The sequence below is a fragment of the Kitasatospora sp. NPDC049258 genome, from assembly GCF_040678895.1.
GTDB lineage: Bacteria > Actinomycetota > Actinomycetes > Streptomycetales > Streptomycetaceae > Kitasatospora.
This window is the reverse complement of sequence record NZ_JBFAQT010000005.1, coordinates 171,094-286,436: the sequence shown is the minus strand read 5'-3', so window position 1 is coordinate 286,436 and position 115,343 is coordinate 171,094. Positions and strand designations below refer to the sequence as shown.

93 protein-coding genes, 2 tRNA genes and 2 pseudogenes (2 of these 97 only partly in view) are annotated in these 115,343 nt (G+C 73.2%); 45 read left to right on the top strand and 52 right to left on the bottom strand.

Going from position 1 to position 115,343, the window contains the following annotated elements; translation table 11 throughout:
• Window positions 1-1,367 carry the 3' portion of an alkyl sulfatase dimerization domain-containing protein gene (locus AB0K43_RS07345; protein ID WP_363636726.1) on the top strand. Its footprint begins 457 nt before the window's first position, so the window shows 1,367 of its 1,824 coding nt (coding positions 458-1,824); its start codon lies off the left edge, out of view; it ends in the stop codon at window positions 1,365-1,367.
• A gap of 118 nt (window positions 1,368-1,485) precedes the next feature.
• On the opposite strand, the gene AB0K43_RS07340 is transcribed toward AB0K43_RS07345, so the two are convergent.
• A complete protein-coding gene (locus AB0K43_RS07340; RefSeq protein ID WP_363636724.1) occupies window positions 1,486-2,205 on the bottom strand; it encodes a DedA family protein in 720 nt (239 codons plus the stop codon).
• 302 nt (window positions 2,206-2,507) lie between these two features.
• Here AB0K43_RS07340 and fbaA point away from each other — a divergent pair, with 302 nt between their 5' ends.
• Both fbaA and AB0K43_RS07330 read left to right on the top strand, forming a co-directional pair.
• Window positions 2,508-3,530: a class II fructose-bisphosphate aldolase gene (gene fbaA, locus AB0K43_RS07335; RefSeq protein ID WP_363636722.1), complete on the top strand. Its 1,023-nt coding sequence runs from the start codon at window positions 2,508-2,510 to the stop codon at window positions 3,528-3,530.
• An 89-nt stretch (window positions 3,531-3,619) separates the two neighbouring features.
• Window positions 3,620-4,033: a DUF3151 domain-containing protein gene (locus tag AB0K43_RS07330; RefSeq protein WP_363636720.1), complete on the top strand. Its 414-nt coding sequence runs from the start codon at window positions 3,620-3,622 to the stop codon at window positions 4,031-4,033.
• Between the two features lie 119 nt (window positions 4,034-4,152).
• On the opposite strand, the gene wrbA is transcribed toward AB0K43_RS07330, so the two are convergent.
• A complete protein-coding gene (wrbA, locus tag AB0K43_RS07325; protein WP_363636718.1) occupies window positions 4,153-4,761 on the bottom strand; it encodes an NAD(P)H:quinone oxidoreductase in 609 nt (202 codons plus the stop codon).
• A 170-nt stretch (window positions 4,762-4,931) separates the two neighbouring features.
• On the bottom strand, window positions 4,932-5,573 hold the full coding sequence (locus tag AB0K43_RS07320) for a TetR/AcrR family transcriptional regulator (protein WP_363636716.1): 642 nt from the start codon (window positions 5,571-5,573) through the stop codon (window positions 4,932-4,934).
• 304 nt (window positions 5,574-5,877) lie between these two features.
• On the opposite strand from AB0K43_RS07320, the gene AB0K43_RS07315 reads away from it, so the two are divergent.
• Entirely contained in the window at window positions 5,878-6,648 is a 771-nt protein-coding gene (locus AB0K43_RS07315; protein WP_363636714.1) for a DUF3152 domain-containing protein, read from the top strand.
• Between the two features lie 7 nt (window positions 6,649-6,655).
• Here the strand turns inward: AB0K43_RS07315 and AB0K43_RS07310 are convergent, their stop codons facing one another.
• The 5 genes from AB0K43_RS07310 to purS form a co-directional block, all read right to left on the bottom strand.
• On the bottom strand, window positions 6,656-8,374 hold the full coding sequence (locus AB0K43_RS07310; RefSeq protein WP_363636712.1) for a WD40 repeat domain-containing protein: 1,719 nt from the start codon (window positions 8,372-8,374) through the stop codon (window positions 6,656-6,658).
• 138 nt (window positions 8,375-8,512) lie between these two features.
• Complete coding sequence (locus tag AB0K43_RS07305) at window positions 8,513-9,340, bottom strand: sterol carrier family protein (RefSeq protein ID WP_363636710.1); 828 nt, start codon at window positions 9,338-9,340, stop codon at window positions 8,513-8,515.
• 69 nt (window positions 9,341-9,409) lie between these two features.
• Entirely contained in the window at window positions 9,410-11,665 is a 2,256-nt protein-coding gene (purL, locus tag AB0K43_RS07300; RefSeq protein WP_363636708.1) for a phosphoribosylformylglycinamidine synthase subunit PurL, read from the bottom strand.
• The gene (purQ, locus tag AB0K43_RS07295; protein ID WP_363636706.1) at window positions 11,665-12,342 is read right to left on the bottom strand and encodes a phosphoribosylformylglycinamidine synthase subunit PurQ; all 678 of its coding nucleotides are present in this window, start codon (window positions 12,340-12,342) and stop codon (window positions 11,665-11,667) included. Before purQ ends, purL begins: the two co-directional genes overlap by 1 nt.
• A complete protein-coding gene (purS, locus tag AB0K43_RS07290) occupies window positions 12,339-12,599 on the bottom strand; it encodes a phosphoribosylformylglycinamidine synthase subunit PurS (protein ID WP_350637505.1) in 261 nt (86 codons plus the stop codon). The genes purQ and purS overlap by 4 nt, the downstream gene beginning before the upstream one ends.
• A 460-nt stretch (window positions 12,600-13,059) precedes the next feature.
• Between purS and AB0K43_RS07285 the strand changes: the two genes are divergently transcribed.
• The 7 genes from AB0K43_RS07285 (at window position 13,060) to AB0K43_RS07255 (ending at window position 17,672) form a co-directional block, all read left to right on the top strand.
• Complete coding sequence (locus tag AB0K43_RS07285; protein ID WP_033817889.1) at window positions 13,060-13,377, top strand: Lsr2 family protein; 318 nt, start codon at window positions 13,060-13,062, stop codon at window positions 13,375-13,377.
• Window positions 13,378-13,517: 140 nt separating this feature from the next.
• Window positions 13,518-13,590 (top strand) — tRNA-Gly (locus tag AB0K43_RS07280).
• Window positions 13,591-13,639: 49 nt separating this feature from the next.
• Window positions 13,640-13,712, top strand: a tRNA-Gly gene (locus tag AB0K43_RS07275).
• A 148-nt stretch (window positions 13,713-13,860) separates the two neighbouring features.
• The gene (locus AB0K43_RS07270; protein ID WP_363636703.1) at window positions 13,861-14,847 is read left to right on the top strand and encodes an ABC transporter ATP-binding protein; all 987 of its coding nucleotides are present in this window, start codon (window positions 13,861-13,863) and stop codon (window positions 14,845-14,847) included.
• On the top strand, window positions 14,844-15,674 hold the full coding sequence (locus AB0K43_RS07265; RefSeq protein WP_363636701.1) for an ABC transporter permease: 831 nt from the start codon (window positions 14,844-14,846) through the stop codon (window positions 15,672-15,674). The genes AB0K43_RS07270 and AB0K43_RS07265 overlap by 4 nt, the downstream gene beginning before the upstream one ends.
• A gap of 133 nt (window positions 15,675-15,807) precedes the next feature.
• Window positions 15,808-17,061: a sensor histidine kinase gene (locus tag AB0K43_RS07260; protein WP_363636699.1), complete on the top strand. Its 1,254-nt coding sequence runs from the start codon at window positions 15,808-15,810 to the stop codon at window positions 17,059-17,061.
• On the top strand, window positions 17,058-17,672 hold the full coding sequence (locus AB0K43_RS07255; protein WP_363636697.1) for a response regulator transcription factor: 615 nt from the start codon (window positions 17,058-17,060) through the stop codon (window positions 17,670-17,672). The genes AB0K43_RS07260 and AB0K43_RS07255 overlap by 4 nt, the downstream gene beginning before the upstream one ends.
• 62 nt (window positions 17,673-17,734) lie before the next feature.
• Here the strand turns inward: AB0K43_RS07255 and AB0K43_RS07250 are convergent, their stop codons facing one another.
• From AB0K43_RS07250 to purD, 4 genes are all read right to left on the bottom strand, one after another.
• Window positions 17,735-18,634, bottom strand: a complete 900-nt coding sequence (locus AB0K43_RS07250) for a phosphoribosylaminoimidazolesuccinocarboxamide synthase (RefSeq protein ID WP_363636695.1) — start codon at window positions 18,632-18,634, stop codon at window positions 17,735-17,737.
• 142 nt (window positions 18,635-18,776) lie between these two features.
• A complete protein-coding gene (locus AB0K43_RS07245) occupies window positions 18,777-20,420 on the bottom strand; it encodes a N,N-dimethylformamidase beta subunit family domain-containing protein (protein WP_363636693.1) in 1,644 nt (547 codons plus the stop codon).
• 133 nt (window positions 20,421-20,553) lie between these two features.
• The gene (locus AB0K43_RS07240; protein WP_363636691.1) at window positions 20,554-22,059 is read right to left on the bottom strand and encodes a hypothetical protein; all 1,506 of its coding nucleotides are present in this window, start codon (window positions 22,057-22,059) and stop codon (window positions 20,554-20,556) included.
• 487 nt (window positions 22,060-22,546) lie between these two features.
• On the bottom strand, window positions 22,547-23,797 hold the full coding sequence (purD, locus tag AB0K43_RS07235) for a phosphoribosylamine--glycine ligase (protein WP_363636689.1): 1,251 nt from the start codon (window positions 23,795-23,797) through the stop codon (window positions 22,547-22,549).
• 465 nt (window positions 23,798-24,262) lie between these two features.
• On the opposite strand from purD, the gene AB0K43_RS07230 reads away from it, so the two are divergent.
• Window positions 24,263-25,054 carry an SLATT domain-containing protein gene (locus AB0K43_RS07230; RefSeq protein ID WP_363636688.1) on the top strand — a complete coding sequence of 264 codons (792 nt, stop codon included), beginning with the start codon at window positions 24,263-24,265 and terminating at the stop codon, window positions 25,052-25,054.
• A gap of 68 nt (window positions 25,055-25,122) precedes the next feature.
• On the opposite strand, the gene AB0K43_RS07225 is transcribed toward AB0K43_RS07230, so the two are convergent.
• The 3 genes from AB0K43_RS07225 to AB0K43_RS07215 all read right to left on the bottom strand — a co-directional run bounded on the left by AB0K43_RS07225 (window position 25,123) and on the right by AB0K43_RS07215 (window position 27,825).
• Window positions 25,123-25,770 (bottom strand): hypothetical protein, encoded by a 648-nt coding sequence (locus AB0K43_RS07225; protein ID WP_363636686.1) that lies wholly within the window; start codon window positions 25,768-25,770, stop codon window positions 25,123-25,125.
• Window positions 25,771-25,844: 74 nt separating this feature from the next.
• Window positions 25,845-26,843, bottom strand: a complete 999-nt coding sequence (locus AB0K43_RS07220; RefSeq protein WP_363636684.1) for a GntR family transcriptional regulator — start codon at window positions 26,841-26,843, stop codon at window positions 25,845-25,847.
• 184 nt (window positions 26,844-27,027) lie between these two features.
• Window positions 27,028-27,825, bottom strand: a complete 798-nt coding sequence (locus AB0K43_RS07215) for a carbon-nitrogen family hydrolase (protein WP_363636682.1) — start codon at window positions 27,823-27,825, stop codon at window positions 27,028-27,030.
• Between the two features lie 166 nt (window positions 27,826-27,991).
• Here AB0K43_RS07215 and AB0K43_RS07210 point away from each other — a divergent pair, with 166 nt between their 5' ends.
• Window positions 27,992-28,825: a maleylpyruvate isomerase family mycothiol-dependent enzyme gene (locus AB0K43_RS07210; RefSeq protein ID WP_363636680.1), complete on the top strand. Its 834-nt coding sequence runs from the start codon at window positions 27,992-27,994 to the stop codon at window positions 28,823-28,825.
• 162 nt (window positions 28,826-28,987) lie between these two features.
• The gene (locus AB0K43_RS07205) at window positions 28,988-29,851 is read left to right on the top strand and encodes a BRO family protein (protein ID WP_363636678.1); all 864 of its coding nucleotides are present in this window, start codon (window positions 28,988-28,990) and stop codon (window positions 29,849-29,851) included.
• 19 nt (window positions 29,852-29,870) lie between these two features.
• On the opposite strand, the gene AB0K43_RS07200 is transcribed toward AB0K43_RS07205, so the two are convergent.
• The 6 genes from AB0K43_RS07200 to AB0K43_RS07175 all read right to left on the bottom strand — a co-directional run bounded on the left by AB0K43_RS07200 (window position 29,871) and on the right by AB0K43_RS07175 (window position 37,705).
• Window positions 29,871-31,130 carry an MFS transporter gene (locus AB0K43_RS07200; RefSeq protein WP_363636676.1) on the bottom strand — a complete coding sequence of 420 codons (1,260 nt, stop codon included), beginning with the start codon at window positions 31,128-31,130 and terminating at the stop codon, window positions 29,871-29,873.
• A 230-nt stretch (window positions 31,131-31,360) separates the two neighbouring features.
• Window positions 31,361-32,596, bottom strand: a complete 1,236-nt coding sequence (locus AB0K43_RS07195; protein ID WP_363636674.1) for a M64 family metallopeptidase — start codon at window positions 32,594-32,596, stop codon at window positions 31,361-31,363.
• 227 nt (window positions 32,597-32,823) lie between these two features.
• A complete protein-coding gene (locus tag AB0K43_RS07190) occupies window positions 32,824-34,080 on the bottom strand; it encodes an ABC transporter permease (RefSeq protein ID WP_363636672.1) in 1,257 nt (418 codons plus the stop codon).
• A gap of 1 nt (window position 34,081) precedes the next feature.
• Window positions 34,082-34,792, bottom strand: a complete 711-nt coding sequence (locus AB0K43_RS07185; protein ID WP_363636670.1) for an ABC transporter ATP-binding protein — start codon at window positions 34,790-34,792, stop codon at window positions 34,082-34,084.
• Window positions 34,789-36,270, bottom strand: coding sequence for a peptidoglycan-binding domain-containing protein (locus AB0K43_RS07180; protein WP_363636668.1), 1,482 nt, complete (start codon window positions 36,268-36,270; stop codon window positions 34,789-34,791). Before AB0K43_RS07180 ends, AB0K43_RS07185 begins: the two co-directional genes overlap by 4 nt.
• A 175-nt stretch (window positions 36,271-36,445) precedes the next feature.
• Window positions 36,446-37,705, bottom strand: coding sequence for a benzoate/H(+) symporter BenE family transporter (locus AB0K43_RS07175; RefSeq protein ID WP_363636666.1), 1,260 nt, complete (start codon window positions 37,703-37,705; stop codon window positions 36,446-36,448).
• 193 nt (window positions 37,706-37,898) lie between these two features.
• Here AB0K43_RS07175 and AB0K43_RS07170 point away from each other — a divergent pair, with 193 nt between their 5' ends.
• A complete protein-coding gene (locus AB0K43_RS07170; protein ID WP_363636664.1) occupies window positions 37,899-38,783 on the top strand; it encodes a hypothetical protein in 885 nt (294 codons plus the stop codon).
• A gap of 71 nt (window positions 38,784-38,854) precedes the next feature.
• Here the strand turns inward: AB0K43_RS07170 and AB0K43_RS07165 are convergent, their stop codons facing one another.
• The 3 genes from AB0K43_RS07165 to pdhA are packed head-to-tail and all read right to left on the bottom strand — an operon-like array spanning window position 38,855 to window position 42,416.
• Window positions 38,855-40,270, bottom strand: coding sequence for a dihydrolipoamide acetyltransferase family protein (locus AB0K43_RS07165; RefSeq protein WP_363636662.1), 1,416 nt, complete (start codon window positions 40,268-40,270; stop codon window positions 38,855-38,857).
• 14 nt (window positions 40,271-40,284) lie between these two features.
• Window positions 40,285-41,262, bottom strand: a complete 978-nt coding sequence (locus tag AB0K43_RS07160) for an alpha-ketoacid dehydrogenase subunit beta (protein WP_363636755.1) — start codon at window positions 41,260-41,262, stop codon at window positions 40,285-40,287.
• Window positions 41,259-42,416, bottom strand: a complete 1,158-nt coding sequence (pdhA, locus tag AB0K43_RS07155) for a pyruvate dehydrogenase (acetyl-transferring) E1 component subunit alpha (protein WP_363636660.1) — start codon at window positions 42,414-42,416, stop codon at window positions 41,259-41,261. Before pdhA ends, AB0K43_RS07160 begins: the two co-directional genes overlap by 4 nt.
• A 377-nt stretch (window positions 42,417-42,793) precedes the next feature.
• Here pdhA and AB0K43_RS07150 point away from each other — a divergent pair, with 377 nt between their 5' ends.
• Together AB0K43_RS07150 and AB0K43_RS07145 are read left to right on the top strand one after the other, a co-directional pair.
• Window positions 42,794-43,456, top strand: a complete 663-nt coding sequence (locus AB0K43_RS07150; protein WP_363636658.1) for a response regulator transcription factor — start codon at window positions 42,794-42,796, stop codon at window positions 43,454-43,456.
• A gap of 65 nt (window positions 43,457-43,521) precedes the next feature.
• Window positions 43,522-44,703, top strand: a complete 1,182-nt coding sequence (locus AB0K43_RS07145; protein ID WP_363636656.1) for a phosphotransferase — start codon at window positions 43,522-43,524, stop codon at window positions 44,701-44,703.
• A gap of 57 nt (window positions 44,704-44,760) precedes the next feature.
• Here AB0K43_RS07145 and AB0K43_RS07140 read toward each other — a convergent pair whose 3' ends face one another.
• The 5 genes from AB0K43_RS07140 to AB0K43_RS07120 form a co-directional block, all read right to left on the bottom strand.
• Entirely contained in the window at window positions 44,761-46,383 is a 1,623-nt protein-coding gene (locus tag AB0K43_RS07140; RefSeq protein WP_363636753.1) for a protein kinase, read from the bottom strand.
• 206 nt (window positions 46,384-46,589) lie between these two features.
• The gene (locus AB0K43_RS07135) at window positions 46,590-48,032 is read right to left on the bottom strand and encodes a protein kinase (protein WP_363636654.1); all 1,443 of its coding nucleotides are present in this window, start codon (window positions 48,030-48,032) and stop codon (window positions 46,590-46,592) included.
• Window positions 48,033-48,263: 231 nt separating this feature from the next.
• A complete protein-coding gene (locus tag AB0K43_RS07130) occupies window positions 48,264-48,896 on the bottom strand; it encodes a bacterial proteasome activator family protein (protein ID WP_363636652.1) in 633 nt (210 codons plus the stop codon).
• 231 nt (window positions 48,897-49,127) lie between these two features.
• Window positions 49,128-50,105, bottom strand: a complete 978-nt coding sequence (locus AB0K43_RS07125; protein ID WP_363636650.1) for a hypothetical protein — start codon at window positions 50,103-50,105, stop codon at window positions 49,128-49,130.
• Between the two features lie 102 nt (window positions 50,106-50,207).
• Window positions 50,208-51,188 (bottom strand): NAD(P)H-quinone oxidoreductase, encoded by a 981-nt coding sequence (locus AB0K43_RS07120; protein ID WP_363636648.1) that lies wholly within the window; start codon window positions 51,186-51,188, stop codon window positions 50,208-50,210.
• 124 nt (window positions 51,189-51,312) lie between these two features.
• Here AB0K43_RS07120 and AB0K43_RS07115 point away from each other — a divergent pair, with 124 nt between their 5' ends.
• Complete coding sequence (locus AB0K43_RS07115; protein WP_363636646.1) at window positions 51,313-52,407, top strand: potassium channel family protein; 1,095 nt, start codon at window positions 51,313-51,315, stop codon at window positions 52,405-52,407.
• Between the two features lie 36 nt (window positions 52,408-52,443).
• On the opposite strand, the gene AB0K43_RS07110 is transcribed toward AB0K43_RS07115, so the two are convergent.
• The 4 genes and pseudogenes from AB0K43_RS07110 to AB0K43_RS07095 form a co-directional block, all read right to left on the bottom strand.
• Window positions 52,444-53,556: a molybdopterin molybdotransferase MoeA gene (locus tag AB0K43_RS07110; protein WP_363636751.1), complete on the bottom strand. Its 1,113-nt coding sequence runs from the start codon at window positions 53,554-53,556 to the stop codon at window positions 52,444-52,446.
• Window positions 53,557-53,642: 86 nt separating this feature from the next.
• A pseudogene (locus tag AB0K43_RS07105) lies at window positions 53,643-53,885 on the bottom strand (DUF6457 domain-containing protein); the annotation flags it as partial.
• 113 nt (window positions 53,886-53,998) lie between these two features.
• Window positions 53,999-54,556: pseudogene (locus AB0K43_RS07100) on the bottom strand (NTP transferase domain-containing protein); the annotation flags it as partial.
• A 38-nt stretch (window positions 54,557-54,594) separates the two neighbouring features.
• The gene (locus AB0K43_RS07095) at window positions 54,595-55,467 is read right to left on the bottom strand and encodes an MBL fold metallo-hydrolase (protein WP_363636644.1); all 873 of its coding nucleotides are present in this window, start codon (window positions 55,465-55,467) and stop codon (window positions 54,595-54,597) included.
• 312 nt (window positions 55,468-55,779) lie between these two features.
• Between AB0K43_RS07095 and manA the strand changes: the two genes are divergently transcribed.
• Window positions 55,780-56,973: a mannose-6-phosphate isomerase, class I gene (gene manA, locus AB0K43_RS07090; protein WP_363636642.1), complete on the top strand. Its 1,194-nt coding sequence runs from the start codon at window positions 55,780-55,782 to the stop codon at window positions 56,971-56,973.
• Window positions 56,974-57,103: 130 nt separating this feature from the next.
• Entirely contained in the window at window positions 57,104-58,030 is a 927-nt protein-coding gene (locus AB0K43_RS07085) for an NADP-dependent oxidoreductase (RefSeq protein ID WP_363636640.1), read from the top strand.
• Window positions 58,031-58,135: 105 nt separating this feature from the next.
• Here AB0K43_RS07085 and AB0K43_RS07080 read toward each other — a convergent pair whose 3' ends face one another.
• Together AB0K43_RS07080 and dnaB are read right to left on the bottom strand one after the other, a co-directional pair.
• The gene (locus tag AB0K43_RS07080; RefSeq protein ID WP_363636638.1) at window positions 58,136-60,763 is read right to left on the bottom strand and encodes a PKD domain-containing protein; all 2,628 of its coding nucleotides are present in this window, start codon (window positions 60,761-60,763) and stop codon (window positions 58,136-58,138) included.
• Window positions 60,764-61,119: 356 nt separating this feature from the next.
• Window positions 61,120-63,930, bottom strand: a complete 2,811-nt coding sequence (gene dnaB / locus AB0K43_RS07075) for a replicative DNA helicase (protein ID WP_363636749.1) — start codon at window positions 63,928-63,930, stop codon at window positions 61,120-61,122.
• A 564-nt stretch (window positions 63,931-64,494) separates the two neighbouring features.
• Between dnaB and AB0K43_RS07070 the strand changes: the two genes are divergently transcribed.
• A complete protein-coding gene (locus AB0K43_RS07070) occupies window positions 64,495-65,823 on the top strand; it encodes an MATE family efflux transporter (protein WP_363636636.1) in 1,329 nt (442 codons plus the stop codon).
• 121 nt (window positions 65,824-65,944) lie between these two features.
• Here the strand turns inward: AB0K43_RS07070 and rplI are convergent, their stop codons facing one another.
• The 4 genes from rplI to rpsF form a co-directional block, all read right to left on the bottom strand.
• On the bottom strand, window positions 65,945-66,391 hold the full coding sequence (rplI, locus tag AB0K43_RS07065) for a 50S ribosomal protein L9 (RefSeq protein WP_363636634.1): 447 nt from the start codon (window positions 66,389-66,391) through the stop codon (window positions 65,945-65,947).
• Window positions 66,392-66,408: 17 nt separating this feature from the next.
• On the bottom strand, window positions 66,409-66,645 hold the full coding sequence (gene rpsR, locus AB0K43_RS07060; protein WP_033821237.1) for a 30S ribosomal protein S18: 237 nt from the start codon (window positions 66,643-66,645) through the stop codon (window positions 66,409-66,411).
• A 115-nt stretch (window positions 66,646-66,760) separates the two neighbouring features.
• Window positions 66,761-67,369, bottom strand: a complete 609-nt coding sequence (locus AB0K43_RS07055; protein ID WP_363636632.1) for a single-stranded DNA-binding protein — start codon at window positions 67,367-67,369, stop codon at window positions 66,761-66,763.
• Between the two features lie 104 nt (window positions 67,370-67,473).
• Window positions 67,474-67,764 (bottom strand): 30S ribosomal protein S6, encoded by a 291-nt coding sequence (gene rpsF, locus AB0K43_RS07050; protein WP_030270167.1) that lies wholly within the window; start codon window positions 67,762-67,764, stop codon window positions 67,474-67,476.
• Window positions 67,765-68,121: 357 nt separating this feature from the next.
• On the opposite strand from rpsF, the gene AB0K43_RS07045 reads away from it, so the two are divergent.
• From AB0K43_RS07045 to AB0K43_RS07035, 3 genes are all read left to right on the top strand, one after another.
• Entirely contained in the window at window positions 68,122-68,418 is a 297-nt protein-coding gene (locus AB0K43_RS07045; RefSeq protein ID WP_363636630.1) for a hypothetical protein, read from the top strand.
• A gap of 198 nt (window positions 68,419-68,616) precedes the next feature.
• Window positions 68,617-69,735 carry a peptidoglycan bridge formation glycyltransferase FemA/FemB family protein gene (locus tag AB0K43_RS07040; protein WP_363636628.1) on the top strand — a complete coding sequence of 373 codons (1,119 nt, stop codon included), beginning with the start codon at window positions 68,617-68,619 and terminating at the stop codon, window positions 69,733-69,735.
• Between the two features lie 45 nt (window positions 69,736-69,780).
• Window positions 69,781-70,809, top strand: coding sequence for an alanine racemase (locus AB0K43_RS07035; protein WP_363636626.1), 1,029 nt, complete (start codon window positions 69,781-69,783; stop codon window positions 70,807-70,809).
• Here AB0K43_RS07035 and AB0K43_RS07030 read toward each other — a convergent pair.
• Entirely contained in the window at window positions 70,806-72,404 is a 1,599-nt protein-coding gene (locus AB0K43_RS07030) for a glycosyltransferase 87 family protein (protein ID WP_363636624.1), read from the bottom strand. The genes AB0K43_RS07035 and AB0K43_RS07030 overlap by 4 nt on opposite strands.
• Before the next feature lie 141 nt (window positions 72,405-72,545).
• Window positions 72,546-75,155, bottom strand: a complete 2,610-nt coding sequence (locus AB0K43_RS07025) for a transglycosylase domain-containing protein (RefSeq protein WP_363636622.1) — start codon at window positions 75,153-75,155, stop codon at window positions 72,546-72,548.
• A 398-nt stretch (window positions 75,156-75,553) separates the two neighbouring features.
• Here AB0K43_RS07025 and AB0K43_RS07020 point away from each other — a divergent pair, with 398 nt between their 5' ends.
• The 4 genes from AB0K43_RS07020 to AB0K43_RS07005 all read left to right on the top strand — a co-directional run bounded on the left by AB0K43_RS07020 (window position 75,554) and on the right by AB0K43_RS07005 (window position 79,340).
• Window positions 75,554-76,225, top strand: a complete 672-nt coding sequence (locus tag AB0K43_RS07020) for a PadR family transcriptional regulator (RefSeq protein ID WP_363636620.1) — start codon at window positions 75,554-75,556, stop codon at window positions 76,223-76,225.
• Between the two features lie 146 nt (window positions 76,226-76,371).
• Window positions 76,372-77,454, top strand: coding sequence for an inositol-3-phosphate synthase (locus AB0K43_RS07015; RefSeq protein ID WP_363636618.1), 1,083 nt, complete (start codon window positions 76,372-76,374; stop codon window positions 77,452-77,454).
• 168 nt (window positions 77,455-77,622) lie between these two features.
• Entirely contained in the window at window positions 77,623-78,972 is a 1,350-nt protein-coding gene (locus AB0K43_RS07010) for an MFS transporter (RefSeq protein ID WP_363636616.1), read from the top strand.
• A 50-nt stretch (window positions 78,973-79,022) separates the two neighbouring features.
• Entirely contained in the window at window positions 79,023-79,340 is a 318-nt protein-coding gene (locus tag AB0K43_RS07005; RefSeq protein ID WP_363636614.1) for a hypothetical protein, read from the top strand.
• A gap of 67 nt (window positions 79,341-79,407) precedes the next feature.
• Here the strand turns inward: AB0K43_RS07005 and AB0K43_RS07000 are convergent, their stop codons facing one another.
• Window positions 79,408-80,124, bottom strand: coding sequence for a restriction endonuclease (locus tag AB0K43_RS07000; protein ID WP_363636612.1), 717 nt, complete (start codon window positions 80,122-80,124; stop codon window positions 79,408-79,410).
• 367 nt (window positions 80,125-80,491) lie between these two features.
• Here AB0K43_RS07000 and AB0K43_RS06995 point away from each other — a divergent pair, with 367 nt between their 5' ends.
• Window positions 80,492-81,151, top strand: a complete 660-nt coding sequence (locus AB0K43_RS06995; protein ID WP_363636610.1) for a hypothetical protein — start codon at window positions 80,492-80,494, stop codon at window positions 81,149-81,151.
• 33 nt (window positions 81,152-81,184) lie between these two features.
• Here AB0K43_RS06995 and AB0K43_RS06990 read toward each other — a convergent pair whose 3' ends face one another.
• On the bottom strand, window positions 81,185-82,612 hold the full coding sequence (locus tag AB0K43_RS06990) for a CCA tRNA nucleotidyltransferase (RefSeq protein ID WP_363636746.1): 1,428 nt from the start codon (window positions 82,610-82,612) through the stop codon (window positions 81,185-81,187).
• A gap of 349 nt (window positions 82,613-82,961) precedes the next feature.
• On the opposite strand from AB0K43_RS06990, the gene AB0K43_RS06985 reads away from it, so the two are divergent.
• The 7 genes from AB0K43_RS06985 to trxA all read left to right on the top strand — a co-directional run bounded on the left by AB0K43_RS06985 (window position 82,962) and on the right by trxA (window position 93,759).
• On the top strand, window positions 82,962-85,331 hold the full coding sequence (locus AB0K43_RS06985) for a DUF6049 family protein (RefSeq protein WP_363636608.1): 2,370 nt from the start codon (window positions 82,962-82,964) through the stop codon (window positions 85,329-85,331).
• 47 nt (window positions 85,332-85,378) lie between these two features.
• Window positions 85,379-87,787, top strand: coding sequence for a murein biosynthesis integral membrane protein MurJ (gene murJ / locus AB0K43_RS06980; protein WP_363636607.1), 2,409 nt, complete (start codon window positions 85,379-85,381; stop codon window positions 87,785-87,787).
• A gap of 267 nt (window positions 87,788-88,054) precedes the next feature.
• Window positions 88,055-90,358 carry a serine/threonine protein kinase gene (locus tag AB0K43_RS06975; RefSeq protein WP_363636605.1) on the top strand — a complete coding sequence of 768 codons (2,304 nt, stop codon included), beginning with the start codon at window positions 88,055-88,057 and terminating at the stop codon, window positions 90,356-90,358.
• A 23-nt stretch (window positions 90,359-90,381) separates the two neighbouring features.
• A complete protein-coding gene (sigM, locus tag AB0K43_RS06970; protein WP_363636603.1) occupies window positions 90,382-91,128 on the top strand; it encodes an RNA polymerase sigma factor SigM in 747 nt (248 codons plus the stop codon).
• The gene (locus AB0K43_RS06965; RefSeq protein ID WP_363636601.1) at window positions 91,125-92,063 is read left to right on the top strand and encodes a zf-HC2 domain-containing protein; all 939 of its coding nucleotides are present in this window, start codon (window positions 91,125-91,127) and stop codon (window positions 92,061-92,063) included. Before sigM ends, AB0K43_RS06965 begins: the two co-directional genes overlap by 4 nt.
• A gap of 188 nt (window positions 92,064-92,251) precedes the next feature.
• On the top strand, window positions 92,252-93,217 hold the full coding sequence (trxB, locus tag AB0K43_RS06960; RefSeq protein ID WP_363636599.1) for a thioredoxin-disulfide reductase: 966 nt from the start codon (window positions 92,252-92,254) through the stop codon (window positions 93,215-93,217).
• Window positions 93,218-93,426: 209 nt separating this feature from the next.
• Window positions 93,427-93,759, top strand: a complete 333-nt coding sequence (gene trxA, locus AB0K43_RS06955) for a thioredoxin (RefSeq protein ID WP_363636597.1) — start codon at window positions 93,427-93,429, stop codon at window positions 93,757-93,759.
• A 141-nt stretch (window positions 93,760-93,900) separates the two neighbouring features.
• Here the strand turns inward: trxA and AB0K43_RS06950 are convergent, their stop codons facing one another.
• From AB0K43_RS06950 to rpmH, 9 genes are all read right to left on the bottom strand, one after another.
• A complete protein-coding gene (locus AB0K43_RS06950) occupies window positions 93,901-94,518 on the bottom strand; it encodes a GNAT family N-acetyltransferase (RefSeq protein ID WP_363636595.1) in 618 nt (205 codons plus the stop codon).
• A 186-nt stretch (window positions 94,519-94,704) separates the two neighbouring features.
• A complete protein-coding gene (locus AB0K43_RS06945; RefSeq protein ID WP_363636593.1) occupies window positions 94,705-95,811 on the bottom strand; it encodes a ParB/RepB/Spo0J family partition protein in 1,107 nt (368 codons plus the stop codon).
• Window positions 95,808-96,779 (bottom strand): ParA family protein, encoded by a 972-nt coding sequence (locus AB0K43_RS06940; protein WP_363636744.1) that lies wholly within the window; start codon window positions 96,777-96,779, stop codon window positions 95,808-95,810. Before AB0K43_RS06940 ends, AB0K43_RS06945 begins: the two co-directional genes overlap by 4 nt.
• Window positions 96,780-96,998: 219 nt before the next feature.
• A complete protein-coding gene (gene rsmG / locus AB0K43_RS06935) occupies window positions 96,999-97,787 on the bottom strand; it encodes a 16S rRNA (guanine(527)-N(7))-methyltransferase RsmG (RefSeq protein ID WP_363636591.1) in 789 nt (262 codons plus the stop codon).
• A 163-nt stretch (window positions 97,788-97,950) separates the two neighbouring features.
• A complete protein-coding gene (locus tag AB0K43_RS06930) occupies window positions 97,951-98,490 on the bottom strand; it encodes a R3H domain-containing nucleic acid-binding protein (protein ID WP_363636589.1) in 540 nt (179 codons plus the stop codon).
• 80 nt (window positions 98,491-98,570) lie between these two features.
• Entirely contained in the window at window positions 98,571-99,722 is a 1,152-nt protein-coding gene (yidC, locus tag AB0K43_RS06925) for a membrane protein insertase YidC (RefSeq protein WP_363636587.1), read from the bottom strand.
• Between the two features lie 3 nt (window positions 99,723-99,725).
• Window positions 99,726-100,040: a membrane protein insertion efficiency factor YidD gene (gene yidD, locus AB0K43_RS06920; protein ID WP_033823200.1), complete on the bottom strand. Its 315-nt coding sequence runs from the start codon at window positions 100,038-100,040 to the stop codon at window positions 99,726-99,728.
• Window positions 100,037-100,465 (bottom strand): ribonuclease P protein component, encoded by a 429-nt coding sequence (gene rnpA / locus AB0K43_RS06915; RefSeq protein ID WP_363636585.1) that lies wholly within the window; start codon window positions 100,463-100,465, stop codon window positions 100,037-100,039. Before rnpA ends, yidD begins: the two co-directional genes overlap by 4 nt.
• A 19-nt stretch (window positions 100,466-100,484) precedes the next feature.
• Window positions 100,485-100,622: a 50S ribosomal protein L34 gene (rpmH, locus tag AB0K43_RS06910; protein ID WP_033823201.1), complete on the bottom strand. Its 138-nt coding sequence runs from the start codon at window positions 100,620-100,622 to the stop codon at window positions 100,485-100,487.
• Window positions 100,623-101,052: 430 nt separating this feature from the next.
• On the opposite strand from rpmH, the gene dnaA reads away from it, so the two are divergent.
• The 9 genes from dnaA to AB0K43_RS06865 form a co-directional block, all read left to right on the top strand.
• The gene (dnaA, locus tag AB0K43_RS06905) at window positions 101,053-103,050 is read left to right on the top strand and encodes a chromosomal replication initiator protein DnaA (RefSeq protein ID WP_363636583.1); all 1,998 of its coding nucleotides are present in this window, start codon (window positions 101,053-101,055) and stop codon (window positions 103,048-103,050) included.
• Window positions 103,051-103,987: 937 nt separating this feature from the next.
• Window positions 103,988-105,118, top strand: a complete 1,131-nt coding sequence (gene dnaN, locus AB0K43_RS06900) for a DNA polymerase III subunit beta (RefSeq protein ID WP_363636581.1) — start codon at window positions 103,988-103,990, stop codon at window positions 105,116-105,118.
• 234 nt (window positions 105,119-105,352) lie between these two features.
• A complete protein-coding gene (gene gnd / locus AB0K43_RS06895) occupies window positions 105,353-106,228 on the top strand; it encodes a phosphogluconate dehydrogenase (NAD(+)-dependent, decarboxylating) (protein ID WP_363636579.1) in 876 nt (291 codons plus the stop codon).
• A 41-nt stretch (window positions 106,229-106,269) separates the two neighbouring features.
• Entirely contained in the window at window positions 106,270-107,403 is a 1,134-nt protein-coding gene (recF, locus tag AB0K43_RS06890; RefSeq protein ID WP_363636577.1) for a DNA replication/repair protein RecF, read from the top strand.
• 79 nt (window positions 107,404-107,482) lie between these two features.
• Window positions 107,483-107,995 (top strand): DciA family protein, encoded by a 513-nt coding sequence (locus AB0K43_RS06885; protein WP_363636575.1) that lies wholly within the window; start codon window positions 107,483-107,485, stop codon window positions 107,993-107,995.
• A 236-nt stretch (window positions 107,996-108,231) separates the two neighbouring features.
• Window positions 108,232-110,265 (top strand): DNA topoisomerase (ATP-hydrolyzing) subunit B, encoded by a 2,034-nt coding sequence (gene gyrB, locus AB0K43_RS06880; protein ID WP_363636573.1) that lies wholly within the window; start codon window positions 108,232-108,234, stop codon window positions 110,263-110,265.
• Window positions 110,266-110,318: 53 nt separating this feature from the next.
• Window positions 110,319-112,922, top strand: a complete 2,604-nt coding sequence (gene gyrA / locus AB0K43_RS06875; protein ID WP_363636571.1) for a DNA gyrase subunit A — start codon at window positions 110,319-110,321, stop codon at window positions 112,920-112,922.
• 142 nt (window positions 112,923-113,064) lie between these two features.
• Complete coding sequence (locus AB0K43_RS06870; RefSeq protein WP_363636569.1) at window positions 113,065-113,757, top strand: DUF3566 domain-containing protein; 693 nt, start codon at window positions 113,065-113,067, stop codon at window positions 113,755-113,757.
• A gap of 280 nt (window positions 113,758-114,037) precedes the next feature.
• A protein-coding gene (locus AB0K43_RS06865) for a cyclopropane-fatty-acyl-phospholipid synthase family protein (protein ID WP_363636567.1) crosses the window boundary here: on the top strand, window positions 114,038-115,343 show its 5' portion. The gene runs 86 nt beyond the window's last position; the window shows 1,306 of its 1,392 coding nt (coding positions 1-1,306); its start codon is at window positions 114,038-114,040; its stop codon lies beyond the right edge, outside the window.

The following is a 115,343-nucleotide window of genomic DNA, read 5'->3' as shown; positions in this document are numbered from 1 at the left end:
TGATCGCTCCGGCCGGCTTCCTGGAGCACGCCGCCAGCGAGAACGTGTACGCCGGCACCGCGATGAGCCGGCGCGCGGTCTACATGTACGGCGCCCGGCTGCCCAAGGCGCCGGACGGCCAGATCGGCTGCGGGCTCGGCATGACCACCTCCACCGGCACCATCACCCTGATCCCGCCCACGGTGGACATCACCCGCACCGGGCAGCAGGAGGTGGTCGACGGGGTCCGGATCGTCTTCCAGCTCACCCCGGGCACCGAGGCGCCGGCCGAGATGAACTTCCACTTCCCCGAGCGCCGCGCGCTGTGCCTGGCCGAGAACGCCACCCACACCATGCACAACGTGCTCACCCTGCGCGGCGCGGTGGTCCGCGACGCCCGGATCTGGGCCCGCTACCTGGACGAGGCGCTGCGGCTGTTCGGCGCCGACAGCGACGTCTCCTTCGCCTCGCACCACTGGCCGACCTGGGGCGGCGAGCGGATCGCCCGGTACCTGGCCGAGCAGCGCGACCTGTACGCGTACCTGCACGACCAGACCCTGCGGCTGCTCAACCGGGGCCTCACCGGCCCGGAGATCGCCGAGACGGTCCAGCTGCCCCCCGCGCTGGAGCGCACCTGGGCGGTGCGCGGCTACTACGGCTCGCTCAGCCACAACGTGAAGGCGGTCTACCAGCGCTACATGGGCTGGTACGACGGCAACCCGGCCAACCTCTGGCCGCACCCGCCCACCGAGCAGGCCAAGCGCTACGTGGACGTGCTCGGCGGCATCGGGGCGACCGTCGCCAAGGCCCAGGGGTACGCCGACATCGGCGACCTGCGGTTCGCCGCCACCCTGCTGAACCACGCGGTCTTCGCCGAGCCGGAGCACCAGGCGGCCCGGGACGCGCTCGCCGCGGTCTACGAGCGGCTGGGACACGGCGCGGAGAACGGCACCTGGCGCAACTTCTACCTGACCGCCGCGATGGAGCTGCGCGGCACCTTTGCCGCGGTCGACCTGGACGTCAGCAATCCGGAGCTGGCGATGGCCCTCGACGTCGACCAGCTGATCGACTCGATGGCGGTGCGGATCGACGGGCCGCGCGCCTGGGACACCGCGCTCACCGTCGACCTGCTGGTCACCGACCAGCGGCGCGGCTGGCGGCTGACCCTCTCCAACGGGGCGCTGACCCACCACAGCGCACCGGCCGGGCAGCCGCTCGGGCCGGGCCCGGCCGCCCTCACCCTGACCCTGACCAAGCCGCAGCTGCTGGGCCTGCTGGCCGGCGGCGGCCTGGACGGGATCGGCCGCAGCGGCGACCCGCAGGCGTTCGCCACGCTGGTGTCCCTCCTGGAGACCCCGGACCCGAACTTCCCGATCGTCACCCCCTGACCGGAGCGGGACCGACCGCAGCGGAACCGACCGGAGCAGGACAGGATCCGACCGGAGCAGGACATGACGGAGCCCCGGGCCCCCGTCACACGGGGCCGCGGGGCTCGGTCGGACAGGCTCAGCCCTTGCGGTGGCGGCCGCCCGCCACCTGGTGCTGCTCCTCCTCCACGGCGACCGCGGCCGCCTTCTTCTTCTTCCGCTCGCGGAGCACCTCGAAGATGATCGGGGAGATCGAGATCAGGATGATCAGCGCCATCGCCGGGATCAGGTACTTGTCGATCACGGGGGCCAGCGAGTCACCGGTGAAGTAGCCGATCAGCAGCATGGACTCGGTCCACAGCACACCACCGACCACGTTCCACACGAAGAAGGTCTTGGCGGGCATCTCCAGGGTGCCGGCGACCGGGTTCAGGAAGGTGCGCACGACCGGGATGAAGCGGGCGATCACCACCGCCTTGGCCGGGCCGAACTTGTCGAAGTACTCCTCCGCCTTGACCACGAAGTCGCGCCGGAAGATCTTCGACTCCGGCTTGTCGAAGAGCCGTGGGCCGACCTTGGCCCCGAAGAAGTGGCCGAGCTGCGCGCCCGCGACGGCGCAGATCGGAGCGCCGATCAGCAGCACCGCGATCGGCAGCCGGGCACCCTCCCCCAGCACCGAGGAGGCCGCGCCCGAGGCGGCGACGCCGGCCAGGATCAGCAGCGAGTCACCCGGGAAGAAGAAACCGATCAGCAGGCCGGTCTCGGCGAAGATGATCGCGAGCAGTCCGATCGCGCCCAGTGACGAGATCAGCGACTTCGCGTCGAGCACATTGACGGCGAGCTGGTTGAAGGTGTCCACGCGCGCAGGATAGCGCCCCCTGATGACGGGACGCTGCGGAGAGCCGGTGGCCGCACCCACGACCTCCGTCCCAAGTGGCGGGCCGCCGGGTGTCCCGGGCCCCGAGTCTGGGAAGATGACACCGGTGTCCGGCCCGCGGTCGTGGACCACCCTCTTCCCGCGCCGCGTCGGACCCGTCGATCCTGGTACCACCAAGCCGTACCGCTGAGTCGCGTCGGCCCGGTGCCACACGTCGTACCACTGGCGTATCGAGCATCGGACAGCGTCGTCCGATCGCCCCACACCGACAGGAGCGGATTCGCATGCCCATCGCAACTCCCGAGGTCTACAACGAGATGCTCGACCGGGCCAAGGCGGGCAAGTTCGCCTACCCGGCCATCAACGTCACCTCGTCCCAGACGCTGCACGCCGCCCTGCGTGGCTTCGCCGAGGCCGAGAGCGACGGCATCATCCAGATCTCCACGGGTGGTGCGGAGTTCCTGGGTGGCCAGCACAACAAGGACATGGTGACCGGCGCCGTCGCGCTCGCCGAGTTCGCGCACATCGTGGCCGCCAAGTACGACGTCACCGTGGCGCTGCACACCGACCACTGCCCCAAGGACAAGCTGGACGGCTACGTCCGCCCGCTGCTGGCGGTCTCCGCCGAGCGCGTCGCCAAGGGCCTGAACCCGCTGTTCCAGTCGCACATGTGGGACGGCTCCGCCGAGACCCTGGCCGACAACCTGGCCATCGGCCGGGAGCTGCTGGCCCAGGCCGTCGCCGCCAAGATCATCCTTGAGGTCGAGATCACCCCGACCGGCGGCGAGGAGGACGGTGTCTCGCACGAGATCAACGACGAGCTGTACACCACCGTCAACGACGCCGTCCGCACCGCCGAGGCCCTCGGCCTGGGCGAGCAGGGCCGCTACCTGCTGGCCGCCTCGTTCGGCAACGTGCACGGCGTCTACAAGCCCGGCAACGTCGTGCTGAAGCCGGAGCTGCTGCGCGAGCTGCAGGACGCGATCGGCAAGCAGTACGGCAAGACCGACCCGTTCGACTTCGTCTTCCACGGCGGCTCGGGCTCCACCGCCGAGGAGATCGCCACCGCGCTGGAGAACGGCGTGGTGAAGATGAACCTCGACACCGACACCCAGTACGCCTTCACCCGCCCGGTCGTGGACCACGTGTTCCGCAACTACGACGGCGTGCTGAAGGTCGACGGCGAGGTCGGCAAGAAGAACACCTACGACCCCCGCACCTGGGGCAAGCTGGCCGAGGCCGGCATGGCCGCCCGCGTGCTGGAGGCCGCCCAGCAGCTGCGCTCGGCGGGCAACCGCATCAAGTAGGGCCCACCACCGGTGCCCCCGGACGGCTCGCGCCGTCCGGGGGCACCGGCGTCTTCGCCCGACCCCCGGTCAGTGGTTGACTGGGGCCCATGAGCATTCACGAGAACCTGCTCGGCGGACCGCCGCCGACCCACCTGCCGGCCGAGACCGGCCCGCTGGAGCTGCTGGCCTCGGGTGCCACACCCGCCGAGGTCGCGGCCAAGTTCCCGACCTCCTCGCTCGCCTGGGCGCAGCTGGCCGACGACGCCTTCGTCGCGGGCCGGACCATCGAGTCCTACGCCTACGCCCGCACCGGCTACCACCGCGGTCTGGACGCGCTGCGCCGGGCCGGCTGGAAGGGCCACGGCCCGGTGCCGTGGGAGCACGAGCCGAACCGCGGCTTCCTGCGCGCGCTGCACGCGCTGGCCCGGGCGGCCGGCGCGATCGAGGAGAAGGACGAGTTTGAGCGCTGCACGCAGTTCCTGCGCGACAGCTCGCCGACCGCCGCCGACACCCTCGGCTGACCTGCCGGTACTTCGCGGCCGACCGGCCGAAAGCCTCCGCCGCCCGGGCCTGCCCGGGCGGCGGAGGGCTGTCCGGGGCCGGGGCCCGAGCCCGCGGGGCCGGGGCCCGGCGGCGGGGCTCAGTCCTGCCGGCCCGCCTGCAGGCGGTCGGTGAAGGTGGCCAGCCGGGTGCCCTGGTAGCGGGCGGCGGCGAGGAGCTCCTCGGTCGGGGCGCCGGCGCCGGAGGGGTGGGCGGCGCCGTACGGGTTGCCGTAGGCGGCGAACACGGACGGGTCGGTGTAGCCGGGCGGGATGATGATGGTGCCCCAGTGGTACAGGGTGTTGTAGAGCGCCAGCAGGGTGGACTCGTTGCCGCCGTGCACGTTCTGGGCGCTGGCGAAGGCGGTGGCCGGCTTGTCCTGCAGCTTGCCCTGGTACCAGAGGCCGCCGGTGGTGTCGAGGAACTGCTTGAGCTGGGCGGCCACGTTGCCGAACCGGGTCGGGGTGCCGAAGGCGTAGGCGTCGGCCCACAGCAGGTCCTCGTGCGAGGCGACCGGCACGTCCGCGGTGGCGTCCAGGTGCGCGCGCCAGGCGGGGTTGGCGTCGATGGCGTCCTCGGGCGCCAGCTCGGCGACCCGGCGCAGCCGGACCTCGGCGCCGGCCTTCACGGCCCCCTCGGCCACCGCCTCGGCGAGCTGGTGGACGCTGCCGGTGGCGGAGTAGTAGATGACTGCGACCTTGCTGGCCATGAGAGTTGATCCCCCTGTGCGATGGGCTGCTGCCGGACGTGCGCTGGTCAACCTTGCGGCACGCGCGGCGCGGTGGGGCAGGGATTCCCGCCGGAGCGCCGCGACTGCGTCAGGTCGACAGTAAAACGGAGCGCACTCCGGTTTCAAGAGGCAAACGGAACGAGTTCCGGTTAGCCCTTTCCGGCGAGCCCGCAGAACCCGTCCACCAGGTCCGCCACCGCGGCCTTGATCTCGCCCGCGCCCATCCCCCGCCCCTCCCGGAACCACTGCAACTGCTCGGCCGAGAGTGCGGCCAGCAGGGCGTCCGCGAGGAAGTGCGGGTCGGCGCCCGGCCGCACCCGCGCCAGCAGGATCGACAGGTGGGCGTGGTAGACCGAGTACGGACCGCCCCGGAACCGGCCGGCCGGCGAGCTGCGCTCGGCGAGCAGCTGGAGCTCGTGCTGCGCCTGGATCCGGTCCACCAGCGCCGACAGGAAGGCCCGCAGCCGGACCTCGTCCGGCGCATCGGGGCCGAGTGGCGGCGGGCCGGTCATGAAGGCCGCCTGGAACTCGCGCTCACGTTCGTCGAGCAGCGCCAGGAGCAGCCCGGTGCGGTCGCCGAAGCGCCGGTAGACCGTGCCGATCCCGATGTCCGCCACCCGCGCCACCTCGGCGACCGACAGACCCTCGGCCCCTGCGGCGTCCAGGATCTCCGCGGCCGCCCGGAGGATCTTCACCCGGTTCCGGGCCGCGTCGGCCCGCTCGGGGGGCGCCTGCCCGGCGACCGGGAGCGGGTTCGCCGGCCCCGGCAGCGGGCCCGAACTGCGGCTCATCACGGTCCTCCCAGCGCTCCACGGGTCGCCGAAACCCTATCCGACCAGGCGGAACCGGGCGGCCCCGGCAGGCGTCCAGCACCTTCGGGAGCGGCTGGAGCCAAGGCCGGACATACCGGGTATGTAGACATTCGGCACGGGCCCGTGCGATGGTGAGTTCGATGCGCCGCGACATGCCAGTTGACGGTTCGTCGGGCCGTGTCCCCGAACAGAGAGGCCCGTAGTGCCTACACCCCGCAGCTCCCGGCGCGCTCCCGCGAGGGGTCGCAGGCGCGCCAGGCCGCGACGCCGCGGCCGACTCGGGATGGGAATAGCCCTGGTCGGCTCGCTGGCGGTGCTGGGCGGCACGGTGATCGCCCTCGGCCTCCCGCACGGCGGGTCCGACGGCGCCGCTCCGAGCAGGCAGGCCAGGGCCGTGCCGGCCGAGGCCGTGGAGCAGGCGCCGGACAGCCCCGAGCCGGTGCCGCCGGCCGCCTCCCCGAACCCGAGCAGTTCCCCCTCCGTCGCCCAGGACCCCAAGGGCACCGGGAAGTTCAGCACCGCGGCGGCCAACGGCCCGGCGGTCGGCCGGGGCACCGTCCGGCGCTACAAGGTCGAGGTCGAGGACGGCATCGGCATCGACCCGCAGGGCGCGGCGGCCGAGGTGCAGGCCATCCTGGCCGACAAGCGCGGCTGGACGGCCGACCGGCGCAACGGCTTCCAGCTGGTGGCCGACGGCACCTACGACTTCACCGTCCGGATCGCCTCGCCGGAGACCGTCGACCGGATCTGCGCGAGCGCGGGGCTCGACACCAAGGGCGAGGTCAACTGCGACGTGGGCCGCCAGGTGATGGTCAACTCCAAGCGCTGGCAGAGTGGTTCGCCGCAGTTCTCGGGCCCCGTGGAGGAGTACCGGGCACTGATCGTCAACCACGAGGTCGGCCACCGGATAAACCACGGGCACGAAGGCTGCCCCGGCCCGGGCAAGCCCGCGCCGGCGATGATGCAGCAGATCTACGGGCTGAACGGCTGCGTGCCCAACGCCTGGCCGTACACCGCCGACGGGACCTACCTCGGCGGGCCCAGCGTCCCCTAGCGACCTCTCAGCCGGCCCGGACGGCGGCGATGCCGTCCGAGGTGCCGAGCACCAGCAGCCCGCCGGCGAGGGCCAGCGCCCAGACCGGTGAGCCCAGGCGCAGCTCGATCGGCTCGGCCCCGGGCCGCCGCAGCCGCACCAGCCCGTCCGCCCAGGCCGCGGCCACGGTCAGCCCGTCGGCGGCGCAGGCCACCGCGACCGCGCTGACCACCCGCTCGCGCCGCTCCAGCAGCTCGGCCGGCGCCCCGGTGCCGGGCCGCCAGAGCTGTACCGACCCGTCGAAGCCCCCGCTCACCAGCACCGGCCCCCCGTCCTGCAGGGCGGCGGCCAGCGCGGTCACCGGGCCCCGGTGCGGCCGGTCGGTGCACAACTCGCCACCGGCGGCCCGCCAGTGCAGCGCACCGGCCTCGTCGCCGAGCGCGGGCAGCGCACCCGCGAGGCCCGGGACGGCCGCCACCGCACTCGGCGGGGTGCCGGCCGCGGCCACGAGGTCGGCCAGCGCCGCCCCCGGGCGGCTGTCCGCCTCCGCCGAGGACGGCAGCACCGCGCTCTCGCCCCAGGAGTCCAGCAGCACCACGCTGCCGCCGGGCGTCACGGTCAGCCCGCGCAGCGGCCTCGGCCCGGGGGTGGGCACCCGGGCCAGCGGGCGGCCCGAGGCGGCGTCCACCGTGCGCACCGTGCCGCCGGGGTCGGCGAGCAGCAGCTGTCCGGCGTACGAGCCGGCGCCCGGCGCCAGCGAGGCGACCGGACCGGGCCAGCCGAACGCCGAGTCGGGCCACATCGCCCAGGCGCACCGCCACGGCGCGGGCACCCCCGCCAGCCGGTCGGCGGCCGGGCCGTCCAGGCCGATCAGCCTGGTCCGCAGCACCGCCGCCCGGACGCCGGGGTCGGGCTCCTCGATCAGGGCGGGAGCGGCGGCCCGCCACTGCTCCGGGAGGGTGCCGGGCCGCCCGCCCAGCGCGGCCGAGACCGCCACCGGGTCGGCCAGGGTGAGCAGCCGGGCGTCGCCGAGGAGTCGGTCCACCCCGTCCTCGCGGGCGGCGGCCCGCCACAGCTCGGTCAGCAGCGCCGGCCCGGCCGCGGCCGGGTCGAGTGCGCCGTCCGGCCCGGCGGGCAGCTGCCCGGCCAGCTCGGCGAGGCTCCGGGGCGCCGGCTCGGCCGGGTGTCCCAGGGCGGCGCCCGGGCTCGGGTAGCGGGTGGGGTCGGCGCCGGTCGCGGCGCACCAGGCGGCGAACCGCGCCGGGTCGGTCCACTGCGGCAGGTCCAGGTCGAGCACGGCCGGTTCGGTGACCGCGGTGAAGGCTCCGGCGCCGCCCTCGACGACCAGCCTGATCCGCGCCAGCCGGAGCAGCGGGTCGAGCAGCTCGGCCACCAGCTCGGCCGGATCCACGGCGCGGCCCAGCTCGGGGACGCAGATCACGGTCGGGCGGTCGTCCTCGGCCAGGGCGGCGAACAGCTCCTCGGGCGTGCGGACCAGCAGGTCCAGGCGCCGCCCGAGCAGCCAGGCCGCGCTCTCCACGGTGGCCCCGGCGGCGGGCAGCACGGCCCGTACCCCGGCGCCGCCCTCGGCCAGCCAGGACAGCAGATGGCTCTTGCCCGCCCCGGGCGATCCGGTGACCTGGCACAGCCGCGGCGCCCGGCCGTCGCCGAGCCAGCCGAGCAGAGCCAGTCCGGCCGGACGGCGGCCCGCCCGCAGCGGCGGTATTCGGCTCCCCTGTGCACCCACGGCTCGGTCCCCCTTCAGCGCTGAGCCGGCGTCATCCGGCCGACCGTCAGGGGGATGAGCTTACTGACGGCCGCCGCGGGGTCACCGGCGGCCACCGCGGAGTCGGCCCGGCGCCGGCAGGTGGGGGCCGGCGCGGGGTCAGCGCAGCACCGGCAGATGGGGGCCGAGGTCGCTGCGCTCACCGCTGGCCGAGACGGCGGCCTCCTCGAGCGCGGTCGACCAGTCGAGCCGGCCGGTGGCCAGCCTGATCCAGGTCAGCGGGCCGGCCTCGACCACGTTCGGCGGGGTGCCCCGGGTGTGCCGCGGGCCCTCGACCGCCTGCACCACCGCGTACGGCGGCACCCGCAACTCGACCGCCCCGCCGGGCACCTGTGCGGCGAACGCGTCGGCCAGCAGCCGGGAGACGGCGGCCACCGCCTGCCGGTCGTGCGGGAAGTCGGTGCGGCCGAGCGCGGCCGCCAGGTCGTCGGCGTGCACCACGGTCTCCACCAGGCGGGTCACCAGCATGTCGGTGAGGGTCATCGAGCCCAGGCGGATCTCGAACCGGCGGGCCGGGTCCGCCGCGGCCGGATCGGCCAGCAGGTCGAGCAGCAGGGCCGCCTCCCGGTCGAACCCGGCGGCGACCCGCGCGGGCGGGCCGGCGAACGCCTCGGCGGCGTGCGCACGGGCCGCCCCGTCCAGCAGCGGCGCCAGCGCGGCGACCCCCGCGGCCCACTGCGGCAGGCCGATCGCCGCCCGCCCCTGCTGCGGATCGTCCAGGTGCCGGGGCACCCAGCCCACCTGCAGCGCGAGATGGGCCAGCAGGTCGCGCACCGTCCAGTCGCCGAGCCGGGTGGGCCCGTCCAGCAGCCGGTCGGCCGCCGGGTCCGCGCACAGCGCGCCGACGGCGGCGCGCAGCGCCTCGGTCTGCGCGGCCAGGGCGGCGCGCACCTTCACGGGGTCGTACGTACGGGTCCGGTTCGCCATGACGGGAAGGCTAGCGCGGACGCGCGAAGGGCGGCCCGGTCGTCCACCGGGCCGCCCTTCGGAGCGGGATCAGGCGAGCAGGGCCTCGATCACGCCGGTGTGCGCGTCCTTCAGCTCGGCCAGCGAGACGGTGAACTGGCCCTGGACGTCCAGGACATCACCGTCGACCACGCCGATCCGGGCGAGGGGCAGGCCGCGGGCACCGCACATGTCGTTGAACCGGAGCTCCTCGCTGCGCGGCACGGACACCACGGCCCGGCCGGCCGACTCGGAGAACAGGAAGACGAACGGGTCGAGCTCCTCGGGCACCACGATCCGGGCACCCTTGCCGCCCTTGAGGCAGCTCTCGACCAGCGCCTGGCCCAGACCGCCGTCGGAGAGGTCGTGCGCCGCGTCGATCATGCCGTCGCGGGAGCCCGCGATCAGGATCTCGGCGAGCAGCCGCTCGCGCTCCAGGTCGACCTTGGGCGGCAGGCCGCCCAGGTGGCCGTGGACGACCTCGGTCCAGGCGGAGCCGCCCAGCTCGTCGGCGGTGTCGCCGAGCAGGTAGAGCAGCTGGCCCTCCTCGGCGAAGCCGATCGGGGTGCGCCGGGTGACGTCGTCGATCACGCCGAGCACCGCGACCACGGGGGTCGGGTGGATGGCGGTCTCGCCGGTCTGGTTGTAGAGCGAGACGTTGCCGCCGGTGACCGGGGTGCCGAGGATCTGGCAGGCGTCGGCCAGGCCGCGGGTGGCCTCGGCGAACTGCCACATCACGTCCGGGTCCTCGGGGGAGCCGAAGTTGAGGCAGTCCGAGACGGCGAGCGGCTTGGCGCCGCCGGCCGCGACGTTGCGGTAGGCCTCGGCCAGCGCCAGCTGGGCGCCGGTGTACGGGTCCAGCTTGGTGAAGCGGCCGTTGCCGTCGGTGGCGACCGAGACGCCGAGGTCGGTCTCCTCGTCGATCCGGATCATGCCCGAGTCCTCGGGGGTGGAGAGCACCGTGTTGCCCAGCACGTAGCGGTCGTACTGGTCGGTGATCCACGCCTTGGAGGCCTGGTTGGGCGAGCTCGCGACGGCCAGCAGGGCCTGCTTGAGCCCGGCGCCGTCGGCCGGGCGGGCGAGCCGCTCGGCGGTCGGGGCGTCGGCCTGCAGCGCGTCCTGCCAGCTCGGGCGGGCGTACGGGCGCTGGTAGACCGGGCCGTCGTGGGCGACGGTGCGCGGCGGCACGTCGACGACCTGCTCGCCGTGCCAGAAGATCTCCAGGCGCTCGCCGTCGGTCACCTCACCGATCACGGTGGCGATGACGTCCCACTTCTCGCAGATCTCCAGGAAGCGGTCGACCTTGCCGGGCTCCACGATGGCGCACATGCGCTCCTGCGACTCGCTCATGAGGATCTCCTCGGGCGAGAGCGTCTGGTCGCGCAGCGGCACGGTGTCCAGCTCGATCCGCATGCCGCCGGAGCCGGCCGAGGCCAACTCGCTGGTGGCGCAGGAGAGTCCGGCGCCGCCGAGGTCCTGGATGCCGAGCACCAGCTTCTCGGCGAAGATCTCCAGGGTGCACTCGATCAGGAGCTTCTCCTGGAACGGGTCGCCGACCTGGACGGCCGGGCGCTTGGCCGGGCCGGTCGCGTCGAAGGTCTCCGAGGCCAGCACGGAGACGCCGCCGATGCCGTCGCCGCCGGTCCGGGCCCCGTACAGGATGACCTTGTTGCCGGCGCCGGAGGCCTGCGCGAGGTGGATGTCCTCGTGCTTCATGACGCCCACGCACAGCGCGTTGACCAGCGGGTTTCCCTGGTAGCAGGAGTCGAAGACGACCTCGCCGCCGATGTTCGGCAGGCCCAGGCAGTTGCCGTAGCCGCCGATGCCCGCGACGATCCCGGGCAGCACCCGGCGGGTGTCCGGGTGGTCGGCCGCGCCGAAGCGCAGCGGGTCCATCACGGCGACCGGGCGGGCGCCCATCGCCAGGATGTCGCGGACGATGCCGCCGATGCCGGTGGCCGCGCCCTGGTAGGGCTCGATGTACGACGGGTGGTTGTGCGACTCGACCTTGAAGGTGACCGCGTAGCCCTGGCCGACGTCGACCACACCGGCGTTCTCCCCGATGCCGACCAGCATCGCGTCGTTCGCCGGGGCCTTCTCGCCGAACTGCTTGAGGTGCACCTTGGAGCTCTTGTACGAGCAGTGCTCCGACCACATCACCGAGTACATCGCGAGCTCGGCGCCGGTGGGCCGGCGGCCGAGGATCTCGCGGATCCGCGCGTACTCGTCCTGCTTCAGGCCGAGTTCGGCCCAGGGCTGGGCGGATTCCGGGGTCTGCTCGGCGTTCTTGACGGTGTCGAGTGACATCAGGCGTTCACCAGCTGCTTCAGGACGGACGTGAAGAAGCCCAGGCCCTCGGTGGTCGGGCCGGTGAGCGGCTCCACCGCGTGCTCGGGGTGCGGCATCAGACCGACGACATTGCCGGCGGCGTTGGTGATACCGGCGATGTCGCGGTACGAACCGTTGGGGTTCAGATCCACGTAGCGGGCCACCACGCGGCCCTCGGCCTCCAGCTCGTCGAGGACATGCCCGTCCGCGACGAAGCGGCCCTCGCCGTTCTTGAGCGGGACGACGATTTCCTGGCCGGCCGAGTAATCGGCGGTCCAGGCGGTGGCGGCGTTCTCGATCCGCAGCTTCTGGTCGCGGCAGACGAAGTGCAGCGAGTCGTTGCGGGTGAGCGCACCGGGCAGCAGGTGCGATTCGCAGAGCACCTGGAAGCCGTTGCAGATACCGAGGACCGGCATTCCCAGGCGGGCCTGCTCGATGACGGTCTCCATCACCGGCGAGAAGCGGGAGATGGCACCGCACCGCAGATAGTCGCCGTAGCTGAATCCGCCCGGCAGGACGACCGCGTCGACCTGATGGAGATCCTTGTCACGGTGCCAGAGTGCGACCGGCTCGGCGCCGGCCAGACGGACCGCGCGCTGGGCGTCGCGGTCGTCGAGAGAGCCGGGGAAAGTGACGACGCCGACGCGGGTGGTCACTTCGCCTCTCCCTCGACTCGGACGGTGAAGTCCTCGATCACGGTGTTGGCGAGAAAGGTCTCGGCGGCTTCGCGGATGCGGGCAAGGGCGGCGTCGTCCACCGGCCCTTCCAGCTCCAGCTCGAATCGCTTGCCCTGGCGGACGTCGGCGATCCCGTCGAAGCCGAGACGCGGCAGCGCACGCTGCACCGCCTGTCCCTGCGGGTCGAGGATCTCCGGCTTGAGCATGACGTCGACTACGACGCGTGCCACTGGCACTCCCGGGTGTCGTGCGTGAAGGCGGGGGGACCTTCAGACTACCTGGGCTTTCGGGCCCGATTGCGGGCCGGAGGAGGCGACGCGCGTAGACCTTCACCCCTTACGCGCCAAGGGTTCCAGGGCTCTCCACCACCCGCGCAGCGGGCAGTTTTCGGCCCGGTTAATCCTCCGGGACCGGGTCCGGCGAGAACACCCGAATACCGGCACTCCGGACAGATCGACCACCCCTATCCGTCCGGTATCCGAGCTCGCGAGCATCGCGTGAATTTCCGGAAAAAGGAATCCCCAACCCTTCGTATTCGGCCCCCTTTGGGTGCAGAATAGGGCGACCGGCAGCCGCAGGCGCGGCGTATCGGCATGGCCGCGAGCCTGCCCGTTTACGCCTGAGCCCACCGGCCACCGGGGCACCCGGGGCACTTCCGACACCCGGCGGCCGAATTGCCCGAGAGGATTGACACCCATGGCTCAGCGTGTAGTCGTCACGCTCTCCGACGACCTGGACGGCGGCGCCGCCGCGGAAACCGTCCACTTCGGCGTCGACGGGAAGTCGTACGAGATCGACCTGTCTGCGGACAACGCGGAAAAGCTGCGGGAGGCCCTCGCCCCGTTCGTCGCGGCCGGGCGCCGCCAGAGCCGCACCGGAAAGTCCTTCCGGCGCACCGCGCTCACCCCGGACCCGGCCGCCGTGCGCGCCTGGGCCCAGTCCAACGGCATGGAGCTGCCGGCCCGCGGCCGCATCCCCAAGCACGTCTACGAGGCCTTCGCGGACGCCAACTGAGCCGTCGCCCGAGCTGTTCGGCCGTCCCACCCCTCCTCCCCCGGAGGAAGGGTGGGGCGAGCACTCCGATCGATGTTGTAGAGTATTTCTCGTCGCCCCAACGGGGAACACCGAAGAGGCGGCCGGTGCCCAGGCACCGTGCGGACGTGGCTCAGTTGGTAGAGCATCACCTTGCCAAGGTGAGGGTCGCGAGTTCGAATCTCGTCGTCCGCTCGCAGTGTCGAAAGACACAGCAGCACAACGCAGGACAACTTCACAGCATGCGGACGTGGCTCAGTTGGTAGAGCATCACCTTGCCAAGGTGAGGGTCGCGAGTTCGAATCTCGTCGTCCGCTCCGGAAACGAAGGGCCCCCTCTCCCGAGGGGGCCCTTCGTCGTTCCCCCGCACCGATGACATGTGTCACCGCCGATCCGTGGATCCGCACCGGCGAGCGGTGACGGCCCGCACTGCCCGCGGCCGGCGCCCGGCGGAAGGCTGGACGCATGACGAACACCAGCCGCCCGGCGCCCGCCGTCGAGGCACTCGGACTCCGGCGCCGCTACGGGCCCGCCGGCGACCGGGGCTTCGACGCGGTGCGCGGCCTGGACCTCACCGTCCGCCGCGGTGAGCTCCTCGCCCTGCTCGGCACCAACGGCGCCGGCAAGACCTCCACCATGGAACTGCTCGAAGGCCTCGCCGCGCCGACCGCCGGCCGGATCCGGGTCCTCGGCCTGGACCCGTACCGGGAGCGGGCCGCGCTGCGGCCGCGGATCGGCATCATGCTCCAGGAGGGCGGCTTCCCCGGCGAGCTCACCGTCACCGAGACCGGCCGCGCCTGGGCCGGTCTGACCACCGGCGCCCGGCCGGTGCCGGAGGCGCTGGAGCTGGTCGGGCTGCACCACCGCCGGCACGTCCGGGTCAAGCAGCTGTCCGGCGGCGAACGGCGCCGGCTGGACCTGGCGATGGCACTGCTCGGCCGCCCCGAAGTGGTCTTCCTGGACGAGCCGAGCACCGGCCTCGACCCCGAGGCCCGGGCCGCCACCTGGCGGCTGGTCCGGGAGCTGCGCGAGCAGGGCACCACGGTGCTGCTCACCACGCACTACCTGGAGGAGGCCGAGGAGCTGGCCGACCGGCTGGCGATCATGCACCACGGCCGGATCGTCACCAGCGGCACCGTCGCCGAGGTGATCGCCGGGCACCCCGGCCGGATCGGCTTCGAGCTGCCGGAGCGCTCCGGCCGGTACGAGTCGCTCGCGCTGCCCGCCCTGCCCGGCGCCGAGGTCACCGCCGTCGGCCGCCGGATCACCGTCCGCACCCCCGCGCTGCAGGCCGACCTGACCACCCTGCTCGGCTGGGCCGCCCGGCACCGGATCGCCCTGGGCGGCCTGGACGCCCGCAGCGCCTCGCTGGAGGAGGCCTTCCTGGCCGTCGCCGCCGAGCCGATCGACACCTCCCGGCCCGCCCCCTCGCCGATCGGACCCGCCCGATGACCACCGCGCGCACCACCGCCTCCGCCGCCCCCACCACCACGACCGCCGGCCGGCTGCGCGCCCTGGCCCGGGCCGAGACCACCCTGCTGCTGCGCAACCGCACCGCCCTGCTCACCGCGCTGGCGCTGCCGCTGCTCCTGACCGGGGCCGTCCGCGGGCTGCTCGAGCAGCAGGCCGCGGACCACCCCGGCCTGGACGTGGACGCCGCCCTGGTGCCCGGCGTGAGCGGGATCGTGCTGATGTTCGTCGTCTACTACAACCTGACCGCCAGCTACGTCGCCCGGCGCGGTGAGCTGGTGCTCAAGCGGCTGCGCACCGGCGAGGCCCGGGATCCCGAGATCCTGGTCGGCACCGCGGTGCCCTCGGTCCTGCTGGCCCTGCTGCTGTGCGCGGTGCTCGGGGTCGGCGCGGCCCTGCTGCTGGACCTGCCGGCGCCGGTCAACCCGCCGCTGATGGTCCTGGCGCTGGCGCTGGCGCTGGCCCTGCTGATCGCCCTGGCCGCCCTCTCCAGCGCGTTCACCAGGACCGTGGAGAGCGCCGGCGTCACCACCCTGCCGGTCCTGCTGCTCGCCCAGTTCGGCTCCGGCCTGCTGGTCCCGCTGGACGCCATGCCGGAGCGGCTCGCCGACCTCTGCCGGGCGCTGCCCACCACCGCGGCCTTCCAGCTGCTGCGGCTCGGCTGGTTCGGCACCACCGGCTCGGCGCCGGCCACCGGCTTCCTCGGCAGCTGGGGCGCGGCCGCACCCCAGCTGGGCCTGGCCGTGCTGTGGGCCGTCCTCGCCTGGTGGGCCGCCCGCCGCTGGTTCCGCTGGGAGCCCCGCCGCTGAGGCCGGCCACCGGGGGCCGGCCGACAGGCCCCGTCAGGGCCGGGGTCAGGGCCCGCGATCCGGGGCCGGTGGTACCGGACCGGCCGTCGGCCCGTCAGGATGGGGGCACGAGCACGTCGTGGGAGGGGACCGGATGGAGCTGCGGCCGCTGCAACGGTGGCGGGCCTGCGGCAAGCCGCAGCGCACCGAGATCTACGTCCGCTGGTCGCTGTACGCGATGGTGCTGATCCAGCCGCTGCTGGCGCTGCTGACCCTCGGCAGCACGGCCGGCCCGGCGCCGGCCGCGGCGCCCGCGGCCCTCCTGCTCGCCACCTCGCTGGCCTCGGCCGCGCTCTCGCTGCTGCTGTTCCGCCGCGCGCTGCCGCACTACCTGGGCCGCCGCCCCCGGCCGACCGGCTGGGTGCTGGCCGCCGCGCTGCTGATGGTCGCCGGGGTCTCGGCCCTGCTGCTGGCCGATCCGGCCGCGCCGGGCGGCGAGCAGGTACCGAACGCCGCCGCGGTCGGCTCGCTGCTCGTCTTCTGGTTCGCCCCGGTGTCGGTCGCCCTCACCGACCGGGCCACCGCCGCCCTGGTCGCGCTGGGAGCGGTCCTGCTCACCCTGCCCGCCATGCTGCTCTCCGGGCTCTCCCCGGCGACCGCGCTCGGCCTGCTGACCGGCACCGCGCTCTCGCTCGCCGTGGTCGGCGCCACCTGCCGGTGCTCGGCCTGGCTGGCGGGCGTGGTCTGGGAGCTCGACGAGGCCCGCGAGCGGCAGGCCCAGCTGGCGGTCGCCGAGGAGCGGCTGCGCTTCTCCCGCGACCTGCACGACGTGCTCGGCCGCAACCTCACCACCATCGCGCTCAAGAGCGAACTGGCCGTCCAGCTGGCCCGCCGGGGCCGCCCCGAGGCCGCCGACCAGATGACCGAGGTGCAGCGGATCGCCCAGGAGTCCCAGCGCGAGGTGCGCGAGGTGGTCCGCGGCTACCGCACCGCCGACCTGCGGGCCGAGGTGGCCGGCGCCCGCTCGGTGCTGCGCGCCGCCGGGGTCGCCTGCGAGATCGACCTCGGGCCGGACACCGTCACGCTCCCGCCGGTGGCCCAGTCGGTGCTCGGCTGGGTGGTCCGCGAGGCCACCACCAACGTGCTGCGCCACAGCGAGGCGGCGAACTGCTCGGTCCGGCTGCGCGCCGAGCCGGGCCGCGCCGTGCTGGAGGTGGAGAACGACGGGGTGCCCGCCGACCGCAAGGACCTCGGCCGGCCCGGCACCGGCCTGACCGGGCTCGGCGAGCGGCTGGCCGCCCACGGGGGCGTGCTGACCCTCCCGCCGGTCGGCGCGGGCCGCTTCCGGCTCACCGCCGCGCTCCCGCTCAGCACCCCCGCACCGGCCCTGGAGGTGGCCGCCCGATGACCGAACCCGTCCGTGTCCTGCTCGCCGACGACGAGCACCTGATCCGCGGGGCGCTGGCCACCCTGCTCGGGCTGGAGGAGGACCTCGGCGTGGTGGCCGAGGCGGCGTCCGGCCCCGAGGCGCTCGCCATGGCCAGGGCGCACCGGCCGGACGTGGCGGTGCTGGACCTGCAGATGCCCGGGCTGGACGGGATCGAGGTGGCCGCCGAGCTCCGCCGGGTGCTGCCGGACTGCCGGGTCATGATCGTCACCGGTCACGGCCGGCCCGGCTACCTGAAGCGGGCCCTGGAGGTCGGCGTCCGCGGCTTCCTGTCGAAGACCGTCTCCGCGGCCGACCTCGCCGGGATCATCCGCACCGTCCACGCGGGCGGGCGCTACGTCGACCCCGAGCTGGCCGCCGACGCGATCAGCGCCGGCGACAGCCCGCTCACCCCGCGCGAGACGGACGTGCTGGAACTGGCCGCGGACGGCGCCTCGATCACGGGGATCGCCGAGCGCGCGGCGCTGTCCCCGGGCACCGTCCGCAACTACCTCTCCGCCGCGGCCACCAAGCTCGGGGCGGAGAACCGCCATGCGGCCGTCCGGATCGCCCGCGAGCACGGCTGGATCTGACCGGGGCGGCGAGCGCGAAGGGCGCCGGGTCACCCCGACGCCCTTCGTCCGGCTCCGGGCGGTCAGGCCCAGGTGGTGCCGGTGAGCCGCTCGTAGGCCTCGATGTACTTGGCCCGGGTGAGCTCGACGATCTCCGCGGGCAGGGCCGGCGGCGGCAGCTCGCCGTGGCGGTCCCAGCCGGAGGCGGGCGAGGCCAGCCAGTCCCGGATGATCTGCTTGTCGAAGGACGGCTGCGCGCGCCCCGGCTGCCACTGGTCGGCCGGCCAGAACCGGGAGGAGTCCGGGGTGAGCACCTCGTCGCCGATCACCAGCTCGCCGTCCAGCAGACCGAACTCGAACTTGGTGTCGGCCAGGATGATCCCGCGCTCGCGCGCGATGTCCCGGGCCCGGCCGTACACCGCCAGCGTGGTCTGCCGCAGGGTGGTGGCCAGCTCGGCCCCGATCCGGCGGGCGGTCTCCTCGTAGGAGACGTTCTCGTCGTGCTCGCCGACCTCCGCCTTGAGGGCGGGCGTGTAGATCGGGGCGGGCAGCTCGGAGCCCTGCTCCAGGCCCTCCGGGAGGGCGATGCCGCACACGGTGCGGTCCGCCTCGTACTCCAGCAGGCCCGAGCCCGCCAGGTAGCCGCGGGCGACGCACTCCACCGGCACCATGTCCAGGCTGCGGCAGATCATCGTGCGGCCCTTCCAGTCGGCGGGGGCGCCGGCCGGGACCTCGGTGGAGACGACGTGGTTGGGCACCAGGTCGGCGATCCGGTCGAACCACCAGAGCGAGAGCTGGGTGAGCACCCGGCCCTTGTCCGGGATGTCGTTGGGCAGCACCCAGTCGAAGGCCGAGGTCCGGTCGCTGGCCACCATCACCAGGTCGCCGGACTCCGACCGGTAGAGGTCGCGCACCTTGCCGGTGTGCAGGTGGACCAGGCCGGGCACCTGGACCGGCTCGGGCTTGGTGACAAATCCGCTCAAGGTCGTCTCAGTCCTCAGGGGTGGTTCGCGTGTCTGCGGGCCGCGAAGGGGAGGTCACTGCCCCCGAGTCTGTCATGGCCGGTGCCGCGCCCGACCGGCCTCCCCCGGCCTCCCCCGGCCTCCCCCGGCCCGCCGCCTCGGCTCAGCCCTCCTTGCACAGGTGGTCGAGCAGGTTGGCGGTGGCCCGTTGGATCCGCTCGTCGGTGTGGCCCGGCCGGTCCAGCGCCGGCGACCAGGCGAAGGTGCCGGCCGCGAAGACGTACGCGCCGCTGGGCGCCCGGTAGAGCGAGGTCTCCTGGTGCGCCGGACGGCCCTCGGAGTCCCGGTACGGCGAGTGGGCCAGCAGGATCCGCTCGGTGTGCTCGGGCAGTGCCACCTTGGGGAAGTAGCGGTCCGCCTCGCCGGCGACCAGGTCGGGCACCTCGCCGCCCTCGGCGAGGCCGGTGCCCGCCCACAGCCAGTGCGTGGTGTTTCGGGCCACCAGCGGCACCGGCGCCGGCACGCTGCCCGCGTACTGGACGCCCAGCAGGTGCTGCTCGGGCTCGCCCGCGTCCCGCCAGAGCGCGCTGGCGGCCCCGGCCGGCCCGGCCGCCGGGTTCCCGGCCCGGACGCGCTGGCGCTTGCGGCAGTTGAGCAGCCGGTTGGGCTCCCCGGAGGGCGCGGCGGAGAGATCGACCCGCCAGTACATCGTGTTGGCGGACAGGAACACCAGTGAGGTGCCGGTGTCCCGGGCGCCCTCCACCGCCCGCCGCATCGGCTCCGACCAGTACTCGTCGTGCCCGGGGAAGATCAGCGCCTTGTGCCGGGACGGGTCGACCAGCCCGGCGTGCAGATCGGAGGCGGTGGCGTAGGAGAGGTCGTAGCCGTACCGCTCGGCCCACCGGATGAAGTCGTAGGCGTGGCCGACGTGCAGCGGCAGGCCCGCGCCGGCGTGCGGACGGTCGAAGGAGACCGTCACGGCCGCCTCCGACTCGCCGACCAGCCGGCCCCCGCCGTCCCAGGCGTGGTAGAGGCTGGCGCCGGTGCGCCCGTCCTCCGGGAAGAGGTTGTACGCCTGCCAGGTCACGTCCGGCAGCACCAGCAGCAACTCGGCCGCCGGGCAACGCCGTTCGGCCGTCACGGCGGACGCCGTCGACCCCGTCGGCCGGGCCGGGCCCACCGGCACCGCGGCGGGCGCCGGCTGTTCGACGAAGTCCCGTACGGTGAAGGGGATGTGGCTGCGGTGCAGGTTGTCCGCGGTGGTCAGCACCGCGACGTACGCGCCCGGCCGCCAGTGCTGCGGGACCTGCAACCGCCAGGACTGCCACCAGTGGTGGCAGGAGACCGTCCGGCCGACCACCAGCGGTGCGGCCTGCGCCAGCCCGGCGATCAGCGGGCTGGAGGTGACCACATGGGCCCCGTCGCCGCCGTAGTGGCCGATCCGGTAGACGTCCACGGTGAACTCGCGCGGCGGGTTCACCGTGACCCGGAAGTCCACCGAGCCACCGGGGCGGATCACCCCGGCCGAGGCGAAGCCCTTGATCTGCTGGTCGACGTCGTCCGAGTTCTTCGGGGTGCCGACCGGCGGCCGCGGCCGCGGCCCGGCCACCGGCTCCTGCCCCGGCGCGTCCACGCTGACGTACCAGGGGACGGCGGCCTCGACCCCCGCCAGGTACTCGTCAGGGCTGCGCAGCCAGGGCAGCGGCCCCTGTCCGAAGGGATCCGACACGCTGTGGGCCAGCGTGGCGGACTCCCAGCGGCGGTTGAGTTCTCTCCCCACACGCCCTCCCCACAGCGAGTCGCACATGCTCCGCCGGCACGTGCCAGCCGAATGTGCGTGCCGTCCAGCAGACCACACAATGCTGGCGCTGCGTCACCCAACGGTAGCAACTGGTGGTGGGGAAACTCCGGCGTCGCGGAGCGCCCCCGGCCGCGCCCGGTCAGCCCGGCAGCCGGACCGGCCGCTCCAGCCGCACCCCGGCCGCCTCCAACCAGGCCCGCAGCGGCTTGTCCTCGCCCTGCTCGACCGCTCGGGCGACCGCCGCCGCCGGCTCGCCCCGGCGGCCGTCGGCCATCAGCAGCACCGGGCCGTCCAGCCAGTCCAGCCCCGGCGTGGCCACCCCGGTGTCGACCGCCGCGCAGCAGACCATCGCCGTCACATGCTCGACCAGCAGCTCGCGCCCGCTGCGCACGGGGGGCAGCGGGGGCGCGACCCGGGCCGCGTGCGCCACCTCGCCGGCCAGGGCGGCGGCCAGGGCCTCCCCCTCGCCGCCGGCCAGCCGGCCGAGCAGCCGGGTGAGGGTCGGCGCGGCGGAGGGCCCGACCGGGCCCGACCCGTCCATCGCCGCCTGCAGGGCGACCGCCTGGACCCGCCAGCCGCGGTCGACCACCTCGGCCGGGTAGTCGGCCCAGTCCAGCGGCTGCCAGCCGACCGCGGGCGGCTCGTGCAGCAGGCCGGCGGCCAGCAGCGAGACGGCCTCGTCCACCCGGCCGGGCTCCTCCAGCAGGTCGCAGGCCGGCCGGTCGCCGAGCCGGCTCCCGTAGCCGTCGGCCAGCCGGTCCCGGCGGGACAGCTCGGTGAGCGCGGCGACCACGCCGGCGTTCAGGTGCTCGGGGTGGCGGCCGAGCCGCCAGGCGGGCAGCGCGACCCTGGTGAGCAGCCGGTCCCAGCCGGCGTAGGCCAGGCCGACCTGCTCCTGGGCGGCGATCCGCAGGCCGTAGTCGACCGCCTTCGCCTGCTCGGAGGCCCAGGCCGCGACGGCCCGCTCCAATTCGGCGGAGTGCTCCCGGCAGGCCGCCAGCAGCGCCCGGTTGATCCGGTCGACGAGCGCGGCGGGGCCGCGGTGGCGGGTGCCGAGCGCGGCGTCCAGCGCCCGGACGAAGCGGCGGGCGGCCGCGATGTCGGGGTCGACCGAGGCCGCGGCGCCGGCCACCACGGGGGCCAGCAGCGCGCGCAGCTCGCCGGCCCGCATCCACCAGAGGAAGGGCGAGCCGATCACCAGCACCGGTGCGGGCGGCTCGGCCCGGCGCCCGCGGCGGTGCGGGCGGCCGTCCTCCAGCCAGCTGTCGCAGTCCGGGGTGAGGGCGATGCCGGCCGGCGCACGGACCTCCAGCCGGTCGGCCAGCTCGCGGATCAGCCGGTGGAGCTCCGGTGCGGCCGACTCCGCCAGCGGGACGGCGGGGGTGACCGGCGGCTCGGCCCGGGACTGCGAGCGCGCCACCAGGCCGGCCAGCAGGAGGGTGACGGCGGCGACGCCGCAGACCGCCCAGCGGACCGCGTCCCAACCGGGCGCGTCCGGGGAGCCGGGCGCACCGATCCGGCCGGTGAACCGACCGGCGAGCAGCACCACCCCGAGGGCGGCCGGCAGCACGGCGGCGGCCAGGGCGAGCCCGCGGACCCGCAGCACGGCCTGGGCACGTGCACGGGCAGCGTAAGCAGCGGCCATACGGCGCGACACCCCCTTCGCGGCACTCGACTGCCGCTGTGACCGGTGATCCGCCGGGACCAACGATCAGGACACCCGAGACCTCTCGGAAACGATCAATATCCGAACGGGAAACGGCGGAGCCGACCCCCGGTTGTGCATCCTGCGTGGCACTTCTGACAGTTTTGACGCCCGCATGCAGCTGGGTGTTCCGGATCGCCCGTGATTCCACCCGTCCTGATGACGGCGCGCACACACCGGCGGCCCCAGCATCCCCCCGGCGCGGCCCCGCCACCGGCGGCGACCACGGCGGCACCCAGCAGGCCACGGCGATTCAGCGCACCCTACGGCGGTCCGCGGCGTCCCGTCAGCCGGATACCCAAGGAGTCACCCGATGGGCTGGAAAACCTCGGCCGGCCGCGCTCACCGGGCCGGACCCGGAAAACCGGCGGGCGCCGCTGCCGGACGGGTGGTCCGGCGGCGGCGCCCGGTACGGCGCGGGGCCGCGCTACTGCGCGGCGGCCTTGAGCGCGATGTCGCCGCGGTGCTGCGCACCCTTGAAGCCGATCCGGGCCACGCCCCGGTACGCCCGCTCGCGGGCCTCGGCGAGGTCGGCGCCGACCGCCGTCACGGACAGCACCCGGCCACCCGCGGTGAGCACCTGCCCGGCCTCGTCGGCCCGGGTGCCGGCGTGCAGCACGAACACCGTGCCGTCGGCGGCGTCCGCCTCGGCCAGGCCCTCGATCACGTCGCCGGTGCGCGGGTCGGCGGGGTAGCCCTCGGAGGCCAGCACCACCGTGACGGCGGCGCCGTCGTGCCAGCGCAGCGGTTCCAGGGTGTCCAGGGTGCCCTTGGCGGCCGCCAGCAGGACACCCGCGAGCGGGGTGTCCAGCCGGGCCAGCACCACCTGGGTCTCCGGGTCGCCGAAGCGGGCGTTGAACTCGATCACCCGGGTGCCGCGCGAGGTCAGCGCCAGCCCCGCGTAGAGCAGCCCGGAGAACGGCGTGCCGCGGCGGCGCAGCTCGTCCACGGTCGGCTGCAGCACGGTCTCCAGCACTTCCCGCACCAGGTCCTGGGGGGCCCAGGGCAGCGGGGAGTAGGCGCCCATGCCGCCGGTGTTGGGGCCCTGGTCGCCGTCCAGCGCGCGCTTGAAGTCCTGCGCCGGGACCAGCGGGAGCACGGTGTCGCCGTCGGTGATCGCGAACAGCGAGACCTCGGGGCCGTCCAGGTACTCCTCGATCACCACCCGCTCGCAGGCGGCGGCGTGCGCCAGCGCCTCGGCGCGGTCGGAGGTGACCACCACGCCCTTGCCGGCCGCCAGGCCGTCGTCCTTGACCACGTACGGGGCGCCGAAGGCGTCCAGCGCCTCGGCGGCCTCGGCCGGGGTGGTGCAGACGTAGGCCCGGGCGGTGGGCACGCCGGCGGCGGCCATCACGTCCTTGGCGAACGCCTTGGAGCCCTCCAGCTGGGCGGCTTCGCCGGACGGGCCGAAGACCGGGATGCCGGCCGCGCGCACGGCGTCGGAGACGCCCGCGACCAGCGGGGCCTCCGGGCCGACCACGACCAGGTCGGCGGCCAGCCGCTGGGCGAGCGCGGCGACCGCCGCTCCGTCCAGCTGGTCGACCGGGTGGACCGTCGCCACCTGCGCGATCCCGGCGTTGCCCGGGGCGCAGTGCAGCTCGCTGACGGCGGGATCTTGGGACAGGGAGCGGCACAGGGCGTGTTCGCGGGCGCCGCCGCCGATGACGAGGACCTTCACGTCTGGAAGGGTAGTCGGTGGCCTGTTCACGGCCGCCCCCGGCTCCGTCGGATCCTCCCAGTCCGGTCGGAAATTCCGGCCTTCCGGATGGAGGAAGCTACAAACCCTGGGGCGCCCGCGCCCCCGGGTCAGTGACCGGCGTCACTCGCGCCTCGCTCGGAAGGGTGAAATCTCGCCACCCGCCGCAACCCTCCGACCTCGCGTTCCGGAGGTGAATTCGGATAACGATCACCTCCGAAGCGCCCCCACGGTCAGCCATTTGGCGGTAAGAAGTGCTGTTGGACCAATGACCGGCCGTCGGCCGGGACGCGACACCATGGGCGGCCCACACCCGCGCACGGAGTCACCGAACCGGACGCCAGGCGGCCGGATCGGCCCCGGCCCGATGCAGCATCAGATCCACACACTGTCGGTCCCGGTACCCGCCGGGCCTCCGCAGTCACCCCGCCACAGGGAGCGCCACAGGTGAGCCAGCCGGAAATGCAGCCCGAGGAGAGTGCCTGGGGCAAGGACGTCGGCGAGGAGGACCAGCCCGTCCTGCCCGTCGCCGCCGGGCGCACCCCCACCCGCCGCCGCCATACCGACCTGAGTGCCCGCCAGTTCCCGCTGGGCGACTGGGGCGAGCCGGCCGAGCGGCTGGAGGAGCTCTACCGCTGGTCCGAGGAGCGCGCGGTCGAGGCGATCGACTGGTACCGCCGGGACCGGGTCTGGAAGCGCCGCTGGGCCCGGCTGCTGCGGTTCGGGGCGGCCACCTTCGCGGTCGGCGGGGTGAGCGCCCCGCTGGTGGCGCTCACCGGCGTGCTGGACCGGGCGGCCCCGTGGGGGTACGTCGGGCTGGCGCTGTCGGCGGCCTGCCTGCTGGCCGACCGGGCCTTCGGGCTGACCTCCGGCTGGATGCGCGACGTCTCCACCTCCCAGGCGCTCCAGCGGCGGCTGGAGGCCTTCCAGTTCGACTGGGCCTCGGAGTGCGTGCGGGAGGTGCTCGGCCCCACCGAGGGCACCGCCGGCGAGGCCGCCGAGCGCTGCCTGGGCGTGCTGCGGCGGTTCTGCGAGGACGTCTCGGACATGGTCCGCAGCGAGACCTCGGAGTGGATGCTGGAATTCCGGGCCGCGATGACGCAGCTGCCCACCCAGTCCCCGGGCCTGTGGGGCGGCCGCAGCGAGGGCGGCGTGGGCGCCCAGGTACGGGTGCTGCCGCCGCCGGGCACCCGGCCGACCATGCCGCGCCAGCGTCCGCCGGAGGGACCGCTGCGCTGAGCGGCGCACCCGACCCCGCGCCCCGACCCCGCGCTCGCCCCCGCGGCGGGACCGGCGGATCGGGCGGATCAGGCGAAGACCACCATCGAGCCCTGGGTGACGCTCCGGGTGGCCGCCGCGTAGAGCCCGGCCCAGGCGTGCCGCTCCCGGGCGTACGGGTGCAGGTCGTCCAGCGGCGGGCCGAACGGCTGCTGCAGCTCGGTCGGGCCGAGCGGCCGGGTCGGGGCCGGCGGGTCGAGCACGTCGATGCCCAGCACCGGTGCGACCGCGTGGAGTTCGCGCAGCAGGCCGAAGGAGGAGCCGAGCGGGCCACCGGCCGCCAGCAGGCCGTCGTCCACCAGCGGGAACTGGAAGTCCACCGGCACGTACGCCCCGGCGTGGTCGAAGTGCCAGACCAGGTGGGACTGTTCGGCGGTGGACTCGAACATCTCCAGCAGCTGCTCGTAGTCGCCGCCCAGCGCGTCCACCGGGGTGATCTCGAACCCGGTGAGACCCAGCATGTAGGCGCGGCGCAGGAAGTGCAGCGAATCGTAGTCGAACGCGGCTATCGGCTCGACCTCCCCGCTGATCCCGGGCACGTACTGGTAGACCGGCACCTCGGGCAGACCGTGGGCGGCGAGCACCGCGTTGTAGCGGACCAGGTCGTCCCGGAACGGATTCTCGGGGCTGTGGGTCAGGACGTCCACGAGCGGGACGAGCCAGAGGTCGCAGGCCATGGGCCGGCTCACCCTCTCCGGTGGGCGGGCGCCGGGTGCGGGGCACCGCGGCGGGCGGGCAATGACGGCCCACCCTACCGGCCCGGGGCGGGCTCCCCGCTCTCCGGTTGCGACAGCCGCAGCGGGCGGCCGAACCGCCCCGGCGGCACGAACCTGGGCAGCGGCACCCGGCCCAGGCCCAGGCCCGGCCGACCGGCCGCCGGCCGCAGGGCCGGTTCGTCCTCGACGGGTTCGGACACCACCGTCACGACCGGCGGGTGCGCCAACGGGCCGCGCAGCAGCGGCAGTACCGAGACCGAGTCCAGCGGCTGCCCGGTGAGCCGGGCCAGCAGCTCGACCGTGAACACGTTGTACTCGTTGACCACCCGCTGGGCACCGGTGACGTCGCGCTCCTCGATCCGGTCGACCAGCGCGCCGTGCCCGTCCCAGCAGACCCCGGCCAGGTCGCCCGCCGCGCGCAGGTAGGGCGCCGTGAACATCCAGGACTGCACCCGCAGCCACCCCAGGTAGTCGGCGATCCGGGCGTTGCCCAGCAGGACCGCCGCCTCCTGCCAGAACCTCAGGTCGCAGCCCACCAGCACGTCCAGCTGCCCGGCCCGGGAGGCCTGGGTGGCGGCGGTGGCCCGGCGGCGCAGCGAGGGCAGCCGGCTCCAGTCGTAGCCGGGCGCCCGGACCAGCAGCTGGCGGATCGCGCTGTCGGTGAGCAGCGCCCGGGCCTCGAAGATCTCCAGGAAGTCGGCCCAGCCGAACTCCGGGACGGTGAAGCCGCGGTGGTGCTCGGCCCGGAGCAGGCCCTGGGCGGCCAGGTCGACCAGGGCCTCCCGGGCCGGGGTGGCCGAGACCCCGTACAGCTCGGCGATCTCCTTGACGGTGAAGTTGCGGCCCGCCGGCAGGCGGCCGGCCATCATCTCCTCGCGCAGCGCGTCGGCGATCTGCTCCCGCAGGCTGTTGCGCCTGATCGGGGGGCGGCCGTCGGCGCCGGCGGCGAAGGAGCCGGGCAGGCCGAACCCGGGCAGGCCGAAGCCGGACGGCGGACGGCCGGGGCCGGCACCGGACATGCGGGAATCGGGCACCCCCTGACCTCCCCTCCTCCACCGGCCTGAACGCGACGCAGGCTCACCTTCTCAAAAGTTGCGCACACGGGTGCCAAGCATGTCAAGGACTGGCAAAAGCGGACCTAATCACAGCAGCCGGTCACCACCCCCGCGACCGCCCCTCCGAGCGCCCCTCAGGCTGGCCCTGCGACCGCTCCCGTGGTCAGCGCTGGACGGGCGCCGGAATGCCGAGCAGCCGGTCCCGGTGCACGGGGAACTCCGCCCGGGCCTTGGCCACCTCCGCCTGGTCGAAGTCGACCGTCAGCACCTCCTCGTCCCCGCCGGCCTCGGCCAGCACCCGGCCCCACGGGTCGACCACCAGGCTGTGCCCGGCCTGCTCGACCCCGCCGTGGGTGCCCGCGGTGTTGCAGGCCAGCACGTACGCCTGCTCCTCCACCGCCCGGGCCCGGGCGAGCAGCGTCCAGTGCTCCAGCCGCTTGGCCGGCCAGGCGGCCGGCACCACCAGCAGCTCCGCCCCGGCGTCCAGCAGGGCCCGGAACAGCTCCGGGAAGCGCAGGTCGTAGCAGGTCGCCAGGCCGATCCGGCCGAGATCGGTGGCGGCCGTAACGATCTCCTGCCCGGCGCCCATCACCACCGCCTCGCCGCTGTCGAAGCCGAACCGGTGGATCTTGCGGTAGGTGTGCACCAGCTCGCCGTCCGGGGCGAACAGCAGCGAGGTGTTGTAGATCGGGCCGTCCGGGTCCCGCTCGACGATCGAACCCGCGTGCAGCCACACCCCCGCGGCCTCGGCGGCCGCCGACATCGTCTCCGCGGTGGGCCCCTCCAGCGTCTCCGCTCCGGCGCCCCAGGTCTCGTAGGCGAACCCGCCGAGCGGCCAGAGTTCCGGGAGGACCACCAGGTCGGCGCCCTCCTGCGCACGCACCAGGGCGGCCGCCCTGGCCCGCCGTTCGGCCGGCGGCTCGGAGTCGGAGACCGCGAGTTGGATCAAAGAAGCGCGCACAGTACCACCGTCCACGACAAGAGTCCTACGATCATCACCCGAAAGCGCTGCCCTGCTGTCACCCGGCAGCGTAACGTGCGGGTAGCGCGTGCGCCCGGAAGCTCAGGAGTCTCCCCTCTCTCCCGGGCCACGTGGCCCGGAAGCTGACGGAGGACCGGAGATTCCCGTGACGGAGAACCAGACCGTGCAGGCGTACACCGACGCATGGCTCCACTCCATCGAGGCGATAGCGGAGCTGCTCGCCCCGCTGCCCACCGACGCCTGGAACCGGGCCACCGAGTGCCCCGGCTGGTCGGTCCGGGACGTGGTCTCGCACATCATCGGCATCGAGTCCGAGCTGCTCGGCGACCCACGGCCGATCCACTCCCTGCCGCGCGACCTGCGCCACGTCACCAGCGAGTTCGCCCGCTACATGGAGCTCCCGGTCGACAAGCGGCGCTGCCACACCCCGGTCGAGCTGACCGGTGAGCTGGACTACACCGTCATCCGCCGCAGCCGCGCCCTGCGCAACGCCAAGCAGGGCCCGCAGGACCTGGTCCGCTGGCCGGCCGGTCCGCTCTCCCGCGACCTGCCCTACGAGCAGTTGCTGCGCACCCGCGCCTTCGACGTCTGGGTGCACGAGCAGGACCTGCGGCGGGCCCTGCACACCCCCGGCAACCTCGACTCGCCCGCCGCCGTCGTCAGCCGCGACTACCTGGTGGAGGGCCTGCCCCGGGTGGTCGCCAAGCTGGCCGCCGCCCCGGCCGGGGCAGCGGTGATGTTCGACGTGACCGGCCCGCTGGAGTTCCGGCGCACCGTCCGGGTCGACGAGAGCGGCCGCGGCTCGGTGGACGACTCGGTCACCCTGGCCCCGGACGTCCGGCTCACCCTCGACTGGGAGACCTACCTCCGCCTCGCCTGCGGCCGGGTCCGCCCGGACACCGTCACCCACGCGGTCCGGGTGGTCGGTGACACCGACCTGGCGGCCCGGGTCCTGGCCAACTTCGCACTGACCCCCTGATCGTCGGTACCACTGCGCGTTACATCCGACCGGGTGTACGCGTACCACCGCGCGCCGGCAGGCCCCTCCCGCACTCCCGTACGTCGGCTCGGTACCGGTACGTCACCCGTTCGGTGTCGTTGTTCCGGGCAGCCCGTCACCGAACGTGAAGGAGGGGCGGCCATGGACGACCAGGCCGACATGGAGCTGGTGCGGACGAGCTTCCCGGGCACCGGGCAGCCGATCCGGGTCGTGATGATCGACGGAGAGCCGTGGTTCGCCACGGTGGACGTGTGCAAGGTGCTGGGGCTGACCAATCCGACCCAGGCCAGCAAGCTCGCCGGACCGGGCCGGAGCCGGACGGTGAATAGCCACTCGATTACCATCAATCGGATTGAGGGTAATGACGAAGTCGCAGGTCAGAAACCCTATGGGCGAGGGAACCCGACCCTCAACCTGGTCAGCGAGGCAGGGCTCTACGCCCTCGTCATGCGCTCCGACAAGCCCGCCGCCCGCACCTTCCAGGACTGGGTCGTCGGCGAGCTGCTGCCCTCGATCCGGCGCGGCGACACCGACCTCCCGCGGCAGCGGAAGCGGATGGCCGAGTCCCTCGCCGGGGCCGTCGGGCAGCGGGTCGAGGTGGTCGCGGAGATCGACCACCACGGCACCACCGGCATTCACGTCCGCTCCGACGGCACGGTGCACTGCCGGCACGGCGAGATGGACTTCCGGATGCCGAGCCGGGAGGAGGACAGCGGCCCGCCGTTCGGCCCGTACTACGAGTGCCGCAGCATCGAGCGGGTCGGCATCCGCGGCGGCCGGGCCCTGGCGCGCTGCGCCCGGCTCAAGCTGGTCGACCTGGCCCGCCACCTGCGGCACGCACCCGGGCCGCACGACGCACCGCACCGCGACCCGCACGGCGCACCGCAGACCCCCGCACCGACCGCGGCAGCCGCCGGGCCGCTGGTGTGCGAGCTCGGGGCGGCCCGGGTGCACGGCGGGCCGGCGGCCATCGCCGACCTGCTCCGGGCGGCCGGCCAGCTGTAGGGCGCGTGGTCGGCGGCCGTCAGGCCTGCGGGTGGGTGCGCCGGACGGCCCGGCGCAGCCGGAGGATCATCGCCGCCCCCACCGCCAGCGGCAGGAACTGCCAGCAGAACGCCCACCGGTACGTCTCGGCGGTGTAGCCGGCCCCGTCCGACAGGGCGTCCAGCAGAACGCCGATGCCGAGCAGGGTGAGCATCGCCCCGATGAAGCCGCCCATGTTGGCGATCCCGGAGGCGGTGCCCATCCGCTCCGCCGGGTTGTACGCACGGGCGTAGTCGAGGCCGACCAGCGAACCGGGCCCGTTGCTGCCCATCACCAGCAGCAGCACCACCAGCAGCCACAGCGGCGGGTGCCCGCCCGGCCAGGCCAGCACGACCGCCCAGCACAGCCCGGTGGCGGCCACCACGGCGCAGGTGATCGGCATGCGGGAGGCCGGGGTGCGCGAGACCAGCCGGCCGAACAGCACCCCGAAGAGCATGTTGCTGAACACCAGCAGGGTGAGCAGCCCGCCCGCCGCGCCCCTGGTCATGCCCTGGCCCTCGACCAGGTACGGCAGGCCCCAGAGCAGGCCGAAGGCGGCGGCGGGGAAGGCCGTGGTGAAGTGCACCCACATGCCGAGCCGGGTGCCCGGCTCCTGCCAGGAGTCCCGGATCTGCCGCCGGACCGAGAGCCGCCGCACCGTCTCGCCGGCCCGCCCGGGGGGCGCCGCCGGCGCCTCCCGCAGCAGCAGCGCGACCAGCGCGAAGACCGCGATCCCGGCCAGCGCGATCACCCCGAACGAGAAGGTCCAGCCCTCCCGGTGCAGGGCCCCGGCCAGCACCACCGTGGTGACCAGGTTGCCGCCCATCCCGGCCAGCCCGGTCAGCTGCGCGATCAGCGGGTTCTGCGCGGCCGGGAACCAGCGGGCGGCCACCCGCAGCACGCTGATGAAGGTCATCGCGTCCCCGCAGCCCAGCACCGCCCGCGAGCCGAGCGCGGGCCCGAAGGAGGTGCTGAGCGCGAACGCCAGCTGGCCGAGGCTCATCAGCAGCACCCCGAGCAGCAGCACCCGGCGCGGCCCGAAGCGGTCGACCAGCAGCCCGACCGGGATCTGCATCGCCGCGTAGACCAGCACCTGGAGGATCGAGAAGGTGGAGAGCGCGGAGGCGCCGATCCCGAACCGCTCGGTGGCATCCAGCCCGGCGACCCCGAGGCTGGTCCGGTGCACCACGGCCAGCACGTAGACGGTGCAGCCGATCGACCAGGCCAGCCAGGCCCCCCGCCCGCCCGGCGGCCCGGTCACCGGCGGGGGCACCGCCGGCCGAGGACCGGGTAGGGCGGCGGAGACGGGAACAGGTACGGGTACGGGTACGGAGCGAGCGGCGCCCACGGGGTCCACGGTCATGGTGGCCCCAGGCTAGTCATCCCATCAAATGATCAATCTGGCAGGGTCCGCCCGCCCACGGCCACCCGGCACCTGTCGCCGGGGCACTGGCCACCCGGCACCTGTCACGCGGTCACCCGGTCACCCGGTCACCCGGTCACCGTCCAGCTCACCGAGCGGGTCATGAACTCCTGCCGGAAGCCCTCGTCCCGGACCCAGTCCGTGCTGTCCGTGACGGTGGCCTGCACGGTCGCCCGGTGCCCGGGGGCCAGCCCCAGCGAAGCGGTGTCCAGCCAGGTCCGGTCCGGGGCCTGCGGCTCCACCGCCACCCCGTCCACCGTCCAGTCCACCCGCAGCTGCCTGGCCCCGGTCAGCTGCAGCGGGCGCACCGTCAGCCGGGTCGGGGTGCCGACCTCGCCCGGAGCCGGGCTGGCACCGTCCAGCGGGCGGACCCGGCGGTAGACCTGCTCGATGATCGCCTCCCGGGAGGGGAGGTTGTAGGAGCCTCCGAGGGTGCGCATCACCGAGTCCTCGGTCGGCCGGTAGAGGCCGTTGGCACTGCGGTACGCACCGACCGTGCCGCCGCCGTCCGGGGACGGCGCGTCCAGCCAGCGCCACCACTTCACCTTGGTCCGGCGCATCTGGTCGGCGTCGACGGTGGAGAGGTTGGGGTAGTCGGCGTCGTCCGGGGCGCTGTCGTACTCGTCGCCCAGCTCGCCGACGGTGTGGCCTATCTCGTGCTGGATGATCCGCCCGGCGTCCGGGCTGCCGCCGGCCAGCGTGGTCACCCCGGTGCCGCCGGCGCCGCCGTACTCGCTGGAGTTGGCGAGCGCGATCAGGTACTGCGGCCCGGCGCCCTCCCCCGCGTACCGGGCGGTGGCGGACTCGTCCGCGCACAGCAGCCGGGCCGTGCCCTCGCACCAGAAGTGCATACCGAGCGGGGTCCGGGTGGAGCGTCCGGTGGACTCGCTCTCGGCGATGCCGGCGGACGGGGAGACCACGTCGACCCGCCTTATGTTGAAGTAGCCCTGGTAGGTGCGGAACGGCTCGATCTCCATCAGCGCGCGCCAGGCCCGGTCGGCCTGCTCCCGGAAGACGCCCTGCTGCTCCTCGGTGTAGCCGTCGCCGAGCAGGACCAGGGTGATCCGGTTGGCCGGGTCCCCGGAGCGCCTTATGTCGACGGTCGGTGCCGCCGGGGCCCGCAGGTCGGCCTGCTGGGGGGTGCGCGGCGGGGCCGCGTGGTCGGTCAGCGGCCCGGCCGGCGGACCTATCACGGTGGACGGGGAGGGCGCGGCCAGTTCGAGCACGGCGGGCAGCGCGGCGGCCGAGAGCAGCACCAGCGCTGCGGTACTCCGGACGAAACGGCCATGAGTGCCAGACGGCATACGGGTCGTCCTCGGTGCTCCGGTCACCCGGCGGGGCGCTCGGGTGGGGGGTCGGAGAGACGTACCCCTCGAAGAGGGCCGCGCTGCGCGGCGGGGCGGAAGTTCCCCCCGGCGGAGCAAGCGCTCACCGGATCGGCCGGTCCGGGGCGCCGGCCGGGCCCCGACCAGGGCATCGACCGGGCCGCCACCGGCCGTCGGACCAGGCCTGACGCCGTCCGGCCGACGGCTCAGCGGCCCCCGCGCAGCGCCCGCAGCGGGTCGGTCCTGGCCGCCCGGACGGCCGGGTAGAGGCCCGCCAGCAGGCCCACCAGGCTGCCGATCAGCGGTGCCGGCAAGGTGGCCAGCGGCTGCAGGACGGCGCTCCACTCCCGTACCGCGGCCACCGTGAGCACCACCAGCACCCCGAGACCGGTGCCGACCAGGCCGCCGAGCGAGCCCAGGGCGGTGGACTCGGTGAGGAACTGCGCCGCCACGTGGTGGGTGCGGGCGCCCAGCGAGCGCCGCAGGCCGATCTCCTCGGTCCGCTCCAGGACCGCCACCAGGGTGGTGTTGGCGATGCCGACCGCGCCGACCACCAGGCAGATCGCGGCCAGCGCGAGGAACAGGCCGGTCAGGTCGGAGGTGACGTGGTCCTGGAGGGTGTGCGGGTCCGGCGGCGGGGTGACGGTGAGCCGCTCGACCGCGTCCGGCCGCAGGGCCGCCGCCAGCTGCCGGGCGACCACCGGGGCGGCGCCGACCCGGGTGGCGGCCAGCAGGTGGGCGGCCTGGTCCTCGCCGAGGCCGGGGTTGCCGAACCGGTCCAGCGCGGTGGTGCTCGGCACGATCATCCCCAGCAGGGTGTCGGGCAGCCGCCGGACGTCCTGGTAGACGCCGATCACCGTGTACGGCAGGCCGTCGATGAAGACCGCCGGCTGGGCGTCCAACCGGGTCACCCCGAGCCGGCTCGCGGCCGCCCGGCTGAGCAGCACCACCGGCAGCCGGGCCTGGTGGGCGTACCGGTCCAGGGTGACCCCGGCGGCCAGGGTGGGCGCCATCGCGGCGATCGCGCCCGGCGTCGCCGCGTACAGCGCCAGGTTCTGCCCGGCCGCGCCGTCGGCGGTCGGGGAGGCGGAGATCCGCAGGCCGTCGGTGGGCACCCGCCACCAGACGCCGGCCGCGCTCACCCCGTCGATCCGGCCGGCCCGGGCGTCGGCGTCCGGCGGAAAGCTGGTCGGGGGCCGCGCGCCCGGCGCCAGGCCCTCCTGGGACGGGTTGTCGGTGACCGTCACGGTGGTCGCCTTGGTGAGGTCGAACTGCCGCCCGATCTGCCCGGACGCAGTGGCGGTCAGCCCGAGCACGGCGACGAAGGCGCCGACGCCCAGCACCGTGCCGAGCATGGTGAGCACCGAACGGCCCGGCCGCTGGAGCACCCCGGCGAGCGCCTCGGCGAGCAGATCGCGCAGGCCGAGCCGGGCGGCCGGCCCGGGGAGGGCGGAGCGGGCCATCTCAGCGCACCGCCGGCCCGGCCGCCGCGGGCCCCGTCAGCCGGCCGTCGCCGATCCGCACCGTCCGGCCGGCCCGGGCGGCCACCGCCGGATCGTGGGTGATCACCACCAGGGTGTACCCCTCGTCGTGCAACCGGTCGAACCGGTCCAGCACGGCCGCGGCGTTGGCCGAGTCCAGGTTCCCGGTGGGCTCGTCGCAGAGCACCAGGCTGGGGTCGTTGACCAGGGCCCGGGCGATCGCGACCCGCTGGCGCTCGCCGCCGGACAGCGTGGTCGGCAGCGCGTCCAGCCGGTGGCCGAGCCCGACCTGGCGCAGCGCCGCGCGGGCGGCCCGGCGGCGGTGCGGGCGGGGAGTGCGGTTGTAGACCTGGGCGAGCAGCACGTTCTCCTCCGCGGTCCGGTGCGGCAGCAGGTGGAAGGACTGGAAGACGAAGCCGATCCGGCGCCCGCGCAGGGTCGAGCGGTCCCGGTCGCCGAGCCCGCCGGTGTCGATGCCGTCGAGGACGTACCGGCCGCTGGTGGGGGTGTCGAGCAGGCCCAGCAGGTGCAGCAGGGTGGACTTGCCGGAGCCGGACGGGCCGGTGATCGCCAGGTACTCGCCCGCCCGGACGGTCAGGTCGCACGGGTGCAGCGCGGTGACCGGCGGCGGGCCGGGGAAGCTGCGGCCGACCCCGTCGAGCCGGATGACCGCGTCGGCGGCGGCCCGGCTCACCGGCCGACCACCACCTGGTCGCCCTCGGCCAGCGTGCCGTCGTCCGCGCTGACACCCACATAGCCGTCGGCGCTGGTCCCGCAGGTCACCGGCACGGTCGTGCGCCGTCCGGCCGGATCCGCCCGGGTCACGGCGGTCCGGCCGGCCGCGTCGGTGAACACCGCGGCCACCGGGACGCTCAGCACCGGCTGGGCCGAGGTGTCACGCAGCACGGTGATCCGGACGTTCTGGCCGCTGAAGGCGGCCGGCAGCGGTTGGGCCGGGGTGATCTGCAACGGCACGTACGCGGCGGCCTGCTGGCCGCCCTGGCCCGGCCCGCCGCCCTGGCCGCCGGTGCCACCCGCGGCTGCCCCCGCGCCGGCCGGGGCCGGCCCGCCGCCGATCGCGATCACCTTGCCCGCCAGGGGCGTTGTGGTGGGGGTGTCGAGTTCGGCGACCGATCCCCGGACGCTCTGCCCGGTGGTCTCGGAGAGGATCTCCACCGCCATGCCCGGGACGATTCCGGCCGCCTGCCCCGGGTCGAGCCGGCCGGTGACGGCCAACTGCCCGCTGGTGAGCGAGATCAACGGGCCCTGGACGGGCGAGCCGACGGTGGCGTTCACGGCGGTGACCGAGGCCGGCAGCGCCGGCAGGAAGACCACCTCACCGGCTGGCACCATCGGGCCGTTCACCGCCCTGGCCCGGGCCAGCGCCTCGTTGTCCTCGGTCACCTTCTTCCGTGCGGCGGTGAGTTGCCGGCCGAGGTCGGCGCCGCCGGGCGCGGCCGGGGTGGCGGCCGGGGTGGTGGCAGCCGCCTGCTGGGCCTTGAGCGCGTCGATCGCCTGCTGGTCGGCCTCCACCGCCCGGCGCGCGGCGTCCACCGCCTGCTGGGTGGCCGCGCCGGTGGTGGGCGCCGGGTAGCCGAGCCGCCGGTAGTAGCCGGTGACGGCCTCGGCCGTGCCGGGGCCGAAGCTGCCGTCCGGGTCGTCGCCGTGGCCGTGGCCCAACTGCTGGAGCGCCGCCTGCAGTTCGGCCACGTCCGGACCGCTGCTGCCGGGCTTGAGGTCCCGGTAGGCCGGCACCGGGCCCTGCAGCACGAACAGCGGCTGGCCTGACACCTCGGCCAGCAACTGCCCGTTGGCCACCTGGTCGCCGGTGCGCACCGCCGTCCGGGACACGTAGAGCTGGCTGATCTCGGTCGAGGCGGCCACCGGCGTGACGTTGTACTGGGTCGGCGGGTAGACCTGGCCCCGGGTCACCGCGGAGCGGTTCAGCACCTGGCGGGTGACCGGGGCGGTGAGCAGCGTGTCCGGCGGCGGGGCGGTGTCCGCGGCCCGCTCGGCGGGGGACTTCACCAGTGAGGCCGCGGCCAGTCCGCCGCCGGCGACCACCGTGGCCGCGAGCACGGCCGCCAGCAGGACCCGTCGCCGGCGCCGCATCCGCGACCCACCGGTGCCGGACGCAGCCGACCCCACCCGCTCCTCGACCAGCTCGCTCAATGCCAGGCCCCAGCCCACTCGGACGCGCGCGAACGCCGCCGCTCCCCCGCCTACCGCTCACCGAACGGCCAGAGCCTACCGGCCGGTTGGGCGAAATCGACCGTGTTCGGTCAAGCTCCCGGTGAGCCCGGGGCCGGCACCGGTGGGGATCAGCGCCCCACCCCTGGCGGCGAGTTCACGAGGTACGGCGGTACGCGCCGAGCACCAGGTGCGTGGCCAGACCCAGCAGCAGGCCCCAGAAGGCGGCGCCGATGCCGAACAGGCTCATCCCGGAGGCGGTGGCCAGGAAGGTCACCACGGCGCCGTCCCGGCCGTGTTCGTCGGCGACGGCGGCCGCCAGGCTGCCCTGGAAGGAGGCCAGCAGGGCCACCCCGGCGATCACCGCGATCAGCGCGTGCGGCAGGCCGGTGAAGAGGCTGACCAGCACCCCGCCGAAGCTGCCCACCAGCAGGTAGAGGACGCCCGCCGACATCCCGGCGATGTACCGCCGACGCGGATCGGGGTGGCTCTCCGGGCTGGTGCAGATCGCCGCGGTGATCGCGGCCAGGTTGACGCCCGGGGAGCCGAACGGGGCCAGCAGGACCGACAGCCCGCCGGTCGCGCCGATCAGCAGCCGGTCGTCCGGCCGGTAGCCGGAGGCCCGCATGATGCCGAGGCCCGGCGCGTTCTGCGAGGCCAGCGCGACGATGGTGAGCGGCAGCGCCAGCCCGACCGTGGCCGCCCAGGAGAAGTCCGGCGGCGTCAGCACCGGCCGGGTGGGCCCGCCGGACCCCAGGTTGAGCGGCAGGCCGACGGTGACCGCCGCCAGCACCGCGCCGACCAGCAGCGCCACCGGCACCGCGTAGCGCGGCAGCAGCCGCTTGGCCAGCAGGAAGGCGGCGAAGCAGCCCAGCACCAGGACGGGGGCGCCGCGCAGCTCGGTGAAGATGCCGGCGCCGAAGGTGAACAGGATGCCGGCCAGCATCGCGTTGACGATGCCGGACGGGATGGCCCGGATCAGCCGCCCGAACAGCCCGGTGATCCCGAACAGCGCGACCGCCGCGCTGCTCACCAGGAAGGCACCGACGGCCTCCCGGTACGGGTACGCGCCCAGGCTGGCCACCAGCAGCGCCGCGCCGGGTGTGGACCAGGCGGTGATCACCGGGGTTCTGGTCCACCATGAGAGGACCAGGCAGGTCAGCCCGCTGCCGATGGAGACCGCCCAGATCCAGGACGCCGTGTGCGCCTGGTCCAGGTGGCCCGCGGCGGCAGCGGCGAGCACCACGACCAGCGGGCCGGAGAAGGAGACCGCGATGCACACCAGGCCGGCGAGCAGCGCGGGGAGGGAGAGGTCCCGGCGCAGCGAGGGCCGGTGTGCGGCCCGTGCGAGGAGTTCCTCCGCGGGGAGTTCGGGAGGGCGGACGGAGGGGCGCTGGACTATCGGATGGTCGGCCACCCGAGCAGTATCCCGGGACGCCGCTCGGAACTCCTTCGAAAAACTTCGGAACCACCTGCAACCCCCGGCGGGGATGCACGTCCATCACAGTGAAGGGCACGGAGAGCGGGACCAGCGACAAGGGCCGGGCGCCGACGACCGACCCGCCCCGTCCGACTCACCGTCAGTTCACCGCCCATGGGGGACCTCTGTCATGCGTACGCCCGTTATCTCCCGAATTGTCCGCACCTCCGCCACCGCCGTCGCCGCCCTCACCATCGGCGTCGGCCTGCCGCTGACCGTCGGGGCCAACGCCGCGTACGCCTGCGGCGACGAGCCCGCCGACGCCGCGTCCGCCACCGCCCCCCAGAGCCCCGGCCCGGTCTCGGGCGAGACGGTCAGCGGCTTCATCGCCCCGACCCCCACCGCCATCACCGCCGGCGGGCCGAAGGTCGAGATCGGCGTCGAGGAGGCGAACTTCAGCGGCGCGGCGATCGACCGGGCCGCCCCCTCCTTCGCGCTCTACGACGAGCAGGCCGGCGGCCACGGGATCGGCACCATGCTCACGATCGACGAGCTCTCGGTGGAGGTGATGGCGAAGGGCCGGTGGACGCCGCTGAAGCTGCACACCGGCTGCGACCCGGTCATCTGGTCCGACACCACGGCCCTCGCCGAGCCGCTGGCCGACGGCCACGCGCACCGGTTCCTGTTCCGGGTCGGCCTGTCCGCCGGCGCACCCCTCGACCAGACCGGGATCCAGATCTACTCCGGCCGTACCGCGGAGGGCAAGCTCAACCGGCTCGACCTGGACGTGAAGCACCCCACCCCGCCGGCGCCGAAGCCGACCGCCACCCCGACCACCGCCGCCCCGACCACCCCCGCCCAGAGCCCGACGGCGGCGCCGACCAAGGCCGCCCCGATCGCCCTGACCTCCGGCCCGTCCACGCCGGCCGGTACGCCGTCGGCGGCCACCTCCGCCACCGAGCTGGCCGCCACCGGCCCGTCCGCGCCGACCGGCTTCCTGTTCGCCTCCGCCGCCGGCTGCCTGGCGGTCGGGCTCGGGGTGCTGTACCTGGCGCGCCGCCAGGCCAAGCGCTGACCCGGCGCCCGACGCGGACGGGCCCCGCTCCTCCGGGGGGAGGAGCGGGGCCCGTCGGTGCGACCGTGCGGTCAGCCCCAGGTGATCAGGCGCTTCGGCTGCTCCAGGATCGCGGCGACGTCCGCGAGCACCCGTGAGCCGAGCTCGCCGTCGACCAGCCGGTGGTCGAAGGAGAGCGCCAGCGTGGTGACCTTGCGCGGCACCACCTTGCCCTTGTGCACCCACGGCAGATCCCGGACCGCGCCGAAGGCGAGGATGGCCGCCTCGCCGGGGTTGAGGATCGGGGTGCCGGTGTCGACGCCGAAGACGCCGACGTTGGTGATGGTGATCGAGCCGCCCTGCATGTCCGCCGGGGAGGTCTTCCCCTGCCGCGCGGTGTCGATCAACTCGCCGAGCGAGACCGCCAGTTGCGGGAGCGTCTGGGAGCCGGCGTCCTTGATGTTCGGCACGATCAGCCCGCGCGGGGTGGCGGCGGCGATCCCCAGGTTGACCTGGCCCTTGAGCACGATCTCCTGGGCCGCCTCGTCCCAGCTGGCGTTGACCTCCGGGTAGCGGCGCACCGCCGTCAGCAGCGCCTTGGCGACCAGCAGCAGCGGGCTCACCCGCACGCCCTGGCCCAGGTCGCCGCTCTCCTTGAGCTTGCGCACCAGCTTCATCGTCCGGGTCACGTCGACCTGGACGAACTCGGTCACGTGCGGAGCGGTGAAGGCCGAGGAGACCATCGCGGCCGCGGTGGCCTTGCGGACCCCCTTGACCGGGATCCGGACATCACCGGTGCCGGTCGGGACGGCCACCGGCTGCGGCTGGGGCTGCGGCTGCGCCGCGGCGGCCGGGGCCTCGGCCGGCTCGGCCACCGGCAGGACGGCGGCGTGCACGTCCTCACGGGTGATCACCCCGCCCGGGCCGGTCGCCACGATGCTGCGCAGGTCGATGCCGAGGTCCTTGGCCAGCTTGCGGACCGGCGGCTTGGCCAGCGGGCGGTCACCCTCGACCGGCTGGGCCTGGGCCGGCAGCACCGGCACCGCGACCGGCGCCGGGGCGAGGGGAGCGGCGGGGGCGACCGGTACGACCGGGGCCGCCGGGGCGGCGGCGGTGGTCCGCTTGGCCCGGCGCTGGGTCCCGCCGGTGCGCGGACCGTACCCGACCAGCACCTCGCGGCGCTCCGGCACGGCCTCGGCCTCGACCGCGGCGGCCGCCACCGGGGCGGCGGCCGGCTCGGCGCCGGCCGCACCCGCGACCGCCACCGAGATGATCGCGGTGCCGACGTCGACCGTCGACCCCTCCGGGAAGAACAGCTGCTCGACCGTCCCGGTGAACGGGATCGGCAGCTCGACCGCCGCCTTCGCGGTCTCCACCTCGCAGACGACCTGGCCGTCCGTCACGGTGTCACCGGGCTTGACGAACCAGGTGAGGATCTCGGCCTCGGTCAGGCCCTCGCCGACGTCCGGCATCTTGAACTCGCGGAGCGAGCGAACTTCGGTGGTCACGGCTCTCGCTCCTCTCAGAACGCCAGGGCGCGGTCGACGGCGTCCAGCACCCGGTCCAGGTCCGGCAGGTAGGTCTCCTCGACCCGCGACGGCGGGTACGGGGCGTGGTAGCCGCCGACCCGCAGGATCGGGGCCTCCAGGTGGTAGAAGCAGCTCTCGGTGAGCCGGGCGGCCAGCTCGGCGCCCAGGCCCAGGAAGACCGGCGCCTCGTGCACCACGATGCCGCGGCCGGTCCGCTTGACCGAGGCCTCGACGGTGGCGAAGTCGATCGGCGAGAGCGAGCGCAGGTCGACCACCTCCAGCTTGCGGCCGTCCTCCTCGGCCGCCGCGGCGGCCTCCTGGCAGACCTTGACCATCGGCCCGTACGCGATCAGCGTCGCGTCGGTGCCCGGCCGGACGATCCGCGCCGAGTGCAGCGGCAGTTCGGCCTCGTCCTGGACCTCGCCCTTGTCCCAGTAGCGCCGCTTCGGCTCCAGGAAGATCACCGGGTCGTCCGACTCGATGGCCTGCCGGAGCATCCAGTGCGCGTCGTTCGGGTTCGACGGGCTGACCACCCGCAGGCCGGCGGTGTGCGCGAAGTAGGCCTCGTGCGACTCGCTGTGGTGCTCGACCGCGCCGATGCCGCCGCCGTAGGGGATCCGGATGGTGACCGGCATCTTGACGTGGCCGAGCGCGCGGGCGTGCATCTTCGCCAGCTGGGTGACGATCTGGTCGAAGGCCGGGTAGACGAAGCCGTCGAACTGGATCTCCACCACCGGGCGGTAGCCGCGCAGCGCGAGGCCGATCGCGGTGCCCACGATGCCGGACTCGGCGAGCGGGGTGTCGATCACCCGGTCCTCGCCGAAGTCCTTCTGCAGGCCGTCGGTGATCCGGAAGACGCCGCCGAGCTTGCCGATGTCCTCGCCCATGAGCAGGGTCTTCGGGTCGTTCTCCAGCGACTTGCGCAGCGCCTCGTTGAGCGCCTTGGCGATGTTGAGCTGACCTGCCATCAGAGGTTCTCCCCGCCCTCGAAGGAGGCCGCGTACGCCTCGTACTCGGCCCGTTCCTCGTCCACCAGTGTGTGCGGCTCGGCATACACGTGGTCGAAGATCAGGGTCGGGTCCGGGTCCGGCATGCTGCGCACGCCCTCGCGCACCCGCAGGCCCAGCTGCTCGCTCTGGGCCTCGACCTCGGCGAAGAACGCCTCGTCGGCCAGGCCCTCCTTGTCCAGGTGGGCCCGCAGGCGCAGGATCGGGTCCTTGGCCTTCCAGGACTCGGTCTCCTCGGTGAGCCGGTAGCGGGTCGGATCGTCGGAGGTGGTGTGCGCGCCCATCCGGTAGGTGAACGCCTCGACCAGCACCGGACCGTTGCCGCTGCGCGCGTGGTCCAGCGCCCAGCGGGTCACCGCGAGGCAGGCCAGCACGTCGTTGCCGTCCACCCGGACACCCGGGAAGCCGAAGCCGGAGGCCCGGCGGTACAGCGGGATCTTGGTCTGGTTGGTGGTGGGCTCGGAGATCGCCCACTGGTTGTTCTGGCAGAAGAAGACCACCGGCGCGTTGTAGACCGAGGCGAAGGTGAAGGCCTCGTTGACGTCGCCCTGGCTGGAGGCGCCGTCGCCGAAGTACGCGATCACCGCGTCGTCCGCGCCGTCCTTGGTGATGCCCATCGCGTACCCGGTGGCGTGCAGGGTCTGCGAGCCGATCACGATGGTGTAGAGGTGGAAGTTCTTCTCGTTCGGGTCCCACCCGCCGTGGTTCACGCCGCGGAACATGCCCAGCAGGTTCAGCGGGTCCACGTCCCGGCACCAGGCCACGCCGTGCTCCCGGTAGGTCGGGAAGGCGTAGTCGCCCGGGCGCATCGCCCGGCCCGAGCCGACCTGGGCGGCCTCCTGGCCGAGCAGCGAGGCCCACAGACCCAGCTCGCCCTGGCGCTGGAGCGAGGTGGCCTCGGCGTCGAAGCGCCGGACCAGCACCAGGTCACGGTAGAGCGCCCGGATCTCCTCCGGGGTCGTCACCAGCGGAAACTCCGGGTGCTCGACCCGGTCGCCCTCCGGCGTCAGCAGCTGTACGAGCTCCGCCGGGGCGTCCGTACCCGTGCGGAGGTTGTCAGGGACGCCGGGGGCGGCCTTCTTGCGCGCCCTCGCCGTGCTTTTGACGGTCACGTTCACTCCTCGGTCTGTCCGGCCGCCCGGGGTCGCCGGTGACCGGTCCGGTCACCGCCTCGCGGGGCGCGCTTGGGTGTGCGCGCCGGGTGCTCGGCAGGTGGTGATCCTTTTCCGACGGCGTCCCTTCTGCGAGAACGTTACCCAGCGCCGCCCCTTGGCGCGCTTGCGCTAGGACGTCCTAGTTCTTCACTCCCCGAGAGCAACGGGTGTGGCGCAGCTCTCTTCGGCGGTGCCGTCAGGACACCAGCGCACGCTATCCGGGCAGGGCGCTCGGCGTAAGGGGGTAACGGGAATCGATTCGGTCTCCGCCCCCGGGCACCCCGTCCGGCCGGCCGACCCGCTCAGAGGACTTTGCCAGGGTGATATGGGAGGCTTTGGGCGTGAGCGAAAACGGACGAATCAGAGTATTCCTCCTTGATGATCATGAGATCGTCCGCCGGGGCGTCCATGACCTGCTGTCCATGGAGGACGACATCGAGGTGGTCGGGGAGGCCGGCACCGCGGCCGAGGCGCTGGCCCGGATCCCGGCCGTCCGGCCCGACGTCGCGGTGCTCGACGTCCGCCTGCCGGACGGCAACGGCGTGGAGGTCTGCCGGGAGGTGCGCTCGCACGATCCCGCGATCAGGTGTCTGATGCTCACCTCCTTCTCCGACGACGAGGCGCTGTTCGACTCGATCATGGCGGGCGCCTCGGGCTACGTCCTGAAGGCGATCCGCGGCACCGATCTGCTGTCCGCCGTCCGCGACGTGGCGGCCGGCAAGTCGCTGCTCGACCCGGTGGCCACCAGCCGGGTGCTGGAGCGGCTGCGCTCCGGCGGCGGCCGGGAGGAGGACGAGCGACTCGCCCAACTGACCAAGCAGGAAAGGCGAATTCTCGACCTGATCGGCGAGGGGATGACCAACCGGCAGATCGGCGGTGAACTTCACCTGGCGGAGAAGACGGTGAAGAACTACGTCTCCAGCCTGCTCGCCAAGATGGGGATGGAGCGCCGCACGCAGGCGGCGGCCTTTGTGGCCCGCCACCAGGCCGATCAGCAGAACTGACCGCCTCTAATCACATCCCTGACTGTCTGTCAAGTACCGATTGCGCCAGGCATTACGCTCGGCCCGTGACCGCACAACCGCACCCCTCGGCCCCGTCGGACCCGGCATCGGCGCTGCTCGCGCCGCTCTTCCTGCCCCGCCCCTCGCTCCCCGGCGACACCCGGGCGTCCGGCCGGCCGATAGCGGGTGCACCGGCCCGCCCCGATCCCACCGCCCCGCCCGTCGGCACCCTCAGCCCCCCGGTCGCGCACACCGCGGTGAGCGGAGTGCTGCGGGAGTACCGCACGGCGCCCGCGCTGCGGGTGAAGCCGGTCGCCGAGGGGCTGCTCAACCGCGGCTACCGGGTGACCACCGAGGCCGGCACCTACTTCCTCAAGTGCTACGTGGACCAGGCCACCGCGAGCCGGCCCGCGATCACCGCCCAGCACCACGCGACCCTCGCCCTGCACCGCCTCGGCCTGCCGGTGGCCCCGCCGCTGGCGGCCCAGGACGGCCGCACGGTGACCGCGCACGGCGGCCGGTTCTTCGCCCTCTTCCCGTGGGTCTCCGGGGTGCACCGGCACGGCACCGAGCTGGACCAGCAGCAGTGCGCCGACCTGGGCGCGCTGCTCGGCCGGCTGCACGGCGCGCTCGCGAAGGTGTGCGCCCCCGTCCGGCAGCCTCCCGGCCGGCTCACGGCCGACCCGATCGAGACCGGCCTCCTGATCGCCGAACTGCTCCGCCGCGCCCGCCGCCAGGAGCCGCGTGCGCCCTTCGACGACCTGGCCGAGCAACGGCTGCTGGAACGGGCCGAGTTGCTCGCCGCCCACCAGCACCTGCGGCCCGCACCGACCGCCGCCCCGCCGACCGGCTGGACCCACGGCGACTTCCACGGCCTCAACCTGCTCCACCGCCGCGGCCGGGTGGTCGCGGTGCTCGACTGGGACAAGCTCGGCCTGCACCCGACCGCCGAGGAGGCCGTCCGCGCGGCCACCCTGATCTTCAACGACCGGACCACCGGCGTGCTGGACCTCTCCCGGGTCCGGTACTACGCCCGCGGCTACCGGGACTCCGGCGCCGCCGGGGCCCGCCAGCTGGCCGCCGCCGTGCACCGGGTCTGGTGGGAGCGGCTCAACGACCTCTGGATGCTGCAGTGGCACTACCAGCGCGGCGACCACCGCGCCGACCCGCTGTTCGCCGCCTCGGCCGGCCAACTCGCCTGGTGGTGCGAGGAGTACGAACAGGTGCTGGACGCCTTCACCAACTGAGCCGGGTACGCCGACGGCCCCCGCCCGGGCAGGGCGGGGGCCGTCGGCGCGGATCGGTTACTCGCCGCTCGCGGTGGGTGTCCCTGAGCTGGCCGAAGTGGACGGCTTGGACGACCCCGAGGGCGACGTCGAGGCCGAGGCCGAGGCGCTCCCCGACTTCGACGCGCTCGCCGACGGCGAGGGCGAGTGCGAGGTGGAGCGGCTCGGGCTCGGCGAGGTCGACGGCGTGCTGATCGGCGACTCCGGCTGGCGGGTGTTGGTGTTGGTGTTGGTCTGGCTCCTGACCGCCGACGGCGACGGCAGCCCGCTGCTCGGTTCCGGCGTGATCTGCCCGGTGTTGACCGAAGGCTGCGGCGTCACCACCGGGTTGTCGTCGTGCTTCTGGCCACCGCTGAGCGCCAGCGCGGTACCGATGGCCGCCGCGAGCAGCACCGCCACCACGCCCAGCACCCAGCCCCACGGGTTGCGCCGGCGCTGCGACCCCTCGTCGTCCCCGCCGCCGTCGTAGCCGGGACCGCCGCCACCGGGGCCGCCCGCCGCCGGGTAGGGCTGCGAGGGCGTCTGGTACGGCGAGGTCACCTGGTAGGGCAGCGCCTCGGTCGGGCCGGTACCCGAACCGGGGCCGACCTGGCCCAGCGGCGCGGTCATCGCGGTGCCGCCGCTGGGCGGTCCGTCGAAGCCCTGGTAGTGGCCGGAGTTCCCGGACGCGGCCGCGGCCAGCCCGGCGGCCGCGGCGGCACCCGCGGCCGCGCCCGGGTAGCCGGCGCCCGCCGCACCGTGCAACTGCCGCAGCGCGTGCTGCACATGGGCGCGGAACTCGTCCGCGCTCTGGAAGCGGTCGTCCGGGTTCTTGGCCAGTGAGCGCAGCACCAGGTCGTCCAGCTCGGGCGGCACCCGCCGGTTGACCTGCGAGGGCGGCACCGGGATGTCCTGGACGTGCTGGTAGACCACCGCGAGCGGGGTCTCCCCGACGAACGGGGGCCGCAGCGCGAGCAGTTCGTAGAGCATGCAGCCGGCCGCGTACAGGTCGGAGCGGTGGTCCACCGCCTTGCCCAGCGCCTGCTCCGGCGAGAGGTACTGCGGGGTGCCCATCACCATGCCGGTCTGGGTCATGGTGCTCGCCGCACCGGTCAGCGCGCGGGCGATGCCGAAGTCCATCACCTTGACCGCGCCACCGGTCGTGATGATCACGTTGGCGGGCTTGATGTCCCGGTGCACGATGCCGTGGCGGTGGCTGTAGGCGAGTGCCTCCAGCACCCCGGCGATGATGATCAGCGCCTGGTCGACCGGCGGCGCCTCCTCGTCGACCAGCAGCTCGCGGACGGTCCGGCCCTCGACCAGCTCCATCACGATGTAGGGCGTGGTCTCCTCGCCCGCCTCCGGGCCGAGCCCGTGCTGCTCCTCGCCGGTGTCGTAGACCGCGACGATCGAGTGGTGGTTGAGCGCGGCGACGGCGTGAGCCTCGCGGGTGAACCGCAGCCGGGCCACCTCGTCCTGGGCCAGCTCGCCGCGCAGCAGCTTGACCGCGACCGTGCGGCCGAGCCGCACGTCCTGCGCCGCGAAGACCTCGGCCATCCCGCCCCGGCCGAGTTTGCCGGTCAGCCGGTACCGGCCGTCGCCGACCGTGCCCAGCGGAGCCGCGGTGCCCCGCGACGGCGTTCCCCCGGGCACCGACATCATGGCGGTCTCGGCGGTCGACTCCGGGCTCTGCGGGGTCTTCCGGGCTCCGGCGTGCTGCTCCGGCCCGCCCTCGCCCGGCTGCTCTGTCTCTGCCATCGCTCCTCGCCCCGGGCCGTCGCTCGGTGCGCAGTCGCCCTGTCGGTTCCGTCCCTGTGCACGCTACCGCTTCACGCGGGCGCCCGGTGTCCGGCGGCCTCGGCCCCCGGTCAGATTCGGTCGCCGCGCACGGCGCCGAGATCCAGCACCACCGCCGGGCGCGGGGCCCCGTAGGAGTTGCCGTTGTTCTTGTCCTTCTCGGCCTGGGCCGCGGCGATCGCCACGATCACCACCGCGAGCACGATCACGCCGACGATCACCCCCACCACGATCAGCGCGGTCGAGCAGCCGTTGTTCGGCTTGACCTGCCCCGGCCCGTACGGACCGGGGCCGATCGGCCCCGGCACCGGCGTGTGCGCCTGCTGCGGGAAGGGGTGCGGGGTCTGGTACGGCTGCTGGTACTGCGGCTGCGGGAACGGCGGCGGGGTCTGCGCCTGCTGCTGGAAGGGCTGCGGCGTCTGCGGGGCCTGCGGGAACGGCGGCGGGGTCTGCGGGGCCTGGTACGGCGACGGGGTCGGCGGGGCCGGCTGGTAGTGCTGCTGGACCTGCGGCGTCGGGGTCCGGATGTCGCCGCCGACCTGCGGGAAGTTGGTCATCGACGGCGCCGCGTGCACCGAGCGCGGGCCCTCGCTGATCACCAGCGGGGTGCTCGCCTGCAGCGGCACGCCACCGGCCTTGTCCGCGCCGGCGACCCGCTCGACCTCCTCGCGCATCGCCTCCGCGGTCGGGAACCGGTGCGCCGGGTCCTTGCGCAGCGCCCGCGCCACCAGCGCGTCCACCGCCGCGGTCACCGAGCTGTTGACGCTGGACGGCGCCGGCGGCGGCTCCTGCACGTGCTTGTACGCGATGGTGAAGGCGGTGTCGCCGTCGAACGGGAGCTGCCCGGTGAGCAGCTCGAAGAGCATGCAGCCCACCGAGTAGAGGTCCGCCCGGGCGTCCACGCTCTTGCCGAGCGCCTGCTCGGGCGAGAGGTACTGCGGGGTGCCGACCACCATGCCGGTCTGGGTCATCGAGGTCACGCCGGACTGCAACGCCCGGGCGATGCCGAAGTCCATCACCTTGACGACGCCCTTGGAACTGACCATCACGTTGCCGGGCTTGATGTCGCGGTGCACCAGGCCCTGGTCGTGCGAGGCCTCCAGCGCCGACAGCACCGAGGCGGTGATCTTCAGCGCCTGCGCGGTCGGCATCGCGCCGTGCTGGGCGATCGACTCGTTGAGCACGTCGCGCAGGGCCAGCCCCTCGACGTACTCCATCACGATGTACGGCGTGGCCAACCCCTCCGGGGAGACGTCCTCACCGCTGTCGAAGACCGAGACGATGTTGGTGTGCTGGAGCCGCGCCACGGCCTGCGCCTCACGGCGGAAGCGCTCCTTGAACGCGGCCTGGCCGCCGAGTTCGATGTTCAGGGTCTTCACGGCGACCAGCCGGTCCAGCACCGTGTCGTGCGCGAGATGGACGGAGGCCATGCCGCCCTGGCCGAGCAGGCGCTGGATCACATAGCGGCCGTTGCCCAGGGAGTGGCCCCCGACCGGGTTGGCGTCCTCGCTCATGGTCCCTGCTTCCCCCTCGGCGCGGCGGGGCCGCAGCCTTATGGTCTGGTCCGGATGCACCGGCCGGCCGACCGTGGCCGCCCGACCCCCGCCATCGGTCAGGTCCGACGGCAGGGGCCAGGGTATCGGCTCACGCCGACGTGATCGGGTGCAGGGGCGGGAACGTGTCCGAGCTGCTACAGAGCCGGGACAGCCCTGCAGAGAAAGGGCCCCGGCCGCGCCGGCCGCCGCCTAGAGGTACGGCCCCGAACGGATCCCGCGGCCGGGGGCCGGCTCCTCCGGCTCGGACTCGCCGCCGTTCAGGCCGGGCGGCAGGGCGCGCCGCATCTGCTCCAGCTGCGCCCGGGCCGCCATCTGCTGGGCGAACAGCGCCGTCTGGATCCCGTGGAACAGGCCTTCCAGCCAGCCCACCAGCTGGGCCTGGGCGATCCGCAGCTCGGCCTCGGTGGGGATCGCGTCGTCGGTGAACGGGAGCGACAGCCGCTCCAGCTCCTCGACCAGCTCGGGCGCCAGGCCCAGCTCCAGCTCCTTGATCGAGCTGGCGTGGATCTCCTTCAGCCGGACCCGGCTGGCCTCGTCCAGCGGCGCGACCCGGACCTCCTCCAGCAGCTGCTTGATCATGCTGCCGATCCGCATGACCTTGGCGGGCTGCTCGACCATCTCGGTCACCGGCAGTTCGCGCGGCTCCCCCGAGTCGTTCCCGGCGCCACGGCCGAAGCCGGAGCCCGGCACGGCGCCGATCGGCATCCCGTCCGGCCCGACGATCAGCACCTTGGGGCCGTCCTCCGGCTGCCCGCCCGACGCCTGGTACGGCTCCGACGCCTGGTAGGGCTCCTGCGGCCGTTCGTTCATCGGATTGGTCATAGCTCCTTCATATGCTTCGTTCATCGAGCTGGTCAACGAACCGGGGCCGCCGCCTGTTCGCGACCGCCCCGCCGTCGGGCTCCCCCGCCCGGGCCCGCGCACTGCTTCGGACACCGACCGACAGCGACCCGATCGTCCCACACCAGGCCGTCCGTCCGGTCCCGGGCGCCGCCAATCCGGCGGCTCGGCGCCCCTGTTGACGCGGCCCGCTGCGGCGGCCCGCGCCGCCGGTCAGCCCCGGCGCACCCGCAGGCCGATCAGCGCCAGCCCGCAGCCGATCAGCGCCAGCCCCGCACCGAGCGGGAACTGCAGGCCTGCGGGGTCGGCGGACCGCCCGGGGGCCGCCGGCTGGGCCTGGTACTGCAGCGCCGGGGTCGCCACCGGGCCGGCCGCCTGCACGGTCGGGCCGTCGGGGGTCGGCGGCGCCTCCTCCCCGGCGGCGGGCGCCGTCGGGGCCGGGCCGGCCCCCGTACCCGTGCCGCTGCCGCTGCCGCCCGGCGCCGTCCCGGGTGCCCGGAGGGATCCGCCGGCCGTGCCGGGGGAAGGCTCGGGGGCCGGGTCGACCGACGGCGGGTCCGACGGCAGGTCCAGCCACGGGTCCACCGGGCCGTACGCCGGCGCCGGAGCGTGGTGGTGGTGCCAGGACGGCGGGTCCGCGGGGGGCGGCGCGGCCTGCTCGGGCGTGGCCGCGGCGGCGGACGGGGAGGGCCACCCGGGCGGTACCGACGGCTTGCTCACCACCACCGGCGCGGCCGACGGGGCCTGCACGGGCGGCGGGGTCGGTGCGGGGCCGGGCGGCGCCGCACTCGGACTCGCGGCCGGGCTCCCCGGGCCGGACGAGGGCAGCGGCGTGGAGCGGACCGGCCCGGTCGAGGGCGGGCACGGCTCCTGCTCCGGCGCCGGTGCGTCCGCGGCCCCCGGATCGTCCGCGGCCACCGGGTCGGCCTGGTCCGCGACGACGACCGGCGGTCCGGCCGGCTGCAACGCCGCCGTCAGCTGCTCCTGGAGCTGCCCGGAGAGCTGCTCGCCGCTGCGACCCGCCTCCGACGCCACGGCCGGCGCGGCGACCGGTACGGCGGCGGCGGCCAGCGCCGGGCCCGCCAGCAGCACCGGCAGAGCCAGCCCGGTGCCGGCCAGCACGGCAGCACGGCGCAGCGCGCCGGGAAGGGCGGAACAGAACGGTGAGAGCGCATACGGAAGTGCAGCCATGGGAAGCAGGTCCTTCCGACGGCCGACCGCGCTCGGCGCGATCGGCGGCGGACAGCTCCGGACCAGCCTCACACATTCGGACAATCAGGGCATTTCGGGCGCTCAGCCCACCCGCAGCACCACCTTGCCCACCTGCTCACCCGCCTCCAGCACCCGGTGCGCCGCGCCGGCCTGCTCGATCGGCAGCACCCGGTCCACCACCGGCCGCACCACCTTCGCCGCGAGCAGCGGCCACACGTGCTCCCGCACCGCCGCCACGATCGCCGCCTTCTCCTCCAGAGGCCGGCCCCGCAGATTGGTCGCCGCCACCGCCCCCCGCTTGCGCAGCAGGCTGCCGAGGTCGAGCTCCCCCTTCACCCCGCCCTGCAGACCGATGATCACCAGCCGGCCGTTGACCGCCAGCGCGTCCACGTTCCGCTGCAGGTACTTCGCCCCCATGATGTCCAGCACCACATCCGCCCCGGCCCCGCCGGTGGCCTCCCGCAGCGCCTCGACGAAGTCCTGCTCGCGGTAGTCGATCCCGATGTCCGCGCCCAGCTCCGCGCAGCGCTCCAGCTTGTGCGCGCTGCCCGCCGTCACCGCCACCCGGGCGCCGACCGCCTTCGCCAGCTGGATCGCCATCGTGCCGATCCCGCTGGCCCCGCCGTGGATCAGCACCGTCTCGGCCGGCCGCAGGTGGGCGACCATGAAGACGTTCGACCAGACCGTCGCCGCCACCTCGGGCAGCGCCGCCGCCTCCACCAGGCCCACCCCCTGCGGCACCGGCAGCAACTGCCCGACCGGCACCGCCACCAGCTCGGCGTACCCGCCGCCGGACAGCAGCGCGCACACCTCGTCACCGACGCCCCAGCCGGACACCCCCGGGCCGAGCGCGACGATCCGCCCCGAGCACTCCAGCCCCGGATACGGCGAACTCCCCGCCGGCGGCTCGTAGAACCCCTGACGCTGCAACAGGTCGGCACGGTTGACGGCACTCGCCGCGACCTCGACCAGGACCTCCCCGGCGGCCGGCACCGGATCCGGCACCTGCTCCCAGGTCAGCACCTCGGGTCCACCGGCATGGGCAATCGTGATGGCTCGCATGGCGCCACGCTACGCGCGCACGCCCCCTCACGTCCGGTCGGCCCGCCCGCCGATGACCGGCCGTCGGCCGCGACACTCCGCACACCGCGACGGCCCGCGGCCCGCCGCACCCCATGCTTGCCCTGTGCCGAACACCGACCCCGGGACCGAGCCGCGCCGCCGGACCGCACCGCCCGGGCCACCCGCGCAGCGCGGCCAGAGCCCGGACAGCGACCCGGCCCACCGCATCCTGCTGCCCGCCCGCACCCCGACCCCACCCATGCGCCAGGTCGCCCGGCGGCTGCTGATGGCCCTCGCCGTCCTCGCCGTCACCACCCTCGTGGTCTGGCTCGACCGCGCCGGGTACAACGACAACTCGGACGGCTCGCTCGACCTGCTCGACGCCGCCTACTACGCCACCGTCACCCTCTCCACCACCGGCTACGGCGACATCACCCCGGTCAGCGACACCGCCCGCCTGATCAACATCCTGGTGATCACACCACTGCGGGTGGTCTTCCTGATCATCCTGGTCGGCACCACCCTGGAAGTGCTCACCGAACGGACCCGCCACCAGTGGCGGATCGAACGCTGGAGGTCCACCGTGCGCGAGCACACCGTCGTGATCGGGTACGGCACCAAGGGCCGCAGCGCCGTCGGCGCCCTGCTCGGCCAAGGCGTGCCGAAGGACGCGATCGTGGTGGTCGACCCCCAGCGCAAGGTCGTCGAACAGGCCTCCCTGGACGGCCTCGCCGGCGTGGTCGGCGACGCCACCCGCACCGAGACCCTGCTGCGCGCCGAACTCCCCCGCGCCTCCCGGATCGTGGTCGCGCCGGAACGCGACGACACCGCGGCCCTGATCACCCTGACCGCCCGGCAGCTCAACAAGGGCGCCACCGTGGTCGCCGCCGTCCGGGAGGACGAGAACGCCCCGCTGCTGCGGCAGAGCGGCGCCGACGTCGTGGTCACCAGCTCCAGCTCGGCCGGCCGGCTGCTCGGCATGTCGACGCTCAGCCCGCACACCGGCTCGGTGATGGAGGACCTGCTGACCTACGGCACCGGGCTGGACGTCCTGGAGCGCCCGGTCACCCGCGCCGAAGCCGGCCACGGCCCGCGCGAGTGCACCGACCTGGTGGTCGCCGTGATCCGCGGCCGCCGGGTACTGAACTACACCGACCCCGAGGCCGCCACCCTGCAGCTCACCGACCGGGTGGTGGTGATCCGACCCGCCCGGGGCTGACCGGGCCCGCCGCCGGGCCCACCCGCCCCCGGCGGCTCACGGCACCTCCAGCAGCTCCACCCGGTCACCCGCCGGCAGACCGCCCGGCGGCACCACCGCCAACGCCTCGGCCAGCGCCAGTCCACGCAGCATCGCCGGCCCGTCGAAGGCCAGCGGCGCCACCCCGCGCTCGGTCCGCACCACCGGCAGCAGCCGGGTGTCCGACGGGTGACCCGGCAGCGCCGCCGCCACCGGCTCGATCCGGTGCGCCGGCGCCGGCCGGCCGCTCAACGCCGCCAGCAGCGGCAGGGCCAAGGTCACCGCACCCGCCACCGCCGCCAGCGGATTGCCCGGCAGACCCACCAGGTGCCGCCCGCCCGGCAGCTCGGCCAGCAGCATCGGGTGCCCGGGCCGCACCGCCACCCCGTCCACCAGCAGCCGTGCCCCGGCCGCGGCCAGCGCCGGATGCAGGAAGTCCACCGGCCCGGCGGCCGTACCCCCGGTGGTCACCACCAGATCGGCGGGCGAGCGCAGCACCGCGTCCCGCAGCAGCCCGAAGTCGTCCCGCACATGCCGCCGGGCGATCAGCTCCGCCCCCGCCGCCGCCAGCCACGGCGGCAGCAGCGGCCCCAGCGCGTCCCGGACCAGACCGGGCCGCGGCAGCCCGGCGTCCAACAGCTCGTCCCCGAGCACCAGCAGCTCCACCGTCGGCCTGCGGTGCACCGGCAGCCGGTCGTGGCCCGCGGCCGCGGCCAGCCCCAGCACCGCCGGCGTGACCACCCGGCCGGCCGGCAGCAGCTCCTCGCCCCGCCGGCACTCCTGCCCCCGCGGCCGGACGTCCTGGCCCGGCACCAGCGCCGGGCCGCGCAGCAGCCCCCGCTCGACCCGCCCGTGCTCGCGCCGCAGCACCCCGGTCGCCCCCGGCGGCAGCTGCGCACCGGTGGCGATCACCACGGCCGCGCCGTCCGCCAGCGGCTCGGCCGGCTGCCCGGCCAGCACCCGGCCCGCCTCCCGCCACGGACCCGGCCCGGCCACCGCCCAGCCGTCCATCGCCGAGGTGTCGAAGGCCGGCAGGTCGGTGAGCGCCGCCAGCGGCTCGGCCAGCGTGTGCCCGAGCGCCGCCGCCAGCTCGACCACCCGGACGGCCAGCGGCCGCCCGCCCGCCAGCAGCGCCGCCCGGCGGGCCCGGGGCCACGCGCAGTCCCGCAGGACCGGCGCACCCGCCACCGCCTCCCGGCCCTGGTCCGTCAGGGCCGTCACGGCTGCTGCTCCGCCACCCAGCGCTCGGCCAGCGCGGCCGCCCGCGCCCCGGCCGCCGCCACCGCCTGCGCACCGCCGCCCTGCTGCGCGGCGGCGTAGCCGACCAGGAAGGCGGTCAGCGGGGCGGCCGGGCGGGCGACCCCGTGCGCGACCACCCTGGCCAGGTCGAGCAGTCCCGGCACATCGACCTCCAGGTCGATGCCCAGCTCGGTGCCGACCGCGGCGATCCAGTCATCCAGCGTGCGCTCCATGCTCCCCATGCTGCCCGATCCCGGCGCCGGTGCGGCACCTCGGAGGGTGACCATCAGGGTTCGGTCTGCTCACCGGCCCCCGCCGCCGGCTGTGCGGACGCCCGCCGTCTGGCCAGCGCCAGCTCCCGCCAGGTGTCGCAGTCGAACGCCACCGCGTCCCGGTCCGCCAACCGGGCGGTGCGCAGCAGAGCGAGCAGACGGCGCAGCGACTGCCCCGCCGGAGCGCCCAGGCCCGCCAGGGCGGCCCGCAGGGCGGCGGTCCGGTAGGCCGCGGTCAGCGGCTGGTCCCGGCCGTCGGCGTCCACCAGCAGTGCCGCGTCCAGCTCCGGGTCGTCCAGCGCGGCGAGCAGCCGCTCCAGCGTGCGGCGCTCGAGGAAGGGCAGGTCGGCGGCGAGCACCAGGACCCGCTCGGCGGCCACCAGGCCCAGGCCCGCGGCCAGCGCCGCGACCGGCCCGCCGCCCGGCGGGTCCTCCCGCGCCCAGAGCACGCCCCCGAGCTCCCGGGCCGGGCCCACCACCACCGTGCGGCCGGCGCCCGCGCAGACCGCCACCACCCGCTCCAGCAAGGTCCGCCCGCCGACCACCAGCCCCGGCTTGTCCACCCCGCCGAGCCGGGCCGCCGCGCCCCCGGCCAGCACCACCGCGTCGTACGCCGCCATGCCGCCAGTATCCCCGCCCGGCCGCCGGGCCCCGGGGCTCAGTCCTCCGGGTCCTCCACGATCTCCGCGTCGATGATCGCGCCGTGCTCGGCCTCGTGCTCGTGCGGTTCCACCCGCCGCAGTTCGGCCGTCCGGGGCGCGGTCGCCGCCGCCGCGCCCAGCTCCAGGATGGCCGGCAGGGTCAGCCCGCCGTAGCGCTCGTTCACCGCCGCGGCCAGCGCCTCCGGATCGTGCGGGTGCGCCGCCAGCGCCAGGTCGAAGTCCCGCAGGTAGTCCCCGGTGAACCGGAGCACCCGCGCCGCGTCGTCGTCCGCCCCCGGCGCCCGGTGCCCGGCGATCACCCGGTACACCCCGAGATCGGCGATCCGCCCCAGGTTGCGCCCCCACTCGATCCGCTGCTGCAGGTCGGTGTCGGCCGTCCAGACATGGGTGCCGTTGTAGACGAAGTCTCCCGCGAGCACCGTCCCGATGCTGGGGATGTGCACCACGGTGGAGTCCGCGCAGTCCCCCTGCCCCAGCTGCAGCACCCGGATCAGCTGCCGGTCGATCATCAGCGGCTGCGGCAGCAGCGCGGCCGGCAGCAGCGGCTGGTCCGGGATGTCGGCGCCGAAGACCGGCTTCCACTGGGCGACCTTCGCCGCGGCCGTGTGGGCGATCCCCGCCACCACCGACGGGGCGGCCAGCAGCTGCGCGGCCGGGAACAGCCGCAGCACCTCCTCCGCCCCGAAGTAGTGGTCCGGATGCTGGTGGGTGACCACGATCGCCAGCAGCTGCCGGTTCTTGCCCGCGACCCACTCGGCCAGCTCGCGGCCCGCACTGCGGGTGAGCTGCGCGTCCACCAGGATCGCCGCCCGCTCGCCCATGATCAGGCTGGAGGTGGCGAAGAACGCCGTCTCGGGACCGGTGAACACCTCGACCTCCAGCGGCCGGACCGGCGGCTGTCCCCGGTCCGCTCCGCCCGCTCCGGCGGTCCCCTCGGGCGACGACGGCGTCACTTCTGCTCCCTGGTCGGCGCGGCGGGCCGGCTCGGCCCCGTGCGCTACCAGCTTGGAAGGAAGCCCCCGGGAATGCCGGGTAGGCGCGCCCGGGCGAGTGCTCGGGCGACCCGCCGCCGTTACCCGCCCGACAGCCTGCCCGTAGCCGTCCTCGGCTAGAGTCTGACGCTCACCGGCAGACCAGCCAGGGACCGGACACCCGGTAGAGAACGGATCAGGGACAGCGCGATGGACAGGCTCCGGAACACCGTCCGCCCCTACGCGTGGGGGTCCGTCACGGCCATCCCCGAACTGCTCGGCCGGCAGCCCACCGGCGAGCCGCAGGCCGAGCTCTGGATGGGCGCCCACCCCGGCTCCCCCTCCCTGGTCGACCGGGGCCGCGGACCGCGCTCGCTGGCCGAGGTGATCTCCGCCGACCCGGTCCGCGAACTCGGCGCCGAGGCCACCGCCAAGTTCGGCCCCACCCTGCCGTTCCTGCTCAAGGTGCTGGCCGCCGGCCTCCCGCTCTCCATGCAGGCCCACCCCACCCTGGCCCAGGCCCGGGCCGGCTACGCCGACGAGGAGACCCGGCGGATCCCGCTCGACGCCCCGGAGCGGAACTACAAGGACGCCAACCACAAGCCCGAACTCATCTGCGCACTCAGCGAGTTCGAAGGCCTCTGCGGCTTCCGCAGCCCCGCCGACGCGGCCGACCTGATGGCCTCCCTCGACCTCCCCGCACTCGGCCCGCTGATCGACACCCTGCGCGGCAAGCCCGAGTCCGAGGCCCTCAGCAGCGTGCTGGCCACCGTGCTGTCGATGACCGGCGAAGGCGCCCGCCGCCTGGTCACCGAGGTCGCCGCGGCCGTGGCCGCCGCCGCTCCCGGCGACCCCACCGGCGCCATGGCCGGCTACGCCTTCGCCGGCCGCACCCACCCCGGCGACCCCGGCCTGATCGCCGCCCTGCTGCTCAACCACGTGATCCTGCAGCCCGGCGACGCCCTCTACCTCGGCGCCGGCGTCCCGCACGCCTACCTCCGCGGCACCGGCGTCGAACTGATGGCCAACTCCGACAACGTCCTGCGCTGCGGCCTCACCCCCAAGCACGTGGACGTCCCGGAGCTGCTGCGGGTGGTCGACTTCCAGGCCGGCCGGCCCCAGGTCCTGCACCCCGAGCCCGGCCCCGACGGCGCCCGCCACTACCCGGTACCGATCGACGAGTTCCGGCTGTCCCGCTACACCCTGGACGCCGAGACCCGCCGGCTGCCGGGCCGCGCCCCGCAGATCCTGCTCTGCACCCGCGGCACCGCCCGCCTCACCGCCGCCGACGGCAGCACCCTCGCCCTCGACCGCGGCGAGTCCGCCTTCCTGCCCGCCACCGGCACCGACACCGCCCTGGCCGGCCCCGGCGCCGAGGTCTTCCGCGCCACCGTCACGCTCTGACGTCCCGGCCCCCTCGGCCGCCAACCCGGGACCGCCGATCCCAGGCAGAACGCTCCTCTCCTCACCCCTGCGCGGCGGTGACAGCCTCGAACCTGTCACCACGAACCACCCAGGGAGAAGGAGCGCAGCCATGCGCGCAGTCCTCGTCAAGACGTTCGGCGGACCGGAGACCGCAGAGATCGCGGAGATCGACCTGCCGGAGCCCGGCCCCGGCCAGGTCCGGATCCGCAACCAGGCCCTCGCCGTCCACCCGGCCGACCTCGCCGTCCGGGCCGGCTTCCTCGCCGCCCTCCTCCCCGAGCAGCCCTCCTACCGCCTCGGCTGGGACACCGCCGGCGTCGTCGACGCCCTCGGCGAAGGCGTCGAGGACCTCCGCGTCGGCGACCCGGTGATCGGCCTGACCCACTGGTTCGCCACCCGCAACGGCACCCACGGCGACTTCGCCGTGCTGCCCGCCGCCACCGTCGCCCCCGCCCCCGCCGGCCTGACCGCCGCCGAGGCCGCCACCCTCCCGCTGAACGGCCTCACCGCCCTGCAGGCACTGGACCTCGCCGACCTGGGCGACGGCCGCACCCTCCTGATCACCGGCGCCGCCGGCGGCCTCGGCCACTTCGCCACCCAGCTCGCCCGCTACCGCGGCCTGCGGGTCATCGCGGTGGCCCGGGCCACCGACCGCGAGGAACTCACCTCCCTCGGCGCCGAGTTCGTCGAGGCCGGGGACCAGGCCGTCGCCACCGTCCACCGGCTCGCCCCCGGCGGCGTCGACGCCGTCCTCGACACCGCACTGACCGGCGCCGCCCTGCTGCCCGCCGTCCGCGCCGACGGCGTCTTCCTCGCGGTCCGCCCGCCGGCCGCCCCCGAGCCCGAGCGCGGCATCCGCGTCCTCGTGGTGAACGTCCGCCCCGACGGCCACCAGCTCGGCGAGCTCACCAAGCTCGCCGAGGACGGCCGCCTCACCACCCGGATCGCCGCCGCCTTCCCGCTCGACCAGGTCGCCGCCGCCCACGCGCACGCCGCCCGCCCGGGCGTCCGGGGCGCCGTCGTCCTGACACCCTGACCACCACCCGGCCCATCCGGGCCGGCCACCGCACGACAACGGCCCGGGCCCCGGAGCGGCGTGGATCGCCGCTCCGGGGCCCGGGCCATCAGGACCGCCGGTGGATCAGTCGTTCTGGTAGTAGCCGAACATGTCGACGATCAGGTCGAGGTTGCCGTCACTGACGTTCCAGAAGTCCACGATGCCGTTGCTGCCGGCGTTCGCCTGCACCAGGTTCGGCACCGTCCCACCCGCCCGCCAGTTCAGCGTGGACACCGACGGCGTCGCCGGCCAGCTCGCGTACCCGCCCTGGTAGGCGGCCAGCGAGTTCGGGTCCGGCGACACGGTGAGGTGACCCGAGTCCGCCGTGTTGGTCACCGTGCTGTTGAACACGAACCCGGTGATGTCCGGGTGGCCCGCGGCCAGCGGCATGTAGACGTAGCCACGGCCGCCCACCGGCCCGTCGCCCCAGCTCGCCGCGTCGCGGGTGTCCAGCAGCCGCTCCGGGTCGATCGGCAGGTACGCGCTGCGCCCGGCCGGGCTGTAGTAGCCGACCACGTCCACGATCACGTCGGTCGGCGCCCAACCACCGTTGTGGACCCGGATCTTCCCGTCCGGGCCGACCGGCACGATCACCGAGTTGGCGATGGTCTGGCCCTCGCCGTAGTTCACGTTCGACGCCACCGGCGTCGCCTGCCCGTCCGGGTAGACGGTGAGGTGGCCGGCGCTGCGCGGGTTGGTCACCGTGACGTTCAGCGCCACCGCGGTGACCCCGGAGCCGGGCAGACCGCCCAGCCCGGAGATCTGCACCGGGACGGAGTCGTACGCGGCCACCTGGGCCGCGGCCGCGCCGGTGCCGTTGCGGGTGTCGACGAGCCGGGCCGGCGGGACCGGGGTGTAGCCGCTGGACGCCGACCGGGTGAAGTACCCGGTGATGTCGGCGATCAGGTCGACCGCGCCCCAACCACCGTTGTAGAGGTCGACGTAGCCGTTGGCACCGACCGGCACGACCACCAGGTTCGGCACCGTCTGGCCGGCCGTGAAGTTCACGTTCGACGTGCTCGGCCGCGGGTCGCCCTCCCCGTACGCCGTGATGTGCCCACCGCTGCTGGTGCCGGTGACGGTCACGTTGAGCACCACCGCCGTCACCCCGGACGGGATCCCGCCGTTGCCGACGATCCGCACCCGGGCCGAGGAGTACGGCTGCACCGGCTGCGGCTTGGCCGCGCCGGTCCCGTCCCGGGTGTCGAGCAGCCGGGTCGGTCCGTACGCCGTGTAGGCCGAACCCGCCGTGGTCACCGCGACGCTGTTGGACACCGTGATGCCCGAGTCGTCCTTCACCGTGACCGCGACCGTGTAGTTGCCCAGCTTGGCGTAGGAGTGCGAGCGGGTCACCGAGGTGTTGCCGTTGCCGCTCGCCGTCTCGGTGCTGCCGTCGCCCCAGGCGATGCTGACGGTCAGCGGGACACTCGCGCTGGTCACGCCCGCCGTCAGCGAGATCCCGTACGCGCTGGTGTTCTTGCCGCTCAGGGAGACCCCGAGGCCCGGGTTCGGGTTGGCGAGCTGGATCGCGCCCCGGCCGGTGTACGGGCTGGTGCCGTAGAAGTCCGAGGCCAGCCGGCCGGGCGCGTTCGGATCGGCCGAACCGATCACCGCCGACCCGGCCCTCGGCTGGGCGTCCACGTTGGCCGACTTGTTGGGCCGGAAGTAGACCCCGCCCGCCTGCACCGTGTCGATCGCGTCATGGGCGCCCTGGCCGCTCCCGGCCCGGAAGCCGGCGAGCGTCGGATAGGCCGTGCCCGCCCAGCCGTACAGCGCGGTGGCGTCCGAGTCGTAGACGTAGAAGGCGTTGTAGTCCGCCACCGTGCCGGCCGCCGAGTCCGCCGAGACCACCACGTCCGGGGCCCAGGCCTGCCCGGCGGACGTGCAGTTGGACTTGAAGCCGCCCATCATGTAGTCCGTGTTCGGGTTGGCGTCCTCGAACAGGTTGTTCTCGATGTGCACCCCGGACGAGGCGCCCTTGACCTCGACCGCCGCGCTGCAACCGCGCTGGGCGGTGTTGCCGACCACGTCGAGCCCGTTCACCCCGGTCGCGGTGATGCCCGCGACCGCGAACACATCGCTCGCCAGCCTGATCCGGCTGGCCCCGGCCGCGATCGAGATCCCGCTCGCGCCCGCGGACCAGAAGCCCGCGTCCACGTACGTCCGGCTCACCGTGACATCGGCGGACGCCCCGTCGACGGTGATCGCGTCGACCCCGCGGACATTGGGGTTCAGGTCCACGTAGGAGGAGTCCAGCGTGACCCGGCTGGACCCCTTCACCACCACGGCCGGCGCCCCGAACGAGGACAGCATCAGGTTGCTGATCGTCACGTCGCTCACGCCGTCCAGCGTGATCGCCGGCTTCCCGCCCGGCGAGATCCACGCCTGGCTGCCGATGCCCACGATCGAGATGCCGGAGGTCTTCACCGTCACCGGATCCTGGGTGAAGTACCCCATCGACCCGACCACGTCGACGGTGTCACCGGACTGTGCCGCGTCGACCGCGTCCTGCACCTTGCAGAACGGGGTGTCCTGGCTGCCCGTACCCGTGCCCGACGGGTAGTTGCAGAAGCCGGTCGAGGAGGCGAAGATCGTCCGGCCCGAGCCGGCCTCCCCGCCCGCCATCGGCCTGGCGGTCGAGTTCCGGGCCCGGATCGAGGTGCTCCCCGGGCTGTTGAAGGTCCTGAAGGCCGAGCTCTCGGTCTCGGTCACCGGAGCGGTGTTCACCCGGTGGGCGCCGGAGCCGGAGCCGGGTGCGTCGGCCGCGTGGGCCACACCCGGTACAAAAGCGAGGCTTGCGGCAAATGCGGCCGCGCTCGCGACGAGACGGTGACGAGACACCGACCCCCCAGTCATCGTGAGTGATGATCAGATAGAAAGCCCGCTCAGGGTACAGATTTCGCCGGGAACGAACAACACAGTTCCCCCCTCCCCCAGGAATTCCGCATTCCGTCCCCGAACCGCCACCCACAAACCACCACCCGGCCCGCCCAACCCCCCGCCGACCTGTCGGAACGTCAGATTTCGACCGCATTCGACGCAGGCGCGCGCGGGCGCTTCACATCACCTCACGTCACGTCGCGGGTCATGTCGACGAAGCGCGAGTAGTGGCCCTGGAAGGCCACCGTGATGGTCGCGGTGGGGCCGTTACGGTGCTTGGCCACGATCAGGTCCGCCTCGCCCGCGCGGGGGGACTCCTTCTCGTAGGCGTCCTCGCGGTGCAGCAGGATCACCATGTCGGCGTCCTGCTCGATCGAGCCCGACTCACGCAGGTCGGAGACCATCGGCTTCTTGTCGGTGCGCTGCTCGGGGCCACGGTTCAGCTGGGAGAGCGCGATGACCGGGAGTTCGAGCTCCTTGGCCAGCAGCTTCAGGTTTCGCGACATGTCGGAGACCTCCTGCTGACGGCTCTCCGCCCGCCGCGAACCACCGGCCTGCATCAGCTGCAGATAGTCGATGACCACCAGCTTGAGGTCCTGGCGCTGCTTCAGCCGGCGGCACTTGGCGCGGATCTCCATCATCGACAGGTTGGGCGAGTCGTCGATGTACAGCGGCGCGTTGGTCACGTCCGGCATCCGCCGGGCCACCCTGGTCCAGTCCTCGTCGGTCATGTTGCCGGAGCGCATGTGGTGCAGCGCGACCCGGGCCTCCGCCGAGAGCAGCCGCATCGCGATCTCGTTGCGCCCCATTTCGAGCGAGAAGATCACGCTCGGCAGGTTGTTGTGGATCGAGCACGCCCGCGCGAAGTCCAGGGCCAGGGTGGAGTTGTGGACCACGATGTCGTTGGCGACGAAGTTGTGGGTGCCGTCCACCGTCAGGTCGTAGACCTGCTCCTCGCCGGCCGGGACGATCGACTCCACCCGGTCCCACTGGACGTCCGAATCCGCGAGGTCCAGCAGCACCCGCGAGTCCAGCGCCTTCGCCAGCTCCATCAACCGGTGCCGGCTGACCTGCTGGCCGACGTGCCAGTTGTGGCTGCGCGGCCGACCGCAGCGCGCGCTCAGCTCCCCCCAGCTCAGCGCCCCCTTCTCGGACTTGACCAGCTCCCAGACCTCGCCCGGCACCAGGTCCGGGTGGGGCTGCCCGGTCCGCTCGCCGATGCTCTCCAGCACCTCGGCGACCTCGCGCTCCTTGGAGAAGATGCCGACCCGCGCGGCGAAGGTGCGGATCTGCTCGGTGTCGTGGATCAGGACCTGGAACGCGGGCCGCCGCTCGCCCTGGTAGGGCACCGTCCGCCGGACCACCTTGGCGACGATGCCCAGCCGCAGCAGCAGGTGCGCGACGTCGCGGGCGAGCCGCTCGCTGACCGAGCAGTAGCCGATCTGCGGTTGGTCGCCGGGCTTGGAGACCGAGGCCCAGCCGTCGGTGGCGTACAGCCGGGACAGGAAGAGTGCGATCTGCGACTCGGGAAGCCGGAAGAACACCTCGGGGACGAACGTGGAGTGGCTCCCGTGCCCCGTCAGCCCCCACTCCTGCAGCCGGGCGGTCAGCTGGTTCGGGCCGGGGACGGCGCCGTCGAAGGTCAGCCGCGACGGGTGCTCGTGCCCGTCCACCGGCTGCGCGCAGTCCCGGTCGGCGCAGGCGCGGACGCTGCCGTGGTGGGTCCGCAGCAGCAGCTGCCGGGCCCAGCGGTCGGCGTCCTGGCGGACCGGCTCCGAGCACGCGGTCAGCTGCGGCGTACCGCCGAGCAGGCACCCATCCCCGATCAGATAGCCGGTCAGGGCGACCAGCGCGCTCGGCAGTTCGGCGGACGGCAGGGCGGGCAGGCTGCGGGCGACCGCGATCCGGTCGCCGGGCCTGAGCTCCTCCAGCGGCACCCAGCCGCGCAGGGTACGGAACGGGTGGTTGGGCGTCGCGGTGATGGACCGCCCGAGCCGGGTGGTCAGTTCGAGCACCGAGCGGCGGCCGTTGTCGATGAAGTCGGACGGCCGCACGCTGCGCAGCTTCCAGTCCTCCCCGAGGGTGTGCACCTCCAGGTGCTCGCCGGCCTGGCCTCGCCGGACCAGCTCGGCGATGGTGATGCGCTCACCGCTCAACGCCTCGATAAGGACCGTACCGGCGGTAACGCACTTACCCATCGCGGGTCTCGCCGCGATCACGATCATCTGGCCCGGGTGCAGCCCGTTGGTCAGCGAGTCGAGGTCGGCGAAGCCGGTGGGCACGCCGGACATCTGGCCGGCCCGGGAGCCGATCGCCTCGATCTCGTCGAGCGCGCCCTCCATGATGTCCGCGAGCGGGGCGTAGTCCTCGCTGGTGCGCTGCTCGGTGACGGCGTAGATCTCGGCCTGGGCGGCGTTCACGATCTCGTCCACGTCGCCCTCGGCGGCGTACCCCATGCCGGCGATCCGGGTACCGGCCTCGACCAGCCGGCGCAGGACGGCGCGCTCGTGGACGATCTCGGCGTAGTACTCGGCGTTGGCCGCGGTGGGGACGGAGTTGACCAGGGTGTGCAGGTAGCCGGGACCGCCGACCCGGGCCAGCTCGCCGCGCTTGGTGAGCTCGCCGGCGACGGTGATCGGGTCGGCCGGCTCGCCGCGGGCGTAGAGGTCGAGGATCGCGCCGTGGATGAGCTCGTGGGCGGGCCGGTAGTAGTCGGCCGGTTTGAGCACCTCGACCACGTCGGCGATGGCGTCCTTGGAGAGCAGCATGCCGCCGAGCACGGACTGCTCGGCCGCCAGGTCCTGCGGCGGGACCCGCTCGAAGCCCTCGCCGCCGCCCTGGCGCTCCTCCGAGCGCTCCGCGTCGCCCCGGCCGCGCCGGGCGACCTCACCGCCCTTGCCGCCCTGGAAGCCGCCCTTGGACCCGGAGCCGGCGCCGCCACCGGAACCGCTGCCGGACCCACCGCCGCCGCCCTCGCGGCGCTGGCGGGAGACCGGCAGGCGGTCACCGGGGCCGTCCGGGAAGGGGGAGCTGGGGAAGGCGTCGTCGGACGGCTGCCAGTCGTCCTCCGGCGGGGGCGGGACGTCGTGGTCGTCGTACTGGGGGCCGGTCACGCGTCTTCCCCGATCAGCGAGTGTGGAGCGAGTTGGTACTGCCGTGCCGTGGCGCGTCCTCTCCTTATTACGCCAGCGGGCCGACAATTCCGCGCCGGGCCGGGCGGTGTCGCCGGGCGGTGGAGTCGGGGCCGCGTCCACGCTACGGGGCCCGGGGCCGATCGGCCAACATGGTTATCCACAGGCCATGTGGATAACAGGGCCACTCCTGTGGAGAACCTGCCCAAACCTGTGAACAACCCTGTGGACACCTCTGTGGATAACCACACGATCGCCCTGGTGTCAACTCGCTGACCTGCGGCAACCCTCACGGGTGGCTGTGCATGAGAAATTCTTCACACACCCCGCCGGGCCGACTTCCCCCCGCCTCCGAAGCGGGTCGACCTGGATTTCTAGTAAGTGGTGAATCCCACAGTTGTCACTTACCTGTGGATGAGTAGGCTGACAGCCATGACCACCGCCGCCCCCCACCGCCGCAGGCACGACCGCGAGATCCTCGCCCTGGCGGTACCGGCCTTCGGCGCCCTGGTCGCCGAGCCGCTCTTCCTGCTCGCCGACTCGGCGATCGTCGGCCACCTCGGCACCGCCCAGCTGGCCGGCCTCGGGGTCGCCTCCGCCGCGCTGACCACGGCGACCGGGGTCTTCGTCTTCCTCGCCTACGCCACCACCGCCGCCGTCGCCCGGCGGATCGGGGCCGGCGACCGGCGGGCCGCCGTCCAGCAGGGCATCGACGGCATCTGGCTCGCGCTGCTGCTCTCCGCGGGCCTGGTGCTGCTGACCCTCGCGCTGGCCCCGCAGGCCGCCGCGGCCCTCGGCGCCTCGCCGACCGCCGCCCCGTACGCGGTCGGCTATCTGCGGATCAGCGCCCTGGGCATCCCCGCCATGCTGATGGTGCTGGCGGCCACCGGCGTGCTGCGCGGCCTGCAGGACACCCGGACCCCGCTGGTGGTGGCGGTGGGCGGCTTCACCACCAACATCCTGCTCAACCTGGGGCTGGTCTACGGCGCCGGGCTGGGCGTGGCCGGCTCGGCCTGGGGCACGGTGCTGGCGCAGAACGCGATGGCGGCCGCGTACCTGCTGGTGGTGGTCCGCGGCGCCCGCCGGGAGGGCGCCGGGCTGCGGCCCGACCTGGCCGGGATCCGCGCCTGCGCCCGGGCCGGCGGCCCGCTGGTGGTCCGGACCGTCAGCCTGCGCGGGGTGCTGCTGATCGCCACCGCGGTCGCCGCCCACCTGGGCGACGCCGAGGTGGCCGCCCATCAGATCGCGATGACGGTGTGGACCTTCGTGGCCTTCGCGCTGGACGCGATCGCGATCGCCGGCCAGGCCATCATCGGACGCCACCTCGGCGCCGGGGACGTGCCCGGCACCACCGCGGCCACCCGGCGGATGGTCGAGTGGGGCATCGGCTCCGGGGTGCTGCTCGGCCTGCTGATGGTGCTGGCGGCGCCGCTGTACGTCCCGCTGTTCAGCGCGGACCCGGCGGTGCGGGCCCCGCTGACCGCCGTGCTGCTGCTGGCGGCGCTCACCCAGCCGGTGGGCGGGGTGGTGTTCGTGCTGGACGGGGTGCTGATGGGCGCCGGTGACGGCGGCTACCTGGCCGGGGCGATGCTCGCCACGCTCCTGGTGTTCACCCCGGTGGCGCTGGCGGTGCCGGCCCTCGGTGGCGGGCTGGTGGCGCTCTGGTGGGCGATGAACCTGTTCATGCTGCTGCGCGCGGGGTTCCTGGTGCTGCGGGTGCGCGGCGGCAGGTGGCTGGTGACCGGCGCGGTCCGGGCCTGAGGGCCCGTCCCCGGGGCCGGCGCCCGGAGCAGCTGCCGGCGTCGGGCCCGCACGCACCGAGGGCCGGGCTCCTCCGAGGAGGAGCCCGGCCCTCGGGCTACTGCGAGCTACTGCTGGGTGTTCAGGCAGCGACGACGTTGACGTCGAGGTTGGCCTGGACATCGGCGTGCAGCTTGACCGAGACCTTGTGGGTGCCCACGGTCTTGATCGGCGAGCCGATCGCGACGGCGCGCTTGTCCACGGCCGGGCCGTCGGCAGCCTTGATGGCGTCGACGACGTCGGCCTGGGTCACCGAGCCGAACAGGCGGCCAGCCTCGCCCGAGCGGACGGCCAGCTTGATCTGCAGGCCCTCCAGCTTGGACTTGACCTCGTTGGCCGCCTCGAGGGTCTGGATCGAGTGGATCTTGCGAGCGCGACGGATCGCGTCGACGTCCTTCTGGCCGCCCTTGGTCCAGCGGATGGCAACGCCACGCGGGACCAGGAAGTTGCGGGCGTAGCCGTCCTTGACCTCGACGACCTCGCCGGCGCTGCCGAGGCCGGGGACCTCGTGAGTGAGGATGATCTTCATTCTGGGGTCACCCTCTCTTAGCGCGTGGTGGAGGTGTAGGGCAGCAGCGCCATCTCACGGCTGTTCTTCACGGCCGTGGCGACGTCACGCTGGTGCTGGGTGCAGTTGCCGGTCACTCGACGGGCACGGATCTTCCCGCGGTCGGAGATGAACTTCCGAAGCAGGTTGGTGTCCTTGTAGTCGACGTACGTGACCTTGTCCTTGCAGAAGACGCAAACCTTCTTCTTCGGCTTGCGAGCAGGCGGCTTCGCCATCATGTGCTCCATTTGGGTTGACGGTCCGGGTGCCTGCAAAAACACCGTGGACCGCACGAAATCTCATCGCATGCCTGGGCCCCGAGGGGCCCGGCGCGCACCGCTTCAGTACCGCTTAGAACGGGGGCTCTTCCGAGAAGCCGCCACCGGACGGGGCTCCCCAGCCGCCGCCACCCTGGTTTCCACCAGAGGGAGCGCTGGACGCCCACGGGTCGTCGGACGGACCGGACTGGCCGCCGCCGCCGGAGTTTCCACCCCAGCCACCGCCGCCGCCCTGGTTGCCGCCGCCGTACCCGCCGCCGCCCTGCTGGCCGCCGAAGCCGCCACCGGGGGCACCCTGGCCGCCGGGACCGCCGGAGCGGTTGGCGCGGGTGACCTTGGCGGTCGCCGAGCGGAGGCTCGGGCCGACCTCGTCGACCTCGACCTCGAAGACCGTCCGCTTCTCGCCTTCCTTGGTCTCGTAAGACCGCTGGCGCAGTCGGCCCTGCACGATCACGCGCATGCCGCGCTGCAGCGACTCGGCCACGTTCTCCGCCGGCTGACGCCAGACGTTGCACGTGAGGAAGAGGCTCTCGCCGTCCTTCCACTCGTTCGTCTGACGGTCGAAGGTGCGCGGGGTGGACGCGATACGGAACTTCGCGACCGCCGCACCCGACGGGGTGAAGCGCAGCTCGGGGTCGTCGACGAGATTGCCGACGAGGGTGATGACGGTCTCGCCTGCCATGGTGGTGATGACCTCTCGGAACGGAGTTCTGCGGTGCTCGCCCGATGTTTCACGTGAAACATCGGACGTGAACCACCTGACGCCCGGAGGGCGTCAGAAGTGGCTCAGTGGGTGTCCGGGCGCAGGACCTTGGTCCGCAGAACCGACTCGCTCAGGCTCAGCTGACGGTCGAGCTCCTTGACGACCTCAGGCGTGGCCTTCAGGTCGATGACGGAGTAGATGCCCTCGGACTGCTTGTTGATCTCGTAAGCCAGACGGCGACGGCCCCAAGTGTCGATCTTCTCAACCTTGCCGCCGCCGGTGCGGACGACGTTGAGGAAGTTCTCGATCAGGGGGGAGACAGCGCGCTCCTCGACCGAGGGGTCGAGGATGACCATCACCTCGTAGTGACGCATGTGGAACCCACCTCCTTTGGACTCAACGGCCACGGTCTCTCCGTGGCAGGAGGGTTGTGCAGCGTCGGCACCGGAGCAGTGACCGACCCGCTCACCGTAGCGAGGGGGTCCGACAATCGGCCCCCGCCCGCGAACGGGCATGAGGGGGCACAACTACACCAGTGCAGACCGCACAGCCTACCTGGCCCCGGACGGCCCAACCAAACCGCCGCCCACCCGGGCCGGCCCGGTGCGGCGGCCGGGAGGCCTCACGGACCGTGTCCGCAGGGGTTGTGATCCGCGCGATACGGCAGCAATCTGGACAGAACGGCATGTCCCCTCCAGTGGACATGCCTCCTCCAACGGAGGTGGGTCCTCATGGCACAGACCGTCCGCCGCATGCCCCCGCTCACCCTCAACACCGACGGCCAGCCGCACCCGCGGGAGAACACCCTGGTCGGCATCGCCGCCGTGCTCGGCCTGGTGGCGTTCATCAGCTGCTGGTTCTACAGCCTGCACCTGCTCAGCTCCTGGGCCGGCCTGTTCGGCATCGCCGTCGCGCTCTGGGGCCAGTTCATCTCGGTGACCACCGCCGAGCGGTTCGTCCTGGTCATCTCGCTCGGAATGTCGGCCGTCGGTTTCTACCTGGGCATCGCCCACGGCGGCCTGTGGTGAGGCGCGCGCCGTCGGCCGAGCTCCGATCCGCCGACTGAGGAGAAAAGAGCGCCGTAACCTTCGTCGCCCTCCTTGCGTAGTACCTGTGCAGCGGTCCGCAAGGAGGGCGACGCCATGTCGGCCCGACCCCACCGAAACGGACCATTCGGGCGATAGGGTCAAACCCTGGATCGGCCCACCGAGGAGGAGCACCCGAGAATGAGCCTGCGCCTGAGGACCATCACCCGCGAGGAGCACCTGGACTTCATCCGGAGCCGGCCCTCCGCCAGCCACATGCAGGTGCCGTCCTGGGCCGACGTGAAGGCGGAGTGGCGCTCGGAGAGCCTCGGCTGGTTCGACGAGGGCGACGCCCTCGTCGGCGCCGCTCTGGTGCTCTACCGGCAGCTGCCCAAGCTCAAGCGCTACCTGGCGTACCTGCCCGAGGGCCCGGTGATCGACTGGTTCGACCGGGAGCTGGGCCAGTGGCTGGAGCCGATGCTGGCGCACCTCAAGTCGCAGGGCGCCTTCTCGGTGAAGATGGGCCCGCCGGTGGTGATCCGCCGCTGGGAGGCCACCACCATCAAGGAGGCGATCGCCGGCAAGGAGGCCAAGCGGCTGCGCGACGTCGACCCGGACTGGTACGAGCCGCGCGCCTTCGAGCTGGCCGACCGGCTGCGCAAGTCCGGCTGGCTGCAGGGCGAGGACGGCGGCGCCGGCTTCGGCGACGTCCAGCCCCGGTACGTGTTCCAGGTGCCGCTGGCCAACCGCTCGCTGGACGACGTCCAGCGCGGCTTCAACCAGCTGTGGCGCCGCAACATCAAGAAGGCCGAGAAGAGCGGCGTCGAGGTGGTCCAGGGCGGCTACGAGGACCTGGCGGTCTTCCACCAGCTGTACCTGGTCACCGCGGAGCGGGACCACTTCACCCCGCGCCCGCTGAGCTACTTCCAGCGGATGTGGAAGTCGCTGGTGGCCGAGGACCCGAACCGGATGCGGCTGTACATCGCGTACCACGAGGGCGAGCCGCTGGCCGCGACCACGATGCTCACCGTCGGTGAGCACGTCTGGTACTCCTACGGCGCCTCCGCCAACCACAAGCGTGAGGTCAAGCCGTCCAACGCGATCCAGTGGCGGATGATCCGCGACTCCTACGCGCTCGGCGGCAGCGTCTACGACCTGCGCGGGATCAGCGACACCCTGGACGAGGACGACCACCTGTTCGGACTGATCCAGTTCAAGGTGGGCACCGGCGGCCAGGCCGCGGAGTACCTCGGCGAGTGGGACTTCCCGTTGAACAAGCTGCTGCACAAGGCGCTCGACCTCTACATGTCGCGTCGCTGACCGCAGCGGCGCCACCGACCACCGACCCATCCGGGGAGAGCACGAATGACCCTCTCGTTGTCCGTGGAGACCGCCCGCTGGCGGGCCCACCAGCAGTCCGTCCTGGTCGAGTTCCCCGGGCTCGTGCCGGTCGCCAAGGGCAACGGCTACGGCTTCGGGAACGTCCGGCTCGCCACCGAGGCGGTCCGCCTCGGCACCCGGCTGCTCGCGGTGGGCACCGGCCGGGAGGCCGCCGAGGTGGCCGAGGCCTTCCCCGGGGACCTGCTGGTGCTCACCCCGTACCGGGCCGGCGAGCCCGAGGCCGGCCCGGCCGGGCGGACCATCCGCACGGTGTCGCACGCGGGGGTGCTGCACGCGCTGCCGACCCGCTCACGGGTGGTGGTGGAGTGCATGACCACCATGCGCCGGCACGGCATCGCGCCGGACGACCTCGGCCGGCTGGCCCTCGACGGGCTGGTGCTGGAGGGCTTCGCGCTGCACCTGCCGCTGGACCGCCCGGACGACTCGGACCCGGTGGCCGAGGTCGCCGAGTGGGTGCGGGCGATCACCGCCGCCGGGCTGCCGGCCACCACCGTCTTCCTCAGCCACCTGGCCTCGGCCGATCTCGGCCGGCTGCGGCGGCAGTTCCCGGACACGGTGTTCCACTCCCGGATCGGCACCCGGCTGTGGCTGGGCGACGTCGGCGCGCTGCAGGCCCGGGCGACCGTCCTGGACGTCACCCCGATCGCCAAGGGCGAGCGGTACGGCTACCGCCAGCACAAGGCGCCGTCCGACGGACAGCTGCTGGTGGTCACCGGCGGCACCGCGCACGGGGTGGGCCTGGAGGCCCCGAAGTACGTGCACGGGGTGGTGCCCCGGGCCAAGGGCCTGGCCCGGGCGGGCCTGGCCACGGTGAACCGGACGCTCTCGCCCTACGCCTGGGACGGCCGCCAGCTGTGGTTCGCCGAGCCGCCCCACATGCAGGTCTCGATCCTCTTCCTGCCCGGCGACACCAAGCCCCCGGCGGTCGGTGACGAGCTGACGCTGAACGTCCGGCACACCACCACCCACTTCGACCAGGTGACGGACCGCTAGCCGAGCCGGTCCGGCCCGCCCCGGAGCTCCTCGCGACCCCGGCCGTCCACGGGCCCGCCGTCCGCCGGCGCGGCGACCGGGACCAGCCAGTCGCCCTCGCCGCCCGGGGCGTACTCGGCGTAGGTCGCCTCCTCGCGCAGCCGCCGCGCGCTGCCGAGCACGAAGACGTCCGGGGTGAAGTCCAGGACCCCGCCCGACGGGTCGTCACTGCCGTCCCAGCGGACCGGGTCGCGCTCCGGGTGGAGGATGTCGCGGACCACCATGAAGCACAGGTAGAGCGTGCCGACCAGGTGCAGCACGATGGCCAGGTGGTACCAGTCCTGGCCGATGCCGTGCTGCTTGGAGTCCCCGATGAAGGCCAGGTAGGACCACACCCCGAGGAAGTACAGCGCCTCGCAGGCCTGCCAGATCAGGAAGTCGCGCCAGCGCGGCCGGGCCAGCGCCGCCAGCGGGATCAGCCAGAGCACGTACTGCGGCGAGTAGACCTTGTTGGTCAGCACGAAGGCGGCGACCACCAGGAAGGCCAGCTGGGCGAAGCGCGGGCGGCGCGGCGCGGACAGCGCCAGCCAGCCGATGCCCAGGCAGCAGGCCACCAGCAGCGCACCGATCCAGGTGTTCAGGGTGGGCAGCTGCTGGTTGCGGTCCTGCATGAGGATCAGCCAGAAGGAGCCGAAGTCCTCCTTGCGGGTCTGGCTGAAGGTGTAGAAGGTCGCCCAGCCGGAGCGGTTGGCGATGATGATCGGCAGGTTGACCACCAGCCACGCGCCGACCGCCCCCGCGAGCGCCTGGCCGAACGCCCGCCACCGGCCGGCCCGCCAGCAGAGCACCAGCAGCGGCCCGAGCAGCAGGATCGGGTACAGCTTGGCCGCGGTGGCCAGACCGATGAAGACCCCGGCCCAACCGGCCCGGGAGTTCGCCCAGTACGCCATCGCGACCGCGGTGAGGGCCACCGCCAGCAGGTCCCAGTTGATGGTGGCGTCCAGCGCCAGGCAGGGGGCCAGCGCGAACAGCAGCGCGTCCCAGGGGCGGCGGCGGTGGGTGCGGGAGACCGCGACCACCGCGATCACCACGCAGATCAGCAGCATCACCGCGTTGACCGTCCAGAACCACTGCTCGCGGTGCTCCAGCGTCCCGTCCGGCGTCGTCAGCCAGGCCGCGACCTGCATGAACAGGCCGGTCAGCACCGGGTACTCCAGGTACTGCATGTCCGGTGACGGGGACGGCAGCCTGTCCAGGTACGGGTGCAGACCCTGGTCGAAGCCGCGGCCCGAGTAGAGGTGCGGGATGTCGCTGTAGCAGGCGTGGGTGTACTGGGCGGTCGCGCCGTGGAACCAGCCGCCGTCGTAGCAGGGCGCCTTCTGGACCACGCCGAGCAGGTAGACCGCGATGACCACCAGGGCCAGGAACCTGGCCGGGATCCACCAGGACGTGCCGAGCAGGGCCCGGCGCCCGGGCGGCCCTCCGAACAGCTCGCTGCCGGCCGCCGCCACCGGATCCTCGTCGGCGGGCACCACCACGGTGTTGGGCAGCGGACCCTCGGCAGCGGCCGGGGTGGGTTCGGGGCCGGCGGCCTCGTCACGCGTGCTCGACGTCATGGCGCACATACTGCCGCACCATCGCCCCCACGAGGAGACTGCCCTCCCAACACGCCGCGCCTCGCAACGCCGGACGCCGGCGGCCCGGGTGGGGCCGCCGGCGTCCGGCACTGCTGGTGTTCCGGTGGTGCTCCGGGCCGGCTAGGGCACCGGCGCCCCGCTCGCGCTCCCGCTCGACGAGGGCGAGGAGCTGGGCGACTTGCTGCCGGTCGGCCGGCCGGTGGGGCGGGTCGCGCTCGGCGAGGGGCACAGCGGGCCGAGGAAGCAGGGCTTGTCGGTGTCGGTCGCGCTGGCGCTCGGCGAGGTGCTCGCCGAGGAGCTCGTGGACGGCCCCGGCTGGTTGTCCGTGGGCGCCGCCGCGCTCGGGCTGTCGGAGGCCGAGGCCGAGGCGGACGGGGAGGCCGGCGCCCCGGAGGAGTCGACCTCCTCACCGATCGGCTCGGGGGTCGGGAAGTCCTCCTTGGGCTGGCCGTTGAGGGCCGCCTTCATGTACCGGGTGAAGATGTCGGTCGGGAAGTCACCACCGTGCACGGACTCGTGGCCGGCGGTGCCGTTCAGCGACAGCAGCTTGGAGGTGCCCGGCTCCTCACGCCACATGCCGACCGCGGTGGTCAGCTGCGGGGTGTAGCCCACCCACCAGGCCGAGGTGCCGGCGTCGGTGGTACCGGTCTTGCCCGCCACCGGGCGGCCCAGCTGGTTGGTCTTGGTACCGGTACCGGCCTTGGCCACGTTCTGCAGCACGTCGGTGACGTTGTCCGCGACGGCCTGGTCCAGCACCGTCTTGGGCGCGGACTTGGTGAAGGCCGGGTTCTCCTTGCCGTTGTAGACCAGCTTGCTCACCGAGTACGGGTCGGTCTGCTGACCGCGCGCGGCGAACACCGAGTAGGCCGAGGCCATCCGGATCGAGCTCGGCGTCGAGGTGCCGAGCGGGTAGGTCAGGGTCGAGGAGGGCCGCAGGCTCTCCTTGCGCAGGCCCATCTTCAGCACCATGTCCTCGACGGCCTTGCCGCCGACGTCCTGGCCGAGCTGGACGAACGGCACGTTGTACGAGTACTGCATGGCCGTCTTCAGCGAGACGTAGCCCGGGTTGTTACGGCTGTCGTTGCGCTGGTGGTAGGGCTTGCCGTCGTCACCGATGGCGGGCGAGCCGTCGGCCTTGTGGATCTCCGAGTTGTCGTCCGCGAGGTACTTGGACGACGCGTTTATCCGCTTGGGCTTGCCTTGGTCGTCGGTCTGGCTGATCACGCCGGTCTGCATCGCGGTGGCCAGCACGAACGGCTTGAAGGTCGAGCCGACCGGGATGCCGGTGCTGTCCGCGTTGTTGGAGTAGTGCCCGTTCTCGATGCCGGGGCCGCCGTACAGCGCCACGATCGCGCCGTCGTTCGGCCGCACCGAGGCGGCGCCGACCTGGACGAACTTGTCCGCCTCGCGCTTGTCCGGCTTGAGCGAGTCCGCCTGCACGTCGTCGACGGCCTTCTTCAGCTGCTCCACCTTGTCCTTCTCGAAGGTGGTGTAGATCTGGTAGCCGCCCTGGTCGATCTTCTGCTGGGAGATCTGCGGGTCCTTGCTGGCCAGGTACTTGTTGGCGGTGTCGACCAGGTAGTAGACCTCACCGTTCATGTTGGCCGGCGCCTTGCGCTCGATCGGCTCCGGGAAGGTCTTCCCGCACTTGTCGCTGTCCGCCTGGGAGAGCTTGCCGGTGGCCACCATCCGGGTCAGGATCCAGCTCCAGCGCTCCTGCATGTTCTTGCGGTTGCCGTCGCTGAGCGTCGGGTCGTACACCGCGGCGCCCTTGAGCAGCGCGGCCAGCATCGCGCCCTGGCAAACGTTCACGTCCTTGGCGTCCACCCCGTAGTACGCCTGGGCGGCAGCCTGGATGCCGGTGGAGCTGCGGCCGTACCAGCTGGTGTTGAGGTAGCCGGTGAGGATCTCGTCCTTGGAGAGCTGGCCGTTGATCTTCAGGGTGATGAAGAGTTCCTTGACCTTGCGGGACAGCGTCTGGTCCTGGCTCAGGTAGGCGTTCTTCACGTACTGCTGAGTGATCGTCGAACCACCCTGGGTCTCGCCCCCGGTCGCCATCTTGTAGACGGCGCGGGCGATGCCCTTGGGGTCGATGCCGCTGTCGTCGCGGAAGGACTCGTTCTCGGCCGCGATCACCGCGTCCTGGGCGGGCCGGCTGATGTTCGCCAGCTCGACGATCTGACGGTTGGTGGTGCCCTTGCGGGTCATCTCCGAGCCGTCGGCCCAGTAGTAGATGTTGTTCTGATCGTGCACCAGCTCGTTGAGCTTCGGGATCGGCGTCATCTGGTACGCGACCCCGACCGCGCCGACGGTGCCACCGAAGAAGATCAGAAAGAGGGTCAGCACCAGCTTCCAGGACGGCAGCCAGCGACGGAACCCGGACTTGCCGAACCGCGGGTAGTCGATGAACCGTTTCTTGCCGGGCTTGCCGCCCGCCTGGTCCCCGCGGCCGGCCGGCCCGGTGTCGCCGCCCTTGCCGCCCTTCTTCTGCGCCTGCTTGCGCATCTCCGCGCGGGTCAGCCGGGGCTGCTGAGCGGTCTGCCGGGCACCGCGCCGGATCCCCTCGGAGCGCAGCTCGTCGGGGCCGCCGACCGGCCGGCCGTCACGGCCGTACCGGGGCGCACCCTCGACCGGGCTTCCGTAGGCGTACGGGCTCTGGCCGTCCGCCCCGTCGCCCGCGGGCTGCTCCCCGTCGCCCGGGTTGGACGACCTCCGCCGGTGTTCGCTCATCTTTCAGCAACTCCTCGGTCAGGCCCTGCGGACCTGAAGGCAGGGTTCTCCGGTGCCCGACGCCGCCCGACCCCAGGGATTCGGTGGTTCCCGGGGGCGGTCCTCGTGCACACGCGACAGCGTACGCACCCCTGATTCCGTACTAATCGGGCATCAGCTGGCAATAGCCGCAAAACGACGGCAGATCATTACATGCCCGTTGCCCAGACCCCCTCCGATGCGCTTGACCTGCGCCGCCCGACCACTCCGGCGGTCTTGTGATCACGTTCACGCGTGGCCCCCTTGCTCGTTCCGTGACCCAGGTTTACTGTTCTCGATATATCGAGCCGATACATCGGGACGGCATAGGCCACCCGTCCGTCGGCCGCCACGACTGCGGGGGAAGGAGGCGGGCAGGGTTGAGCAGGCGCTCCGGAGTGCTGGAATTCGCCGTTCTCGGCCTGCTGCACGATGCTCCGATGCACGGCTACGAGCTGCGGAAGCGGCTCAACGTCCTGCTCGGCTCGTTCCGCGCCTTCTCCTACGGCACGCTCTACCCCTGCCTGAAGAACCTGGTGGCCCAGGGCTTCCTGGTCGAGGACAACCCGGACTCCGAGTACGTCCCCGCCACCGCGCTCAACGGCAAGCGGTCGAAGATCGTCTACCGGCTCTCCCCCGAGGGCAAGGAGCGCTTCGAGGAGCTGCTCGCCGAGTCCGGGCCGGACGCCTGGGAGGACGAGCACTTCGGTGTGCACTTCGCCTTCTTCGGCCGGACCGACAAGGCCGTCCGGATGCGGGTGCTGGAAGGCCGCCGCAGCCGGCTGGAGGAGCGGCTGGAGCGGATGCGCAGCTCGATCGCCCGCACCCGCGAGCGGTTCGACGACTACACGCTGGAGCTCCAGCGGCACGGTCTCGAATCGGTGGAGCGCGAGGTCCGGTGGCTCAACGAGCTGATCGAGACCGAGCGGGCCAACCGGACGGTGCGCGGCGGCAGCCCGTCGGGTACCCCACAGACTTCGGACGGCCGTGGCCAGGAGGCCGGGTCCCCGGACCCGCCGAGGCCACCGCACGACCGCCCGGGGCGTTCCTGATCGGAACGCTGCACCGCCCGCGCCCGGCGTGGGCGGTAGGTGAGGGCGCCTCGTGCGCCCGTCTGACAAGTAAGACAGTCATACAGATGCTGAACGAGAACCGCTGAACCACGGCGGGTCTCATGAGATCTCAGGGAGCAACCGGAATGGGTTCGGTTCGCGTAGCCATCGTCGGCGTGGGCAACTGCGCCGCCTCGCTGGTGCAGGGTGTCGAGTACTACAAGGACGCCGACCCGGCCGGCAAGGTCCCCGGGCTGATGCACGTGCAGTTCGGCGACTACCACGTCAGCGACGTGGAGTTCGTCGCCGCGTTCGACGTGGACGCCAAGAAGGTCGGCTTCGACCTGGCGGACGCCATCGGCAACAGCGAGAACAACACCATCAAGATCTGCGACGTGCCGCCGACCGGCGTCACCGTCCAGCGTGGCCACACCCTCGACGGCCTGGGCAAGTACTACCGGGAGACCATCGAGGAGTCCGACGAGGCCCCGGTCGACGTCGTCCAGACCCTCAAGGACCGCCAGGTCGACGTCCTCGTCTGCTACCTGCCGGTGGGTTCCGAGGACGCCGCCAAGTTCTACGCCCAGTGCGCCATCGACGCCAAGGTCGCCTTCGTGAACGCCCTCCCGGTGTTCATCGCCGGCACCAAGGAGTGGGCGGACAAGTTCACCGAGGCCGGCGTGCCGATCGTCGGTGACGACATCAAGTCGCAGGTCGGCGCCACCATCACGCACCGCGTGATGGCGAAGCTCTTCGAGGACCGCGGTGTCATCCTCGAGCGCACCATGCAGCTGAACGTCGGCGGCAACATGGACTTCAAGAACATGCTCGAGCGCGAGCGCCTGGAGTCCAAGAAGATCTCCAAGACGAACGCCGTCACCTCGCAGATCCGCGACCGTGAGCTGGGCGCCAAGAACGTCCACATCGGCCCGTCCGACTACGTCGCGTGGCTCGACGACCGCAAGTGGGCGTACGTCCGCCTCGAGGGTCGCGCGTTCGGCGACGTCCCGCTGAACCTCGAGTACAAGCTCGAGGTCTGGGACTCCCCGAACTCGGCCGGTGTCATCATCGACGCCGTGCGCGCCGCGAAGATCGCCAAGGACCGCGGCATCGGTGGCCCGATCCTGTCGGCCTCCTCGTACTTCATGAAGTCGCCGCCGGTCCAGTACTTCGACGACGAGGCCCGCGACAACGTCGAGAAGTTCATCCGCGGCGAGGTCGAGCGCTGAACCGCCGCACGTGGGGCGGCAGCGGACGGGCACATCGAGAGCTGTGCGCCGATCCTGTCTGACGCTCTGTGACATCAGGGGGTCCCGGTCCGGTACCGGGGCCCCCTGCGGCGTTCCCGGCCCATGTTTCACGTGAAACATGGGCCGTCGGCATGGCACCCTGGGCGGGTGTCGATCACGGAGCACGGCAACCCGCAGGGCGCACAGCAGACCTCACTCGGCAGGCTGCTGCGCGGCCGGGACTTCCGGCGCCTGCTCACCGTCCGAATGCTCTCCCAGCTCTCCGACGGCGTCTTCCAGGTCTCGCTCGCCGCGTACGTGATCTTCTCTCCCGAGCGGCAGGCCTCGCCGACCGACATCGCGGCGGTGCTGGCCGTGATGCTGCTGCCGTTCTCCGTGGTCGGCCCCTTCGCCGGGGTGATGCTCGACCGCTGGCGGCGCCGGCGGGTGCTGCAGCTCGGCAATCTGGCCCGCTTCGGCCTGGGCCTGGTGACCGCCGCGCTGCTGCTGGCCGGGGCGCCCGAGTGGCTCTTCTTCGCCGCCGCCCTGCTGGTGACCGCACTCAACCGGTTCATCCTGGCCGGACTCTCCGCCGCCCTCCCCCGGGTCGTCGAATCCGGCGAGCTGGTCACCGCCAACGCCATCTCCCCCACCCTGGGCACCGTCGCCGCGGCGGCCGGCGGCGGCCTGGGCTTCGTGGTCCACCAACTGCTCGCACCCGGCCGGCAGGCCGACGCCCTGCTGGTCACCCTGGCCGCCGTGCTCTACCTGTGCGCGGCGCTGGCCGCCCAGCGGATCCCGCCGGACCTGCTCGGCCCCACCCAGCACCCCGACCGGCCCTCGCTCCGGCAGGCGCTGGGGGCTGCCGGGCAGGGCCTGCTGGCCGGGGTCCGCCACCTGGTGCACGACTGCCGACCCGCGGTGCACGCGCTGGGCGCCGTCACGGTGGCCCGGTTCTGCTACGGGGTGCTCATCGTGGCGGTGCTGATGCTCTCCCGGTACACCTTCAACCAGCCCGAGGACAGCGCCGGCGGGCTGGCCACCCTCGGCCAGGCGGTGGCCTTCTCGGCGGTCGGCTTCTTCCTCGCGGCGGTGATCAGCCCGTGGTGCACCCGGCGGCTCGGCCTCCAGGGCTGGATGACGGCCTGCCTCGGATCCGCCGCGGTCTTCGTCCCGGCCCTCGGACTGCTGTTCTCCGAGGGCCCGGCGATGGTGGCCGCGCTGCTGCTCGGCGTGGTCACCCAGGGCACCAAGATCTGCGCCGACACGCTGGTCCAGGAGTCGGTGGAGGACGAGTTCCGGGGCCGGGTGTTCGCCATCTACGACGTTCTCTTCAACCTCTCCTTCGTCGCCGCGGCCGGGGTGACCGCGCTGGTGCTGCCGTTGAACGGCCGCTCGGTGCCGGTGGTGGTCGGGGTCGCCGCGGTGTACGCGCTCGGCGCCGTGGGCTACGCCCGGGCCGCCCGCCGCACCCCGGCCCGGCCCGCCGAACGGGCCGGCGTCGCGGCGGGTCGCTGAAGTAGGTCAACGCACCGCGCTGTCAGCACAGTTGCCTCGGGGGACGTCTGATGAGCACACCGCCGCCGAAGGCCCGCCGCCCGGCGCGCTCCTGGTTGCGGACGGCCGCGGTCGGGCTCGGCGCACTCCTCCCGGTGGTCGGCTACTTCGTCGGCGACAGCGGTCCGGCGAAGGCGGGGGTCGGCGACTGCGTGCACTCCAGCGGCCGCGACAGCCTGGACAAGGTCGCCTGCACCGACGCCAGGGCCGACTACCGCGTACTCGCCCGGTTGGACGGCACCACCGACACCACCAGGTGCGCCAGGACCCGGGGCAGCACCGCCCGGTACCACGGCTCCACCGGCCGCCGCCGGCACAGGAAGAAGTAGTACGTCCCTGTGCCTCGGCCCACCGACCCGGGCCACCCCGGCGAAGAAGGCCTGACCCGACCGACCGTCAATACGCCGGGCCGTCCGGGTCGTCGGGCACCCCCTCGTCCAGCGCCCCGAGCAACCGCCGCCGTCGCCGGGCGACGGTCCGCTCGTCGTCGTCCAGCACGATCCGCTCCAGCCGGTCCACCCGGTCGGCCACCGCGTCGAGCCGCCGGCTGTTGCCTCCGACCTCGTCCACGAGGGCGTTCAGCACCGGGACCACCGTCGCCGCCAGCACCGAGCGGACCACCTGCTCGGCCACCCTGGCGACGGCGGCGTCCACGCTCCCCTCGGGCAGCGGGAACGGGTTGTCCACAGCCTCGGCTGCCCACCCCGACCCCCTGGCCGCCCGGGCCTCGTGCTCGGCGTCGAGCAGATAGCACCGCACCTGACGTGCGATTTCACTGTCCCGCAGGAGCATCGCGACGTTCAGCACCGTGCGCCGGGTGAACAGCGCGAGCGACCGCGCCCGGGACTGGATCCGACAGACTTCCTTCAAGGAACTCAGTCGGGCCCCGGTCGCCACCGCGTACCCGTTCGATGTGAGCTCGGCCCGGTGGTCGTGGACCAACGAGTAGATCGTCTGCTCCGGCACCCCGAAGTACGCGGCCACCCCCTCCGTGGTGACGTGGACCTCGTCCGGCAGCAGTTCCAGCGCCCTGACCCGGTCCAGCACCTCGACCCGGTCGGCGACCGTCGACCGCATCGTCGGGGACTCCAGCAGCACGGCGTCGACAGACATCCCAGCACCTCGCTCTCGAAGGACGGACCCTCCGCCTTCGGAGCACAGCGAACGCCAACCACGGGCCACCGGTCAGGCCTACCGGCGAGGAACACACGATCGAGCGCAAGAGCTAAAGCGCCAACTTCCCCCCGGGACACTTCCGCCCCGGCAGCATCTCGAACCATGTCATAACGGTTGGATGACCATATATCTGACGGACTATCTCATTGTGTTCCCAAACCGATAGCGTCCGGGCTTTGCTTTCCGCACGACACTCGTCTCGGGGGACCAGGCCTTGTCCACATCACCGACACCCGCGCCTCCGTCACCCACTCCACCACCGCCGATCGTGTACGGCGCCGCGCCCGCCGAACCCTGGCAGCAGATGCCCGGACCCTTCCTGGGCCCGCCCGCAGCCGCGCCGGTCGGCTACGGCCCGGTCTGCCGCTTCTGCGGCTCCGTGCCGGCAGTCGAGGCCACCGTCCGGGGCCACCAGGGCATCCTCATGGTCATGCGGTTCCTCAAGCTCACGGGCCCGTTCTGCCGGACCTGCGGCGTCGCCGCGCACCGCGACATGACCGCCAAGAGCCTGTGGCAGGGCTGGTGGAGCTTCTTCTCCATCCTGATCAACCCGATCACCATGCTGGTCAACCTTCCGCAGCGCGCGAAGATCAACAAGCTGCCACCGCCGATCCCGGGCGCTCCCGGCCGGCCGATGGACCCCGGCAAGCCGCTGTTCCGGCGGATCGCCGCCCTCGGCTTCCTGGTGCCGGTGCTCATCGTCGCCGGGATCGCGTTCATGGCCGGTCGCGACGCCGACTTCGCGACCACCGGAGACTGTCTCAGCAAGTCCGGCACCTACACCGACCCCGAGGTCACCGTGGTCGACTGCGGCGCACCGGAGGCCGACTACCGGCTGCTGGGGAAGATCAGGGACACCACCGACCCCGCGCGGTGCAGCGCCTTCCCCGGCACCACGACCGTGTACTACAAGGAGCAGAGCTCCACCAGGTACCTGCTCTGTCTGGTGGCGCTCAAGCGCTGAGCACCGGCCGCACCGAGCACCGGCCGCACGGCCTCACTGCTCGCCGGTGGCCGCCCACCACTCCCGGAGGGCGGCCACCGCCGTCTCGTGGTCCATCGGGCCGTGCTCCAGCCGGAGCTCCAGCAGGTGCTTGTAGGCCTGGCCGACCTGCGGGCCCGGCCGCAGGCCGAGCAGTTCCATGATCTGGTTGCCGTCCAGCGCCGGGCGGATGGAGTCCAGCTCCTCCTGCTCCTTGAGCTGGACGATCCGCTCCTCCAGCGAGTCGTAGGTCCGCGCGAGCGCCGCCGCCTTCTTGCGGTTGCGCGTGGTGCAGTCCGAGCGGGTCAGCTTGTGCAGCCGCTCCAGCAGCGGCCCGGCGTCGGTGACGTACCGGCGCACCGCGGAGTCCGTCCACTCGCCGCCGCCGTAGCCGTGGAAGCGCAGGTGCAGCTCGACCAGCCGGGAGACCTCCTCGACCAGATCCTTCGAGTACTTCAGCTCGCGCATCCGCTTGCGGGTCATCTTGGCGCCCACCACCTCGTGGTGGTGGAAGGAGACCCGGCCGTCGGACTCGAAGCGCCGGGTCCGCGGCTTGCCGATGTCGTGCAGCAGCGCGGCCAGCCGCAGCACCAGGTCGGGGCCGTCCTGCTCCAGCGCGATGGCCTGCTCCAGAACGGTCAGCGAGTGCTCGTAGACGTCCTTGTGCCGGTGGTGCTCGTCCCGCTCCAGGCGCAGCGCCGGGAGCTCGGGCAGCACGTGGTCGGCGAGGCCGGTGTCGACCAGCAGCCGCAGGCCCTTGACCGGGTGGTCGGCGAGCAGCAGCTTGTTCAGCTCGGCCTGGACCCGCTCGGCGGAGACGATGGTGATCCGCTCGGCCATCGCGGTCATCGCGGCGACCACCTCGGGGGCGAGGTCGAAGTCCAGCTGGGCGGCGAAGCGGGCGGCCCGCATCATCCGCAGCGGGTCGTCGGAGAAGGACTCCTCGGGGGTGGCGGGGGTGCGCAGCACCCGGGCCTCCAGGTCGTCCAGGCCGTGGTGCGGGTCGACGAAGCCGCGGCCGGGCAGGTCGACGGCCATCGCGTTGACCGTGAAGTCGCGGCGCACCAGGTCCTGCCCGATGGTGTCGCCGTAGGTGACCTCGGGCTTGCGCGAGGTGCGGTCGTAGGCCTCGCTGCGGTAGGTGGTGATCTCGATCAGGAAGCTGCCGTCCGCGGTGTCCTTGCGGGCGCCGACGGTGCCGAAGGCGATGCCGACGTCCCAGACCGCGTCGGCCCAGCCCTTGACCAGGCCCAGTACCTGCTCCGGGCGGGCGTCGGTGGTGAAGTCGAGGTCGTTGCCGAGGCGGCCCAGCAGGGCGTCCCGTACCGAGCCCCCGACCAGTGCGAGCCGGAAACCGGCAGACTGGAAGCGGCCGGCGATCTCGTCGGCGACCGGAGAGACCCGCAGCAGCTCCTGCAGGCCGCGGGTCTGCGCCTCGCTCAGCCCCGGCAGGGCGGCGGCGGTCTCGGAGCTGGAATGATTGGCGCTGGACGCGTTGGCAGTGGACACGGCTCACAAGGGTACGTGCCCCGGCATCCAGGGCGCCCGCCATATCCGTGCCGGCCCTGCCGGGGTGGCGAGCAGGCGCAGCGTCCGGCCCGCAACACTGCGGCCCGGGCAGCGTCGTTACCATGCCGGAGGGGACAGGCGGGACGGACCGCCGCGAACCGGTCGATCGGGGCTGCCCCGGCACCGCGAGGTGCCGACGCGGCGCCGTCGACGGCCGGTGGGCGGGTCCGGGTGGCGGTTGACGGTTGACTGATCGGTATCGACGACGGCGAGGGCGAAGCGCGTGGACGAGCGAAGCGTGGGGTCGGCCCGGGCCGGGATCCGGCGGACGGCCCTCGCCCGCCGGGCGGCCCGGCGGCTGGCCGGTCTGCTGGCGGCGGGTGCGGTGCTGCTGGGCGCCACCGCGCTGCCGGCCGCCGCCGCTCCGGAGGCCGCTGGGGACTACCCCGCGGTGATGACGATCAGCACGGTGTCCCCGGCCATCGCCGGTGAGAACAGCACTGTGACGATCACCGGGAAGATCCTCAACTCCGGCCGCGGAGCGATCAAGTCCGCGCACGTCGGGGTGCGCGCCCCGCTGTCGGGCAAGAAGCCGCTGGGCACCCGCAACGAGGTCGCGCTGGTGTCCCAGCGCTCGACCCCGACCGGTACCGACGGGTCGGACGTGCCGAACCTGGAGGTCCCGGTGGGCGACCTCGACCCCGGCCAGTGGCACGACTTCAGCATCCCGGTCGGCACCGCGGAGCTGGAGCTCGCCAAGAGCGGCGTGTACGAGCTCGCGGTGGACGTCTGGGGCACCTCCGACGGCGGCAAGGAGCGGGTCCTGGGGATCGCCCGCACCTTCCTCCCCTACAACGTGGAGCCGACCCAGAAGAAGACCCAGCTCGCGGTGGTCTGGCCGATCACCCACGCCCCCGAGCTGGTCGCCCAGACCATGCCGGACAACGACCAGACGCCGGTGCTGCGGGACGACAGCCTGGCCGCCGAGCTGGCCCCGGGCGGCCGGCTGTACGAGCTGGTGGCGACCGGTGCCAAGCTGCAGAACCTGACCTGGATGGTCGACCCCGACCTGCTGGACACCGTCTACGCGATGACCCGGCCGTACCGGGTGCAGAAGCCCGACACCGCGGGCGAGTCCGCGCGGGACGACAACACCGTCGCCGGCGCCGGCAAGGACGCGGCCGTCGCCTGGCTGGCCCAGCTGCGCACCGCGGTGTCCACGGCCGGGCACGAGGTGGTGTCGCTGCCGTACGCCGACCCCGACCTGGCCTCGATCGCGCACAACGGCGCCGACCTGCCGGGGATGGAGAACGCGCTGCGCAAGGCGGCCACGGCGGGTCGGCTGACCGCCGAGGGCCGGCTGTCGGTGGACGTGAAGTCGGACGTGGCCTGGCCGTACCTGGGCCGCCTCGACCGGCGGACGGCCGCCACTGCGCGGACCGTGGGCGGGCAGCTGGTGCTGGTCGACGGTGCCTCGCTGGCGGAGCCCGAGTCGCTCGCCTACACCCCGGGGGCGGCCCGGCCGATCGGCGACGGGCAGACCGGTGTGGTCGCCGACCACACGCTGTCGGCGCTGTTCGAGCAGCCGCTGGGCACCCCGGAGGCCAGGACGGCGGCCGTGCAGCGCTTCCTGGTGGAGACCCTGCTGATCAACCTGCAGATGCCGGAGCTGCCGCGCGGTCTGCTGGTGCTGCCGCCGCGCAACCTGGACGCGGCGACCGCGGGTGCGCTGGCGGAAGCCGTGCAGAAGGCCCAGCAGGGCGACTGGATCAGCCCGGCGACCCTGCACACGGTGGCGGCGGCCAAGGCCGATCCGGAGGCCGCCACGGCCGTCTCCGAGGGCTACCCGCAGGAGGTGGCCGCCTCCGAGCTGTCGGCCACCGCGCTCGGCCGGACCATGGCGGTGCAGAACGGCCTGGACCAGCTGATGCTGATCCTCACCCAGCCGCAGCGGGTGCGCAGCCCGTTCAGCGCGGCGATGGTCCGCTCGATGTCGACCGCGTGGCGGGAGCAGGCCAAGCCCGGCGCCACCTACCGGGACGGTGTTCAGCACTACCTGGACAACCTCACCTCGGCGGTCCGGGTGCCGGCGAAGAGCGAGATCACCTTGCCGGGTGACAACGCGACCCTGCTGATCAGTGTGAAGAACGACCTGAACCAGGCGGTCGGCAATCTGGAGCTGCGCCTCACCTCCACCCAGCTGAACCGCGTCAACGTCGAGCAGACCCCCAAGCCGGTGGTGCTGGACGGCACCACCAGCCGGACCTACCGGTTCGCCGCCGAGGCCCAGGTCAACGGCTCCGTGCAGATGACCGCCCAGCTGTGGACGACCGGCCCGAACCCGCAGCGCTACGGCGCGCCGGTGACCTTCATGGTCCAGGTCACCTCGGTGACCAACGGCGTGCTGTACGTCATCGGCGGCGGTGTGGTGCTGATAGTGCTGGCCGGGGTCCGGTTCTACCTCCAGCGCAAGAAGCGGGCGGCCGACGGGGACGGGGCGCCCGACCCCGAGGAGGGCGGCACGGGGGCCGGCCCGGACGACGGCGCCGCGGACGGCTCCGCGGCGGGCGGCTCCGGCCCGGCCGACGCGGAGCCGGAGTCGGCCGTGGATGACGCTGATCGGGTCACCGGTGATGAGAAGGTGGGTCACTGACGGCGCCCCGCACCGGGTGCCCGCCCCCAGCAGCGAATTGAGGTGGCATGACCGGGCCGCGCGAGGAGCGAGCAGAGAGCCAGGGCAGTGGCAGGCCGAACGGCCGCGGTGCCGAGTCCGCCGAGTCGACCGGGCCCGCGACCGACTGGTACGTGGCCGACACCTTCGCCCGTGACCCGTTCGCGGCCGAGTCCTACGACGGCGCCGCCGGGCCCGATCCCTACGCGGCCTCGGCCGCCGAGGCCGCGGCCTCGCTCCCGCAGCAGACCGGCCGCCCGGCCGAGGCCCCCCAGGCCGCGCCGGCCGCCGTGCCGGAGCCGCAGCTGACCGCTCCCGCCACCCGCTGGGCCGGCCTCGCCGCCGTGCCCCCGCCGGAGCCGGCCCCCGCCGGAGCGCCCGCCCGCCGGGGCTCGCCCTGGGAGGGCGGGGCCGCCGAGCGCGCCGAGGCCGCCGGGTACGTCGGGGTGGACGCCCTGCTGGGCGGTGGGTCCGCGGCCGGCGGCGGTCCCGCCCCGGGGCCCAGCGACGGTCAGGGCCGGCCGCGGAAGGCGGAGAGCCCCGAAGAGCCCGAGCAGCCCGAGCAGCCCGAGCGGTCCACGGAGCCGGAAGAGCCCGAGGAGCCCCGGCAGCAGTTCGTCCCGCCGATCGAGTTCGACCCGCCGCTGTCCGAGGAGGAGACCCTCCTGCAGGCCGACGCGGCGGTGCGCGAGGCGGCCACCGCGGCGCTGGCGGCCGAGGCGGCCACCGCGCAGCCGGACGCCGAGCCGGACGCGGCCAGGACGGCCGGGCCGGCCGGGGAGCCGCCCGCGGCCGGCCGGGTGGCCGGTCTGCTCGGCTCCAGCGCGGTGATGGCCGCCGGCACCCTGGTCTCCCGCGCCACCGGCTTCCTGCGCACCATGGTGATCGCCGCCGCGATCGGTGTCGGCACCATGGGCGACTCGTACAACGCCGCGAACACCCTGCCCACCCTGCTCTACATCCTGATCGGCGGCGGCGCGCTGAACGCGGTCTTCGTGCCGCAGCTGGTGCGCAGCATGAAGCACGACGAGGACGGCGGCACCGCCTACGCCAACCGCCTGCTCACCCTGGTGATGACCGGCCTGGCCGGGGTGGTGTTCGTGTCGGTGCTGGCCGCACCGGTGCTGGTGCAGCTGATCTCGCACTCGCTGATGCGTGACCCGGGCAGCGCCGACACCACGGTGGCGCTCGCCCGGTACTGCCTGCCGACCATCTTCTTCATGGGCGTCCACGTGGTGATGGGCCAGATCCTCAACGCCCGCGGCCGGTTCGGCGCGATGATGTGGACCCCGGTGCTCAACAACATCGTGGTGATCTTCACCTTCTCGATGTACATCGTGGTGTTCGGCACCTTCGAGCACAGCGAGGTGACCCCGGCCACCGCCTCCCCCGAGGGCATCCGGCTGCTCGGCATCGGCACCCTGCTGGGCCTGACCGTCCAGGCCCTGTCGATGATCCCGTACCTGCGGGCGTCCGGCTTCCGCTTCAAGCCCCGCTTCGACTGGCGCGGGCACGGCCTCGGCAAGGCCGCCCGGCTGGCCAAGTGGACCTTCCTCTTCGTGCTCGCCAACCAGGCCGGCTACCTGGTCGTCACCCAGCTGGCCACCGCCGCCGGCAGCAACGCCGAGAACCACGGCTACCTGGGCGTCGGCCTCGCCGCGTACTCCAACGCCCTGCTGATCTGGCAGCTCCCGATGGCCGTCGTCACGGTCTCCGTGATGAGCGCCGTGCTGCCCCGGCTGTCCCGCTCCGCCGCCGACCACGACCAGGGCGCGGTCCGCGACGACCTCTCGTACGGGCTGCGCACCTCGGCGGTCGCGATCGTGCCCGCCGCCTTCCTGTTCCTGTCCCTCGGCCCGGTGATCGGCAGCGCCATCTACGGGCTGGGCAACGGCGGCGCGGTGGCGCACGGCACCACGGCGGTCGGCTTCATGCTGTCGGCGTTCGCGCTCGGCCTGATCCCGTACTCCGTGCAGTACGTGCTGCTGCGCGGCTTCTACGCCTACGAGGACACCCGGACCCCGTTCTCCAACACGGTCTGGGTCGCGCTCTGCCAGGCCGGCACCGCGGTGTTCTTCTTCCTGGTGCTGCCCGACCGGTGGGCGGTGACCGGGATGGCCTTCGGGTACGGCCTCTCCTACGCCGTCGGCGTCGCGGTGGCGGTGCCCAAGCTGAAGGCCCGGATCGGCGGGCTGGACACCGCGCGGATCGGCAAGACGTACGTCCGGCTGGGCATCGCCTCGCTGCCCGCCGCCGCGCTCGGCCTGGCCGTGGAGCTGCTGCTCGGCGAGGTGATCGACGGGTGGCTGGGCAGCGTGCTCACCCTGCTGGTCGCGGGCGCGCTGCAGCTCGGTGTCTTCCTCCTGCTGGCCCGGCGGATGCGGATCGAGGAGCTCAACGCGATGGTCGCAATGGTCCGCGGCCGACTGGGGCGTTGACCCGCCGTCAACCGGAGCACCTTCGATCTCCTGCTCCCTCAGGTGGCCTACCCGGGGCCGGATTCGGTGATCTTCACCGAATCCGGCCCCGTCCCAGCTGAATCCCCCCTCGCTGTGCACGAATACGCAACCAGTCAGCCTCCCCAGCGGTCGTACCAGGGGGTCGGGAGTGGGCACAATTGACCTGGCACCCGCGCACCCCCGCCAGGGGCGGGCAGGAGCCCGACTTCTCGGTACCGGGGCGATACAAGGGGAGGCAGGACCACGGTGGCTGATGGCACCAAGGCGGTTGTCGACACGTCCGTGACGGACGCGGCGGCGCTCGCCATGGCACTCGGGGAGCTCCCCGAGGAAACCCCGGCACGGCCGGCCGACCGCCCGACGCACGAGCCCGCAGCTCCTGCCAAGCCCACGGCCGGCAAGGCCGGCAACAAGGCCGGCAAGAAGGCCTCGAAGACCGCTCGGACCACCAGGACCTCCGGTGCGGCCAAGCCGGCGATCCGGGCGGCTTCCGCGACCGCCGCTGCCGACGACACCGCCGACGCCACCGCTGCCGCCGGCGCCCGCGGGGCTGCCCGGGAAGGCGCCGCGGAGCCCGGTCACGACACCCCGGCCCGGCCCGGCCCCGGCGAAGCCGTGAAGCCCTCGAAGCCCTCGAAGCCCTCCGGGACGCCCGGGCGCACCGAGCCGGCCGAGACCACGGCGCAGGAGCCCGGGGAGCCCGAAACCCCGGCGGCCCAGACCCCGGCGGCCGAGACCCCGGCGGCCCAGACCCCGGCGGCCCAGACCCCCGAGCAGGAGCCCGAGGAGCCCGAGCAGCCCGAGGAGACCACCGCCCCGCTGTCGGCCGCCGAGATCGCCGCCGAGCTGGCCGAGGGCGCCGCCCGCCTGGCCAAGGCGGCCCGCGCCGCCGGGCCCGCGCCCCGCCGCCCCGCCCCGCCCGCGATCAGCACCGAGACCCTGGACGCCGACACCGGCACCCTCCCCACCACCCTCACCGCCCCGCTCCTGCGCAGCGGCGACAAGATCGCCGACCGGTACCGGCTGGAGGAGTGCACCACCCACTCCGAGGTCTTCAGCAGTTGGCGGGCGGTCGACGAGAAGCTCCGCCGCGCCGTCGGGGTCCACCTGCTGGCCGCCGGGCACCAGCGCGCCAAGGCCGTGCTCACCGCCGCCCGCTCCGCCGCGCTCCTCGGCGACCCGCGCTTCGTCCAGGTCCTGGACGCCGTGCAGGAGGGCGACGTGGTCTACGTCATCCGGGAGTGGCTGCCGGACGCCTCCGACCTCGCCCGGCTGCTCGCGGGCGGCCCCATGGAGCCCTACGAGGCCTACCAGATGGTGCGCCAGGTCACCGACGCGATCGCCGCCGCGCACCGCCGCGGCCAGGCCCACCTGCGGCTCACCCCGACCTGCGTGCTGCGCACCGAGACCGGCCAGTACCGGATCAACGGCATCGCGGTGGACGCCGCCATCCGTGGTCTGTCCACCGACGACGCCGCGCTGACCGACACCAAGGCGATCGGCGCACTCCTGTACGCGGCGCTGACCCACCGCTGGCCGTACCCCGAGGACCGCTACGACCTCCAGGGGATGCCCAAGAGCCTCGGCTGCGTCCCGCCCGACCAGGTGAAGGCCGGCGTCCACAAGGGCCTCTCGGAGCTCGCCGCCCGGGCCCTGGGCGAGCACCTGCCGCACCACCAGGAGCCGCTGACCAGCCCCGAGCAGCTGGCCAAGGCGATCGCGCTGCTGCCCAAGATCCGTCAGCCCGAGCCGCCCGCCCCGCCGGCCTTCACCCCGCCGCGCTACCCGGCCTCCCGGGCGGCCTCCGGCCCCACCGCCGCTCCTCGTCCGCACCACTCCGCCGGCCAGCGCCCGCACCCCGGCGCCGACCCGGCCCGTGACCTCGGCCGCCCCGCCGCCGCGCCGCCGCCGCGCCGCCGCGGGCTGCGGGCCGCGGCCAGGTGGACCGCCTCGCTGGTCGCACTGGCCGCCATCGGCCTCGGCTCCTGGCAACTGGTCGAGCACCTCAACCGGCCCACCACCCACAGCAGCGGCCAGCCCGCCCCGGCGGACAAGTCGCCGTCGGGCACCGCCCCCGCCCCGGCCGGCACCCGGCTGACCATCGCCGGGCTCAGCCCCTTCAACGCCTTCGGGCAGGAGAAGGACGAGCACAGCTCGCAGCTGCCGAACGCCCGCGACGACAACCCCTCCACCGTCTGGACCACCCAGGGCTACAACGACCAGTTCGCCGAGGACGGCTACCGCAAGGGCACCGGCATCCTGGTCGACCTGGGCACCGCCCAGCAGGTCTCCTCGGTCGACCTGACCTTCGTCGGCGACCACAAGGTCGAACTCAAGGCCGCCCCGGCCGGGCTGGCCGCCGCCCCCGGCGCCGACGAGGCCGGGTACCGCGCCTTCGGCAACGCCGTGGCGAGCGGCTCCGGCAGCCAGGTCAAGCTCAAGCCGGAGAAACCGGTCACCACCCGTTTCCTCTTGATCTGGCTGACCGGTATCCCCAACGATGGGGACCAGTTCCGCGGCAAGGTCGCCGAGATCAAGGTGAACGGCTGAGCGGCACCGGAGAGGGGGCGCAGATGGCAGCGGAGGAACCCACCGACGCCGAGCTGCTCGCCCGGCACACCGACGGCGACCCGGCGGCCTTCGGCCTCCTGGTGCGGCGCCACCGGGACCGACTGTGGGCCGTGGCCCTGCGCACCCTCGGCGACCGCGAGGAGGCCGCCGACGCCCTCCAGGACGCCCTGGTCTCCGCCTTCCGCGCCGCCCACACCTTCCAGGGCCGCTCGGCCGTCACCACCTGGCTGCACCGGATCGTCGTCAACGCCTGCCTCGACCGCGCCCGCCGCACCGCCACCCGGCGCACCGGCCCGCTGGACGGCGACCCGGAGCGCCTGGAGCGGGTGCTCGGCGCCGCCGAGGGCGCCGACTCGGCCGCCGTCCGGGCCGAGCTGCGCCGCGAGGTGACCGGCGCGCTCGCCACCCTGCCGGCCGACCAGCGCGCCGCACTGGTCCTGGTCGACATGGAGGGCTACTCGGTGGCCGAGGCCGCCCAGGTCCTGGACGTCCCGGTGGGCACCGTCAAGAGCCGCTGCGCCCGCGGCCGGGCCAAGCTGCTCCCGCTGGTCCGGCACCTGCGCCCGGCCCCCGCCCCGGAGGCCGCCGACCCACCCGCGGGCGATCCGGCGGCGGCCCGCACCCCCCGCCGACCCGGCGATGTTTCACGTGAAACAGCGGCCGGGAACCCACCCGGCCCCTCCGCCGTCCCATCACCGGGCCCGGGACACCCGGCCGCCACCCTGGAAGGAGACGTGAGCACGCGATGACGCCGCACACCCCTTCCCCGCACCCCGAACAGCCGCCCACCGAGCACCCCGACATCGAGCTGCTGGCCGACCTCGCCGAGGACCTGGTCGACCCCGCCGACGCACCCGCGCTGCGCCGCCACCTCGCCGGCTGCCCGGACTGCGCCGACAGCTACGCCGCCCTGGCCGAGCTCTCCGCGCTGCTCGGCGAGAGCGAGCCGGTGCCGATGCCGGACGAGGTCGCCGCCCGGATCGACGCCGCCCTGGCGGCCGCCGCCGCACCGCCCGCACCCACCGCGCCCACCGCACCCACCGCACCCACCGCACCTTCCGCACCCGCGGCCCGGCCCGCCCCACGCGCCGGCGCCGGGCACCCGGCCGCGCCCGGCCGTACCGATCCCACCGGCCCCGGCCGACCGCGCCGCCGTCGCCGCGGCCGGATCCTGCTGGGCACCGCCGCCCTCGCCGCGGTGCTCTCGCTCGGCTCCTGGCTGGCCACCCAGCCCTGGCAGGACACCGGCGGGGCGAGCACCGCGGCCGGCTCCGGCCACAGCGCCGCCCTCGCCCCGGGCGAGCGCTCCCCCAGGGCGGCCGGGAGCAGCCTGCCCGAGTTCCGCGAGGACCAACTGCCCGCCCAGGTCCGCGAACTGCTCGCCCACCCGGCCACCCCCAAGGACGGCCACCCGTCGGCCGCCCTCCAGCCCGACAACGGCGCCTCGGGCAGCACCGGCGGCGGCGAGCAGACCCCCGCCGAACCACCCGCCTGCGTCACCCTCGCGGCCGGCCACCCCGGCCAGGCCCCGCTCGCCGCCGCCCCCGGCCGGTACGGCACCAGCCCGGTCACCGCACTGGTCTACCCGCTGCCCGGCCGCACCGACCTGATGGATGTCTACCTGATCACCCCGGACTGCCCGGGCGCCACCGTCCTGCTGCACCGCACCGTCCCGGCTCCCTGACCAGCCAAGGAGAATGCCGCTGCGGGCCTCTGGAAGCACTGCCACCGGGGCCCGCCGCGCCCGGACTCCGGGCGGCGGGTGCAACGGGGCCTGGGAATGCGGGAGACTGGTCAGTCGTTGTCCCGGGCGGCGGAGCAGGACCGCCCTCCCCGCAGATGCGCGGGTCGCGATGCGAACCAGGAGATGCAGTGAGCGACGTCCGTAATGTGATCATCATCGGTTCCGGGCCCTCCGGATACACCGCTGCGCTCTACACCGCCCGTGCCTCCCTCAACCCCCTCGTCTTCGAGGGTGCTGTGACGGCCGGCGGTGCCCTGATGAACACCACCGAGGTGGAGAACTTCCCCGGCTTCCGGGACGGCATCATGGGCCCCGAGCTGATGGACGGCATGCGGGCCCAGGCCGAGCGGTTCGGCGCCGAGCTGGTCCCGGACGACATCGTCGCGGTCGACCTCACCGGTGACATCAAGACCGTCACCGACTCCGAGGGCACCGTGCACCGCGCCCGCGCCGTGATCGTCGCCACCGGCTCCCAGCACCGCAAGCTCGGCCTGCCCCGCGAGGACGCGCTCTCCGGGCGCGGCGTCTCCTGGTGCGCCACCTGTGACGGCTTCTTCTTCCGCGACCAGGACATCGCCGTGGTCGGCGGCGGCGACACCGCGCTGGAGGAGGCCACCTTCCTCTCCCGGTTCGCCCGCAGCGTCACCGTCGTCCACCGCCGGGACAGCCTGCGCGCCTCCAAGGCGATGCAGGAGCGGGCCTTCGCCGACCCGAAGATCGGCTTCGCCTGGGACAGCGCCGTCGAGGAGATCCACGGCGACCCGAAGCTCACCGGCCTCACCCTGCGCGACACCACCACCGGCGAGAAGCGCGAGCTGGCCGTCACCGGCCTGTTCATCGCGATCGGCCACGACCCGCGCACCGACCTCTTCACCGGCCAGCTGGACCTGGACGCCGAGGGCTACCTCAAGGTGGAGGCCCCCTCCACCCGGACCAACATCCCCGGTGTCTTCGCCGCCGGCGACGTGGTCGACCACACCTACCGCCAGGCGATCACCGCGGCCGGCACCGGCTGCGCCGCCGCCCTGGACGCCGAGCGCTACCTCGCCTCGCTCGCCGACCTGGAGGCCCAGGCGGCCGCCGTCGCGGTCTGAGCCGACCCGCTCCACCGCCCCGCCCGGCCCGGGCGGGGCGACCCGCTCCACCGGCCGCCGCGCCACGTGAAACCATGGCACGGCAGCACCGCAGGACCAGCCCTCACCCGAGAAACAGAACGGCCCCCGCCGTTGTTGTCGCTCTCGAAGGTGCCGAGCCGTCCCACACACGGCCAGGCACCACCCGTACGTGACCCTTAGGAGTTCCCGTGGCCGGCGCCACCATCACCGTGACCGACGCGACCTTCGACGCCGACGTCCTCAAGAGTGACAAGCCCGTTCTGGTCGACTTCTGGGCCACCTGGTGCGGCCCGTGCCGCCAGGTCGCCCCGATCCTGGAGGAGATCGCGGACGAGCACGGCGAGTCCCTGACCATCGCCAAGCTCGACGTCGACGCCAACCAGGAGACCGCGGCCCGCTACAACGTGATCTCCATCCCGACCCTGAACGTCTACCAGAACGGCGAGCTGGTGAAGACCATCACCGGCGCCCGGCCGAAGGCCGCGCTGCTGCGCGAGCTCGCGGACTACCTGCCGCGCTGACCCCGCCGGCCGGCATCGCCCGGCCGCACGCCCGAGGCGGGCCCCCGATGCCACCAGGGGCCCGCCTCGGGCGTTCCCGGCCTCCGGGCGGGCCCGTGGCGGCTCCCCGCGTACCTCGGGGCCGCCCTCGCGGAGCGGCCCTCAGAACGGCCGCAGCGCCGGCTCCTTGCGGGCGCCACCGAGCAACCGCTCCAGGGCGACCTCCACATCGCCCTTCCAGGAGAGCGTGGTGCGCGCCTCCAGCCGCAGCCTCGGGTAGCGGTGGTGCGGGCGGACCGTCTTGAAGCCGACCGCCAGCAGGTGCTCCGCCGGCAGCACACAGCTCGGGATGTCCCGCCCCAGCGCCCCGAACGCCTCGATCGCCCGGAACCCCCGGCCGATCAGGTCCTTGGCCACCGCCTGGACCAGCACCCGCCCCAGCCCCTGCCCCTGGAACTCCGGCCGCACCCGGCTGACCATCAGCTGCACCGCGTCCGGCGAGACCGGGCTGGTCGGGAACGACTGCGAGCGCGGCACGTAGGCCGGCGGCGCGTACAGCACGAAGGCCGCCGGCACCTCGTCCACATAGGCCACCCGGCCGCAGGAGCCCCACTCCAGCAGCACGGCCGAGATCCAGCCCTCCTTCTCCTGCTCCGCCTTCCCCGCCTCCACCGCGGCCCGCGCGCTCACCGGGTCCAACTCCCAGAACACGCAGGACCGGCACCCCGTCGGCAGGTCCGGGAGATTGTCCAGCGTCAGCGGAGCGATCCTGCGTCCCACTCCCCCACACCTCCTCCTCGACCCGGGGCCGACGGCCCGGAGGCCTCCGACACCGCGCGGCGCCGAACTCACCGCCCGCTCCGAGCCCGCCGACCACAGCGAGCTCCTACCCCGAGTTCCTACCCAAACGAAGTGGGTGCACGTTTCACGTGAAACATGCACCCACGACCCCGGATCACACCCGGCTCAGCCCTGCGACAGCCGCAGCCCGTCCTCACCCGGCGCCAGACCGTCCAGGATCCGGTTCAGGTCCTCCACCGAGGCGAACTCCAGCACCACCTTGCCCTTGCCCAGCTTCCCGTTCCGCTGCGACACCTCGACCTTGACCCGGGTGTCGAACCGGTCGGAGAGCCGGCCGGCCAGCTCGTTGAAGGCCGGCGAGAACAGCTTGCCCGCCTTCGGACCGGCCGCCCGGGCCGACGGGGTCGGCTCGTCCGGGCGGTTCATCAGCTGGACGATCTCCTCGGTGGTCCGCACCGAGAGGCCCTCCTGGTTGATCCGGGTAGCCAGCTTGTCCTGCTGCTCGGCATCGGCCAGCCCCAGCAGCGCCCGGGCGTGCCCGGCCGTCAGGACCCCGGCGGCCACCCGCCGCTGCACCCCCGGAGACAGCTTCAGCAGCCGCAGCGTGTTGGAGACGTGCGAGCGCGAGCGCCCGATCCGGTCCGCCAGCTCGTCGTGCGTGCAGGAGAAGTCCCGCAGCAGCTGGTCGTAGGCGGCCGCCTCCTCCAGCGGGTTCAGCTCGGCCCGGTGGAGGTTCTCCAGCAGCGCGTCCAGCAGCAGCCGGTCGTCCTCGGTGGCCCGAACGATCGCCGGGATCAGCTCCAGACCGGCCTCCCGCGAGGCCCGCCAGCGCCGTTCGCCCATGATCAGCTCGTAGCTGTCCGCACCGACCTGGCGGACCACCACCGGCTGGAGCAGGCCCACCTCCTTGATCGAGGCGACCAGCTCGGCGAGCTTGTCCTCGTCGAAGTTGTCCCGGGGCTGCCGCGGGTTCGCCCGGATCGCGTCCAGCGGCAGCTCGGCGAACCGGGCGCCGTCCACCGGGGAGAGCTCCGCCTCCAGGACACTGCGCGGGTGCGTCTCGGCGGCCAGCTCCCGCAGGCTCTCCGCCGCCGCCTTCGCGGCCACCGTGCCCCGGCCGGTGGCCGGCGCCGTGACGGCGCCGCCCGACCTGGCCGGCGCCACCGTGACCGGCTCCACGCCCGCAGCCGCTCCGGCCGCCGGCACCACGGCCGGCGAGGCAGCCGGGATCAGCGCCCCCAGCCCTCTACCCAGGCCCCTGCGCGTGCTCACCGGTTGTCCTCCATCGTGCTCTGCTGTGCCACCGGTGCCGGCTGCTCGCCGGCCCCGCTCCGCTGCTGGCCCACCCCGTGGAAGCCGGCCTGCCCACCCGGCGCCGTCACCGCGCCCGGTGCCCCGCGGAGCGCCAGCTCACGCGCGGCCTCCAGGTACGACAGCGCACCGGTGGAACCAGGATCGTAGGTCAGCACCGTCTGCCCGTAGCTCGGCGCCTCCGAGATGCGCACCGAGCGCGGGATCGCCGTGCTCAGCACCTCCTGCTCGAAGTGCGTCCGGACCTCCTCGGCCACCTGCGAGGCGAGCCGGGTGCGGGCGTCGTACATGGTCAGCAGGATGGTCGAGACGCGCAGCACCGGATTGAGGTGCGCCCGGACCAGCTCCACGTTGCGCAGCAGCTGGCCGAGGCCCTCCAGCGCGTAGTACTCGCACTGGATCGGGATCAGCACCTCCTGGCCGGCCACCAGGGCGTTCACCGTGAGCAGGCCGAGCGAGGGCGGGCAGTCGATCAGGATGTAGTCCAGCGGCTGCTCGTAGGCGGCGATCGCGCGCTGCAGCCGGCTCTCCCGGGCGACCAGCGAGACCAGCTCGATCTCGGCGCCCGCGAGGTCGATGGTGGCCGGGCAGCAGAACAGCCCCTCCACATCGACCACCGGCTGGACCACGTCGGCCAGCGGCTTGCCCTCGACCAGTACGTCGTAGATCGACGGCACCTCGGCGTGGTGGTCGATGCCGAGGGCGGTGGAGGCGTTGCCCTGCGGATCGAGGTCGATCACCAGCACCCGCAGCCCGTGCAGGGCCAGCGAGGCGGCCAGATTGACGGTGGTGGTGGTCTTGCCCACCCCGCCCTTCTGGTTGGCCACCACCATCACCCTGGTGGCGGCGGGCCTGGGCAGCCCTTCTCCGGTACGGCCCACGGCCTGGACGGCAGCCTGAGCAGCCCGCGCGATGGGGGTGTCATCGATGAGGTCGATGGTCTCCGAGTCCTGCATGGGGGTCAGTGTTTCACGTGAATCCGGAGCGGCAACAGTCACCGCCCGGCTGCGGCCGAGGATTCCGGAAAGCAGGGAGCGACGTTTCACGTGAAACACGATGCCCGTATTGTCGGAAATCTGACGGACCGACACTCCGGCACCCGGGCGAGACCCCACCGCCCGGGTGCCCGTCCACCGCGTTGACCAGGCTCAGCGCCGGCGCCGCGCCCCGCCCCGACCGCCCTCGGCGGGACGGCCGCCGCGCCCGGCCCGGGCCGCCTTGGCCCGCCGGGTGGCCGCCTTCACCCCACCCGGGCTCTCCCCCGCCTCCACCCGGACCACCCGGGTCGAGGTCTCCAAAGTGCCCTCGCCGACCGCCAGCACCGACCAGCCGACCGCCCCCAGCTTGGTCAGCGCCGACCGGGAGTCCTCCAGCTCCTGCTCCGCCGTGTCGCCCTTGAGCGCGAGCATCTGGCCGTACGGCCGCAGCAGCGGCATCCCCCAGCCCGCCAGCCGGTCCAGCGGGGCCACCGCCCTGGCCGTCACCACGTCCACCGCCAGCTTCCCGACCATCTCCTCGGCCCGGCCGCGCAGCACCGTCACGTTGTCCAGCCCCAGCAGCCGCACCACCTCCTCCAGGAAGGTGGTCCGCCGCAGCAGCGGCTCCAGCAGCGTCACCGAGACGTCCGGACGCGCCAGCGCCACCGGGATCCCCGGCAGCCCGGCCCCCGAACCGACGTCGCAGAGCGTCGCACCGGTGGGCAGCAGCTCGGCCAGCACCGCGCAGTTCAGTACGTGCCGGTCCCACAGCCGCGGCACCTCGCGCGGCCCGATCAGCCCGCGCTGGACACCGGCCGTGGCCAGCAGCTCGGTGTACCGCTCGGCGACCGGAAAGCGGTCACCGAAGATCTCCGCCGCCACGGCCGGAGCCGGGGCGAGCTCCGCCACCTCGCCGGCCTCCGCCGCGTCGTCCCTGGCGGCCACGCCGTCCCTGTCCATTTCGACCTCTCCGCTCACCGGAATCCACCCACCCGTACAAGCACTGTTTCACGTGAAACATCCAGCCCCCACCCGGCCGCCCGGAGGATCCGGACCCGGCCACAACGGGGACGACCCCGCCCGCGCGAAGCGGACGGGGTCGATCGATTGACCGCCACCGGCGTCAGCGCGGCAGCACGACCACGCAACGCTCGGGCTCCTCGCCCTCGGACTCGCTGCGCAGACCCGCGGCCGCCACCGCGTCGTGCACCACCTTGCGCTCGAACGGGGTCATCGGCCGCAGCTTGACCTGCTCGCCCGTGCTCTTGACCTGCTCCGCCGCCTCGGCGCCCAGCGCGGCCAGCTCGGACCGCTTGCGCGCCCGGAAGCCCGCGACGTCCAGCATCAGCCGGCTGCGCTCACCGGTCTCCCGGTGGACCGCCAGCCGGGTGAGCTCCTGCAGCGCCTCCAGCACCTCGCCGTCATGCCCGACCAGGCGCTGCAGCGAACGGTCGGACCCCTCACCGACGATGGAGACCAGGGCGCGATCGCCCTCCACGTCCATGTCGATGTCCCCGTCGAGGTCGGCGATGTCGAGCAGACCCTCCAGGTAGTCGGCCGCGATGTCACCCTCCTGCTCCAGGCGGGCGAGGGTGCCCTCGGTGCCCGAGCCGGCCTCGGCCTCGGACTCGGTGTCGACGGCGGAGATGGTGCCTTCCGTCACTGCTGGACTCCTTCAGGAATGGGCCCTCGGGTAGGGCCGAGAACGAAGATCTGGGGCCGGTGTCGACGGTCAGGGACCGGTCAGGACTTCTTCTTCGGCCGCTGGCCGCCCTGCCCGCGCTTGGGCTGCTGGCGCTGGGCCGGCTTGGCCGCGGCGGTCTGCGCCGCCGTCTTGCGGGCCACCGGCGCCGGGGTCTCCTCCGCCGGGGCGGACTCCTCCGGCTCCGCGGACTTGGTCAGGCTGGTGGTGGCGGTGTGTCCCGCCGCCCCGGCCTGGCGCTGGGCCTTGGTCTGCTTGCGCGGCTGCTGCCGGCGCACGTGCACGCTGTCCTCGACCACGGCCGCGGCACCGGCCGGCGCGGCCGCCTTGCCGCCGCCACCGGAGATCAGGGCGAGCACGCCCACCTTCTTGACCGAGCCGTCCGGGTTCAGCCGGCCCGCCTTCTTCAGCCGGACCTGGCGCTCCTCGAAGGCCTTGCTGCCCGGTGTGGGGTTGTTCCGGATCACGATCAGCTGCTGGCCCATCGACCAGACGTTGGTGGTCAGCCAGTAGATCAGCACACCCACCGGGAAGTTGATGCCCATCACGGCGAACATGATCGGGAAGACGTACATCAGCATCTTCTGCTGCTGCATGAAGGGCGTCTTGACCGTGAGGTCCATGTTCTTGGTCATCAGCTGGCGCTGGGTGATGAACTGCGACAGCGACATCAGGACGATCATGACCGCGACGACGATCTTGACGCTGATCTCGGTCGACCCGAGGAAGGTCGCCGACAGCGGAGCACCGAAGATGTGCGCCTGCTGGGCGCTGTCGAGCAGGCTCTGGTCGAAGACGCCGATCGGCTTGTCCTTGGCCACCGAGGCCAGCACACCGTAGAGGGCGGTGAAGAACGGGGCCTGGACCAGGATCGGAAGGCAGCTCGAGAAGGGGTTGGTACCCGCCTCCTTGTAGAGCTTCATCATCTCTTCCGACTGGCGCTGCCGGTCGTTCTTGTAACGCTCCTGGATGGCCTTCATCTTCGGCTGGATCGCCTGCATGGCCCGGGTCGCCTTGATCTGCTTCACGAACAGCGGGATCAGGCAGATCCGGATGACGACGACCATGGAGACGATCGACAGGCCCCACGCCCAACCACCGTTGGGATCGAAGACGTGGCTGTACAGCGAGTGGAACTGGACGATGATCCAGGACACCGCTGTGTAGAGGGGACTCAGAAAACCGAAAGTCACCGGTCAGACTCCTTGGGCATCGGGCTTCGCCACCGGCTCCGGCCCGGCGGTCCCGCTCGTGGGGCTCAGCAGATTGCGCAGCCGGCGGTGCCACACCGGGTGCTTGCGCGGCGGAACGTGGTCGACCCCACCGGGGGACCATGGATTGCAGCGCAGAATGCGCCAGGCGGTCAGGCCACTGCCTTTGACCGCACCGTGCAGCCGCACAGCCTCGTACCCGTAGTGCGAACACGAGGGGTAATAACGGCAGACCGGTCCCAGCAGTGGACTGATCGTCCACTGGTAGAGCCTGATCAGCCCCATCAGCAGGTACTTCATCGCCCTGCTCCTGTCGGCGCGCCGCCGCTCGGCTCCGCCCTGAGCAGGCGCCGTAGCGCCGCGTCCAGGTCGTGCTCAAGTTCGAGGTACGAGGCCGCTGCCGCGGCCGGCAACGCGCGTACCACCACCAGGCTACCTGCGGGCAGCCGGGACAGACGCGCGCCCACCAGATGGCGTAGCCGGCGCTTGACCAGATTGCGCACCACGGCCGGGCCGACGGCCTTGCTCACGACGAAACCCGCACGCGCCGGAGGAAGCCCCTCGGCGACGTGCGGGCTGGAGTCGCTCTTCGTGCCTGCCGGCCCTGTCGGCGCGCCATCTCTGCTGAGATGGACCACCAACAGCGGCCGACCGGCCCGACGACCGCGTTTCACCGCGATCGAGAAGTCCTGGCGCCGCCGCAGCCGATGCTCGGAGGGCAGCACTGCAGACCCTTGACGCGAATCAGGCGGACAGGGCGGAACGGCCCTTGCCACGGCGCGCGGCCAGGATGGCGCGGCCGGCACGGGTCCGCATGCGCAGCCGGAAGCCGTGGGTCTTGGCACGACGGCGGTTGTTCGGCTGGAAGGTGCGCTTGCTCACTCGGGGGCTCCTGAGGTGAATCGTAGGGTGACCGGGTATCGCTTGGCCGTCACCGTGCGTCCGCGTGATCTCCCCCATCAATGGGAAATCCGGCCCCACAAACCCAGATCTGCTGGGTGAGGAGGCAATCCACGGCGCCCGTGCTGCGCGCGTCATGGAAGCGGGCGGACCCGCGGACATGCGGCAGCGGCCATCGACAACTCGACCTGGTTACGGTACGCGGACCAGGGGCGGAGGGTCAAACCAGGTGGTCCCAGGCCTGCACCCGGGCCGGAAATCCACGATACCCACAGCCTGTGGACAACAACTTGAATCAGCTCTGTCCGCTGACTACCGTTGCAGGACTTGTCTGGTTTGTTCTTCGGGGCGGACCACCACCCCCAGAAGTCCCTTGACACCCCCCGTGCGGGGAACGAGAAGGCGTGCACCAGTGGCTGATGTCAACAGCGATCTCGTCCCGGTCTGGGCGTCGGTCGTCGAGCGGCTGGTCAACGACGCAAGTGTCGGGGACAGCGACAAGATGTGGCTCCGCCGCACCCAGCCGATGTGGATGATGCACGACACCGCGCTGCTGGCGGCACCCAACGAGCGGGCCAAGCAGGTGCTGGAGGGCCGGCTGCTGCCGCAGCTCGGCGAGGCGCTGTCCGAGCAGTTCGGGCGCCCGGTGCGGATCGCCGTGATGGTGGACGCCAACGCCGTCGCGCCGGCCGGCAGCCAGGGCCACGAGCCGGTCCCCACGAGCGAGCCGCAGCCCGGGCCCGAGTCGGACCCGCACGGCCGGCCGGCCGCGGAGGACTGGCCGCACCACTCCGAGCACCGGCAGACCGACCACCGGCAGCCGGAGCCGCACCGCCCGGAGCACCGGCAGCCCGCACACCGGCAGGACCAGGACTTCGGCTCCCACCAGGACCACCAGGACCCCCCGGGCAGCTGGCCGCGTCCGGAGAGCTACCCGGCGCCGCAGGAGTACCCCCCGGCCCAGAACTACCCCCGCGGCTACCCGCAGCAGCAGCCGTACGGCCAGGGCTACCCGCCCGACCGCTACGACCAGCCCTCCGGTTACCAGCAGCGCCCCGCCGGTTACGGCGAGGAGCGGCCGGCCTGGCGTTCCCAGGGCGGGTCCGAGGACGGCTGGGAGTCCACGCCACAGCCCTCCCAGACCCCCGAGCGGCCGAAGAGCCTGCCGCCCGCGACGCCGTCCCAGGGCGACCTGTTCGGCGGCGTCCTGGAGCACTCGCCGGCCCCCGGCCGGCAGCGTCCCGGTGCCCCGGCCCGCCGCCCGGGCGGACCGGCGGACCGGCGGACCGGCGGCGGCCTCGCCGACCGCACCCCGGCCCCCGGGGTGCCGGCCCCGCCCGGCGCTCCGCCGGCCGGCGGCTCCCGCAAGGACGAGCCGAACGCCCGGCTGAACCCGAAGTACCTGTTCGACACCTTCGTGATCGGGGCGAGCAACCGGTTCGCGCACGCGGCGGCGGTGGCGGTGGCCGAGGCCCCCGCCAAGGCCTACAACCCGCTCTTCATCTACGGCGAGTCCGGCCTCGGCAAGACCCACCTGCTGCACGCGATCGGGCACTACTCGCGCAGCCTCTTCCCGGGCACCCGGGTGCGGTACGTGAGCTCGGAGGAGTTCACCAACGAGTTCATCAACTCCATCCGGGACGGCAAGGCGGACGCCTTCCGCAAGCGCTACCGGGACATCGACATCCTGCTGGTCGACGACGTCCAGTTCCTGGCCAGCAAGGAGTCGACGCAGGAGGAGTTCTTCCACACCTTCAACACCCTGCACAACGCGAACAAGCAGATCGTGCTCTCCTCGGACCGGCCGCCCAAGCAGCTGATCACCCTGGAGGACCGGCTGCGGAACCGCTTCGAGTGGGGGCTGATCACCGACGTCACCCCGCCCGAGCTGGAGACCCGGATCGCGATCCTTCGCAAGAAGGCGATCCAGGAGCAACTCAACGCGCCCGCCGATGTGCTGGAGTTCATCGCCTCCCGGATCACCCGGAACATCCGGGAGCTGGAGGGGGCGCTGATCCGGGTCACCGCCTTCGCCAACCTGAACCGGGCACCGGTCGACCTGGAGCTGGCCGGGATCGTCCTGAAGGACCTGATCCCCGGCGGCGACGAGGACGCCGGCCCGGAGATCACCGCGCAGGTGATCATGCAGCAGACCGCGGCGTACTTCGGGCTGGGGGTGGACGACCTCTGCGGCTCCTCGCGCAGCCGGGTGCTGGTGACGGCCCGCCAGATCGCCATGTACCTGTGCCGGGAGCTCACCGACCTGTCGCTGCCGAAGATCGGTGCCCAGTTCGGCGGTCGCGACCACACCACCGTGATGCACGCGGACCGCAAGATCCGCTCGCTGATGGCCGAGCGGCGCTCCATCTACAACCAGGTCACCGAGCTGACCAACCGCATCAAGAGCTGAACGGGCGGCCGGCAGAGGGCCGTTGAAGACCGCTGAGGGGGAGTCGGGCGCCGTCCCGGCTCCCCTTCGGCGTGCGGCCGGGTGTGACCGGGCCCCGGCCTGGGCAGGGATCCACCGATCGACCGCCCGCCGATTCCCCGCCCAGGCCGAACAACTGACCGGCAATTCGAACGAGGCCGCCGCGGAAGGCGCTCATCCACAGGTCGGGTGGATTTCTCCCGTCCACACCCCGGAGGCGGGCCGAGTTATCCAGAATTCCTCCACAGGGGTGTCGACGCTACGCTCTTCGGCGCAGGTCAGGTGCCTGTGGACTTGTGCACAACACTTATCCACAGCCTGTGGACAGTTGGCGGACCGTCAGGGGGCCATCCGGGTTGTCCACCGGTTGTCCCCAGGGATCGGGCAGTTATCCCCAGGTTCTCCACAGCTGCGTCCACAGTTCGACAACATTGGTGGGGCGTTCATTCCCAGGTGTGAAAGCCGTCACGTGATGTTGCCCGAGGCCCGTGGATAACCGGCCCATGATCTGGGGACAGCCCTGGGGATAACCTGTGGATACTCAGGGTGCCCTGTGGGTAACGCTCCGCTGTCCACAGCACACCCCAGTTGTCCACATCCGTCCTCCACAGGCGCTGTGGACAAAAAACAGGGTCTGACCTGCGAAAACGGGGTTATCCACGGTTTCCACAGGCCCTACTACTACTACTACCCTTAGAGACCCCCTAGCTTGATCAACAGTGGGGCTGGCCGAAATCTGTGGACAACCGGGGCCCGACACTTGTTCGGCTTGCTTCCGCCCATCTGCTCCGTCTGTCGGTGGAGTACGTCAGACTGTTCTCCGGCAGCTGGAAGCCGGGGTGCTCCCCGGTGGGGCGGAAGCCGGCAGACGAAGATCCAAGCGCGTACAGCGACAGCAGGAGCCAGGAGGCGGTTACCGGTGAAGTTCCGGGTGGAGCGTGATGTCCTCGCGGAGGCGGTGGCCTGGGCTGCTCGCAGCCTCCCGGCGCGGCCGCCGGTGCCGGTGCTGGCCGGCCTGCTGCTGACGGCACAGGAGGGCTCGCTGGCCCTCTCCGGGTTCGACTACGAGGTCTCGGCCCGGGTCGAGCTGGAGGCCGACGTCGAGGAGCCGGGCACGGTGCTGGTCTCCGGCCGCCTGCTCAACGACATCTCCCGCAACCTGCCCAACCGCCCGGTGGAGATCTCCACCGACGGGATGCGGGTCAGCGTGGTCTGCGGCAGCTCGCGGTTCACCCTGCCGACGCTGCCGGTGGACGAGTACCCGACCCTGCCGCAGATGCCCAGCGCGACCGGCACGGTCGCCGGCGAGGTCTTCGCCGCCGCCGTCAGCCAGGCCGCGGTCGCCGCCGGCCGGGACGACACCCTGCCGGTGCTCACCGGCGTCCGGGTCGAGATCGAGGGCGACCGGATCACCCTGGCCGCCACCGACCGGTACCGCTTCGCCGTCCGCGACCTGATGTGGAAGCCGGAGCAGGCCGACATCTCGGCCGTCGCCCTGGTGCCCGCCAAGACCCTGCAGGACATCGCCAAGTCGCTGGGCAGCGGCGACACGGTCTCGATCGCGCTCTCCTCCGGCGGCGCCGGCGAGGGCCTGATCGGCTTCGAGGGCGCCGGCCGGCGGACCACCACCCGCCTGCTGGAGGGCGAGTTCCCGAAGTTCCGCAGCCTCTTCCCGACCGAGTTCAGCGCGGTCGCGGCGATCCAGACCCAGCCGTTCCTGGAAGCCCTCAAGCGCGTCTCCCTGGTGGCCGAGCGCAACACCCCGGTCCGGCTCAACTTCGAGCAGGGCGTGCTGACCCTGGAGGCCGGTTCGGGCGACGACGCCCAGGCCACCGAGCGGATCGACGCCGACCTCGAGGGCGACGACATCTCGATCGCGTTCAACCCGGGCTACCTGGAGGAGGGCCTCAAGGCCATCGACTCCGCGTACGCCCAGCTCAGCTTCACCACGCCGACCAAGCCCGCGCTGCTCAGCGGCAAGGTCGCGGTGGACGCCGAGGCGGACGAGGCGTACCAGTACCTGATCATGCCGGTTCGGCTGTCGGGCTGACGGCCGGGGGTGCGGGGGTCGTCCCCGCGGGCCGCAGCGTGCCGGTGCGGCTGTCGGGCTGATCGCCCGCGCCGCACGGCGTCGTGCACACCTGCGTCCACAGGATGTGGACCACGCCAGGCCTCGCCCGGACTGAACCTGTCGGGCGAGGCCTGGCGACGTTCCCGGCGTAGGCTCTGGGCAGCGCGGCAACGGCGCCGCCATCAGGCACGACACCACAGTGAAGGACTTGTCATGGAGCTCGGCCTCATCGGTCTCGGCAAGATGGGCGGCAACATGCGCGAGCGCATCCGCCGCGCCGGCCACACCGTCATCGGCTACGACCGGAACCCGGAACTCGCCGACGTGGACAGCCTGGAGGAGCTCGTCAGCAAGCTCCAGGGCCCCCGGGTGGTCTGGGTGATGGTGCCGGCCGGCGGCCCGACCCAGGAGACCGTGGAGCAGCTCGCCGAGCTGCTCTCGCCCGGCGACGTGGTGGTCGACGGCGGCAACTCCCGCTGGACGGACGACGTCAAGCACTCCGAGCAGCTGGCGGCCAAGGGCATCGGCTTCGTCGACTGCGGCGTCTCCGGCGGCGTGTGGGGCCTGGAGAACGGCTACGCGCTGATGTACGGCGGCGACGCCGAGCACGTCGCGATGGCCCAGCCGATCTTCGACGCACTCAAGCCCGAGGGCGAGTTCGGCGCCGTGCACGCGGGCAAGGCCGGGGCCGGCCACTTCGCCAAGATGGTCCACAACGGCATCGAGTACGCGATGATGCAGGCCTTCGCCGAGGGCTGGGAGCTGCTGGAGGCGGCCCCCGAGGTCACCGACGTGCGCGAGGTCTTCCGCAGCTGGCAGGAGGGCACGGTGATCCGCTCCTGGCTGCTCGACCTGGCCGTCCGGGCGCTGGACGACGACGAGCACCTGGCCAAGCTCAAGGGCTGGGCGGCGGACTCCGGCGAGGGCCGCTGGACGGTGGAGGCCGCGATCGACCACGCGGTGCCGCTGCCGGCCATCACCGCCTCGCTGTTCGCCCGTTTCGCGTCCCGGCAGGACGACTCCCCGCAGATGAAGATGATCGCCGCGCTGCGCAACCAGTTCGGCGGCCACGCGGTCGAGTCCAAGTAGTCACCGGCGGTTCCCGCAGAAGGCGAGCGCAGTACCCAGCCATGCACGTCGCGCACCTGTCGCTCGCCGACTTCCGTTCGTACGCCCGGGTCGAGGTCCCGCTCGACCCGGGCGTGACGGCGTTCGTGGGGCCCAACGGGCAGGGCAAGACCAACCTGGTCGAGGCGGTCGGCTACGTGGCCACGCTGGGCAGCCACCGGGTCGCCACCGACGCTCCGCTGATCCGGCTGGGGGCGGAGCGGGCGGTGATCCGCTGCTCGATCGTGCGGGACGCCCGGCAGACCCTGGTCGAGCTGGAGCTCACCCCCGGCAAGGCCAACCGGGCCCGGATCAACCGCTCCGACAACGTCCGCCCGCGCGACGTGCTGGGGCTGCTGCGCACGGTGCTGTTCGCCCCCGAGGACCTGGCCCTGGTGAAGGGCGACCCGGGCGAGCGGCGGCGCTTCCTGGACGAGCTGCTGACCGCCCGGGCACCGCGCCTGGCCGGGGTGCGGCAGGACTACGAGCGGGTGCTCAAGCAGCGCAACGCGCTGCTGAAGACGGCCGCGCTGGCCCGCCGCTCCGGCGGCGGCAAGGGCGCGGACCTGTCCACCCTGGAGGTGTGGGACGGTCATCTGGCCCGGGCCGGGGCCGAGTTGACGGCCTTCCGACTGCAACTGGTGGGCGCGCTGCAGCCGCTGGTGGCGCAGGCGTACGCGCAGCTGGCGCCCGGCGGCGGGGACACCCTGCTGGAGTACCGCAGCTCCTTCGAGGGCGAGCTGCCGACCAGCCGGGAGCAGGCCGAGGAGCAGCTGCTGGCGGCCCTGCTGGCGGCCCGCGGCCAGGAGGTGGCCCGCGGCCTGACCCTGGTCGGCCCGCACCGCGACGAGCTGACCCTGCGGCTGGGCCCGCTGCCGGCGAAGGGCTACGCGAGCCACGGGGAGTCCTGGTCGTACGCGCTGGCGCTGCGGCTGGCCTCGTACGAGCTGCTGAAGGCGGACGGCGGGGAGCCGGTGCTGATCCTGGACGACGTCTTCGCGGAGCTGGACGCGCGGCGGCGGGACCGGCTGGCGGAGCTGGTGGCCGGGGGCGAGCAGGTGCTGGTGACGGCGGCGGTGCCCGAGGACGTCCCGGCGGCGCTGGCGGGCGCCCGGTACGTGGTCTCGGACGGCACGGTGTCCCGTCCGGTCCCGTGAGCCCCGGGAACCTCGTACGCTGGACGGTCCACGCCTGGATCCCGGGCGACCGTCCACAGCCTGGGGAAAGGTGCGGCGCATGAGCGAGACGCCTGAGCTGTCGGGTGTGGATCTGGCGCGGGTGGCCCTGCGGGCGGCCAAGGAGCAGGCCCGCAAGCGCGGTGAGCAGGTCCGGGAGAAGCGTGAGGCGAAGCGGCACGGGCTGCGCAGCGGAGCGCGGGCGGACGGGCGCGACCCGGTGCCGCTGGGTGCGGCGCTGAACCGGCTGATCACCGAGCGGGGCTGGGAGGCGCCGGCGGCGGTCGGCGGGGTGATGGGGCGCTGGCCGCAGATCGTGGGGCCGGACATCGCGGCGCACTGCGTGCCCAAGCAGTACGCGGAGGCCGAGGCCGTGTTGACGGTGCAGTGCGACTCCACGGCCTGGGCGACCCAGCTGCGGCTGCTGGCCCGGCAGCTGGTGGCCCGGCTCAACCACGAGCTGGGGCACGGCACGGTGAAGGTGATCAAGGTGTTGGGGCCTGACGCGCCGGTTCGGGGGTACGGGAGGCTGCGCGCGCCGGGGAGTAAGGGGCCCGGCGACACCTGGGGGTGACCCGCGGCCCGGAGGGTGGCCGTCCGGAACCGCTGGCGGCCGCTGTGAGGGCCCTGAGCCCCCTGGCCGAGTATCGGGACATGTGCAGAGGGGATTCAGGGCGGCACATCTGCCCTCAGGGGCTGCCAAACGCCCCTCTCTGTCAGTCGTACCGGTAGACTGAGAGCCAAACACTGTTGCTCGCAGCAACCGAGTCGAAACGCCGTGGTCGCAGGCCGTCCGAATCACCGGGTGGCATGCGACCCGCGCTGTGCCAGAGAGGGCGCTTCGTGGCCGATTCCGGCAACCCCAGCCAGACCCCAGACCCCACCGACCAGTCCGGCGAGAAGTCGTACGACGCCAGCAACATCACGGTGCTGGAGGGCCTCGAGGCCGTCCGCAAGCGCCCCGGCATGTACATCGGCTCGACCGGTGAGCGCGGCCTGCACCACCTGGTGTACGAGGTCGTGGACAACTCCGTCGACGAGGCGCTGGCGGGGTACGCCGACACGATCGACGTGACCATCCTGGCCGACGGCGCGGTGCGCGTGGTCGACAACGGCCGTGGCATCCCGGTCGACATCGTCCCCGGCCAGGGGAGGCCGGCCGTCGAGGTCGTGCTGACGGTGCTGCACGCCGGTGGCAAGTTCGGCAACGGCGGCTACGCCGTGTCCGGCGGTCTGCACGGCGTCGGCGTCTCGGTGGTGAACGCGCTCTCCACCCGGCTGGCGATCGAGATCCACCGGGACGGCCACCGCTGGACCCAGGACTACAAGGCCGGTGCCCCGACCGCCGCGCTGGAGCAGCACGAGGCCGCCGAGCGGACCGGCACCAGCGTGACCTTCTGGGCCGACCCCGACATCTTCGAGACCACGGTCTACTCCTTCGAGACGCTCTCGCGGCGCTTCCAGGAGATGGCGTTCCTGAACAAGGGACTGACCATCGCGCTGACCGACGAGCGCCCGGAGCACGCCGACGAGGAGGGCCGTCCGCTCTCCGTCACGTACAAGTACGACGGCGGCATCGCGGACTTCGTCGCCCACCTCAACTCCCGCAAGGGCGACCCGATCCACCCCTCGGTGATCGACTTCGAGTCCGAGGACAAGGACAAGGCGATCTCGGTGGAGATCGCGATGCAGTGGAACTCCTCGTACACCGAGGGGGTCTACTCCTTCGCCAACACCATCCACACCCACGGTGGCGGCACCCACGAGGAGGGCTTCCGCGCGGCGCTGACCGGTCTGGTCAACCGCTACGCGCGGGACAAGAAGCTGCTCCGCGAGAAGGACGACAACCTCTCCGGCGAGGACATCCGCGAGGGTCTGACCGCGATCATCTCGGTGAAGCTGGGCGAGCCCCAGTTCGAGGGCCAGACCAAGGACAAGCTGGGCAACACCGAGGCCAAGACCTTCGTCCAGAAGGTGGTGCACGAGCAGCTGAACGACTGGCTGGACCGGCACCCCAACGAGGGCTCGGACATCATCCGCAAGTCGATCCAGGCGGCCACCGCCCGGGTCGCGGCCCGCAAGGCCCGCGACCTGACCCGGCGCAAGGGCCTGCTGGAGAGTGCCTCGCTGCCCGGCAAGTTGAGCGACTGCCAGTCCAAGGACCCGGCCGAGTGCGAGATCTTCATCGTCGAGGGTGACTCCGCCGGCGGCTCGGCCAAGCAGGGCCGTGACCCGCGCACCCAGGCGATCCTCCCGATCCGCGGCAAGATCCTGAACGTCGAGAAGGCCCGGATCGACAAGGTGCTGCAGAACACCGAGGTCCAGGCGCTGATCTCGGCCTTCGGCTGCGGCATCCAGGAGGACTACGACGAGTCCAAGCTCCGCTATCACAAGATCGTGCTGATGGCCGACGCCGACGTCGACGGACAGCACATCAGGACCCTGCTGCTCACCCTGCTGTTCCGCTTCATGCGGCCGCTGGTGGAGTCGGGGTACGTGTACCTGGCGATGCCCCCGCTGTACAAGATCAAGTGGGGCCGGGACGACTTCGAGTACGCCTACTCGGACCGCGAGCGCGACGCGGTGATCGCGGCCGGCGTGGAGGCCGGCCGCCGGCTCCCGAAGGACGACGCGATCCAGCGCTTCAAGGGTCTCGGCGAGATGAACGCCGAGGAGCTGCGCATCACCACCATGGACGTGGCCCACCGCCTGCTGCTCCAGGTCACCCTGGAGGACGCGGCCCGCGCCGACGACCTGTTCTCCGTCCTGATGGGCGAGGACGTGGAGGCCCGCCGGTCCTTCATCCAGCGCAACGCCAAGGACGTCCGGTTCCTGGACGTGTGACCCGAGCGGTCTCCCACGTAACCAGGCCCCGCGTGAAAGGAAACTGACCACCAGTGGTCGACGACAACCGTCCGGACGGCGACGAGCAGCCGGAGAACAGCACCAGCCAGGGCACCGTGCGGATCGAGCCGATCGAGCTCGAGACCGAGATGCAGCGTTCGTACCTCGACTACGCGATGAGCGTGATCGTGAGCCGTGCGCTGCCCGAGGTCCGCGACGGCCTCAAGCCGGTGCACCGCCGGGTGCTCTACGCGATGTACGACGGCGGCTACCGGCCCGAGAAGGGCTACTACAAGTGCGCCCGCGTGGTCGGCGACGTGATGGGCAACTACCACCCGCACGGCGACACCTCGATCTACGACACCCTGGTCCGGCTCGCCCAGACCTGGTCGATGCGGATGCCGCTGGTCGACGGCAACGGCAACTTCGGTTCCCCGGGCAACGACCCGGCCGCCGCGATGCGGTACACCGAGTGCAAGATGATGCCGCTGGCCATGGAGATGATGCGGGACATCGACGAGGAGACCGTCGATTTCGCCGCCAACTACGACGGCCGCCAGCAGGAGCCGACCGTCCTGCCGGCCCGCATCCCCAACCTGCTGATCAACGGTGCCACCGGCATCGCGGTCGGCATGGCCACCAACATCCCGCCGCACAACCTGCGCGAGGTCGCCTCCGGTGCGCTCTGGGCGCTGCAGCACCCCGAGGCCACCAACGAGGAGCTGCTGGAAGCCCTGATCGAGCGGATCAAGGGCCCGGACTTCCCCACCGGCGCGCTGATCGTCGGCCGCCGCGGGATCGAGGACGCCTACCGCACGGGCCGCGGCTCGATCGCGATGCGCGCCGTGGTCGAGGTCGAGGAGATCCAGGGCCGCCAGTGCCTGGTGGTCACCGAGCTGCCGTACCAGGTGAACCCGGACAACCTGGCGCTGAAGATCGCCGACCTGGTCAAGGACGGCAAGGTCGCCGGCATCGCCGACGTCCGCGACGAGTCCTCGTCCCGGACCGGCCAGCGCCTGGTCGTCGTGCTCAAGCGCGACGCGGTCGCCAAGGTCGTGCTGAACAACCTCTACAAGCACACCGACCTGCAGACCAACTTCGGCGCCAACATGCTGGCCCTGGTCGACGGCGTGCCGCGCACGCTCTCGCTGGACGCCTTCATCCGGCACTGGGTCAACCACCAGGTCGAGGTCATCGTCCGCCGGACCACCTTCCGGCTGCGCAAGGCCGAGGAGCGCGCCCACATCCTGCGCGCGCTGCTCAAGGCGCTCGACCAGATCGACGCGGTGATCGCGCTGATCCGGGCCTCGGAGAGCGCCGACGCCGCCCGCAGCGGCCTGATGAACCTGCTCCAGATCGACGAGCTGCAGGCCAACGCGATCCTGGAGATGCAGCTGCGCAGGCTGGCCGCGCTGGAGAGCGCGCGCATCCTCAGCGAGCACGACGAGCTGCAGGCGAAGATCAACGAGTACAACGCGATCCTCGCCTCGCCCTCCCGCCAGCGGGAGATCATCTCGGAGGAGCTCACCGCGATCGTCGAGAAGTACGGCGACGAGCGGCGCTCCACCCTGATCCCCTCCGACGGCGACCTCTCGATCGAGGACCTGATCGCCGAGGAGAACATCGTCGTCACCATCACCCGCGGCGGCTACGTCAAGCGGACCCGCTCCGACCTCTACCGCTCGCAGAAGCGCGGCGGCAAGGGCGTGCGCGGTGCGCAGCTGAAGCAGGACGACATCGTCGACCACTTCTTCGTGACCACCACGCACAACTGGATCCTGTTCCTCACCAACAAGGGCCGGGTCTACCGGGCCAAGGGCTACGAGCTGCCCGACGCCGGCCGGGACGCCCGCGGCCAGCACGTGGCCAACCTGCTGGCCTTCCAGCCGGAGGAGCACATCGCCCAGGTGATGGCGGTGCGCACCTACGAGGACAAGCCGTACCTGGTGCTGGCCACCCGCAACGGCCTGGTCAAGAAGTCGCGCCTGAAGGACTACGACTCGCCGCGCTCCGGCGGCCTGATCGCGATCAACCTGCGGCAGGACGAGGACGGCCGGGACGACGAGCTGATCGGCGCCGAGCTGGTCTCCGCCGAGGACGACCTGCTGCTGATCTCCCGGAAGGCGCAGTCGATCCGCTTCACCGCCACCGACGAGGCGCTGCGCCCGATGAGCCGCGCCACCTCGGGTGTGAAGGGCATGTCCTTCCGTGAGGACGACGAGTTGCTGTCGATGAACTCGATCCGGCCGAACACCTTCGTCTTCACCGCCACCGACGGTGGCTACGCGAAGCGGACCTCGGTGGACGAGTACCGTGTTCAGGGCCGCGGTGGTTTCGGTATCAAGGCGGCGAAGATCGTCGAGGGTCGTGGCTCGCTGGTCGGGGCCCTGGTCGTCGAGGAGACCGACGAGATCATGGCCATCACGCTGTCCGGCGGCGTGATCCGGACCAGGGTTTCCGAGGTTCGTGAAACCGGACGTGACACGATGGGCGTCCAACTGATCAACCTCGGAAAGCGTGACGCGGTGGTGGGCATGGCCCGCAACGCGGAGGCGGAGGACGAGGAGACCTCGGAGGACGAGGCTGCCGAGGCTGTGGCCGAGGCGCCCGTGGCCGAGGACGGGACGACGGCGGGCGGCTCGGCCGACCAGGCCTGACCTCCCGCCCACGGGCCGGTGTCCGCCCCCTCGCCGGGGCGGACGCCGGACCGCTGACCGGCATCGGCCACACGGCCGGCACCGGACCGGAGCGATGACCAGGGCGGACCGCCGGCCTGGCGGGAACTGCAGGAGGACCAGGGTGAGTGGAGCCACGGGTGCTGGAGGTGCCACGGGCGGGCTGCCGGGCGGCACGCCGTACGGCGGAGTGCCGCCCCGTCCGACCGAGCACCCGGCGGCGGCCTCCACCTCGCTGATGCCGCCGGTCGGTACAGCGGGCCAGGCCGGCGCCGCGGGGTACGGCGGCCAGCCGCCGGCCGCCCAGGGCGGCGGCACGGACGGATTCTCCACGCCGACCACGTACGCGAAGGGGCAGCCGACCCCGGCCCGCGGCACCCGGGTGCCGCCCGGCACCGCGCCCCGCCGGCCCGGCACTCCCCCGGCCGCCGCGCCGGGCGGCGGCCGCACCCGCAAGGCGCGCCTGCGGGTGACCAAGGCCGACCCGTGGTCGGTCATGAAGGTCAGCTTCCTGCTGTCGCTCGCGGTCGGCGTGATCCTGATCGTCGCCGCGGCCGTGCTCTGGATGACCCTGGACGGCCTCGGCGTCTTCGACTCGCTGAGCAGCACGCTCAAGGACGTCACCGGCAACGACAGCGCCGGCAGCTTCAACCTGATGGACTACATCGGCTTCGGCCGGGTCATGATGTTCACCATCCTGATCGCGGTGGTGGACGTGGTGCTGATGACCGCGCTGGCCACGCTGTCCGCGTTCATCTACAACAGCGCGGCCGGCTTCACCGGCGGCGTCGAGCTGACCCTGGCGGAAGAGGACTGACGAGCAGTCACCCGCGCGGAATGGCCGGGCCCCGAAGGCTGTTGCAGCCTTCGGGGCCCGTTCGCGTCGGTGCCCGCGTTCGGGTGACGCCGGGGCTCGGGCTGGCGTGCCGGAGGGCGCGGACGCGGCGGCCCGTGGATAAGTGGATCGGGTTGGCGGACGCGGGATTACCGGCCCCGTCGACCGGGCAGCCATTCTCACCGGCGCAGCGTGGCGCCGGCACGGCAGCACGGTGGAGCAGGCAAGCGGTGGAGCTGTTACGGCTGGTCGGAGGCCCGTCATGGCTGAGGTCGCAACACAACTGATCGGTGCGGTGGAGGGGCTGCTCGGGCTCCGCATGCCGCTGCGGGTGCAGGCCTGGGACGGCAGCGTGGCCGGCCCGCCCGGCGCCCCGACCCTGGTGCTGCGCAACCGCCGTGCGGTCCGCCGCCTGCTCTGGCAGCCCGGTGAGCTCGGCCTGGCCCGTGCCTATGTGGCCGGTGACCTGGAGATCGCCGCCGACACCGACCTCTACGAGGTGCTCTCCGCGGTCGCGGAGTTCGCCGAGCACCCTCGGGTCCGGCAGCTGGAGATCGGCCTCGGTGACGTGCTGGGGCCGCGCGGGCGGGAGCTGCTGGCCACCCTGGTCCGGCTGGGCGCGGTGGGCCCGCAGCCGGCCCCGCCACCGGAGGAGGCCGCCCGCCCGAGCGGGCGGCTGCACAGCCGCCGCCGGGACCAGGCCGCGATCAGCCACCACTACGACGTCGGCAACGACTTCTACCGCCTGGTGCTCGGGCCGAGCATGGTCTACTCCTGCGCCTACTGGACGCCCGAGGCGAAGAGCCTGGAGGACGCCCAGACGGCCAAGCTGGACCTGATCTGCCGCAAGCTGGGCCTGCGCCCGGGCCTGCGGCTGCTGGACGTCGGATGCGGCTGGGGCTCGCTGGTGCTGCACGCCGTCCGCAACTACGGCGTCACCGCGGTCGGGGTGTCCATCTCCGCCGAGCAGGTCGCGCTGGCCCGCGGGCGGGTCGCCGAGGCCGGCCTGGGCGAGCAGATCGAGATCCGGCTGCAGGACTACCGGGAGATCCCCGACGGCCCCTTCGACGCCATCTCCAGCGTCGGCATGGCCGAGCACGTCGGCTCCGCCCAGTACCTGACCTACGCCGCCGGCCTGCACGGCCTGCTGACCCCGGGCGGGCGGCTGCTCAACCACCAGATCGGCCGGCGCCCCGACCTGCCCGGCGAGGCGTACCGGCCGAGCCCGTTCATCGACCGCTACGTCTTCCCGGACGGCGAGCTGGCGCCGGTGGGCAGCACCGTCGGCCTGCTGGAGGACGCGGGCTTCGAGGTACGCGACGTCGAGGCGCTGCGGGAGCACTACGGGCTGACCCTGCGGGAGTGGGTGGCCAACCTGGAGGCGCACTGGCCGGAGGCGGTCCGGCTGGTCGGCCGCGGCCGGGCCCGGGTCTGGCGGCTCTACATGGCGGCCTCCGCGCTGGCCTTCGAGCAGAACCGGATCGGGGTCAACCAGGTCCTCGCCGTCCGCACCACCCGGGCCGGCCACAGCGGCCTGCCCGCCACCCGGGAGCAGTGGCTGACCGGCC

What these genes read in the sequence shown, in the direction of transcription:
- fbaA (WP_363636722.1), top strand. Translation starts at nt 2,508, where the DNA reads ATGCCCATCGCAACTCCCGAGGTCTACAACGAGATGCTCGACCGGGCC.
- AB0K43_RS07330 (WP_363636720.1), top strand. Translation starts at nt 3,620, where the DNA reads ATGAGCATTCACGAGAACCTGCTCGGCGGACCGCCGCCGACCCACCTG.
- wrbA (WP_363636718.1), bottom strand. Translation starts at nt 4,761, where the DNA reads ATGGCCAGCAAGGTCGCAGTCATCTACTACTCCGCCACCGGCAGCGTC.
- AB0K43_RS07320 (WP_363636716.1), bottom strand. Translation starts at nt 5,573, where the DNA reads ATGAGCCGCAGTTCGGGCCCGCTGCCGGGGCCGGCGAACCCGCTCCCG.
- AB0K43_RS07315 (WP_363636714.1), top strand. Translation starts at nt 5,878, where the DNA reads ATGGGAATAGCCCTGGTCGGCTCGCTGGCGGTGCTGGGCGGCACGGTG.
- AB0K43_RS07305 (WP_363636710.1), bottom strand. Translation starts at nt 9,340, where the DNA reads ATGGCGAACCGGACCCGTACGTACGACCCCGTGAAGGTGCGCGCCGCC.
- purL (WP_363636708.1), bottom strand. Translation starts at nt 11,665, where the DNA reads ATGTCACTCGACACCGTCAAGAACGCCGAGCAGACCCCGGAATCCGCC.
- AB0K43_RS07285 (WP_033817889.1), top strand. Translation starts at nt 13,060, where the DNA reads ATGGCTCAGCGTGTAGTCGTCACGCTCTCCGACGACCTGGACGGCGGC.
- AB0K43_RS07270 (WP_363636703.1), top strand. Translation starts at nt 13,861, where the DNA reads ATGACGAACACCAGCCGCCCGGCGCCCGCCGTCGAGGCACTCGGACTC.
- AB0K43_RS07265 (WP_363636701.1), top strand. Translation starts at nt 14,844, where the DNA reads ATGACCACCGCGCGCACCACCGCCTCCGCCGCCCCCACCACCACGACC.
- AB0K43_RS07260 (WP_363636699.1), top strand. Translation starts at nt 15,808, where the DNA reads ATGGAGCTGCGGCCGCTGCAACGGTGGCGGGCCTGCGGCAAGCCGCAG.
- AB0K43_RS07255 (WP_363636697.1), top strand. Translation starts at nt 17,058, where the DNA reads ATGACCGAACCCGTCCGTGTCCTGCTCGCCGACGACGAGCACCTGATC.
- AB0K43_RS07245 (WP_363636693.1), bottom strand. Translation starts at nt 20,420, where the DNA reads ATGTGCGACTCGCTGTGGGGAGGGCGTGTGGGGAGAGAACTCAACCGC.
- AB0K43_RS07240 (WP_363636691.1), bottom strand. Translation starts at nt 22,059, where the DNA reads ATGGCCGCTGCTTACGCTGCCCGTGCACGTGCCCAGGCCGTGCTGCGG.
- AB0K43_RS07225 (WP_363636686.1), bottom strand. Translation starts at nt 25,770, where the DNA reads ATGGCCTGCGACCTCTGGCTCGTCCCGCTCGTGGACGTCCTGACCCAC.
- AB0K43_RS07205 (WP_363636678.1), top strand. Translation starts at nt 28,988, where the DNA reads ATGGACGACCAGGCCGACATGGAGCTGGTGCGGACGAGCTTCCCGGGC.
- AB0K43_RS07195 (WP_363636674.1), bottom strand. Translation starts at nt 32,596, where the DNA reads ATGCCGTCTGGCACTCATGGCCGTTTCGTCCGGAGTACCGCAGCGCTG.
- AB0K43_RS07190 (WP_363636672.1), bottom strand. Translation starts at nt 34,080, where the DNA reads ATGGCCCGCTCCGCCCTCCCCGGGCCGGCCGCCCGGCTCGGCCTGCGC.
- AB0K43_RS07170 (WP_363636664.1), top strand. Translation starts at nt 37,899, where the DNA reads ATGCGTACGCCCGTTATCTCCCGAATTGTCCGCACCTCCGCCACCGCC.
- AB0K43_RS07140 (WP_363636753.1), bottom strand. Translation starts at nt 46,383, where the DNA reads ATGATGTCGGTGCCCGGGGGAACGCCGTCGCGGGGCACCGCGGCTCCG.
- AB0K43_RS07135 (WP_363636654.1), bottom strand. Translation starts at nt 48,032, where the DNA reads ATGAGCGAGGACGCCAACCCGGTCGGGGGCCACTCCCTGGGCAACGGC.
- AB0K43_RS07130 (WP_363636652.1), bottom strand. Translation starts at nt 48,896, where the DNA reads ATGACCAATCCGATGAACGAACGGCCGCAGGAGCCCTACCAGGCGTCG.
- AB0K43_RS07125 (WP_363636650.1), bottom strand. Translation starts at nt 50,105, where the DNA reads ATGGCTGCACTTCCGTATGCGCTCTCACCGTTCTGTTCCGCCCTTCCC.
- AB0K43_RS07120 (WP_363636648.1), bottom strand. Translation starts at nt 51,188, where the DNA reads ATGCGAGCCATCACGATTGCCCATGCCGGTGGACCCGAGGTGCTGACC.
- manA (WP_363636642.1), top strand. Translation starts at nt 55,780, where the DNA reads ATGGACAGGCTCCGGAACACCGTCCGCCCCTACGCGTGGGGGTCCGTC.
- AB0K43_RS07085 (WP_363636640.1), top strand. Translation starts at nt 57,104, where the DNA reads ATGCGCGCAGTCCTCGTCAAGACGTTCGGCGGACCGGAGACCGCAGAG.
- AB0K43_RS07070 (WP_363636636.1), top strand. Translation starts at nt 64,495, where the DNA reads ATGACCACCGCCGCCCCCCACCGCCGCAGGCACGACCGCGAGATCCTC.
- rplI (WP_363636634.1), bottom strand. Translation starts at nt 66,391, where the DNA reads ATGAAGATCATCCTCACTCACGAGGTCCCCGGCCTCGGCAGCGCCGGC.
- rpsR (WP_033821237.1), bottom strand. Translation starts at nt 66,645, where the DNA reads ATGGCGAAGCCGCCTGCTCGCAAGCCGAAGAAGAAGGTTTGCGTCTTC.
- AB0K43_RS07055 (WP_363636632.1), bottom strand. Translation starts at nt 67,369, where the DNA reads ATGGCAGGCGAGACCGTCATCACCCTCGTCGGCAATCTCGTCGACGAC.
- rpsF (WP_030270167.1), bottom strand. Translation starts at nt 67,764, where the DNA reads ATGCGTCACTACGAGGTGATGGTCATCCTCGACCCCTCGGTCGAGGAG.
- AB0K43_RS07045 (WP_363636630.1), top strand. Translation starts at nt 68,122, where the DNA reads ATGGCACAGACCGTCCGCCGCATGCCCCCGCTCACCCTCAACACCGAC.
- AB0K43_RS07040 (WP_363636628.1), top strand. Translation starts at nt 68,617, where the DNA reads ATGAGCCTGCGCCTGAGGACCATCACCCGCGAGGAGCACCTGGACTTC.
- AB0K43_RS07035 (WP_363636626.1), top strand. Translation starts at nt 69,781, where the DNA reads ATGACCCTCTCGTTGTCCGTGGAGACCGCCCGCTGGCGGGCCCACCAG.
- AB0K43_RS07030 (WP_363636624.1), bottom strand. Translation starts at nt 72,404, where the DNA reads ATGACGTCGAGCACGCGTGACGAGGCCGCCGGCCCCGAACCCACCCCG.
- AB0K43_RS07025 (WP_363636622.1), bottom strand. Translation starts at nt 75,155, where the DNA reads ATGAGCGAACACCGGCGGAGGTCGTCCAACCCGGGCGACGGGGAGCAG.
- AB0K43_RS07015 (WP_363636618.1), top strand. Translation starts at nt 76,372, where the DNA reads ATGGGTTCGGTTCGCGTAGCCATCGTCGGCGTGGGCAACTGCGCCGCC.
- AB0K43_RS07005 (WP_363636614.1), top strand. Translation starts at nt 79,023, where the DNA reads ATGAGCACACCGCCGCCGAAGGCCCGCCGCCCGGCGCGCTCCTGGTTG.
- AB0K43_RS07000 (WP_363636612.1), bottom strand. Translation starts at nt 80,124, where the DNA reads ATGTCTGTCGACGCCGTGCTGCTGGAGTCCCCGACGATGCGGTCGACG.
- AB0K43_RS06995 (WP_363636610.1), top strand. Translation starts at nt 80,492, where the DNA reads ATGCCCGGACCCTTCCTGGGCCCGCCCGCAGCCGCGCCGGTCGGCTAC.
- murJ (WP_363636607.1), top strand. Translation starts at nt 85,379, where the DNA reads ATGACCGGGCCGCGCGAGGAGCGAGCAGAGAGCCAGGGCAGTGGCAGG.
- sigM (WP_363636603.1), top strand. Translation starts at nt 90,382, where the DNA reads ATGGCAGCGGAGGAACCCACCGACGCCGAGCTGCTCGCCCGGCACACC.
- AB0K43_RS06965 (WP_363636601.1), top strand. Translation starts at nt 91,125, where the DNA reads ATGACGCCGCACACCCCTTCCCCGCACCCCGAACAGCCGCCCACCGAG.
- rsmG (WP_363636591.1), bottom strand. Translation starts at nt 97,787, where the DNA reads ATGGACAGGGACGGCGTGGCCGCCAGGGACGACGCGGCGGAGGCCGGC.
- yidD (WP_033823200.1), bottom strand. Translation starts at nt 100,040, where the DNA reads ATGAAGTACCTGCTGATGGGGCTGATCAGGCTCTACCAGTGGACGATC.
- gnd (WP_363636579.1), top strand. Translation starts at nt 105,353, where the DNA reads ATGGAGCTCGGCCTCATCGGTCTCGGCAAGATGGGCGGCAACATGCGC.
- recF (WP_363636577.1), top strand. Translation starts at nt 106,270, where the DNA reads ATGCACGTCGCGCACCTGTCGCTCGCCGACTTCCGTTCGTACGCCCGG.
- AB0K43_RS06885 (WP_363636575.1), top strand. Translation starts at nt 107,483, where the DNA reads ATGAGCGAGACGCCTGAGCTGTCGGGTGTGGATCTGGCGCGGGTGGCC.
- gyrB (WP_363636573.1), top strand. Translation starts at nt 108,232, where the DNA reads ATGCGACCCGCGCTGTGCCAGAGAGGGCGCTTCGTGGCCGATTCCGGC.